At 71.6% G+C, this 108461-nt stretch carries 110 protein-coding genes, 1 tRNA gene and 1 riboswitch (2 of these 112 running past the window's edge); of the genes, 45 read left to right on the top strand and 66 right to left on the bottom strand.

Annotation, left to right across the window (positions count from 1 at the left end; all coding sequences use genetic code 11):
• Positions 1-329: the 5' portion of a TerD family protein gene (locus ACFVQ0_RS07855; RefSeq protein ID WP_123460746.1), read on the bottom strand. 247 nt of this gene lie to the left of the window's left edge; only the first 329 of its 576 coding nucleotides appear in the window; it begins with the start codon at positions 327-329; its stop codon lies off the left edge, out of view.
• A gap of 197 nt (positions 330-526) precedes the next feature.
• On the opposite strand from ACFVQ0_RS07855, the gene arfB reads away from it, so the two are divergent.
• Entirely contained in the window at positions 527-961 is a 435-nt protein-coding gene (gene arfB, locus ACFVQ0_RS07850) for an alternative ribosome rescue aminoacyl-tRNA hydrolase ArfB (protein WP_328865984.1), read from the top strand.
• A gap of 35 nt (positions 962-996) precedes the next feature.
• On the opposite strand, the gene ACFVQ0_RS07845 is transcribed toward arfB, so the two are convergent.
• On the bottom strand, positions 997-1503 hold the full coding sequence (locus ACFVQ0_RS07845; RefSeq protein WP_327338274.1) for a flavin reductase family protein: 507 nt from the start codon (positions 1501-1503) through the stop codon (positions 997-999).
• Between the two features lie 376 nt (positions 1504-1879).
• Between ACFVQ0_RS07845 and cdgB the strand changes: the two genes are divergently transcribed.
• Both cdgB and ACFVQ0_RS07835 read left to right on the top strand, forming a co-directional pair.
• Entirely contained in the window at positions 1880-3529 is a 1650-nt protein-coding gene (gene cdgB / locus ACFVQ0_RS07840) for a diguanylate cyclase CdgB (RefSeq protein ID WP_390085688.1), read from the top strand.
• A gap of 153 nt (positions 3530-3682) precedes the next feature.
• Positions 3683-4699, top strand: coding sequence for a carbohydrate-binding protein (locus ACFVQ0_RS07835; RefSeq protein WP_390085686.1), 1017 nt, complete (start codon positions 3683-3685; stop codon positions 4697-4699).
• A gap of 66 nt (positions 4700-4765) precedes the next feature.
• Here the strand turns inward: ACFVQ0_RS07835 and ACFVQ0_RS07830 are convergent, their stop codons facing one another.
• The 5 genes from ACFVQ0_RS07830 to ACFVQ0_RS07810 all read right to left on the bottom strand — a co-directional run bounded on the left by ACFVQ0_RS07830 (position 4766) and on the right by ACFVQ0_RS07810 (position 9909).
• Positions 4766-5617 carry a ketose-bisphosphate aldolase gene (locus ACFVQ0_RS07830; protein WP_390085684.1) on the bottom strand — a complete coding sequence of 284 codons (852 nt, stop codon included), beginning with the start codon at positions 5615-5617 and terminating at the stop codon, positions 4766-4768.
• Between the two features lie 55 nt (positions 5618-5672).
• Entirely contained in the window at positions 5673-6617 is a 945-nt protein-coding gene (locus ACFVQ0_RS07825; protein WP_390085682.1) for a 1-phosphofructokinase family hexose kinase, read from the bottom strand.
• Positions 6618-6780: 163 nt separating this feature from the next.
• Complete coding sequence (nagA, locus tag ACFVQ0_RS07820) at positions 6781-7944, bottom strand: N-acetylglucosamine-6-phosphate deacetylase (protein WP_390085680.1); 1164 nt, start codon at positions 7942-7944, stop codon at positions 6781-6783.
• A complete protein-coding gene (locus ACFVQ0_RS07815; RefSeq protein WP_390085678.1) occupies positions 7944-8876 on the bottom strand; it encodes an ROK family protein in 933 nt (310 codons plus the stop codon). Before ACFVQ0_RS07815 ends, nagA begins: the two co-directional genes overlap by 1 nt.
• Before the next feature lie 124 nt (positions 8877-9000).
• Entirely contained in the window at positions 9001-9909 is a 909-nt protein-coding gene (locus ACFVQ0_RS07810; RefSeq protein WP_390085676.1) for an SIS domain-containing protein, read from the bottom strand.
• A gap of 330 nt (positions 9910-10239) precedes the next feature.
• On the opposite strand from ACFVQ0_RS07810, the gene ACFVQ0_RS07805 reads away from it, so the two are divergent.
• The 3 genes from ACFVQ0_RS07805 to otsB all read left to right on the top strand — a co-directional run bounded on the left by ACFVQ0_RS07805 (position 10240) and on the right by otsB (position 12735).
• Positions 10240-11457, top strand: coding sequence for an extracellular solute-binding protein (locus tag ACFVQ0_RS07805; protein WP_390085674.1), 1218 nt, complete (start codon positions 10240-10242; stop codon positions 11455-11457).
• A gap of 45 nt (positions 11458-11502) precedes the next feature.
• Complete coding sequence (locus ACFVQ0_RS07800) at positions 11503-11775, top strand: DUF3263 domain-containing protein (protein WP_390085672.1); 273 nt, start codon at positions 11503-11505, stop codon at positions 11773-11775.
• Positions 11776-11877: 102 nt separating this feature from the next.
• Positions 11878-12735 (top strand): trehalose-phosphatase, encoded by an 858-nt coding sequence (gene otsB / locus ACFVQ0_RS07795; protein ID WP_390085670.1) that lies wholly within the window; start codon positions 11878-11880, stop codon positions 12733-12735.
• On the opposite strand, the gene ACFVQ0_RS07790 is transcribed toward otsB, so the two are convergent.
• Both ACFVQ0_RS07790 and ACFVQ0_RS07785 read right to left on the bottom strand, forming a co-directional pair.
• Positions 12712-14115 carry a trehalose-6-phosphate synthase gene (locus tag ACFVQ0_RS07790; RefSeq protein WP_390085668.1) on the bottom strand — a complete coding sequence of 468 codons (1404 nt, stop codon included), beginning with the start codon at positions 14113-14115 and terminating at the stop codon, positions 12712-12714. The genes otsB and ACFVQ0_RS07790 overlap by 24 nt on opposite strands.
• 57 nt (positions 14116-14172) lie before the next feature.
• Positions 14173-15123, bottom strand: a complete 951-nt coding sequence (locus ACFVQ0_RS07785) for a glucosyl-3-phosphoglycerate synthase (RefSeq protein WP_390085666.1) — start codon at positions 15121-15123, stop codon at positions 14173-14175.
• A 152-nt stretch (positions 15124-15275) separates the two neighbouring features.
• Positions 15276-15402: riboswitch (SAM riboswitch) on the top strand.
• Between the two features lie 17 nt (positions 15403-15419).
• On the opposite strand from ACFVQ0_RS07785, the gene thrC reads away from it, so the two are divergent.
• From thrC to groL, 4 genes are all read left to right on the top strand, one after another.
• Positions 15420-16712: a threonine synthase gene (thrC, locus tag ACFVQ0_RS07780; protein ID WP_390085664.1), complete on the top strand. Its 1293-nt coding sequence runs from the start codon at positions 15420-15422 to the stop codon at positions 16710-16712.
• Positions 16713-16743: 31 nt separating this feature from the next.
• Positions 16744-17022 (top strand): MoaD/ThiS family protein, encoded by a 279-nt coding sequence (locus ACFVQ0_RS07775; RefSeq protein ID WP_327338284.1) that lies wholly within the window; start codon positions 16744-16746, stop codon positions 17020-17022.
• Positions 17023-17454: 432 nt separating this feature from the next.
• Entirely contained in the window at positions 17455-17661 is a 207-nt protein-coding gene (locus ACFVQ0_RS07770; RefSeq protein WP_003967346.1) for a cold-shock protein, read from the top strand.
• Positions 17662-17979: 318 nt separating this feature from the next.
• Positions 17980-19605, top strand: a complete 1626-nt coding sequence (groL, locus tag ACFVQ0_RS07765) for a chaperonin GroEL (protein ID WP_311304046.1) — start codon at positions 17980-17982, stop codon at positions 19603-19605.
• 101 nt (positions 19606-19706) lie between these two features.
• On the opposite strand, the gene ACFVQ0_RS07760 is transcribed toward groL, so the two are convergent.
• The 5 genes from ACFVQ0_RS07760 to ACFVQ0_RS07740 form a co-directional block, all read right to left on the bottom strand.
• Positions 19707-21008: an alpha/beta hydrolase family protein gene (locus ACFVQ0_RS07760; protein WP_390085662.1), complete on the bottom strand. Its 1302-nt coding sequence runs from the start codon at positions 21006-21008 to the stop codon at positions 19707-19709.
• Positions 21009-21204: 196 nt separating this feature from the next.
• Positions 21205-21984 carry a sulfite exporter TauE/SafE family protein gene (locus tag ACFVQ0_RS07755; RefSeq protein ID WP_390085660.1) on the bottom strand — a complete coding sequence of 260 codons (780 nt, stop codon included), beginning with the start codon at positions 21982-21984 and terminating at the stop codon, positions 21205-21207.
• Positions 21985-22052: 68 nt separating this feature from the next.
• On the bottom strand, positions 22053-22835 hold the full coding sequence (locus ACFVQ0_RS07750; RefSeq protein WP_390085658.1) for a GntR family transcriptional regulator: 783 nt from the start codon (positions 22833-22835) through the stop codon (positions 22053-22055).
• A gap of 150 nt (positions 22836-22985) precedes the next feature.
• The gene (locus ACFVQ0_RS07745) at positions 22986-23597 is read right to left on the bottom strand and encodes a TetR family transcriptional regulator (RefSeq protein WP_390085656.1); all 612 of its coding nucleotides are present in this window, start codon (positions 23595-23597) and stop codon (positions 22986-22988) included.
• A 10-nt stretch (positions 23598-23607) separates the two neighbouring features.
• A complete protein-coding gene (locus ACFVQ0_RS07740) occupies positions 23608-24432 on the bottom strand; it encodes a carboxymuconolactone decarboxylase family protein (protein WP_390085654.1) in 825 nt (274 codons plus the stop codon).
• A 258-nt stretch (positions 24433-24690) separates the two neighbouring features.
• Between ACFVQ0_RS07740 and ACFVQ0_RS07735 the strand changes: the two genes are divergently transcribed.
• The 3 genes from ACFVQ0_RS07735 (at position 24691) to ACFVQ0_RS07725 (ending at position 28078) form a co-directional block, all read left to right on the top strand.
• Complete coding sequence (locus ACFVQ0_RS07735) at positions 24691-25329, top strand: glyoxalase (RefSeq protein ID WP_390085652.1); 639 nt, start codon at positions 24691-24693, stop codon at positions 25327-25329.
• A gap of 276 nt (positions 25330-25605) precedes the next feature.
• Positions 25606-27594, top strand: a complete 1989-nt coding sequence (locus tag ACFVQ0_RS07730; RefSeq protein ID WP_390085650.1) for a glycosyl hydrolase family 28-related protein — start codon at positions 25606-25608, stop codon at positions 27592-27594.
• A 223-nt stretch (positions 27595-27817) separates the two neighbouring features.
• Entirely contained in the window at positions 27818-28078 is a 261-nt protein-coding gene (locus tag ACFVQ0_RS07725; protein ID WP_390085648.1) for a hypothetical protein, read from the top strand.
• 156 nt (positions 28079-28234) lie between these two features.
• Here ACFVQ0_RS07725 and ACFVQ0_RS07720 read toward each other — a convergent pair whose 3' ends face one another.
• Together ACFVQ0_RS07720 and ACFVQ0_RS07715 are read right to left on the bottom strand one after the other, a co-directional pair.
• Positions 28235-28804 (bottom strand): DinB family protein, encoded by a 570-nt coding sequence (locus ACFVQ0_RS07720; protein WP_390085646.1) that lies wholly within the window; start codon positions 28802-28804, stop codon positions 28235-28237.
• Positions 28805-28852: 48 nt separating this feature from the next.
• The gene (locus ACFVQ0_RS07715) at positions 28853-29923 is read right to left on the bottom strand and encodes an NAD(P)-dependent alcohol dehydrogenase (protein ID WP_390085644.1); all 1071 of its coding nucleotides are present in this window, start codon (positions 29921-29923) and stop codon (positions 28853-28855) included.
• Between the two features lie 94 nt (positions 29924-30017).
• Here ACFVQ0_RS07715 and ACFVQ0_RS07710 point away from each other — a divergent pair, with 94 nt between their 5' ends.
• Entirely contained in the window at positions 30018-30614 is a 597-nt protein-coding gene (locus tag ACFVQ0_RS07710; protein ID WP_390085643.1) for a TetR family transcriptional regulator, read from the top strand.
• Between the two features lie 102 nt (positions 30615-30716).
• Complete coding sequence (locus tag ACFVQ0_RS07705; protein ID WP_311304074.1) at positions 30717-31214, top strand: hypothetical protein; 498 nt, start codon at positions 30717-30719, stop codon at positions 31212-31214.
• 27 nt (positions 31215-31241) lie between these two features.
• Here the strand turns inward: ACFVQ0_RS07705 and ACFVQ0_RS07700 are convergent, their stop codons facing one another.
• Positions 31242-31949: a pentapeptide repeat-containing protein gene (locus ACFVQ0_RS07700; protein ID WP_390085641.1), complete on the bottom strand. Its 708-nt coding sequence runs from the start codon at positions 31947-31949 to the stop codon at positions 31242-31244.
• Positions 31950-32069: 120 nt separating this feature from the next.
• Between ACFVQ0_RS07700 and ACFVQ0_RS07695 the strand changes: the two genes are divergently transcribed.
• The gene (locus tag ACFVQ0_RS07695; protein WP_390085639.1) at positions 32070-33299 is read left to right on the top strand and encodes an NAD(P)-binding protein; all 1230 of its coding nucleotides are present in this window, start codon (positions 32070-32072) and stop codon (positions 33297-33299) included.
• Between the two features lie 59 nt (positions 33300-33358).
• Positions 33359-34360, top strand: coding sequence for a zinc-binding dehydrogenase (locus tag ACFVQ0_RS07690; protein WP_390085637.1), 1002 nt, complete (start codon positions 33359-33361; stop codon positions 34358-34360).
• A gap of 18 nt (positions 34361-34378) precedes the next feature.
• Here ACFVQ0_RS07690 and ACFVQ0_RS07685 read toward each other — a convergent pair whose 3' ends face one another.
• Both ACFVQ0_RS07685 and ACFVQ0_RS07680 read right to left on the bottom strand, forming a co-directional pair.
• Positions 34379-34852, bottom strand: a complete 474-nt coding sequence (locus ACFVQ0_RS07685) for a GNAT family N-acetyltransferase (RefSeq protein WP_390085635.1) — start codon at positions 34850-34852, stop codon at positions 34379-34381.
• Between the two features lie 34 nt (positions 34853-34886).
• Complete coding sequence (locus ACFVQ0_RS07680; RefSeq protein ID WP_390085633.1) at positions 34887-35867, bottom strand: aminoglycoside phosphotransferase family protein; 981 nt, start codon at positions 35865-35867, stop codon at positions 34887-34889.
• A gap of 33 nt (positions 35868-35900) precedes the next feature.
• Between ACFVQ0_RS07680 and ACFVQ0_RS07675 the strand changes: the two genes are divergently transcribed.
• From ACFVQ0_RS07675 to ACFVQ0_RS07665, 3 genes are all read left to right on the top strand, one after another.
• The gene (locus ACFVQ0_RS07675; RefSeq protein WP_390087700.1) at positions 35901-36575 is read left to right on the top strand and encodes a rhomboid-like protein; all 675 of its coding nucleotides are present in this window, start codon (positions 35901-35903) and stop codon (positions 36573-36575) included.
• 93 nt (positions 36576-36668) lie between these two features.
• Complete coding sequence (locus tag ACFVQ0_RS07670; RefSeq protein WP_390085631.1) at positions 36669-38069, top strand: NAD(P)/FAD-dependent oxidoreductase; 1401 nt, start codon at positions 36669-36671, stop codon at positions 38067-38069.
• Positions 38070-38240: 171 nt separating this feature from the next.
• Complete coding sequence (locus ACFVQ0_RS07665) at positions 38241-40019, top strand: PE-PGRS family protein (protein ID WP_390085629.1); 1779 nt, start codon at positions 38241-38243, stop codon at positions 40017-40019.
• Between the two features lie 155 nt (positions 40020-40174).
• On the opposite strand, the gene ACFVQ0_RS07660 is transcribed toward ACFVQ0_RS07665, so the two are convergent.
• The 3 genes from ACFVQ0_RS07660 to ACFVQ0_RS07650 form a co-directional block, all read right to left on the bottom strand.
• On the bottom strand, positions 40175-41239 hold the full coding sequence (locus ACFVQ0_RS07660) for a hypothetical protein (protein WP_390085628.1): 1065 nt from the start codon (positions 41237-41239) through the stop codon (positions 40175-40177).
• A gap of 107 nt (positions 41240-41346) precedes the next feature.
• Positions 41347-42315 carry an SDR family oxidoreductase gene (locus ACFVQ0_RS07655; protein WP_390085626.1) on the bottom strand — a complete coding sequence of 323 codons (969 nt, stop codon included), beginning with the start codon at positions 42313-42315 and terminating at the stop codon, positions 41347-41349.
• A gap of 105 nt (positions 42316-42420) precedes the next feature.
• Positions 42421-42933 (bottom strand): MarR family winged helix-turn-helix transcriptional regulator, encoded by a 513-nt coding sequence (locus ACFVQ0_RS07650; RefSeq protein ID WP_390085624.1) that lies wholly within the window; start codon positions 42931-42933, stop codon positions 42421-42423.
• Positions 42934-43007: 74 nt separating this feature from the next.
• Here ACFVQ0_RS07650 and ACFVQ0_RS07645 point away from each other — a divergent pair, with 74 nt between their 5' ends.
• The gene (locus tag ACFVQ0_RS07645; RefSeq protein ID WP_390085622.1) at positions 43008-45194 is read left to right on the top strand and encodes an MMPL family transporter; all 2187 of its coding nucleotides are present in this window, start codon (positions 43008-43010) and stop codon (positions 45192-45194) included.
• A 95-nt stretch (positions 45195-45289) separates the two neighbouring features.
• On the opposite strand, the gene ACFVQ0_RS07640 is transcribed toward ACFVQ0_RS07645, so the two are convergent.
• Positions 45290-45363: transfer RNA gene (locus ACFVQ0_RS07640), tRNA-Thr, on the bottom strand.
• Between the two features lie 179 nt (positions 45364-45542).
• Between ACFVQ0_RS07640 and ACFVQ0_RS07635 the strand changes: the two genes are divergently transcribed.
• From ACFVQ0_RS07635 to ACFVQ0_RS07625, 3 genes are all read left to right on the top strand, one after another.
• Positions 45543-46679: an ABC transporter ATP-binding protein gene (locus ACFVQ0_RS07635; RefSeq protein WP_390085620.1), complete on the top strand. Its 1137-nt coding sequence runs from the start codon at positions 45543-45545 to the stop codon at positions 46677-46679.
• A gap of 214 nt (positions 46680-46893) precedes the next feature.
• Entirely contained in the window at positions 46894-47307 is a 414-nt protein-coding gene (locus ACFVQ0_RS07630) for a hypothetical protein (RefSeq protein WP_311304088.1), read from the top strand.
• Between the two features lie 35 nt (positions 47308-47342).
• On the top strand, positions 47343-48056 hold the full coding sequence (locus ACFVQ0_RS07625) for an NDP-sugar synthase (protein WP_390085618.1): 714 nt from the start codon (positions 47343-47345) through the stop codon (positions 48054-48056).
• An 80-nt stretch (positions 48057-48136) separates the two neighbouring features.
• Here the strand turns inward: ACFVQ0_RS07625 and ACFVQ0_RS07620 are convergent, their stop codons facing one another.
• From ACFVQ0_RS07620 to ACFVQ0_RS07575, 10 genes are all read right to left on the bottom strand, one after another.
• A complete protein-coding gene (locus ACFVQ0_RS07620) occupies positions 48137-49852 on the bottom strand; it encodes a DoxX family membrane protein (protein ID WP_390085616.1) in 1716 nt (571 codons plus the stop codon).
• A gap of 224 nt (positions 49853-50076) precedes the next feature.
• Positions 50077-51033 (bottom strand): 23S rRNA (guanosine(2251)-2'-O)-methyltransferase RlmB, encoded by a 957-nt coding sequence (rlmB, locus tag ACFVQ0_RS07615; protein WP_390085614.1) that lies wholly within the window; start codon positions 51031-51033, stop codon positions 50077-50079.
• Between the two features lie 83 nt (positions 51034-51116).
• The gene (cysS, locus tag ACFVQ0_RS07610; RefSeq protein ID WP_390085612.1) at positions 51117-52520 is read right to left on the bottom strand and encodes a cysteine--tRNA ligase; all 1404 of its coding nucleotides are present in this window, start codon (positions 52518-52520) and stop codon (positions 51117-51119) included.
• A 65-nt stretch (positions 52521-52585) separates the two neighbouring features.
• Complete coding sequence (locus tag ACFVQ0_RS07605; RefSeq protein ID WP_390085611.1) at positions 52586-53890, bottom strand: MFS transporter; 1305 nt, start codon at positions 53888-53890, stop codon at positions 52586-52588.
• Positions 53887-55608, bottom strand: a complete 1722-nt coding sequence (locus ACFVQ0_RS07600; protein ID WP_390085609.1) for an ABC transporter permease subunit — start codon at positions 55606-55608, stop codon at positions 53887-53889. Before ACFVQ0_RS07600 ends, ACFVQ0_RS07605 begins: the two co-directional genes overlap by 4 nt.
• Before the next feature lie 4 nt (positions 55609-55612).
• Complete coding sequence (locus ACFVQ0_RS07595; protein WP_390085607.1) at positions 55613-57133, bottom strand: ABC transporter substrate-binding protein; 1521 nt, start codon at positions 57131-57133, stop codon at positions 55613-55615.
• Between the two features lie 63 nt (positions 57134-57196).
• Positions 57197-57769 carry a GNAT family N-acetyltransferase gene (locus ACFVQ0_RS07590; protein ID WP_390085605.1) on the bottom strand — a complete coding sequence of 191 codons (573 nt, stop codon included), beginning with the start codon at positions 57767-57769 and terminating at the stop codon, positions 57197-57199.
• 121 nt (positions 57770-57890) lie between these two features.
• On the bottom strand, positions 57891-58403 hold the full coding sequence (ispF, locus tag ACFVQ0_RS07585; RefSeq protein WP_390085603.1) for a 2-C-methyl-D-erythritol 2,4-cyclodiphosphate synthase: 513 nt from the start codon (positions 58401-58403) through the stop codon (positions 57891-57893).
• Entirely contained in the window at positions 58393-59139 is a 747-nt protein-coding gene (gene ispD / locus ACFVQ0_RS07580) for a 2-C-methyl-D-erythritol 4-phosphate cytidylyltransferase (protein WP_390085601.1), read from the bottom strand. The genes ispF and ispD overlap by 11 nt, the downstream gene beginning before the upstream one ends.
• Positions 59140-59664: 525 nt before the next feature.
• The gene (locus ACFVQ0_RS07575; protein WP_006380568.1) at positions 59665-60147 is read right to left on the bottom strand and encodes a CarD family transcriptional regulator; all 483 of its coding nucleotides are present in this window, start codon (positions 60145-60147) and stop codon (positions 59665-59667) included.
• A gap of 703 nt (positions 60148-60850) precedes the next feature.
• On the opposite strand from ACFVQ0_RS07575, the gene ACFVQ0_RS07570 reads away from it, so the two are divergent.
• A complete protein-coding gene (locus ACFVQ0_RS07570) occupies positions 60851-61543 on the top strand; it encodes a DUF461 domain-containing protein (protein ID WP_390085599.1) in 693 nt (230 codons plus the stop codon).
• Between the two features lie 101 nt (positions 61544-61644).
• Here ACFVQ0_RS07570 and ACFVQ0_RS07565 read toward each other — a convergent pair whose 3' ends face one another.
• Both ACFVQ0_RS07565 and ACFVQ0_RS07560 read right to left on the bottom strand, forming a co-directional pair.
• Positions 61645-62325 carry a response regulator transcription factor gene (locus tag ACFVQ0_RS07565; protein WP_073733027.1) on the bottom strand — a complete coding sequence of 227 codons (681 nt, stop codon included), beginning with the start codon at positions 62323-62325 and terminating at the stop codon, positions 61645-61647.
• Positions 62322-63596, bottom strand: a complete 1275-nt coding sequence (locus ACFVQ0_RS07560; protein WP_390085597.1) for a sensor histidine kinase — start codon at positions 63594-63596, stop codon at positions 62322-62324. The genes ACFVQ0_RS07565 and ACFVQ0_RS07560 overlap by 4 nt, the downstream gene beginning before the upstream one ends.
• 198 nt (positions 63597-63794) lie before the next feature.
• On the opposite strand from ACFVQ0_RS07560, the gene phoU reads away from it, so the two are divergent.
• Positions 63795-64472, top strand: coding sequence for a phosphate signaling complex protein PhoU (phoU, locus tag ACFVQ0_RS07555; protein ID WP_311304103.1), 678 nt, complete (start codon positions 63795-63797; stop codon positions 64470-64472).
• A gap of 479 nt (positions 64473-64951) precedes the next feature.
• On the opposite strand, the gene ACFVQ0_RS07550 is transcribed toward phoU, so the two are convergent.
• On the bottom strand, positions 64952-66256 hold the full coding sequence (locus ACFVQ0_RS07550) for an MDR family MFS transporter (protein WP_390085595.1): 1305 nt from the start codon (positions 66254-66256) through the stop codon (positions 64952-64954).
• A 220-nt stretch (positions 66257-66476) separates the two neighbouring features.
• Between ACFVQ0_RS07550 and ACFVQ0_RS07545 the strand changes: the two genes are divergently transcribed.
• The 3 genes from ACFVQ0_RS07545 to ACFVQ0_RS07535 all read left to right on the top strand — a co-directional run bounded on the left by ACFVQ0_RS07545 (position 66477) and on the right by ACFVQ0_RS07535 (position 67941).
• Positions 66477-67238, top strand: coding sequence for a phosphoglyceromutase (locus ACFVQ0_RS07545; RefSeq protein WP_390085593.1), 762 nt, complete (start codon positions 66477-66479; stop codon positions 67236-67238).
• 215 nt (positions 67239-67453) lie between these two features.
• On the top strand, positions 67454-67702 hold the full coding sequence (locus ACFVQ0_RS07540; protein ID WP_073733032.1) for a hypothetical protein: 249 nt from the start codon (positions 67454-67456) through the stop codon (positions 67700-67702).
• Complete coding sequence (locus ACFVQ0_RS07535; RefSeq protein ID WP_311304106.1) at positions 67699-67941, top strand: hypothetical protein; 243 nt, start codon at positions 67699-67701, stop codon at positions 67939-67941. The genes ACFVQ0_RS07540 and ACFVQ0_RS07535 overlap by 4 nt, the downstream gene beginning before the upstream one ends.
• Positions 67942-67948: 7 nt before the next feature.
• Here ACFVQ0_RS07535 and ACFVQ0_RS07530 read toward each other — a convergent pair whose 3' ends face one another.
• The 4 genes from ACFVQ0_RS07530 to mshA all read right to left on the bottom strand — a co-directional run bounded on the left by ACFVQ0_RS07530 (position 67949) and on the right by mshA (position 72849).
• Positions 67949-68731 (bottom strand): hypothetical protein, encoded by a 783-nt coding sequence (locus tag ACFVQ0_RS07530; RefSeq protein WP_390085591.1) that lies wholly within the window; start codon positions 68729-68731, stop codon positions 67949-67951.
• Between the two features lie 243 nt (positions 68732-68974).
• Complete coding sequence (locus ACFVQ0_RS07525; protein ID WP_390085589.1) at positions 68975-70723, bottom strand: glycosyl hydrolase family 28-related protein; 1749 nt, start codon at positions 70721-70723, stop codon at positions 68975-68977.
• A 134-nt stretch (positions 70724-70857) separates the two neighbouring features.
• On the bottom strand, positions 70858-71388 hold the full coding sequence (locus tag ACFVQ0_RS07520) for a YbjN domain-containing protein (RefSeq protein ID WP_390085588.1): 531 nt from the start codon (positions 71386-71388) through the stop codon (positions 70858-70860).
• Between the two features lie 96 nt (positions 71389-71484).
• On the bottom strand, positions 71485-72849 hold the full coding sequence (gene mshA / locus ACFVQ0_RS07515) for a D-inositol-3-phosphate glycosyltransferase (protein WP_390085586.1): 1365 nt from the start codon (positions 72847-72849) through the stop codon (positions 71485-71487).
• A gap of 204 nt (positions 72850-73053) precedes the next feature.
• Between mshA and ACFVQ0_RS07510 the strand changes: the two genes are divergently transcribed.
• The 3 genes from ACFVQ0_RS07510 to ACFVQ0_RS07500 all read left to right on the top strand — a co-directional run bounded on the left by ACFVQ0_RS07510 (position 73054) and on the right by ACFVQ0_RS07500 (position 76939).
• Entirely contained in the window at positions 73054-73830 is a 777-nt protein-coding gene (locus ACFVQ0_RS07510; protein WP_390085585.1) for a class I SAM-dependent methyltransferase, read from the top strand.
• Between the two features lie 252 nt (positions 73831-74082).
• Positions 74083-75198: an NlpC/P60 family protein gene (locus ACFVQ0_RS07505; protein WP_390085583.1), complete on the top strand. Its 1116-nt coding sequence runs from the start codon at positions 74083-74085 to the stop codon at positions 75196-75198.
• 397 nt (positions 75199-75595) lie between these two features.
• Complete coding sequence (locus ACFVQ0_RS07500) at positions 75596-76939, top strand: PP2C family protein-serine/threonine phosphatase (RefSeq protein WP_390085581.1); 1344 nt, start codon at positions 75596-75598, stop codon at positions 76937-76939.
• Here the strand turns inward: ACFVQ0_RS07500 and ACFVQ0_RS07495 are convergent.
• The 5 genes from ACFVQ0_RS07495 to ACFVQ0_RS07475 form a co-directional block, all read right to left on the bottom strand.
• Complete coding sequence (locus ACFVQ0_RS07495) at positions 76921-77256, bottom strand: DUF2516 family protein (RefSeq protein WP_389208034.1); 336 nt, start codon at positions 77254-77256, stop codon at positions 76921-76923. The genes ACFVQ0_RS07500 and ACFVQ0_RS07495 overlap by 19 nt on opposite strands.
• Positions 77257-77380: 124 nt before the next feature.
• The gene (locus tag ACFVQ0_RS07490) at positions 77381-78025 is read right to left on the bottom strand and encodes a hypothetical protein (protein WP_390085579.1); all 645 of its coding nucleotides are present in this window, start codon (positions 78023-78025) and stop codon (positions 77381-77383) included.
• 27 nt (positions 78026-78052) lie between these two features.
• Positions 78053-78508, bottom strand: a complete 456-nt coding sequence (locus ACFVQ0_RS07485) for a helix-turn-helix domain-containing protein (protein ID WP_390085577.1) — start codon at positions 78506-78508, stop codon at positions 78053-78055.
• A 119-nt stretch (positions 78509-78627) separates the two neighbouring features.
• Positions 78628-79587 carry a phosphotransferase family protein gene (locus tag ACFVQ0_RS07480; RefSeq protein ID WP_390085575.1) on the bottom strand — a complete coding sequence of 320 codons (960 nt, stop codon included), beginning with the start codon at positions 79585-79587 and terminating at the stop codon, positions 78628-78630.
• 131 nt (positions 79588-79718) lie between these two features.
• Entirely contained in the window at positions 79719-80300 is a 582-nt protein-coding gene (locus tag ACFVQ0_RS07475) for a TetR family transcriptional regulator (protein ID WP_390085574.1), read from the bottom strand.
• 158 nt (positions 80301-80458) lie between these two features.
• Here ACFVQ0_RS07475 and ACFVQ0_RS07470 point away from each other — a divergent pair, with 158 nt between their 5' ends.
• Both ACFVQ0_RS07470 and ACFVQ0_RS07465 read left to right on the top strand, forming a co-directional pair.
• Positions 80459-80809: an antibiotic biosynthesis monooxygenase family protein gene (locus tag ACFVQ0_RS07470; RefSeq protein WP_390085572.1), complete on the top strand. Its 351-nt coding sequence runs from the start codon at positions 80459-80461 to the stop codon at positions 80807-80809.
• Between the two features lie 191 nt (positions 80810-81000).
• A complete protein-coding gene (locus ACFVQ0_RS07465; protein WP_390085570.1) occupies positions 81001-81417 on the top strand; it encodes a DUF4267 domain-containing protein in 417 nt (138 codons plus the stop codon).
• A 66-nt stretch (positions 81418-81483) separates the two neighbouring features.
• Here the strand turns inward: ACFVQ0_RS07465 and ACFVQ0_RS07460 are convergent, their stop codons facing one another.
• A complete protein-coding gene (locus tag ACFVQ0_RS07460) occupies positions 81484-81900 on the bottom strand; it encodes a winged helix-turn-helix transcriptional regulator (RefSeq protein ID WP_390085568.1) in 417 nt (138 codons plus the stop codon).
• Positions 81901-82011: 111 nt separating this feature from the next.
• On the opposite strand from ACFVQ0_RS07460, the gene ACFVQ0_RS07455 reads away from it, so the two are divergent.
• Both ACFVQ0_RS07455 and ACFVQ0_RS07450 read left to right on the top strand, forming a co-directional pair.
• Positions 82012-82956: an NADP-dependent oxidoreductase gene (locus ACFVQ0_RS07455; protein ID WP_390085566.1), complete on the top strand. Its 945-nt coding sequence runs from the start codon at positions 82012-82014 to the stop codon at positions 82954-82956.
• 100 nt (positions 82957-83056) lie between these two features.
• On the top strand, positions 83057-83569 hold the full coding sequence (locus ACFVQ0_RS07450) for a tetratricopeptide repeat protein (protein ID WP_390085564.1): 513 nt from the start codon (positions 83057-83059) through the stop codon (positions 83567-83569).
• Positions 83570-83575: 6 nt separating this feature from the next.
• Here the strand turns inward: ACFVQ0_RS07450 and ACFVQ0_RS07445 are convergent, their stop codons facing one another.
• Together ACFVQ0_RS07445 and ACFVQ0_RS07440 are read right to left on the bottom strand one after the other, a co-directional pair.
• Positions 83576-84223 carry a DUF6000 family protein gene (locus tag ACFVQ0_RS07445; protein ID WP_390085563.1) on the bottom strand — a complete coding sequence of 216 codons (648 nt, stop codon included), beginning with the start codon at positions 84221-84223 and terminating at the stop codon, positions 83576-83578.
• 54 nt (positions 84224-84277) lie between these two features.
• On the bottom strand, positions 84278-85474 hold the full coding sequence (locus ACFVQ0_RS07440; protein ID WP_390085561.1) for an MFS transporter: 1197 nt from the start codon (positions 85472-85474) through the stop codon (positions 84278-84280).
• Between the two features lie 111 nt (positions 85475-85585).
• Between ACFVQ0_RS07440 and ACFVQ0_RS07435 the strand changes: the two genes are divergently transcribed.
• The gene (locus ACFVQ0_RS07435; RefSeq protein ID WP_390085559.1) at positions 85586-86101 is read left to right on the top strand and encodes a winged helix-turn-helix transcriptional regulator; all 516 of its coding nucleotides are present in this window, start codon (positions 85586-85588) and stop codon (positions 86099-86101) included.
• A gap of 21 nt (positions 86102-86122) precedes the next feature.
• Here the strand turns inward: ACFVQ0_RS07435 and ACFVQ0_RS07430 are convergent, their stop codons facing one another.
• Both ACFVQ0_RS07430 and ACFVQ0_RS07425 read right to left on the bottom strand, forming a co-directional pair.
• Positions 86123-87100, bottom strand: coding sequence for an NAD(P)H-dependent flavin oxidoreductase (locus tag ACFVQ0_RS07430; protein WP_390085557.1), 978 nt, complete (start codon positions 87098-87100; stop codon positions 86123-86125).
• Positions 87101-87250: 150 nt separating this feature from the next.
• Entirely contained in the window at positions 87251-87601 is a 351-nt protein-coding gene (locus ACFVQ0_RS07425) for a winged helix-turn-helix transcriptional regulator (protein ID WP_390085555.1), read from the bottom strand.
• Between the two features lie 54 nt (positions 87602-87655).
• On the opposite strand from ACFVQ0_RS07425, the gene ACFVQ0_RS07420 reads away from it, so the two are divergent.
• A complete protein-coding gene (locus ACFVQ0_RS07420; RefSeq protein WP_390085553.1) occupies positions 87656-88588 on the top strand; it encodes an NAD(P)-dependent oxidoreductase in 933 nt (310 codons plus the stop codon).
• 829 nt (positions 88589-89417) lie between these two features.
• On the opposite strand, the gene ACFVQ0_RS07415 is transcribed toward ACFVQ0_RS07420, so the two are convergent.
• Entirely contained in the window at positions 89418-90842 is a 1425-nt protein-coding gene (locus tag ACFVQ0_RS07415) for an MFS transporter (RefSeq protein WP_390085551.1), read from the bottom strand.
• 271 nt (positions 90843-91113) lie between these two features.
• Here ACFVQ0_RS07415 and ACFVQ0_RS07410 point away from each other — a divergent pair, with 271 nt between their 5' ends.
• The 3 genes from ACFVQ0_RS07410 (at position 91114) to ACFVQ0_RS07400 (ending at position 93838) form a co-directional block, all read left to right on the top strand.
• Positions 91114-91602, top strand: a complete 489-nt coding sequence (locus ACFVQ0_RS07410) for a MarR family winged helix-turn-helix transcriptional regulator (protein WP_390085550.1) — start codon at positions 91114-91116, stop codon at positions 91600-91602.
• Positions 91603-91755: 153 nt separating this feature from the next.
• Positions 91756-93255, top strand: coding sequence for an MFS transporter (locus ACFVQ0_RS07405; RefSeq protein ID WP_390085548.1), 1500 nt, complete (start codon positions 91756-91758; stop codon positions 93253-93255).
• A gap of 64 nt (positions 93256-93319) precedes the next feature.
• Complete coding sequence (locus ACFVQ0_RS07400; RefSeq protein ID WP_371777030.1) at positions 93320-93838, top strand: DUF2199 domain-containing protein; 519 nt, start codon at positions 93320-93322, stop codon at positions 93836-93838.
• On the opposite strand, the gene ACFVQ0_RS07395 is transcribed toward ACFVQ0_RS07400, so the two are convergent.
• On the bottom strand, positions 93835-94518 hold the full coding sequence (locus tag ACFVQ0_RS07395) for a TetR/AcrR family transcriptional regulator (protein ID WP_390087698.1): 684 nt from the start codon (positions 94516-94518) through the stop codon (positions 93835-93837). The two genes, ACFVQ0_RS07400 and ACFVQ0_RS07395, sit on opposite strands and share 4 nt — an antisense overlap.
• A gap of 19 nt (positions 94519-94537) precedes the next feature.
• Positions 94538-95347 carry a TetR/AcrR family transcriptional regulator gene (locus ACFVQ0_RS07390; RefSeq protein ID WP_390085546.1) on the bottom strand — a complete coding sequence of 270 codons (810 nt, stop codon included), beginning with the start codon at positions 95345-95347 and terminating at the stop codon, positions 94538-94540.
• A 97-nt stretch (positions 95348-95444) separates the two neighbouring features.
• Here ACFVQ0_RS07390 and ACFVQ0_RS07385 point away from each other — a divergent pair, with 97 nt between their 5' ends.
• Entirely contained in the window at positions 95445-96476 is a 1032-nt protein-coding gene (locus ACFVQ0_RS07385; RefSeq protein WP_390085544.1) for an ATP-binding cassette domain-containing protein, read from the top strand.
• Entirely contained in the window at positions 96469-97269 is an 801-nt protein-coding gene (locus tag ACFVQ0_RS07380) for an ABC transporter permease (RefSeq protein WP_390085542.1), read from the top strand. The genes ACFVQ0_RS07385 and ACFVQ0_RS07380 overlap by 8 nt, the downstream gene beginning before the upstream one ends.
• 21 nt (positions 97270-97290) lie before the next feature.
• Here ACFVQ0_RS07380 and ACFVQ0_RS07375 read toward each other — a convergent pair whose 3' ends face one another.
• The 3 genes from ACFVQ0_RS07375 to ACFVQ0_RS07365 all read right to left on the bottom strand — a co-directional run bounded on the left by ACFVQ0_RS07375 (position 97291) and on the right by ACFVQ0_RS07365 (position 100298).
• Positions 97291-98544 (bottom strand): GNAT family N-acetyltransferase, encoded by a 1254-nt coding sequence (locus tag ACFVQ0_RS07375; RefSeq protein ID WP_390085540.1) that lies wholly within the window; start codon positions 98542-98544, stop codon positions 97291-97293.
• Positions 98545-98632: 88 nt separating this feature from the next.
• Entirely contained in the window at positions 98633-99628 is a 996-nt protein-coding gene (locus ACFVQ0_RS07370) for an asparaginase (RefSeq protein WP_390085538.1), read from the bottom strand.
• Between the two features lie 46 nt (positions 99629-99674).
• Complete coding sequence (locus ACFVQ0_RS07365) at positions 99675-100298, bottom strand: ABC transporter substrate-binding protein (RefSeq protein ID WP_390085536.1); 624 nt, start codon at positions 100296-100298, stop codon at positions 99675-99677.
• A 114-nt stretch (positions 100299-100412) separates the two neighbouring features.
• On the opposite strand from ACFVQ0_RS07365, the gene dtd reads away from it, so the two are divergent.
• On the top strand, positions 100413-100862 hold the full coding sequence (gene dtd, locus ACFVQ0_RS07360; RefSeq protein ID WP_390085534.1) for a D-aminoacyl-tRNA deacylase: 450 nt from the start codon (positions 100413-100415) through the stop codon (positions 100860-100862).
• Positions 100863-100875: 13 nt separating this feature from the next.
• Here the strand turns inward: dtd and ACFVQ0_RS07355 are convergent, their stop codons facing one another.
• From ACFVQ0_RS07355 to ACFVQ0_RS07345, 3 genes are all read right to left on the bottom strand, one after another.
• Positions 100876-101844: a YgfZ/GcvT domain-containing protein gene (locus ACFVQ0_RS07355; protein WP_390085532.1), complete on the bottom strand. Its 969-nt coding sequence runs from the start codon at positions 101842-101844 to the stop codon at positions 100876-100878.
• Positions 101845-101868: 24 nt separating this feature from the next.
• The gene (locus ACFVQ0_RS07350) at positions 101869-102333 is read right to left on the bottom strand and encodes a Fur family transcriptional regulator (RefSeq protein ID WP_390085530.1); all 465 of its coding nucleotides are present in this window, start codon (positions 102331-102333) and stop codon (positions 101869-101871) included.
• A 79-nt stretch (positions 102334-102412) separates the two neighbouring features.
• Positions 102413-102985 (bottom strand): FABP family protein, encoded by a 573-nt coding sequence (locus tag ACFVQ0_RS07345; protein ID WP_311304141.1) that lies wholly within the window; start codon positions 102983-102985, stop codon positions 102413-102415.
• A 446-nt stretch (positions 102986-103431) separates the two neighbouring features.
• On the opposite strand from ACFVQ0_RS07345, the gene ACFVQ0_RS07340 reads away from it, so the two are divergent.
• A complete protein-coding gene (locus tag ACFVQ0_RS07340) occupies positions 103432-103794 on the top strand; it encodes a DsrE family protein (RefSeq protein WP_073733068.1) in 363 nt (120 codons plus the stop codon).
• Between the two features lie 9 nt (positions 103795-103803).
• On the opposite strand, the gene ACFVQ0_RS07335 is transcribed toward ACFVQ0_RS07340, so the two are convergent.
• The 7 genes from ACFVQ0_RS07335 to ACFVQ0_RS07305 form a co-directional block, all read right to left on the bottom strand.
• Positions 103804-104193 carry a DUF3099 domain-containing protein gene (locus tag ACFVQ0_RS07335; RefSeq protein WP_390085528.1) on the bottom strand — a complete coding sequence of 130 codons (390 nt, stop codon included), beginning with the start codon at positions 104191-104193 and terminating at the stop codon, positions 103804-103806.
• 146 nt (positions 104194-104339) lie between these two features.
• Entirely contained in the window at positions 104340-104627 is a 288-nt protein-coding gene (locus ACFVQ0_RS07330; RefSeq protein WP_018490348.1) for a DUF1416 domain-containing protein, read from the bottom strand.
• 50 nt (positions 104628-104677) lie between these two features.
• Positions 104678-105523, bottom strand: coding sequence for a sulfurtransferase (locus ACFVQ0_RS07325; protein ID WP_390085526.1), 846 nt, complete (start codon positions 105521-105523; stop codon positions 104678-104680).
• Positions 105524-105689: 166 nt separating this feature from the next.
• Entirely contained in the window at positions 105690-105797 is a 108-nt protein-coding gene (locus ACFVQ0_RS07320; RefSeq protein WP_353962123.1) for a putative leader peptide, read from the bottom strand.
• A gap of 209 nt (positions 105798-106006) precedes the next feature.
• A complete protein-coding gene (locus tag ACFVQ0_RS07315) occupies positions 106007-106702 on the bottom strand; it encodes a DUF2993 domain-containing protein (protein WP_390085524.1) in 696 nt (231 codons plus the stop codon).
• A 183-nt stretch (positions 106703-106885) separates the two neighbouring features.
• A complete protein-coding gene (locus ACFVQ0_RS07310; protein WP_390085522.1) occupies positions 106886-108265 on the bottom strand; it encodes a hypothetical protein in 1380 nt (459 codons plus the stop codon).
• A 10-nt stretch (positions 108266-108275) separates the two neighbouring features.
• Positions 108276-108461, bottom strand: partial view of a MoaD/ThiS family protein gene (locus ACFVQ0_RS07305; protein ID WP_390085520.1) — the 3' portion only. Its footprint extends 69 nt past the window's final position; the window shows 186 of its 255 coding nt (coding positions 70-255); its start codon lies beyond the right edge, outside the window — the gene reads right to left on this strand; its stop codon occupies positions 108276-108278.

The raw sequence follows: 108461 nt of genomic DNA, 5'->3' as shown, positions 1-108461 counted from the left end.
GACACCGGGAAGACGATCTTGTCGATGTCGGCCGGCAGGCCCGCCAGGTTGACGTTGATCTGCTCGTCGTCGCCCTCGCCCTCACCCGTGACGTTGTCACCGGTGTGCACGATGGTCTGGTCCGGCGTCGCCTTGTTGTTGAAGAAGACGAAGTGACCGTCGGAGAAGACCTTCCCGGCGGCGTTGACCGCGATCGCGGAGGCGTCGAGGTCGAAGTCCGTGCCGGTGGTGGTACGGACGTCCCAGCCGAGGCCGACCGTGACGGCGGTGAGGCCGGGGGCCTCCTTGGTGAGGGAGACGTTGCCGCCCTTGGACAGGCTTACTGCCATGGGAAGTCCCTTTCATCTGTCGTCTGCGGGCTTCGTGTCGTCACGAAGCTACCGTCACCCTCCATAACGCGGGCAGGGGACCGAGAGGTTCCATCCGGCTTTGCTTTCTTTACCGAACGGTCCCGGGGCGCGGCCTCGGAGCAGTCGCGAAGGGGCAGCCGTAAAGAAGGTGACGAACAGCCGGTGGGACAGGGAACATGGGTGTCATGTCCGGGCCCTATGTCATCCGCGGTGCGGTCTCCCTGCCGGAGGCCGAGCTCATGTGGCGTTTCTCGCGGTCCTCCGGGCCCGGCGGGCAACACGTCAACACCACCGACTCCCAGGTCGAGCTCCGCTTCGACCTCGCGGCGACCGAGTCGCTGCCGGAGGTGTGGAAGGAACGCGCCCTGGAGCGGCTGGAGAGCCGGCTGGTCAACGGGGTGGTCTCGGTCCGCTCCTCCGAGCACCGCTCGCAGTGGCGCAACCGCGAGACGGCCGCCGTGCGGCTCACCTCCCTGCTGGCGGAGGCCACGGCGCCGCCCCCCAAGCCGCGCCGCAAGCGCAAGATCCCGCGCGGCATCAACGAGCGCAGGCTGCGCGAGAAGAAGCAGCGCGGCGACACCAAGCGCGGCCGCTCCGGGCGTGACTGGTAGCCCCCCGGGCCGGTAGGACCGCGACCGCCGAGCGGTCAGCCCAGCTGCCGGTAGCGCCCCCGGAAGTAGGTCAGCGGGCCGCCGTCCTGGGTCGGCAGCTGCGCACTGAGCACCCGCCCGATCACCAGCGTGTGGTCACCCGCCACGACGCGCTGCTCCGTACGGCACTCCAGCGTGGCGAGCGCGCCCCCGGCCAGCGGCGCCCCCGTGATCTCCCCGCGTACATAGGGGATGTCCTCGAACAGCAGCCGGTCGCTGATCCGGCCCTTCATGGCGAACCGCCCGGCGATGTGCCGCTGGCTCTCCGACAGTACGGAGACGGCCCACAGCGGCTGCTCCGCCAGCAGGTCGTCCATCCGTGAGTCGTTGCGCAGGCTCACCATGACCAGCGGCGGGTCCAGCGAGACGGACATGAAGGCGGTCGCGGTCATGCCGACGTCCTCGCCGCGCCCCTGCTCGTCGAGCGGCGGCTCCTGGGCGGTGACCAGCACCACGCCGGCGGCCAGTCGGGCGAGGGCACCACGGAACTCGTCGTTGCTCACCCCCTCAGCATGGGGGACGGGCCGGGAACGCGGGGCGGGGGGCTTTGTCTGCAACACACCGGGCACGCTAGTCGCGTACGGACCGACGGCGCATCGGGCCAGGGGACCAGCCAGGTCCTAGGACCTGCCCACACCCGTGCCGGACCTGTTCCGGGCCCATCCCGGACCCGTTCCGGCCCCGTACTGGACCCGTTCTGGACCCGGAGGTAATCCTTTACTATCTGTTGTGACTTGTCTCACAGAGCGCGATATTCGTTGACCCTGTGTACCGGGTGCACAGCTCACTGTGATTCAGTGGCCGTGACACTGCAGTAAGTACGTCAAGTACGCCGATATGAAACCTGGAGTGCTGTCGAGGTCTCGGGGAGTGCGAGCGATGGAGGCCGAGTCGGAGCCGTACGTCCGTCTTGCGACGATGCGGCAGCTGCACCAGGCCGTGGCCGATCTCAACACGGCGCGGAGCCTGGCCGACACACTGCAGACCGTGGCCGACGGGATCGTCGCTGGTCTCGGCTACGAGCTGGCCTGCGTCAACCTCGTCCGTCCCGACGGTGACCTGGTGGTCGCCGCCTTCGCCGGGAACAGCGCCGCCGAGGCCCTGATCACCGGCCGCGTCGGCTCCCGCACCTCCTGGGAGCGTCGCCTCGCCATGGGCGAGATATGGGACGAGCTCCGCTTCATACCCCACACCGACGGCTGGGTCCTCCTCGACGACGACGTCCCGCAGTGGCACACCGAGGGCCCGGAGCCCCGCTTCGAGGACGAGTGGCACCCGCAGGACCGGCTCTACGCCCCGATGTACGCCTCCGGCGGCGGCTCCGACCTCCTCGGCGTCATATCCGTCGACCGCCCCCGCAACGGCCGCCACCCCGGCGCCTGGGGCCGCGAGGCCCTCCAGATGTACGCCTCCCAGTCGGCCATCGCCATCAGCAACGCCAGGCTCCGGGCCAACATGCAGCGCGCCCTGGTCCGCCTGGAGCGGGAACAGCAGGCGCTGCGGGCCAGCGAGGAGTCCTTCCGCCAGGCCTTCGAGTACGCCCCCAGCGGCATGGCCATCGCCGAGATGGGCGGCGACCAGCACGGCCGGCTGCTGCGCACCAACGACGCCCTGTGCCGGCTGCTCGGCCGCCCCGCCTCCGTCCTGCGCCGCTACTCCTTCGCGGACCTGGTCCACCCTGAGGACATCGGCACCCTGCTCCGTACCTCCGCCGAGGGCGGCCGGGCCGAGCTGCGGCTGGGCCGCCGGGACGGCACCTACCTCTGGGTCTCGCTGCGCAACTCCGTCGTCGCGGACACGGCGGACGGGCCGCGCTTCCTGCTCACCCATGTCGAGGACATAGAGGAGCGCAAGCGCCACGAGCTGAACCTCGCGCACCGCGCCTCGCACGACGCGCTCACCGGCCTGCCCAACAGCGCCGAGCTGCGCTCCCGGCTCAGCGCCCGGCTCTGCGAGCGCCCGCACGCGATGGCCTCCACCGACGTGCAGGTGCTGGACGCGGCGTACGGCGACGTGGACGAGGCCCGGCTGCACGGCTTCCCCGCCGACGGGTTCGACGCCGGGACGGGCGTCGGCCCGTACGACCACCATGTGCATTCCGTCGCACCCGACACCGGGCAGGACGACGGCTCGAAGGGCCTCGCGGTCCTCTTCTGCGACCTGGACGGCTTCAAGTCGATCAACGACCGCTTCGGCCACCACACGGGTGACGCGGTCCTCATCGAGGTGGCCCGCCGGCTCACCACCTGTGTCCGCGACGGCGACACCGTCGCCCGGCTCGGGGGTGACGAATTCGTCGTGCTCGCGGACGGGCTCGGCTCGGCGGACGCCGCCGACCTGGCCGTACGCCTGCGTAACGCCATCATTCCGCCCATTCGGGTCGACGGCCGGGCGGTCCGCGTCGGGGCGAGCTTCGGCATCGGCTGGGCCGCCTGCGGCATGACCGCGGAGGAAGTGCTGCGCTCCGCCGACCAGCGGATGTACGTCGAGAAGCGGTCCCGTTCGAAGGTTCACCGCAGAGCCGGCTGACGTTCGCCGAGGCGTTGTGCGCGTACCCCACCCCGGTCCCCGCCGCGCGTCCGGCAATTCTTGGGCTGGTCCGTTCGGGGTAGGCTCGGCCGGTCGGCGTGGGCTGACGGTATACGGCGAGTGGCCGACGACATGGTGAGGAGTGACCCAGGGATGGCCGGGAACAACGGCGCGAGCACACCCGAGGACGACGACCCGTTCGGCTACCTCTACGAGGACGGGCGGGCGGCCGGTGCGCAGCCGCCGGGTCAGGGAGGCCAGGGGGGCTACGGCTACCCGGGCCCCGCCGCGCAGCGCGGTGTCCCGCGTACCTCGTACAACCAGGTGCGGACCGTCGGTGAGCGCCAGTACGGCCAGCAGGTGCCGCAGCAGGGGGCGTACGGCTACCCGCCGCAGGCGCAGAACAACGCCCAGTACGGTCAGCAGCAGGGCCAGTACGGGCAGCCGAACGCGCAGTACGCGGCCCCCGAGACGTATCCCGGCGCTCCCACCTCCCAGGTCCCGCACCAGGGCGGCCGGGGCAACGGCGGCGGTCCCGGCAAGGGCGGCCCCAACACCAAGGGCCTGCTGATCGGTGCCGTCGCGGTCGTCGCGGTCGTGCTCATCGGCATCGCCGCCGCCCTGATGACGAGCGACGGCGACAAGGGCAAGAAGAACAACGACGCGGCGTCCTCCTCCTCCGGTGCGGCCGGTGAGGTCGAGGAGTCGCCGAAGCCGCAGCAGTCCAAGACCTCCGAGGCGCCCCCCGAGCTCCCGAAGCAGGACGCGGCGTCGCTCAAGCTCGGCGGTGACGCGAGCCTCGACAACACCGTCAAGGGCGCCAAGAGCAACAACGGGCAGTACATCAGCCTCAACGCGGTCGGCAGGTCCGCGACCTGGTCCGTCGAGGTGCCGGAGGCCGGTGAGTACACGCTGTTCGTGACGTACGGCGTACCGGGCAAGGACGCCAAGACGTCCCTCACGGTCAACGCCGAGGACCCGCGCTCCATCAACATGGAGAACTTCGCCCACGCCCCCGAGGGCGACCTGGAGAAGGGCTGGACGACGACGTACGCCTACGTCAACCTCACCAAGGGCGCGAACACCCTGATGATCTCCTGCAACGACGGCGACCAGTGCGATGCCAACCTGGATCAGCTGTCGCTGAAGGCCGGTCACCAGACGCGCTGACCCGCCCGCCCCGCACGCGACGACGGCCCCCTCGCCTTCTGGTGAGGGGGCCGTCGTCGTGGTGGCTCAGCCCATCAGGGCCAGGAAGCCGGCGACCGTCGCGGCCATCGCCTCGCGGCCCGGGGCGATGTACTTGCGCGGGTCGACGCCCGTGGTGTTCTCGGCCAGGTAGGACCGTACGGCCCCGGTGAACGCGGTGTTCAGGGCCGTACCCACGTTGATCTTGACCATGCCGGAGGCGGCGACGGCCTGGCGGATCTCTTCGTCCGGGACGCCGCTGGAGCCGTGCAGCACCAGCGGGACGGGGACGGCGTCGCGCAGCCGGCCGATCAGCTCGTGGTCCAGGGCGGCGGTGCGCTCGGTCATGGCGTGCGAGGAGCCCACCGCGACGGCCAGCGCGTCGACACCGGTCGCGGCGACGTACGCGGCGGCCTCCGCCGGGTCGGTGCGGACGCCGGGGGCGTGGGCGTCGAGCGGGGCCTCGCCCTCCTTGCCGCCGACCTTGCCGAGCTCGGCCTCGATCCAGATACCGCGCTCGTGGCCCCAGGCGACGGCTTCGGCGGTGGTCCGCACGTTCTCCGCGTACGTCAGCTTGGAGGCGTCGAACATGACCGAGCCGAAGCCCTCGTCGTGCGCCTGGTGCAGCAGTTCCACGGACTCGACGTGGTCGAGGTGGAGGGCGAGCGGGACGGCGGAGGCGCGGGCGACGGCGGCGGCGGCCGCCGCGATGGCGGAGAGCCGGCCGCCGTGGAACTTCACGGCGTTCTCGGAGATCTGGAGGATGGCGGGGGCCCCGGCCCGCTCCGCGCCGGTGGCGATGGCCTCCGCGTGTTCCAGGGTGATGACGTTGAAGGCGGCGATCCCGCGTCCCTGGGCCTGGGCGGCGGAGACGAGTTCACCGGTACTGACGAGCGGCATTGCTGACCTCTGTTGATTCCTCGGGCCCGGTGGGGGCCCGGTTTGGGCGCGGCGCTCAGGCCGCTCCGTCTGCGTGTTCCTCGATGGCGACGCGCGGCAGCAGCTCCTCGTAGGCCGCGCGGTCGAAGTCACCCGCGGTGGGGGCCAGCACGGTCGCCGTCGACAGAGCCACCGCCCGTCGCAGCCGGTCCGGCCAGCTCAGGCCCTCGACGAGGGAGGAGAGCAGTCCGGCCACCGCGGAGTCGCCGGCCCCGGTCGGGTTGCCCTTGACCGCGGCGGGCGGGGACGCCCGCCAGCTGCCGTCGGGGGTGACCGCCAGCATGCCGTCCGGGCCGAGCGAGGCGATCACCGTGTGCGCGCCTCTGCGGCGGGCGTCGCGGGTGGCGCGGGCGGGTTCGCGGGAGCCGGTGAGCTGGGCCAGCTCGTCGGCGTTCGGCTTGATGAGGTCGGGGCGGGCCGCGATGCCCCGGCGCAGCGGTTCGCCGCTGGTGTCCAGGAGCACCGGGACGCCGGCGGCGCGGGCCGGCCGGATCAGTTCGGCATAGGCGCCGACGTGTATGCCGGGGGGCAGGCTGCCGCACAGGGCGACCGCGTCGGCGCCGGTGAGCAGCTTCTCGTAGCTGTGGAGGAAGGCGGTCCACTCGTCGGCGCCGACGTGCGGGCCCGGTTCGTTGAACTGGGTGGTGTCGCCGGTGGTCCCGTCGACGACGGCCAGGGTGCGGCGGGTGTCGCCGGCCACCGGGACGAGCGCGTCGGTGAGGCTCGCCCGGCCGGCCGGGAGGTCCGCGAGCAGTTGCCGCAGTACGGAGCCGGTGGCGCCGCCCGCGAAGCCGGTGACGACGGTGTCGTGGCCGAGGGCCGTGAGGACCCGGGCGACGTTGATGCCCTTGCCGCCGGGCCGCTCGGAGAGGTCGGTGACCCGGTGGCTGGCGTGCGGGACGAGGGCGGGTACGCCGTACGTCAGGTCGAGTGCCGTGTTCAGCGTGACCGTGAGGATCACTCGGCCGCCCCCTCGATACGTGCTGAGCGCGGGTGCCGTTGCGGAACCCGCTGTTCCTGATGGTTCGCCGACGATCATGCCAAAGAGCCGGCGGCGGGCCCAGACCCGGGGGACAACCGCCGTCTCTTCGTTACGTTCTGTCCGAGGCTCGGGACGGTTGCCGTCAGGCCGCCACGGGTACCGGCTGGACGACCCACTCGCCCTTGCGCATGACGCCCTTGAGCGCGAAGTCGGCGTCCAGGACGACCAGGTCGGCGTCCTTGCCCGGTTCCAGCGAGCCGACCCGGTCGTATACGCCGAGCAGCCGGGCCGGGTTGGCGGAGATCGACTGGACCACGTCACCGACCGGGATGCGGTCGATGGTGACGGCCCGGTGGAAGGCGGTGTCCAGGGTGAGGGTGGAGCCGGCGATGGAGTTGCCTTCGACGAGCCGGGCGACGCCGTCCTTGACCTCGACGGCGAGCGGGCCGAGCTGGTACTGGCCGTCGCCGAACCCGGCCGCGTCCATGGCGTCGGTGATCAGGGCGACGCGGTGGGCGCCCGCGTGGTGGTAGGCCAGCTGAAGTGCGGCGGGGTGCAGGTGCGTGCCGTCGTTGATCAGCTCGACCGTGATCCGCTCGTCCTCCAGGAGGGCGGCGATCGGGCCGGGCGCGCGGTGGCCCAGGGGCGGCATCGCGTTGAAGAGGTGCGTGGCGACGGTGGCGCCCGCGTCGATCGCCTCGACGGTCTGCTCGTACGTGGCGTCGGTGTGCCCGATCGCGGCGATGACGCCGTGCTCGGCGAGCAGCCGTACGGACTCGATGCCGCCGGGCAGTTCGGTGGCGAGCGTGAACATCTTCGCGGTGCCCCGGGCGGCGTCGATCAGCTTGCGGACCTCGGCCGGGTCCGGGTCGCGCAGCAGGCCCTCGCTGTGCGCGCCCTTGCGGCACGGCGAGATGAAGGGGCCCTCGAAGTGGATACCGGCCAGCTCGCCCTGCTCGACCAGCTCGGAGAGGATGCCGGCCCGTTCGGCGAGGAAGTCCATCTCGCCGGTGACGGTGGAGGCGACCAGGGTGGTGGTGCCGTGCTCGCGGTGGGTGCGGACGCCGGTGAGGACGTCCTCCACGGTGCCGGAGGTGAAGGAGGCGCCGCCGCCGCCGTGGTTGTGGATGTCCACGAAGCCGGGGACGATCCAGTGGCCGGACAGGTCGAGGCTCGGCGCGTCGTCCGGTGCCGGGCCGGCGGCGATGCGGGTGCCCTCGATGACCACCCGGCCGTTCTCGACGGTGCCGGTGGGGAGTACCACCCGGGCACCTGCGAGAACTGTGCTGTCTGCGCGTCCGGCCATCAGGCGGATACCTCCGTGGAGAGAAGATCCCAGGCGAGCAGCCCTGCGCCCAGGCATCCGGCGGTGTCCCCGAGAGCCGCGGGGACGATGTGGGGCAGCTTCTGGAACGTGATGCGTTCCTCGACAGCCGCACGGAGTGGTGTGAACAAGGTTTCCCCCGCCTCGGCGAGACCGCCACCGATGATGAGCGTGCGGGGGTCCAGCAGGGTGAGCGCGGTGACGAGCCCGGCGGCGAGGGCGTCCACGGCGTCGTGCCAGACCGCGAGGGCCGCCGGGTCGCCCGACTCCACGGCCTTGGCGCAGTCCGCCGCGTCGGCCTTCGGGTCGCCGGACGCGGTGGCCCAGGCCCGGCTGACGGCGGCGGCCGAGGCGAGCGTCTCCAGGCAGCCGCGCTGGCCGCAGGGGCAGTCCGGGCCGTCCGGCCGGATCACGATGTGGCCGATCTCGCCGGCCGAGCCGTGGGCGCCGGCCTCGATGGAGCCGCCGATGCCGATGGCCCCGGCGATCCCGGTGCCCAGCGGGACGAAGACGAAGCGGTCGGCGCCCCGGCCCGCCCCGATCCGGCCCTCCGCGAGTCCGCCGGTCCTGACGTCGTGGCCGAGGGCGACGGGGACGCCGCCGAGCCGCTCACCGAGCAGCCGGCGCATGGGGACGTCGCTCCAGCCCAGGTTGGCGGAGTAGAGCGCGATGCCGTTCTCGGCGTCGACGATGCCGGGTACGGCGACACCCGCGGCGAGAGCGCTCTCGCCGAAGTGCTCCTCGCCGTACGCGCGCAGATCCGCCGCGAAGGCGAGGATCGACTCCACGACCGCGTCGGGGCCGCGCTCTCTGCCGGTCGCGCGCCGTGCCTCGTAGAGCAGGGCGCCATCGGCCCCGACCAGTGCGGCCTTCATTCCGGTGCCGCCCACATCGAGGGCGATGACGTGTTTCACGGGAAACAGTTTCGCCCGACGGACCCCAAAAGGTCTAGTCCACTATCGCTGTTTGTTGCGCATCCATACAAAATCGGCCCGCAACCGCACGGCAATCCGCCGTGAACGCGCCCCGCGTGCGCCCTCAGCCCGGCAGGATCACGCTGCGCGACAGATTGCGCGGGTGGTCCGGGTCGTAGCCCTTCGACTCCGCGAGCGCCACCGCGAGCCGCTGGGCCCGGATCAGATCGGCCATCGGGTCGGCGGCGGTACGGGCCACCAGCGTCCCGCCGACCCCCGCGACCTCGCCCGCCAGCCCCTCGGGCAGGGCGCCGAACACCCAGGCCACCCGGTTCGGTCCGGTGATCGCGATCGGGCCGTGGCGGTACTCCATCGCCGGGTAGGACTCCGTCCAGGCGCCCGCCGCCTCGCGCATCTTCAGCCCGGCCTCCTGTGCCAGCCCGTAGGTCCAGCCGCGCCCCAGGAACGTCCACTGCTCGGCCGAGACCACCGCCTCGTCCAGCGGCTCCGTCACCGCCAGCTCCGCGTCCACCGCGGCCTCTGCCACCGTCTTCACGCCCGCCGGGAGGGGGCCGGCCGCTTCGAGCCCGGCCCGCAGGAAGGCGAGCGCGGTGGTGGCGAACCGGGTCTGCACGACCGACTCCTCGTCGGCCCAGTCCAGGACCGCCACCGTGTCCGCGGCGTCCATCACCGGTGTCTTCGGGTCGGCGGTCAGCGCGACGGTCGGCGTCTTCCCGCGCAGCTCGGCCAGGAGCGCCAGCACCTCGCTCGTGGTGCCGGAGCGGGTGATGGCCACGACCCGGTCGTAGGACCGCCCGGCCGGGAACTCCGAGGAGGCGTACGCGTCCGTCTCGCCCTGCCCGGCCGCCTCGCGCAGCGCCGCGTAGGCGATGGCCATGAACCAGGAGGTGCCGCAGCCGGTGACGGCGACCCGCTCGCCCGGACGCGGCAGCCCCTCGGCCACCGCTCCCGCCTCTGCGGCACGCCGCCAGCAGCTGGGCTGGGTGGCAATTTCTGATGCGGTTCGGGACATGCGGTACGGCTCCTCGCGGGGTGGGCGCGCATAAAGGTCTGGACCATCAGAGGGCTGCTGGAGAGCTAAGGACCTTGTGCCGGACCCTCGTTGACCGAGACGTTGACCGAGACCTACTTAGCAGTCACCGAGCGTCCCGTGCAATGCTGCTGCGTTGCCGAAGCGATACCGGGGTGGTGTAGACCTCCTTGGAGGCGGTGGGGCAAAATCGCAGCTCATCCGGAGCGCCCCACGCCGACGTGGGTGGAGCGGATGGCGCGATCAACGAGGACGGACTGGGCTGTGCAGCGGCGTTACTTGGGACTGACGGCGGCTGTCGCCGCCTTGGGGATGACGGCTGCGCTGTCGGGCTGCGGCGGCGGGAGCGACGGAGGAGACGTCACCCTGAAGCTGGTCGCGGCCGATTACGGCACCGGCGAGGCGAACAAGTCGGACAAGTACTGGGACGGTGTCGCCCGGAGCTTCGAGGCGTCCCACCCCGGCATCAAGGTCGACGTGACCGTCCTGCCGTGGACGGACATCGACCGCAAGGTCGCGGAGATGGTGAAGGCCGACAAGGCCCCCGACATCGCGCAGATCGGCGCGTACGCGGACTACGCCAAGGCCGGGAAGCTCTACTCCGCCGACCAGATGCTCAGCGTCCGCACTCAGGCCAACTTCCTGCCGGTCCTCGCGGACGCGGGCCGGGTCAGCCAGGTCCAGTACGGGCTGCCGTTCGTGGCCAGCACCCGGCTGCTCTTCTACAACAAGAAGCTCTTCGGACAGGCGGGCCTCGACGCCCCGAAGACCTGGAGCGACATCGCGAGCGACGCCGCCGCGCTCAAGCAGCGCGGCGTGAAGTTCCCGTTCGCGCTGCCGCTGGGCCAGGAGGAGTCCCAGGCAGAGACGCTGATGTGGCTGCTCAGCGGCGGCGGTGGCTACACCGACGACGTCGGCTCGTACAACATCGACTCGGCCGAGAACATCAAGACGTTCGACTGGCTGAAGTCGAACCTCGTCGACAAGGGCCTCGTCGGCCCCGTCGCCCCCGGCAAGCTCAACCGCGCGAAGGCCTTCGAGGCGTTCACCAGCGGTGACGTCGGCATGCTCAACGGCCATCCGACGCTGATGCAGGAGGCCCAGAAGAAGGGCGTGGACGTCGGCATGGTGCCGCTGCCCGGCATCACCGGACCCAGCACCAGTTCGATGGGCGTCGCCGACTGGATCATGGGGTTCAAGCAGAACGATCACCGGGTCGAGATGGGCAAGTTCTTCGACTTCATGTTCAGCGACAAGAACGTCATCGACTTCGCGGACACCTACGACATGCTGCCGGTCACCGACAGCGCCTCGGCCGCGATGGAGACCGACCCCAAGTACAAGCCGCTGTACAAGTTCCTGGACGCGCTGCCGAGCGCGCAGCTCTACCCGTTCGGAAAGACGTCCTGGGCGCAGGCCAGCGAGTCGATCAAGAAGAACATCGGTGAGGCGGTCGAGCCGGGCGCCAAGCCCGAGAGCGTGCTGGCGCGCATAGCGCAGGAGTCCACGGCGGCGGAGAGCGCGGAGTAGCGGGCGGCGGTCCGCAGGTCACGGCCGCGCAATATATTGGCTGATATGACCGCCCTCCCCCCGGACAGCCCCGACGAGCCCGCCCCGCCCGCTCCCGGGCTCTCGGACCGGGACCGCGCGGTGCTGGCGGTCGAGCGGCAGTCGTGGGCCGGTCCCGGGGCGAAGGAGCGGGCGATCCGGGAGCGGCTCGGCATCTCCCCGACCCGCTACTACCAGCTGCTGAACGCCCTGCTGGACGACCGGCGGGCGCTGGAGGCCGACCCGGTCACGGTGAACCGGCTGCGGCGGGTGCGCGAGGCGAGGCGGGGGCGGCGCTGAGGGCCGGGGCGGGCCGGCGATTTCCAGCTCCGGAAGCGCGGGGGTGCGGGGCGGAGCCCCGGTCGGGCCCGCGCACAGGCCAGCGCCTATAGGCTCGGACGTATGGGCAGCCACCCGCACACCCCGTCCCTGCCGGCCCCGACGACCCCCGCCGGACGGGAGGGCCTCGACGCTCTCCTGGGCCGGCCCGACCGCGCCGTCATCGCGCTCGATTTCGACGGCACCCTCGCGGACATCGTCCCGGACCCCGAACAGGCCCGCGCCCACCCCGGGACCGTCGAGGCGCTCGCCGCACTCGCTCCCCGGGTCGCGTCGATCGCCGTGATCACCGGCCGCCCGGCCGGCGTCGCGGTCCGCTACGGCGGCTTCGCCGGGGTCGCCGGACTGGACCACCTCGTCGTCCTCGGCCACTACGGCGCCGAACGCTGGGACGCCGTCTCCGGCACCGTCCACGCCCCCGCCCCGCACCCCGGCGTCGCCGCCGTGCGGGCCGAACTGCCCGGCTTCCTCGACAGGTTCGACTCCTGGCGCGGTACCTGGATAGAGGAGAAGGGGCAGGCGCTCGCCGTCCACACCCGTCGCGCGGAGGACCCGCAGGCCGCCTTCGAGGCGCTGCGCGGCCCCCTCGGCGAACTGGCGGCCCGGCACGGCCTGATCGTCGAACCGGGCCGGATGGTCCTGGAGTTGCGGCCCGCCGGCATGGACAAGGGCGTCGCCCTCACCCAGTACGTGCGCGAGACGGGCGCCGAGTCCGTGCTCTACGCAGGCGACGACCTGGGCGACCTGGCCGCGTTCGCCGCCGTGGAGAAGCTCCGCAGCGAGGGCCCCGACGGCACCCCCGGCCTGCTCGTCTGCAGCGGCGAGGCGGAGGTGCCGGAACTGGCCGCGCGCGCGGACCTGTTGCTGCCGGGGCCCGGAGCGGTCGTCGGCTTCCTGTCAGCCCTGGCGCAGCGCCTCTAGCTGGTCCAGGAACCACTGCTGCGGCGGCAGCGCGGTGGCCGCCTCCGCCAGCCGCTCCGTGCGCCCGGCGCGCTCGTCGTCCGCCATCGTCAGCGCCTCGTGCAGGGCGTCGGCGGTGGCGGACACGTCGTACGGATTCACCGTGATCGCGTCGTCCGCCAGCTCCTCGTACGCCCCCGCCTCCCGCGACAGCACCAGCGCGCAGCCGTCGTCCGAGACGACCGGGACCTCCTTGGCGACCAGGTTCATGCCGTCCCTGATCGGGTTGACGAGCGCCACGTCGGCCAGCCGGTACGCCGCCAGCGAGCGGGCGAAGTCGTCCTTGACGTGGAGGACGACCGGGGTCCAGTCCGCCGTGCCGTGCTTCGTGTTGATCTCGTCGGCGACGCGCCGCACCTCGGCCGTGTACTCCCGGTACACCGCGAGGTCCTGCCGCGAGGGGTAGGCGAACGCGACGTGGACGACCCGGCCGCGCCACTCGGGCCGTTCGTCGAGCAGCGCCCGGTAGGCGAGCAGCCCCCGGACGATGTTCTTGGACAGCTCCGTGCGGTCCACCCGCACGATGGTCTTCCGGTCGGGGCCCACCTGCTCGCGCAGCGCCGCCATCCGCTCGTCCACATCCGGCTCGTGCGCGCGCCGGCGCAGGAAGTCCGCGTCGGCGCCGAGCCCGTGCACGCCGATCCGGGTACGCCCTGTGCCGCCCAGGATCTCCGTGCAGCAGCCGATGAAGCCGTCCGCCCAGCGGCGGGTCAGGAAGGCCGCCCGGTCGGCGCCGAGGATTCCGCGCAGCACCTGCTCCGCGATGTCGTCGGGCAGGATCCGGAAGTAGTCGACGGGCGCCCACGGGGTGTGCGAGAAGTGGCCGATGCGCAGGTCGGGGCGGAGCTCGCGGAGCATGCCGGGCACCAGCACCAGGTGGTAGTCCTGCACCAGGACCGCCGCGCCCTCGCCCGCCTCCTCCGCGAGCGCCTCGGCGAAGGCCCGGTTGTAGGTCTCGAAGGACGCCCACCGGCGCCGGAACTCCGCGTCGAAGACGGGTTCCACCGGGGTCTGGTAGAGCAGGTGGTGGATGAACCAGAGCACCGAGTTCGCGATGCCGTTGTACGCGTCGGCGTGCACGTCCGCGTCGATGTCGAGCATCCGTACGCCCGGCTCACCGACCCCGCGCCGCACCGCCTCGCGGTCGCCGTCACCGAGCGCGGCGCAGACCCACATCTTGTCGTCCACCGCGCTCAGGCCCGAGACGAGCCCGCCGCCGCCCCGTTTCGCGTCGAGCGAGCCGTCCTCGCTCAGTGCGTACGAGACCGGACCTCGGTTGGACGCGACAAGAACCTGGGCGGTGGGCTTGTCGGCGGGCTGGGGGACGTGCGCGGAGACCATGCGCGGAATCTAGCCCGATCCCGAACGGTCCAAACGTGCGTGCGGCGGCGGCCCGGCTCAGGCGGCGCGCCGCGAGACGTACTCCTCGATCTCGCGCATCGGCGGCCGCTCCTCGGTGTCCACCGGATAGGTGTGCGGCACGAAGCCGTTCTCGCCGCGCTCGAACTGGGTCAGCTCGGGGCGCACCAGATGGCCGCGGGAGAGCCGCAGCGACGCGGTCCGGTAGATGGCCGCCGCCATCCGGCCGAGCGCCCGGCCGTCCTGGTGGCGGTGTTTGCGGACGCCGACGTCGACCTGGGCCAGCGCGTCCAGGCCGACCGTGTGCAGGGCGTCGACGAGCAGCCCCAGCTCCACCCCGTAGCCGACCGGGAACGGCAGCTGTTCGAGCAGCGACCGGCGTACGGCGTACTCACCGCCCAGCGGCTGGACGAAGCCGGCCAGCTGCGGCCAGTGCAGATTGAGCAGCGGCCGTGCCACGAGTTCGGTGACCCGCCCGCCCTGGCCCGCGGTGTCCCCGAGCGGGCGGTCGTACATCGCCTTGACGAACTGCACGGAGGGGTCGGTCAGCAGCGGGCCGACGATGCCGGAGACGAAGTCGGCCGAGAAGTCCTTGAGGTCCGCGTCGATGAAGCAGACGATGTCACCGCCGGTCACCAGCAGTGACCGCCACAGCACCTCGCCCTTGCCGGGGACGGCCGGCAGCCGGGGCAGGATCGCGTCCCGGTGGATCACCCGGGCGCCCGCCCGGCGGGCCACCTCCGCCGTGTCGTCGGTGGAGCCGGAGTCGATCACCACGAGTTCGTCGACCAGCCCGACCTTCTCCATGAGCTCGCGCCGGATCGTCCGGACGATGTCCCCGACCGTCGCCGCCTCGTTGAGCGCGGGCAGGACGACACTCACGCTCCCCCGCCGCGGGTCGCCGCTCCGGGCGGCCAGGAGCTGCTCCAGCGGGCGGTCGGCGCACGACCAGGAACGCCTGGTCAGCCAGCGTTCGACCTCTTCCAGCACGGTCGATACTCCCTGTATGTGATCCATCTCGCGGTTCGGACGACTATCTCAACAGTCCGGTGCTTCGGTTACAGTCTGAACAACGCAGATGGCCGTGGCATCCCGGGGTCCATCCGCCGATAAACGCCTGGATCGATGGTCCAGTGCCATAGCGCTCATCCAGAGGGACAGAGGGAACGGCCCGTTGAAGTCCCGGCAACCATCCCGCCGACCGCGAGGTCAGGTGGGGACGGTGCCAATTCCGTCTTGTGGCGAAATGCGCCACAAGGAAGATGAGGAGAAAGGGCCTCGCCATCATGGCTGTTCAGACTGTTGCAGCATCCACCGAATCTTCCGTGGACCTCGGTCCCGCCGCGGCACTTTCCTGCCGCGAGTGCGGAGAACGATTCGCACTCGGTCCGCTTTTCGCCTGTGCGACCTGTTTCGGGCCGCTCGAAGTGGCGTACGACCTGCCGACCGGTTCTCCGGACGAGCTGAAGAAGCGCATCGAGGCCGGCCCGGACAACATCTGGCGCTACGCGCCGCTGCTGCCGGTCCCCTCCGACGTCGCGGACAAGCCCAACATCAACCCCGGCTTCACCAAGCTGGTCAAGGCCGACAACCTCGCCCGTGAGCTGGGCGTCACCGGCGGCCTGTACGTCAAGGACGACTCCGGCAACCCGACGCACTCCTTCAAGGACCGCGTCGTCGCGATCGCCGTCGAGGCCGCCCGCGCCTTCGGTTTCACCACACTCTCCTGCTCCTCCACCGGCAACCTGGCCGGTGCGGTGGGCGCCGCCGCCGCCCGCGCCGGGCTGCGCTCCTGCGTGTTCATCCCGCACGACCTGGAGCAGGGCAAGGTCGTCATGGCCGCGGTGTACGGCGGTGAGCTGGTCGGCATCGAGGGCAATTACGACGACGTCAACCGGTTCTGCTCGGAGCTCATCGGAGACCCGCTCGGAGAGGGCTGGGGCTTCGTCAACGTCAACCTCCGCCCGTACTACGGCGAGGGCTCCAAGACGCTCGCGTACGAGATCTGCGAGCAGCTCGGCTGGCGGCTGCCCGACCAGATCGTCATCCCGATCGCTTCCGGCTCGCAGCTCACGAAGATCGACAAGGGTCTCCAGGAGCTGATCAAGCTCGGCCTGGTCGAGGACAAGCCGTACAAGATCTTCGGCGCCCAGGCCGAGGGCTGCTCGCCGGTCTCCGCCGCCTTCAAGGCCGGTCACGACGTGGTCCGCCCGCAGAAGCCGAACACGATCGCCAAGTCCCTCGCCATCGGCAACCCGGCCGACGGCCCCTACGTCCTGGACATCGCCCGCCGTACGGGTGGCGCGGTGGACGACGTGAACGACGAGCAGGTCGTCGACGCGATCAAGCTGCTGGCGCGCACCGAGGGCATCTTCGCCGAGACCGCGGGCGGTGTGACGGTCGGCGTGACGAAGAAGCTGATCGAGGCCGGTCTGCTCGACCCGACGCTCACCACCGTCGTCCTGAACACCGGTGACGGCCTCAAGACGCTGGACGCGGTGGCCGCCACCTCGCAGGCGACGGCGACGATCCGTCCGAGCCTGGACGCCTTCCGCGCCGCCGGCCTCGGCACCAACTGAACCGACCGGGACTCCAGGAAGGACACCCACCATGAGCGTCAAGGTCCGTATCCCCACCATCCTCCGCACCTACACGGGCGGCCAGGCCGAGGTCCCGGCAGAGGGCGCGACCCTCTCCCAGGTCATCGAGTCCCTGGAGAAGGACCACCCGGGCATCGCCGCCCGCGTCCTGGACGACCAGGGCAAGCTGCGCCGCTTCGTCAACGTGTACGTCAACGACGACGACGTGCGCTTCGAAGGCGGCCTGGAAGCGGTCACCCCGGACGGCGCGGGAGTCTCGATCATCCCGGCCGTCGCCGGCGGCTGCTGAGCCCCGGGACCGGTCGGTCCCACTGCGCCGAGTCACCTGAATTGCCCTCTCCGCGACAGAAGCGGAGGGGGCAATTCTGCATGGTTGAACGCGGTAGAGTGTGGGAAGTCCCCTTCGCTGCCCGTGCCCGCCGCATATGAGAATGCGCCTCGCCACGACAAGATGCAGCCAAAGTACCTGAGCCTCTTGCGCCATAAGTCGCCTTTGCCTGGCCCGACTTGCCCAGGAATCTCATGAATTCCTCATATTCGGGTGATCGGTGCGCTTGAGAATTCTCGTCCGATTGACCTGTTGCAGAGGGCAGTTGGACAGATACATTCGGCCGCGGTCGACGCGTTCCGGCGCACGCACCCTCTCCTGTCGGAGGGTGAGTTCTGACCCGGGCCCGCGAAGTGCGGTCCTGTGCAAGGGCCAGTAATAGGGGAGTTAGGCATGGCTCAGGGCACCGTCAAGTGGTTCAACGCGGAGAAGGGGTACGGCTTCATCGCGGTCGACGGTGGTGCGGATGTTTTCGTCCACTACAGCGCGATCCAGATGGACGGATACCGCACCCTCGAAGAGGGTCAGCGAGTTGAATTCGAAATCTCGCAGGGCCAGAAGGGGCCGCAGGCGGACATGGTCAAGCTCGCTGTCGGCTGAGCTCGGCGCGGTCGGCCAACGACACTACTCACGCACGGAGGGCCCGTACCCCTGGGGTACGGGCCCTCCGTGCGTCCTGGGTCCGGTCGCACCCGCCGCCGTCCGGTTGTCCACACTCCGGAGGGGGGCGCTTGCACTCTCGGGGGTCGAGTGCTAATCATTGGGCTTAGCACTCTCCGGGTGAGAGTGACAGAAACTTGGACCGGGCCGGTGAGGCCCGCAGGTCTGCCGGGGCAAGGAACCGGCAGACGGCAGGCCGTCCGTCGCGGGCGCCACTCGGTCCGGAGAATCCACCCCTGTCCGGGAGGACCACTTCATATGGCCAAGATCATCGCGTTCGACGAGGAGGCCCGGCGCGGTCTTGAGCGCGGCATGAACCAGCTCGCCGACGCCGTCAAGGTCACCCTCGGCCCCAAGGGCCGCAACGTCGTCCTTGAGAAGAAGTGGGGCGCCCCCACGATCACCAACGATGGTGTTTCCATCGCCAAGGAGATCGAGCTGGAGGACCCGTACGAGAAGATCGGTGCGGAGCTGGTCAAGGAGGTCGCCAAGAAGACGGACGACGTCGCCGGCGACGGTACGACCACCGCCACCGTTCTCGCCCAGGCGCTCGTCCGCGAGGGTCTGCGCAACGTGGCCGCGGGTGCCAACCCGATGGCTCTCAAGCGGGGCATCGAGAAGGCCGTCGAGGCCGTCTCCGCCGCCCTCCTGGAGCAGGCCAAGGACGTGGAGACCAAGGAGCAGATCGCTTCGACCGCCTCCATCTCCGCCGCCGACACCCAGATCGGCGAGCTCATCGCCGAGGCCATGGACAAGGTCGGCAAGGAAGGCGTCATCACCGTCGAGGAGTCGCAGACCTTCGGTCTTGAGCTTGAGCTCACCGAGGGCATGCGCTTCGACAAGGGCTACATCTCGGCGTACTTCGCCACGGACATGGAGCGCATGGAGTCGTCCCTGGACGACCCGTACATCCTGATCGTGAACTCGAAGATCAGCAACGTGAAGGACCTCCTTCCGCTGCTGGAGAAGGTCATGCAGTCCGGCAAGCCGCTGCTGATCATCGCCGAGGACGTCGAGGGCGAGGCCCTGTCGACCCTGGTCGTCAACAAGATCCGTGGCACCTTCAAGTCCGTCGCCGTCAAGGCTCCGGGCTTCGGTGACCGCCGCAAGGCCATGCTCGGCGACATCGCCATCCTCACCGGTGGCACCGTCATCTCCGAGGAGGTCGGCCTCAAGCTGGAGAACGCCGGTCTCGACCTGCTCGGCCGCGCCCGCAAGGTCGTCATCACCAAGGACGAGACGACGATCGTCGACGGCGCCGGTGACAGCGACCAGGTCCAGGGCCGCGTCAACCAGATCCGTGCCGAGATCGAGAACTCCGACTCGGACTACGACCGCGAGAAGCTCCAGGAGCGCCTCGCGAAGCTGGCCGGCGGCGTGGCCGTCATCAAGGCCGGTGCCGCCACCGAGGTCGAGCTCAAGGAGCGCAAGCACCGCATCGAGGACGCGGTGCGCAACGCCAAGGCCGCCGTCGAGGAGGGCATCGTCGCCGGTGGTGGCGTGGCTCTGCTCCAGGCCTCGGCCGTCTTCGAGAAGCTGGAGCTCTCGGGTGACGAGGCGACCGGCGCCAACGCCGTCAAGCTGGCGCTGGAGGCCCCGCTCAAGCAGATCGCCGTCAACGGTGGTCTTGAGGGCGGCGTCGTCGTCGAGAAGGTGCGCAACCTGCCGATCGGTCACGGCCTCAACGCCGCGTCCGGCGAGTACGTCGACATGATCGCCGAGGGCATCATCGACCCGGCGAAGGTCACGCGCTCCGCCCTGCAGAACGCCGCGTCCATCGCCGCGCTCTTCCTCACCACCGAGGCCGTCATCGCCGACAAGCCGGAGAAGGCCGCTGCCGCGGGCGCTCCGGGCGGCATGCCGGGCGGTGACATGGACTTCTGATCCTCACGGATCGGTAGCTCCCGCACAGCAGTAACGACACCGGCCCCCGGGGATTCCTCCCCGGGGGCCGGTGTCGTTCACAGGCCTTACGGCCATGGGCCCTACGGCGTGAACACCATCTCCGGGAAGCGCGCCGACGGTCCGTCCAGCAGGCGGTCGTCGTGCCCGCGCAGCCAGCGCCCGAAGAACGACGCCGCGTACGCCCGGCTCGCGGCCGCCGCCCGTTCCGGCCGTACCGTCCCGACCGCCTCGGCCAGTCCGCCGTCCGGCTCCGCGCCCTGCCGGGCCAGCTGCGGCAGCAGCAACTCGGCGTCGGTGTAGGAGGCGTGGCGCGAGCCGGTCAGTGTGACGTCCGCCCGCCAGCCCCGGGTGTTCTTCCAGAACGCCGCCCACGACGGCTGCTGCCGGTAGTCGCCCGAGCCCTCACCGGCCGTCCCCATCAGGAGCAGCGGCCGGTCGAGACCGTCCGTGGCCACCGTGCTCAGCCGGCTGCCGTCCGGCACCTCGCCGCCCACGTAGTCCAGCTGCCCGTCCATGTTGATGCCCGCCCGGATCCGCCGGTCGTCGTGCATCGTCTGGGCCGCGGTGAAGCCGCCCGCCGAGTGGCCGAACATGCCGGTCCGGCGCAGATCGAGTACGTCCCCGAAGCGCGTCCGGTTCAGCTCCGCGAGCCGGTCGAGCACGAACCGGGTGTCGGCGACCCGGACCGCCACGACCTTGCGCAGCAGAGCGCTGATCGCGTCCGGATCGCTGGGCGGCGCCCCGTCGAAGATCCGCATGGTGGCGAGGCGCCCGTCGGGGAACTCCACCTCGGTCGCCTCGTAGGTGTGGTCGATCGTGACGACGGCGTACCCGTGGCTCGCCAGATCGTCCACCAGGGCGGTGTTCCAGGTGCGCGGGTCGCCCAGTCCGCCGGAGTACAGCACGACGGGCAGCCGCCCGGCCCGCGCCGCGACCGGGGCGTCGCGACGGGCGTGGCTGAGCGTGGCCCCCCAGTCGACGGACCCGGGCGCCATCCCCAGGTTCAGGGCGGCGGCCCCCTCCGCTCCCCCGAAGTGCGCGGCGGCCGCGGCCGTCATCTGCGGCTCCCGCCGCCCGGAGCCGCCGGGCGCGGCCGGGTAGCGGACGCTGATCATCAGCTCGCGGCGCGCGGTGGTCCCGGGCAGCCAGGGCTCGGCGCGTGAGGGGTCGACGAGGTGCAGCACGGTGGAGCCGACCTCGAACGGTCCGGTGGGCCGGGGCAGCCGTGCGGACGGCAGGGTGGTCGGCGGCGCGGTGCGGGTCCGCCGGCCGCCGGCCGCGTAGGACGGGACGGCCCCGGTGGCCAGCAGGGCGGACGCGGCGAGGGCGGTGGTGAGGACCTGCCGGCGGTTGTGGGTACGAGTACGCGGGACTGCGGACACCTGGGACTCCCCGTTCGGGCGGCACTGCGCGGCACGGTCTCATGCCGTGTGCCGCGTGTTGCGCGGTACGTGTGCGAACGCCTCCACGATGCCCTGCGGGGGCCGCCGCGCGCGTGATACCCAGGTGCTCATTCGGCGGCGTGGCGGCTGGCACCGGGGTAGGGGATGCGCGGGGGCGTTCCGGTGTGAGGCCGCGTCAGGAGTGGAACGCGAGGTACGGGGCCAGGGCCAGGAGCATGGCGGCCATGGCGTACTTGAGGCGGCGGGCCGGGACGGAGCGGGCGATGCGCCAGCCCACGAGCACCCCCACCAGTTCCGGTACGCCGACCACGGCGGCCAGGGTCCAGTCGATGGAGCCGTGCTGCACGTAGCCGATGGTGCCCACGCTCGCGATCACCACGGACTGCGTCTGCGCGGCGGCCAGCGCGGAGAGCACCGGGAGCCCGCAGACGACCAGGAGCGGCACGCTCAGCATCGGTCCGCCCAGGCCGAAGAGCCCCGCCGCGACGGCCACCGTGACCCCCACCGCGACGGTGAGCGCGAACGGTACGCGTACCGGGGCGCCGGGCGTCGGCGTGGTCGCCGCGCGGCGCTCGCGGAGCCACACCAGCAGACCGGTCACCGCGACGGCGCACGCCAGCAGGATGCCGAACAGCCGCCCGGAGACGTGGGTGTTGAGCAGGACGCCCACCGGGGTGCCGACGAGTGCGCTCGCGGCGAGGACCCAGGCGGTGCGCCGCGTGACCGGGTCCCTCAGCTGTCCGGACCTGGTGTACGCGGCGGTGCCGAGGACGCCGGTTGCCACGTGGGTGACGATGGCGGTGCCCGCGACACCGGCCGGGGTGAGCCCGGTCAGCAGGAACATGCCGATGGTGGGCAGCACCCCGCCCGGCCCGATCGCGGTGATACCGATGCCTCCCGCGAGGCCGAACAGGGCGAGCAGAACCAGGGTCAGGGTGTCGGGGGTCCAGGGCATGGCGGTGCCTCCGCGGGCGGTTCAGGGGTGGGTGAGCGGCCTCGGTCGGGGGGCTGGCGGCGCCCCGGTCAGGCGGCGGGCGTGGCGGGCGGTGGTGCGGCGCCCCGGTGGAGCAGCGCGTGCAGCGCGAACCGGTCGGCCCGCACCCGCAGTGACTCGGTGTCCACGGGGCGGCCGTCGGCCAGCCGGGTGAGCCGGTCGATCACGAACAGGGCGGCTCCGGCGGGGATGCCGAGCAGCCGCGCGGTATCGGGTTCCGCGGTGACGGCGTGCACGGTGATCTCCGCGCTGCCGAGCCGGGACCCGGTGGTCTCCTCGATGAGCGTGAAGACGTCCCGGCCGGCGAGGTCGCGGTCGAGGAGGGGGCGTCCGATGTCGGGGGCGAGCCAGGTCGAGTCGACGGAGAGCGGCCGCCCGTCCAGGCTGCGCAGCCGCTCCAGGTACACCGCCTCGGAGCCGTCCGGGAGTTGGAGCCGCTCGGTGACGGCCTTCGGCGCGTGCGGTACGAGCCGGGCGGCGCGCACGGTGTTCGCGACGGTGCCGTAGTCGACGAGAGTCTCCGCGAGGCCGGTGAGGCGGTCGAGGCCGTGTCCGTACTTCGCCGTCACGATCTGGGTGCCGATGCCCCGTCTGCGGGTGATCAGCCCTTCGTCGCGCAGCAGTCCGAGGGCCTCCCGGATGGTGTTGCGGGAGGTGCCGAGCAGCTGGCCCAGGGCGCGTTCGTCGGGCAGCATGCCGTCTTCGTAGCGGCCGGAGGTGATCCGCTGGCGCAGGGTGTCCGCGATCTGCCGCGCACGTTCGGCGCGGGGCGGCGCCGGCCTCTCGCGGTGCGGGGGCGGTCCGTCTCGCATGGGTGTCCCGTCACCTCCTCTCGGGCCCCACGCTACCGGCCGGGCACCCCGCGCGAGGTTACGCCGAAGTTACGCCACCCATTCTGACCTGCATAAACGCCTGAGCTGCGGGTTTACCCCGGATGCCAGGCGCTCCGCCGGTCCCGGCGGTCACCGCGAGGGCGCACCGGGCTCCGTGAGGGCCCGGACCATCCGGACGAGCGCCTCGCGGGTGGCCTCGGGTGAGCCGTCCGCGCCGCTCAGGGCCATACGGGCGAGCTGCGGCATGGTGAGCCACCAGGTCGCGAGGGCGAACGCGGCGCCGAACAGCCGGCCGGGCTCGAAGTCCGCGGTGACGGTGGAGTCGAGCTGGAGGGCGGCGATCCGCGCGGCCTTGTCGGCGTAGTGGGCGGCGCGTTCCGTCTCCGCGACGACCGGTGCGCGTCCGTCGCGCAACCCTTCCCAGGAAAGCAGCCGGAGCAGGTGCGGGTGGGCGCGGTGGTAGTCGTACAGCCGCCCGGCGAAGTCACCCATATCACCGGATGCCGGGTCGCCCCCCGGGGCGGGAAGCGGCACGGCCTCGGCCGCCTTGGCCAGTTCGGACTCCAATACGGCGGTGAACAGCTGCTCCTTGCCGCCGAAGTACTGGTAGATGCGTTCCTTGTTGACCTTCGCCGCGGAGGCGACGCGGTCGACGCGTGCGCCGACGGGGCCGTGTTCGGCGAACTCCTCCACGGCGGCCTCAAGGAGGAGGCGTTTGGTGCGTGCTGTGTCCCAGGCCATGTCCGTATCCTTACGCGGCGTCTCGTGCGGCGTCCCGCGCGGCGAAGACCTCGCGTGCGGCGGTGATGCCGTTGAGCGCGGCCGGGAAGCCGGCGTAGGCGGCCAGATGGGTGATCACTTCGGTCGTCTCCTCCCGCGTGCCGCCGGTGTTGAGGAAGCCGTGGATGTGCACGCGCAGCTGGGGCCCCGCCGTTCCCAGGGCGGTGCACATGGCGATGGTGGCCATCTCGCGGGTCTTCAGGTCGATCCCGGAGCGCTGGTAGACGTCACCGAAGACGAACTCGACGATGTATCGGCCCAGGTCAGGGGCGATGTCGCTGAGGGAGTCCATCACCTGCTGCCCCGCGTGCCCGTCGACCTCCTCCAGGGCCCGCAGCCCACGGGCGAGCCGCTCGGAGTCCCCTTCCCCGGCCGGTTCGGCGGGGGTGTCAGCGGTACCCGGGTGCTCGGTGAACACCGCGCGTGCGGCGGCGATGCCGTTGAGGGCGGCGGGGAATCCGGCGTAGACGAGTGTGTGCATGAGAACCTCGACGACCTCGCGCCGGGTGCAGCCGACGTTGAGCGCGCCCGCGATGTGGAAGCGCAGCTGCGGCTCGGCGTTCCCGAGGGCGGCCAGCGCCGCGACGGTCACCAACTGCCGCTGGGGCAGCGTCAGTCCGGGCCGGGTGTACAGGTCCCCGTACGCGAACTCGACGGCGTAGCGGGCGAGATCCGGAGCGATGTCGGACAGCGCCTCCAGCGGGGTGGGCGCGGAGCCGCCGATCACCTTCAGTACGCCCAGGCCCTCGGACAGCCGGGACGGCCGGGACGCTTCGGTGGGATGCGTGTGAGACACGTTGAACTCCTTGCCCGGGGCGGAGGCCGCCGACCATTTCCAACTGGCAGGTTGGAAGCTAGCACGCGAGGTCGCGAAACTCCAACCACCAAGTTGGGAATCCTGGTGGGAGCGATCGTCATCGGCCCGCGACGAGGTGAGGCGGACGCGGCGCGGCGCCATCGGGTGTTCCCCGAGTCCACGCGCGGCGAAGCCAGTGGCAAGACCGGTCAGGAATCGAGAAGCCCCGCCCCCCGGGCGGCCCCTAGCGTGACGGTCATGGCAATCACCGATTCCACCGCATCCGACACGTTCATCGCGTCCGTCACCATCGAGGTGGCCGACCTCGACGCCGCCCGCCGCTTCTACGCCGCCTTCGGGGTGGACGCGTACATCCGCCTACGGGCGTCCGAGGCGGCCTCCGCCGGATTCCGCGGCTTCACCCTGGGGCTCACGGTGCCCCAGCCGGCCACCGTCGACAGCTTCTTCGGCGCTGCCGTGGACGCCGGTGCCACGGTGCTGAAGCCCGCCGCGAAGTCGCTGTGGGGCTACGGCGGCGTCGCCCGGGCGCCGGACGGCACGATCTGGAAGATCGCGACCTCGGCGAAGAAGGACACCGGCCCGGCCACCCGTGAGATCGGCGAGATCATCCTCCTGCTCGGCGTCGAGGACGTGAAGGCCAGCAAGCAGTTCTACGTCGGCCGCGGCCTGACCGTGGGCAAGAGCTTCGGCGGCAAGTACGCCGAGTTCACCAGTGGCGAGTCCAGCCCCGTCAAGCTGGCGCTGTACAAGCGCCGCGGCCTGGCCAAGGACCTCTGCGTCCCCGACGACGGCACCGGCTCGCACCGCATCGTCATCGGCGGTGCCGGTGGCCCCTTCGCCGATCCGGACGGATTCGCCTGGGAGGCTGCGGGCTGACGCCGTAACAGCGGATTGCGCAATGGGGCGCTCTTCTGACGCAAAAAACAAACGATGATCTGTACGTGAACAGCAAGACAAAGGAAACATCTCGCAGGAGTCTTGTGGGCCGCGATGGGCGGGTCCTACTGTCACCTCACCTCCCCGGCGGCCGCTCCGGCCGCGCCTCAGAGAAACGGGCCTGCGATGTCACGGAAGATCACCGGCACTGGACCGAGCCCGCGAAGACCACGAGGACCGCGGCGAACAACCCTGTACGCGACGGCGGTTGCCTCGATGACCGCCGCCGCCGTCGGCCTCGGCGTACTGACGGGCGCGCCCGCACCCGCCGCCCAGCGCACCCCCGCCACGGCAACTCCCGCCACCGCTTCCCCCGTCACCCGCGCCGCCCTCGATCCGGCGCTCGTGGCGGGCCGGGGCGCGGACGTGCCGTTCGTCGAGCAGGAGGCGGAGAGCGCCGCGACCAACGGCACGGTCATCGGCCCGGACCGCGCCGCGTACACGCTCCCCGCGGAGGCGTCCGGCCGCAAGGCGGTCAGCCTGGAGCCGGGTCAGCACGTCGAGTTCAGGCTGCCCCGCGCCGCCAACGCGATCACCGTGCGCTACAGCATCCCGGACGCCCCGAACGGCGGCGGGATCACCGCACCGCTGGACGTCGCGGTGAACGGCACGAAGCGCTCCACCATGACGCTCACCTCGCAGTACTCCTGGCTGTACAACCAGTACCCGTTCTCCAACGACCCGGGCGCCGGGCTGCTCCACCCGGACTGGTGGATCACCGAGTGCTCCTGCGTACCCAGCGAGACGACCCCGGCCCCGGTCATCGCGAAGCCGTACCGGCCCAGCCACTTCTACGACGAGCAGCGCCTGCTGCTCGGCCGCACCTACCGCGCGGGCGACACCGTACGGCTGACCGTCCCGGCGGGCAGCCGGGCCGCGTCCACGACGATCGACCTGCTGGACTCGGAGCTGGTCGGCCGCCCGCACATCGAGCTGCTCGCCGCCAACGTCCTCGCCTTCGGGGCCGATCCCACCGGCCGGCGCGATTCCGCGGCCGCGATCGACAAGGCCATCGCCTTCGCGAAGCGCACCCGTCTCAAGGTGTACATCCCGCCGGGCACGTACCAGGTGAACCGGCACATCGTCGTGGACAACGTCACGATCGTCGGCGCGGGCAACTGGTACACGAAGATCAAGGGCCATGAGGTCGCCCTCGACACCCCGGCCGCCGACGGCTCGGTCCACACCGGGGTCGGCTTCTACGGCAAGGACGCGGCGGACGGCGGCAGCCGCGACGTCCACCTGTCCGGCTTCGCCATCGAGGGCGACGTACGCGAGCGCATCGACACCGACCAGGTCAACGCCATCGGCGGCGCGTTCAGCGACTCGACCATCGAGGGCCTGCACATCAGCCACACCAAGGTCGGCATGTGGTTCGACGGTCCGATGAAGAACCTGCGGATCACCGGCAACATCATCGTCGACCAGATCGCGGACGCCATCAACTTCCATACGGGCGTGACCGATTCACGCGTCGCCCACACCTTCGTACGCAACTCCGGTGACGACGGCCTCGCCATGTGGTCCGAGAAGACGGCCGACGCCCGCAACACCTTCGACCACAACACAGTCCAGACCCCGGTCCTGGCCAACGGCATCGCGATCTACGGCGGCACCGACAACACCGTCTCGAACAACCTGGTGGCCGACCCGATCAGGGAGGGCAGCGCACTGCACGTCGGCTCCCGCTTCGGCGCCGAGCCCTTCGCCGGAAAGCTGAACCTGACGGCCAACACGACGGTCCGCGCCGGTACGTACGAGCTGAACTGGAACATCGGCCTCGGCGCCCTCTGGATCTTCGCCCTCGACAAGAGCATCGACGCCGACATCCGGGTCACCGGCAACAACTTCCTCGACAGCACCTACAACGCGATCATGCTGGTCTCCGACTGGGCGGTGAAGGACCAGTACGTCATCAAGGGCGTCCACTTCAAGGACATCAAGGTGGACGGCACCGGCACCTCGGTACTGAGCGCCCGCGCGGCGGGCGGCGCCACGTTCGAGAACGTGGACGCGCGCAACGTCGGCGCGGTCGGCGTCAACAACTGCGGCTCGTTCAACTTCCCCGCCACCGGCTCGGAGTTCGCCCTGACGGATCTGGGCGGCAACGACGGCGGCTGGCTGGCCCCCTGGCTGCTCCCCAACACGATCACCTGCGACGACCGGCCGGCCGTCGTCCCGCCCCCGGCACCAGGGGCGTGGTGACGGCCGTCCGACAAGGCAGGAGGACCGCCCGAGTACCGGCTGGGCCGCCCACTCCCCGGGGCGGCCCAGCCGCAACTGCCCCCGAAATAATGGCGGGTGTACGGACGCGTCTTCCGGGCAGTGGATCTTCCATGAGGATCTGACGCCGCCTCGGACACGTCGCACAAGTGCTCCGGAGCGGCCTCGGACAGAACGGCTCGTCACTACCGCACCGAGGAGAACCATGAAGTCGACACGGTCTCGCGCCCTCTCCGTCCTCGCGGCCGCCACCGCAGCGGTCGTCATACCCCTGACCTGCGCCGGCACCGCGTCCGCCGACACCACCCGTACCCATGCCTGGGTGACACTGGGCGGCATGAAGTACGACAGCGGAGCGGCCTGCCTCAAGGACAACGCGTCCTGGGCGTTCTCGCTCGGCTACAGCAAGGTCCGGTGCATCGGCCCGTCGAGCAGCGGCACGTACACCATTCAGGGCTGGAAGTGACCTCGCGGCTCCGCCTTCGCTGAGCGGGGGCGGTCGCGAGGAAGCCGTGCATCGGTCGCGGAAGGGGCGGTCTCCTCCCCTGGGGAGACCGCCCCTTCGCTGTGCTGTCGGCAGCCCTCGCGAGCCCGCCGGAACCGCGCCGGGCGGCTCAGCCGGTCACTGCCCCACCCGCCCGTCGACGCACTCACGCAGCAGGTCGGCGTGGCCGCAGTGCCGGGCGTACTCCTCGATCCGGTGGACCAGCAACTCCCGCACGGCGATGCCGTCCTTGCCCAGCCGGGTGCCCAGGTCCGGGTGTCCGTACAGGGCGGCGTCGGTCGCGGCCTGTTCGCGGGCCAGGTCGGCCCAGGCCCCTTCCACCACGGCCGGGTCCGCGACGGCTCCGTCGAAGTCCGCGTCCCGCCTGCCGTAGAGCTTCGGCCTCGGTTCGCCGTCACTGATCCAGTTGAGCCAGTCCCGTTCGACCTCGGCGAGGTGCCGTACGAGGCCGAGGAGCGACATGTTCGACGGCGGAACGGCCCTGCGGGCCAGCTGCTCGGCGTCCAGCCCCTCGCACTTCATCCGCAGGGTGAGGCGGTAGTCCTTCAAGTAGTCCTGGAGGGTGGGGAGTTCCCCGTCCGGGCTGGCTCCCTCGCTGTTGCGGGGGTCGTCGTCGGGATCGGCCCACATGTCGGGGTAGACGGTGGCCCGGCTCCATCGTTCGGGTTGGTCGCTCATGCGTGCCATGGTCGTCCGCGAGGCCCGCCGACCGCCAGTGGTTTGAGCGGCGGGCGGTCAGGCGTCCGCCGCGTGCTCCGATTCCCCTCGGTCCAGGTCGGACATGTCGAGCACGAAGCGGTAGCGGACGTCGTTTCGCCGGAGGCGGTCGAGGGCCGTGTCCACCTGTGCCGACGGGAGTACCTCGACGTCGGCGGCGATGCCGTTGTCGGCGCAGAACCGGAGCATCTCGGCCGTCGCCGGACGGCCCCCGCTGCCCGCAGAGCTGAGCCTCTTGCGGCCGATGAGCAGGTCCATGGCCTCGACGGTGACGGTGCCCAGGTGTCCGAGGAGGCTGAGGGTGCCGTCCAGCGCCACCAGCTTCAGATACGGGGCGAGGTCGTGCGGGGCGGAGATGGTGTCGATGACGACGTCGAAGGTGTCGCGCGCCTGGGCCATCCGCTCGGGGTCCGTGGACGCGATGAGGTCGTGCGCGCCGAGCTCGCGGGCGTCGTCGCGCTTGTCGTGGGTGCGGCTGATGACGGTCGTGGTGGCACCGAGCGCCACCGCCATCTTGACCGCGAGGTGGCCCAGGCCGCCCAGCCCGGCCACGGCGACGCGGCTGCCGGGGCCGACGCCCAGGGAGCGCAGGGGCTCCCAGACGGTGATGCCCGCGCAGAGCAGCGGGGCGGCCGCGGCGGCGTCGAGGCCGGCGGGGAGCGGGTAGGCGAAGGCGTCGCGCACGACGTACTCGCGGGAGTAGCCGCCCAGGGTGGTCGTCCCGTCCTGCCGGTCGGCGCCGGCGTAGGTCAGGGTCGGGAAGGAGTGGCAGAAGTTCTCCTGTCCGGCCTCGCACATGGCGCACTCGCCGCAGGAGTCGACGATGTTACCCACCGCGACCCGGTCGCCGACCGAGAAGGCGGTCACCTCGGGGCCGGTCCCGGTCACCACGCCGGTGAACTCGTGACCGGGCACCAGGGGTGTCGCCGCGTTCTGGTCGTGGGCGTCCAGGGCGTGCAGGTCGCTGTGGCACACGCCGCAGAAGTCGACCCGCACCGCGATGTCGTCCGGGCGCAGTTCGCGGCGGGCGAGCGGCACGCGCCGCAGCGTCGTCGGACCGGCCGCCTGCCATCCGGTGGTCATTCGCATACCCGACTCCTTAAACAGACTGTTCTGTCTGTCGAAGCGTAAGCGCGTCCACACCCCAAAGCAAACAAACTGTTCTGTTTGGTAGAGTGCGGTCATGCCGGAACTGCCCCAGACCTCGCGAGGCGCCGCGACCTACCAGCGCATACTGGACGCCGCCACCGAAGAGTTCGCCGAGCACGGCATCGCCGGGGCGCGCATCGAACGCATCGTGGCGGCGGCGCGCACCAACAAAGCGCAGCTCTACGCCTACTTCGGTGACAAGGAACGGCTCTTCGACGCGATCTTCCTCAGCTCGCTGGAGCGCATCACCGACGTCGTACCCATCGACGCCGACGATCTCGCGGACTGGGCCGTCCGGCTCTACGACGAATACCTGCGCCGCCCCGACCTCATCCGGCTGGCGACCTGGACACGTCTGGAGCGCCGGCCCGACGGGCACCTCGTGGAGACCCGCGCGGACTACCACGACCACAAGCTCACGGCCATCGCCGAGGCGCAGGCCGCCGGGCGGGTCCGCGCGGGCGAGCCGTTCGACATCATGGCCATGGTCATCGCCATGTCCATGGCCTGGTCACCGGTCAGCAACGTGTACGCGGCCACCAGCCAGGAACCCGATGACGTACACGACCGGCGCCGCGCCCTGCTCCGCGACTGCGTCCGGCGCGCCACCGCCGCCGACGCGGCCTCCTAGAGCCTGTCCGCAAAGTCTCGCCTGCCGCGCTGGGTCAGGCCCCAGGGGTCGCCGCCGCCTCCACCGGCAGGAGCGACACGCCGGGCATGACACCATCGAACCGTGCTCGATATCGGCTACTCCCTCTCCCGGCGTTTCCCGGACCCCCCGCAGACCGACTACCGCCGGGCGGACGTCCACGCCCTGCGCCACGATCTGTTCTCCGGCGACGTCTACCTCGCGGACACCAAGGAGGACCGCGAAGTATCCACAGGCTGGGGATGGGTGCCGGTGCTCGACTTCGCCTGGGCCCTGTGCGACATCGTCGAGCAGATCGACCAGGACCCCCGGGGCAACCGCTCGCACCGCCGCCAGTTCGCGGAGCTCGACTTCACCGAATCGTCCGACCGGATGCTCTTCGAGCGCCGCTTCGGCTGGGTCGACGTCGAGGCCGACTGGATGCCCGCCGAGGAAGCACCGCTCACCTTCAACCACGCCCTGCTGCGCCGCGAGGCCCGCGACTTCCTGCACGACCTGATCGCGGACCTCTCCGACATGCACGAGGGCCTCGCGGACAACCCGGTGGTCTGGGACCTCCAGGCCCGCTTCCCCCGCCTCTGATCCGGGGCCGGGGCCGGGGCCCGGTCCTCACGCCTCCACCCGCACCCCGATCTGCGCCGCGAACGCCGGAGCCAGCTCCATCAGCTGCGACGGGCTGATCACCGCACCCGCCAGCCGCTCCACCCCGCGCGCGATGTCCAGCTCAGCGACCGTCCGCAGATCCACCGACGCCATCCGCACCGCGCTGAAATCGGCCCGCTTCAGCACACAGTCCCGGAACTCCACCCGGTCCAGCTGCGCGCCCCCGAAATCCGGTTCGGAGAGCACGCAGCCCTCGAAGACCACGTCCTTCAGCCGGGCCTTCCGCAGATTCAGGTAGTCGATCTTCCCGCCCCGCACCAGCACCCGCTCCAGCACCGAGCCATGCATCTGCACCCCGCCCAGGCGCGCGTCCACGATCTCCACGTCACGCAGCGACGCCCCGGCGAGATCCGTGCCCACCCCCCGTACGCCCGTCAGCACCGAATCGAGGAAACGGGCCCTGACCAGCTCCGTACGGTCCAGCGCGCAGCCCTCCAGCGCGCAGTCCATGAACCGGGCGCCCGGACCCGACTCGTCCGCCAGATCCACGGAGTCGAAGCGCACCCCGTCGTAATCCCCGTCCGGCTCAAGCCCCCCGCCGCCGTACGGTTCGAGCGGGGGCAGCCGCACCTCCGGGCGTCGCGCCGCCGCGATCCCGTCCTTGCCGCCCCGGCCCCTGCCGCTCCCCTGACCACTACCGCTGCTGCGCACCATCCCCCCATCGTGACGCACCCCACTGACAACGCCCCGCCCGCCGATGTCACACCCGGACCCCCGCCACCCGTCATGTACGTGAAAGCACCTCCAGCGAAGGCGAAGGAGACGGGGACGACCATGCAGCGCATCCACATCATCGGCGGGGGTCTCGCCGGATTCACCGCAGCCATCACCGCGGCCGAGTCCGGCGCCCTGGTGACCGTCCACGAGGCCCACCACACCCTCGGCGGACGCGCCAGGACCGCGGAGGAGGGCCCGTACCGCACCAATGAGGGACCGCACGCCCTCTACCGTCGCGGCCCCCACTGGACCTGGCTCGACCGGCGCAACCTCCTCGGCCCCACCACCGCCGTCCCGCCCCTCGAAGCCGCCCGGCTCCGCTTCCGCCACCACTCCACCCTGCGCCGCACCCCGCCCCTCGCCCTCCTCCGGCTCAGCCGCCGCAGCGCCCAACGGGTCCCGGCCGACCTCGACTTCCGTACCTGGGCCACCGCGCAGGCCGGCGAGGAGGGCGCCCGCGTCGCCGCCCACTACGCCGCCGTCGCGCTCTTCCACCACGACCCCGGCAGCCTCTCCGCCGCGTTCGTCCAGGAACGGCTGCACCGGGCGGGCACCCTGCCGCCGGAAGCCCGCTATCCGATCGGCGGCTGGGCGCAGATCGTCGACCGGATGGCGTCCCGCGCCTGGAACCTCAGCGTCCGCATCGAGACGGCGACCCGTATCGACACCGCCGCCCTGGACGCCCTCGCCCGCACCGGCCCGGTCGTCGTCGCCACCTCCCTCGACGCCGCCCGCACCCTCCTCCGCGACCCCACCCTCACCTGGGCCTCCGGCCGCACCGCCCTTGTGGACCTCGCCCTGCGCACCCGGCGCGGCGACGCCTTCGCCGTGTCCGACCTCGACGCCCCCGGCTGGATCGAACGGTTCACCGCGCAGGACGACACCCTCGCCCCGGCCGGCGAACAGCTCCTCCAGGGGCAGTTCCCCATCGCCCCCGACGAGTCCCGGTCCGCCGGGGCCGCCCGCGCCGAAGAACTCCTCGACCTGGGGTACCCGGGCTGGCGCGAGCGCACCGTGTGGCGGCGCGACGCCCTCGCCACCGGCCGCACCGGAGCCGTCGACCACCCCGGCACGACCTGGCGCGACCGCCCGGCCATCGACCGGGGCAACGGCATCTACCTCGCGGGCGACCAGGTCGCCGCGCCCGGCCTGCTCAGCGAGGTCTCCTTCAACAGCGGCATCGAGGCGGCCCTCCTCGCCCTCCGGGCCACCGAGCACCGCACCACCACCGCTACCTCCACCCCCGCCGTCACCTCCCGGACACCGCTTGACCTCAAGCGCGCTTGAGGTCAAAGAGTGGGCCCACCGGCAACTACAGCTACACCGACACACCTGGGGAGCCCACCATGTACGCCGTCCGCCTCCACGCCTTCGGCCCCGCGGAGAACCTCGTCCACGAGCGCGTCGAGGACCCCGTCCCCGCGCCCGGCCAGGTCCGGATCGCCGTCCGCGCCGCCGGCGTACACCTGCTCGACACCGCGCTGCGCCAGGGCATGACCGGCCCCTACCCCGCCCCCACCCCGCTGCCCACCGTCCCCGGCCGCGAAATCGCCGGCACCGTCGAATCGCTCGGCGAGGGCACAGACCCGGACTGGCTCGGCCAACACGTCGTCGCCCACATCGGCAACGTCCCCGGCGGTTACGCCGAACTCACCGTCACCGAGGCCGACAAGCTCCACCCCGTGCCCGACGGCCTCGACGACGCCGAGGCCGTCGCCATGATCGGCACCGGCCGCACCACCCTCGGCATCCTCGGATTCACCCCGCTGGGCCCGGAGTCGATCGCCCTGGTCACCGCCGCGGCCGGTGGCATCGGCACCCTGCTCGTCCAGTACGCCAAGAACGCCGGGGCCACCGTCATCGGCCTCGCCGGAGGACCCGCCAAGACCGGCCTCGTCCGCGCCAACGGCGCCGACCTCGCCGTCGACTACACCCTCCCCGACTGGCCCCGCCAGGTCCGTACCCACCTCGACGCCCTCGGCCGCCGCGCCACCGTCGTCTACGACTCCGTCGGCGGTACCACCGCGCGCGCCGCCGTCGACCTCCTCGGCAAGGGCGGACAGCACATCGTCTACGGCTGGTCCGGCCAGGGACTCCACGACGGCCGGCCGCTCACCTTCACCGAGGACGAGCTCGCCGCCCGCGCCATCACCTCGCAGAACGTCCTCGGCCCCGCCATGATCCAGCGCGGCGGCGGCCTGCGCGCCCTGGAGACGCGCGCCCTGGCCGAGGCCGCGGCCGGCCGCCTGCGCCCCGCCGTCCAGCGCTACCCGCTCGCCGAGGCGGCCGCCGCCCACCGTGCCCTGGAAACGCGCGGGACCACCGGCAAGGTCGTCCTCGTCCCCTGATCCCCCGACCCCCGGAGGTCAGCCCCCGAGCTGGGCGAGCGCCCCGTCCGTCAGCCGGTACACCGTCCACTCGTCCTGCGGCCGTGCGCCCAGCGACTCGTAGAACGCGATGGACGGAGCGTTCCAGTTCAGCACCGACCACTCCAGCCGCTCGTAGCCGCGCTCCACGCAGATCCGCGCCAGCTCAGCCAGCAACGCCTTGCCGTGTCCGCCGCCCCGCCGCTCCGGGCGCACGTACAGGTCCTCCAGGTAGATCCCGTGCACCCCGCGCCAGGTGGAGAAGTTCAGGAACCACAGGGCGAAGCCGACCACCTCACCGTCCTCGCCGTCCTCCGCGATGTGCGCGAACGCCGCGGGCCGCTCGCCGAACAGCGCCTCGCGCAACTGCTCCTCCGTGGCGTTCGCCTCGTGCAGCGCCTTCTCGTAGTCGGCCAGCTCACGGACCATCGCGTGCAGGGCGGATACATCGGCGGGGGTAGCGGTACGAATCATGGGGGCAGCGTAAGCAGTACCGCGCCGCCCGCCGCTACCGGCCCAGCAGCCGCCGCGCGATCTCGGCCTGCTCCGGTGCCAGCCGCCGCGCGCCGTCCTCCGCGCCCCAGCACGCGTTCTGGAGCACCCGCCCCAGCGTCCACGCACGGGCCCGCCCGCGGTCGAGGCCCAGCGTCGACGTCAGCAGATCGAACCGCCACCGCACCGTGTCCGCGTCGAACCGGTCGGCCAGCGCCGGCAGCAGCTCGAACCCCGGATCACCGGCCAACGGCTTCGGATCGATCGCCACCCACCGCGCCGCCTGCCCCGCCGGTCCGCCCCGCGCGGCCAGCACGTTGCCGAAGTGCAGGTCCCAGTGCAGCAACCGGTCCCCCTGCTCCCCCACCACCTCCCGGACAGCCGCCGCGCAGTCCGCCAGCAGCCGCCGCTCCTCCTCGTCCGCCAGCAGCCCCACCGCCCCCGGCGCCGCCGCCAGCGCCCGCGCCGCCACCTCACCCAGTCCCCGCAGACCGCTCCCCGGCGAATCCACCGGAGCCCGTACCGGAGCCACCGGCTCCACCGTCCCCACCGGAGCCCGCACCGCCGTCAGCACCGCCAGCAGATCGGCGACGACCCGCACCGCGTCGCGCACATCAGGGACGCCGGACAGCGGGCGGAGCCCGTCCAGCCGCTCCAGCAGCATCGTCCCCGTCGCCGGGTCGTGGTCCAGCAGCTCCACCGCAGCCCCCGACGCCGCACCCGCCGACGCCGCACCCCACACCCGCAGCGCGAGCGGCTCCCCCACCGTCTCCGCGTCCACCGCCTGCAACTTCAGCGCGGCCGGACGCCCGTCCGCCACCCGCACCACCGGCAGCACCAGCGCGCACACCCCGTACAACGCCTCGCCGTCCCGGCGCAGCCCCCACCGCTCCAGGAACTCCGCCGCCATCCCCGGCAGCGCGGCGAGGAACGCCCGCCCGGCCGCACCGTTGTACTTGGACTGAGTGGCGATCAGCGCATCCGGAATGTCAATCACGCCCACGATCGTAGGAGCGTGCGTCAATCGGCTATGACCCCGAGCCACCCGGCCCCGCCCACGCGGCCCCGCCCCGCACCCGTCACGTGGCTCCGCGGCGCCGGCTCATGGATCCGCAGCGCCCCCGGCACCTACGTCTGGCTGCTGGCCCTCTTCGTCACCACCGTCATCGTCCACCAGATGTCACCGGACTTCGAGGAGGACTTCCTCCGCCAGCGGTCCACCAACATCCATGAGCTCTCCCAGAACCCCGTGCGCGTCCTGATCAGCAGCGCGTTCTGGATCGACGGCGGCGCATGGCTCCCCTACGCCGTGCTCTACACCGTCTTCCACGCCCCCGCCGAGCGCCGCCTGGGCACGCTGCGCTGGCTCACCGTCGTCGCCGCCGCCCACATCCTCGCCACCCTCGTCAGCGAAGGCGTCCTGGCCTGGGCCATCCGGCACGGCCACGCGCCCGAGGCCGCCGAGAACACCCTGGACGTCGGGGTCAGTTACGCGCTCGCGGGCGTCGTCACCGTCCTCACCTACTACGTCCCGCGCCCCTGGCGGTACGTGTACCTCTTCGCCGTACTCGTCATCTACGGCGTCCCGCTCATCACCGGCGCCACCTTCACCGACGTCGGCCACTTCACCGCGGCGCTCATCGGCCTCGCCTGCTATCCGCTGACCCGCCGCCACCACGAGACGAAACGGTCCCCCGCCCAGTAACGTCCAGCCACGCAGAACACCGCACCGCACTCCACTCCACACTCCACAGCCGGCCACACCACCGGCGCCAGTCACACGGACAGCAGGGGCAACATGAGCACCGTCAGTACAGCCAACGGCGGCATATCCTTCTGGTACGCGGACCAGGGCACCCCCCTCCCCCGCGAACCCCTGCCCGGCGACGCCACCGCCGACATCTGCATCATCGGCGGCGGATACACCGGCCTCTGGACGGCGTACTACCTCAAGAAGGCCGTCCCCTTCCTCAACATCACCGTCCTGGAAGCCAAGTTCTGCGGCTACGGCGCCTCCGGCCGCAACGGCGGCTGGCTCTACAACGGCGTCGCAGGCCGCGACCGCTACGCGAAGCTGCACGGCCACGAAGCGGCCGTCCGGCTCCAGAAGTCGATGAACGACACCGTCGCCGAGGTCATCCGCGTCGCCGACGAGGAGAAGATCGACGCGGACATCCACCGGGGCGGCGTCCTCGAAGTGGCCTGCACCCCGGCCCAGCTCGCCCGCATGAAGGACTTCCACTCCGTGGAGATCGCCTTCGGCGAGACCGACCGCACCCTGCACGGCGCCCGCGAGACCGCGGAGCGCGTCCGGGTCACCGGAGCGATCGGCTCCACCTGGACCCCGCACGGCGCCCGCCTGCACCCCGCCAAACTCGTCAAGGGCCTCGCGGACACCGTGGAGGCCCTCGGCGTCACGATCCACGAGGCGACCCCCGTCACCGAGATCAAGCCCAAACACGCCGTCACCCCCTACGGCACGGTCCGCGCCCCGTACATCCTGCGCTGCACCGAGGGCTTCACGGCGGGCATCAAGGGTGAGAAGCGCACCTGGCTCCCGATGAACTCCTCCATGATCGTCACCGAGCCGCTGCCCGAATCCCTCTGGGAGACCATCGGCTGGAACGGCCGCGAAACCCTCGGCGACATGGCCCACGCCTACATGTACGCCCAGCGCACCGCCGACGACCGCATCGCGCTCGGCGGCCGGGGCATCCCGTACCGCTACGGCTCGGCCACCGACAACGACGGCCGTACCCAGCCCGCCACCGTCGAGGCCCTGCGCGACCTGCTCGTCCGCCTCTTCCCCACCACCGCGGGCACCCGCATCGCGCACGCCTGGTCCGGGGTACTCGGCGTCCCGCGCGACTGGTGCGCCACCGTCACCCTGGACCGCTCCACAGGGCTGGGCTGGGCGGGCGGTTACGTCGGTTCCGGCGTCGCCACCACCAACCTCGCCGCCCGCACCCTGCGCGACCTGATCCAGCAGGACTCGGGCCAGGGCGGCCCCACCGAACTGACCGCCCTGCCCTGGGCCAACCACAAGGTCCGCCGCTGGGAACCGGAGCCGCTGCGCTGGCTCGGCGTCCAGAGCATGTACGCCGCCTACCGCGCCGCCGACCGCCGCGAACTCACCTCGCCCCGAGCCGGGACCGACCGGATCGCGAAGATCGCGGACCGGCTGTCGGGACGGGGCTGAACGCACCGGGACCGGTTCGGCCCCCGAACGCCCGACGGCCCGGAGGGGCAGCCGAACTGCCTCTCCGGGCAGACCATGACGTGGGCCCTCCGGCCGGAGCAGGCGACGCCCTAGCGTGGTACTGCACTGGTCCCGGTTCAGGGGCAACCGGTCTCGGCTGAGGGGCGTCCCATGAAATCCCATGACAGGAAGCGTCCCGTCGCGTCGGCCGACCAGGAGAAGACCGTACGCACGACCGCGCCCACCGGGTTGATGGGAGTGCAGGCCAGCAGCGGCAACCAGGTGGTGCTGGAGATGATGCGCCGCGGGCACGAGGGCGAGGGGCACCGGCACGGGGAGGCCGTGCGGCGCTCCGCCGACGCGGCCACCACGGTCCAGCGCGCGGGACCCACCGAGCAGGAGGGCGCCGAGGCCGCCGCACCGGCGCAGGAGGCGGACCCGGAGGGCAAGGAGATCATCGCCCGGCTCAGCCAGTCGATCGAGCAGCACACGACCCAGGAGACCTCCAAGGCGAACATCTTCGCGCCCGGCACCTGGTGGCCCGAGCAGTGGATGGTCGAGGGGCCCGCCCGGCTGCGGAAGACCCTGGAACGGCGGGTGATGCGGGGTCAGGCGTTCACCGAAGAGGAGCTGGATGACATCAGAGAGCTGTCCGCGAAAAATAGGAAGTGGCTGAAGGACGTAGGCATCGGCCCCTACGAGGAGGCCGAGGACTACGCGAAGGGGCCGTTCGACAACTGGTTGAAAATGGCCCCCGGCAAGCGCGTACTCACCGCGACGCTGGCCATCGGGAAGCGTCCCGACATCATGTCGGGTCCGTCCGTCCGCGCACCGACGGACCCGGCCTACACGCTCGGCCGGTTCATGCTCACCCAGACGCTCCGCACCGATTCGGAGGAGCAGGAGAAGCAGGGTAAGCAGGAGAACCCGGACAATCGGAAGACGCGGGAGAGCCTGGAAACGGAGCGCAACCAGCAGATCCGCGACACCGCCGTCGACACGCTCCACCCGGAGGGCATAGCCCGCGAGCGCATGTACGACGGCCCCGTCCCGGCGGAGGGCACCCCGGTGGGCAAGGACGGGAAGAAGGCGCCCGACTACGTCGAGAAGGACGCCCAGGGCCGCGAAATGCTCACCAAGATCCTGCTCATTCTGCGCCACGGGCTTCAGCTCTACACCCCGGAGAAGAACCGGCACGTGGCGGACCACGAACAGGACGTCATCCGTGCGCTGTCCCACGGCGGCCGCGTCAACGTACGGATCCCCGCGCTGAGCGCGAAGGACGATCCCGCCTACTGGCTGCCGCACTTCCTGGGCGCGACCCAGGACGCCACCGAAGGGGAGACCGCGGAGCACGTCTCCGAGCGGGGCTTCGCCACCCACCGCACCGACATCGGCCCCAACAAGGGTGAGAAGCAGGGAAAGTTCAAGGAGAAGGGCGGCGTCATGGCGTCCCTCACCAACAAACTCGCCGTCGGTGCCGCCCGGCCGAAGCTGTGGGGCCAGGACATCTCCGGCGGCGGGATCGGCTCCAAGGACTGGAACGGCGCGATGGTCCTGCCGAACGGCTCGTACGGCCACGTCCTGCTCGTCTACCACCGCCCGACCATGGAGAAGGACGGGTCCCTCCAGATCGGCGTCGAGACCATCGCGCCGCACGCCGCGAGCCCCGTCGGCTACGAACACGACTTCCGCTCCACCGAGGCCACCTCGAACCCCGAGTCCATCCTGCACGGCCACAAGCAGGACAAGATCGGCTCCGGCGGCCTCGGCAAGAACGAACGCTACGTGGACCTGCGGAAGATGAGTAAGGGTTCGAGCGGCGGCTGGCAGGGCTACCTGGAAGACATCAAGCAGCAGTGGGACCGGGACCTCGCCGCGACGGACGGCAACCCGGAGGAGCGCCGCGCGCTCTACCAGGAGCTGGTAGGCAAGCGCCCCTCGGCATAAGAGTGCTGGGCGGCCCCGTCCCCCGACGGGACTGCGCACCCCGCGACACAGCACACTGATTCAGAAGGGACTGAAGGGACTGCCGCGCACTGATCCACAAGCGCCTACGGGATCCTTGAGTCCCCCCTCACTCCCTCCCCCTCAGTCACGACCCCTCAGTCGCCCCCGCCACCGTCACCGCCACCGCTGTCACCACCGCCACCGTCGCCGCCTCCGTCCCCGCCGTCGCCGCCGTCCGCGCCCCAGCCGTCCCCGCCGCCGGGCTCGTTGTCGTCGCCGCCGTTGCCGAGGTTGCTGAACCAGGGGCGGTCCCAGGACCCGTCGGTGGCGACCGGCTCGCCCCCGCGCCCCGCCTGCCGCTCCGACCGGAACCGCGCGGTCCCGGTCGTGTCGCCTATCCCGAACGCGGCGGCGAAGAGATGCGCCATCACCGCGTCGAGCGGGTCCGCGCTCTCGTGGCGCACGGGGGCCAGCGGCCGCAGGACCGTGTCCGCCGTGCGGGCGGGCCGGCGCGGGGGACGCGCCAGCAGGGCGACACGCTGATCACCGCGCAGCAGCCACGAGCTCGTCGCGTTCTCGCGGCGCAGCACCCAGTGCGCCCCCGGAATCCGCACCTCGACCACGCTCTTGGACTTGCGCAGCTTCTTCTTGAGTACGAGCTCCGCCACGGCGTCGCCGACCGTCAGGCTCAGGCCCTTGGACGGATCGGGGGCCTCGCCCTGGAAGCCGCGGGGCGCACGGATGCGGGCGGCGGGAGCGTGCGGCCCCCACACGTCGACGCGCACCAGCCGCCGGTCCACGGCGACGGCGATCGGCCCGGCGGGCCCGTCCGCGAACCTCCGCGCTATCCACAGCGGTACGCCCTCGGCCCCGGCCCGCGCGGACAGCGCGGCGACCTGCTCGGGCCCGCCGCACAGCCGTACCGCCAACTCGCCCAGCGCACGGGCGAACTCGGCCGCCCGACGCACCTTCACCGGGACCGTGGTGCCGGTGACGCGGGTCAGCGGGACGACGCCGGGGCCCTCCGGGATCCGGTCGAGCGCGCGCTCGACCCCACCGCCGCCCAGCCAGCACCCACGCCCGTACGCCTCCGCCATGGCACCGAGGTTCAGCTCACCCATCGGCGTGGTCCGGCCACCTCTGCGCAGCCCCTCCCCGGTCAACTCCACGGTCTGCGCGAGCGGATTCCAGTTCCGCTCGCCATAGAGCACCTGGCTCACGACACCCCCCATGTACGTACGTGTCTCGTCTGCGTAGGCCATCTCGGCCCACGACACACTCACACACCCGGTCGAGCCCCCCGGGGGCGGGGCGTGGGGCGCGCCGGTCAGGGCCGCTCGGAACCTGGCTCTTCGGGCTGTCGGCCGGATGGGTGAGCGGTGCCGGAGGTCCGGTAGGTGTCCCAGTCGGCTCGCCCTCCGGCGCCCAGGACCTGGGCGGGGGACGACAGGTCTCCGTCGAGGTGGGTCCTCAGCTCGCGGCGGGTGGCCCGTGCGACCAGCGCGGGGAACAGCGGGCGCAGGGGCTGGCACCAGCGCAGCCAGGGCGGTGCGTAGATGTGCGCGGCGCGCTGGGTGATGCCTCGGGTGAGCCACTGGGCGACCTGCTCGGGGGTGTGGACGCGGCGGGCCGGGCGAGGCTGATTGCGGCGCAGCGCTTCGAGGACCGGGTGGTCGTCGATGCCGGTGAGCATGTCGGTGCCGGTCCAGTGGAGGTAGGCGATGCCGACCTGGACGCCATCGGGTCCGAGTTCGCCGCGCAGTGCGAGGGCGAAGGACTCCGCCCCGGCTTTGGACGCGCAGTAGGCGCTCATCATGGGCGCGGCGCCGAACGCGGCGGTGGACGCGATCTGGAGGAAGTATCCGCGGGTGGCGGTGAGCTGAGGCAGAAAGGCACGGGCGGTGTTGGCGGAGCCGGTGAGGTTGACGTCGACGACCCGTTGCCACAACTCGGCGGCGGTGCTGTTGAACGGGCCGCTCACCGCGATGCCCGCGTTCGCCACGACCACGGAGGAAGGCCCGAAGACCGCTTCCACCCGGCGCGCTGCCTCGGCGAGCGCTGCGCGGTCGGTGATGTCGCACTCGACGCAGATACTCGGGCCCGGGAGGGACCCGGCGACCTCCTCCAGGGTCGCCCGTTCCCGGCCCAGCAGCGCGACCCGCATCCCGGCCTCGGAGAGGGTTCGGACGAGCGCCTCACCGACGCCGCGAGCAGCGCCGGTGACCACCGCGACCCGTCCGTACAGCGGACCTGTCGGGGCCGGCTGATCCGAGCGGGCGCCTGGGCTGTCATGCATCGTCTCTCCCCGCAGGCTGATCGCGTCGCTGTCGCCACGGTGATCCCCGTACCACCGTCAGGCCACGAACAGGTCACCGCAACCGGGCCGAGAGCGCACCTACCGTCAGGAGACGGCGGCCGGATCGCGGCGCAGCCGGGACAGCTCCTTGTTCATCTCGGACAGGAACCGGACGACCACGCTCAACTCGTCCTGACCGAACCGGCCGCAGACCGTGGCGGTGCCCGTCGCCAGAGGTTCGAAGTACTCCCGGGCGATGCCCCGGCCGACCTCGGTGTAGTGAAGGTGGACGACCCGGCGGTCATCGACCGCCCGGGTGCGCTGGATGTGCCCCATCCTCTCCAGGCGGTCCAGGCAGGCGGTCACCGCACCCGAAGTGAGATTGAGCTCTCGGCGGAGCCGGCTCGGCGTCATCGGTTCATCCGCCGAGTCGGCCCCCGCGTCCAGGACCGCGATCAGGGCCTGCACGTCCGTCAGGTGCAGACCCTGCGTGTGCGCGAACTCCTGCGCGATGCGATTGAACTCGCCGTTCAGCCCCCGGAGCAGGACTGCGAAGGACCGCAACCCCGTGGGGTCATCTTCAGGAAGCGGCAGGGAAGGTGCATCCGAAACGGGCATGCCTCCAGTATAGGTTTACTCAATGATTGAGATACTTTACGGTTGATTTACTTCGTCTATCGCTGGGACCATTCATGAAATCCGCGCCTCGCTGGGCCCGATGGCTCGTTCCCGTCGCACTGCTGCTGGTGTGGCTGGGGGTGGGCGGAACCCTGGGGCCGTACGCCGGGAAGCTCGGCGAGGTCGCGACCAACGATCAGGCCGCCTTCCTCCCACAGAGTGCCGAGTCCACGAAGGCGCTCAAGGAGCAGAAGGCGTTCGACCGGTCGGAAACACTGCCCGCGATCGTCGTCTGGACGGCTGATGAGGGCCGCGCGACCCCGGAGCAGCGGCAGGCCGCCACCGAAGCGATCGGCTCCCTGGCCGGAAACCCGGGTGTCGTAGGCCGGCCTTCTCCCGCCCTCACCTCCGAGGACGGCGAGGCGATGCAGGCCGTGGTCCAGCTGGCACCGGACCTGGGTGACGAACTGCCCGACGTTCTCGGCCGGGTGAGGGACGCGGCGGACAAGGTGCCTGGCACATCGGCCCAGCTCGCCGGCCCGGCGGCGAGCCAGGCCGATCTGTCGGACGCCTTCGCCGGAATCGACGGACTGCTGCTGGGAGTGGCGCTGGGCGCGGTCCTGCTGATCCTGCTCCTGGTCTACCGGAGCGTCCTGCTGCCCCTCGTCATCATCGTCGGAGCGGTCTTCGCGCTCGGGCTGGCGTGCGCTGTCGTCTACGCGCTGGCGGACCACGATGTGGTCCGGGTGGACGGCCAGGTACAGGGGATCCTGTCCATCCTCGTGATCGGCGCGGCCACCGACTACGCCCTGCTGCTGGCCGCGCGATTCCGCGAGGAACTGGCCGTGAGCGGAGACCGGGCCGTCGCCGCGGCAGCCGCGGTGCGCCGTTCATTCGCGGCGATCACGGCGAGTGCCGCAACGGTGGCCATGGGACTGCTCGCCCTGCTCGCCAGCGACCTGACCAACAACCGGGCCCTGGGCCCGGTCGGCGCGATCGGGATCGTGTGCGCCGTCCTCACCACACTGACCTTCCTGCCGGCCGTACTCGCCCTGCTGGGCCGAGCCGCGTACTGGCCCTCGCGTCCCAAGGCCTCGGACGCCACTGTGGAGGGACACGGCGTATGGCGCCGTATCGCGGCGATGGTCGACAGGCGCCCGCGGAGGACCTGGGTGGTGACCGCGCTCGTCCTGGCCGCCTGCGCCGCGTTCGCTCCCTCCCTGTCCAGCAAGGGAGTGCCCCTCGACGAGATCTTCGTGAACGATGCGCCGTCCGTGACAGCCCAGGAGACCCTGGCACAGCACTTCCCCGGCGGGTCCGGCAACCCCACCGTGATCATCGCGAACGAGGGCCGGACCGCTCAGGTGACCGCCGCCGTCAAGGCGACCGAAGGGGTCGATTCGGCCGCCGCCGCCGGTCCTTCCGGCCGCCCCGGAGCCGGCGAGCCGCAGGTGGTCGGCGGACGGGTCCGTATCGACGCCACCCTGAGTGCTCCGGCGGACAGCGACGCCGCCAAGGACACGATCGAAAGGCTTCGCGAGAACGTCCACGCCGAACCGGGCGCGGACGCGGTCGTGGGCGGTTACACCGCGCAGCAGTACGACACCCAGCAGACCGCTGCCCGGGACCGGACCGTGATCGTCCCCATCGTGCTCGCCATCATTCTGCTGATCCTCGTCCTGCTGTTGCGCGCGCTGCTCGTCCCCGTACTGCTGGTCGCCACCGTCGGCCTCAACTTCGCCGCGACGCTGGGGGTCTCCTCGCTCGTCTTCGAGCACCTGCTGGGGTTCAGCGGAACGGACGCGTCGGTACCGCTCTACGGCTTCGTCTTCCTGGTCGCCCTCGGCGTCGACTACAACATCTTCCTCATGTCGCGGGTGCGGGAAGAGGCGCTGCGCCACGGCTCACGGCAGGGCGTACTCCGAGGGCTGACCACGACCGGCGGGGTCATCACCTCCGCGGGCGTGGTCCTTGCCGCGACGTTCGCCGCGCTCATGGTCATTCCGCTCGCGTTCCTGGTGCAGATCGCGTTCATCGTGGCCTTCGGCGTACTGCTGGACACCCTGGTGGTCCGCTCGCTGCTGGTGCCCGCCCTTGTCATCGACATCGGCCCCCGGGCGTGGTGGCCCGGTGCCCTGGCACGCGAGGGAGGCGACGGGAACACCGGCGGTACCGAGCGGGAACACCCGGCCCCCAGCGAACCGGCGGCGCCGACGAACGGCGAATCCGCATCGCGCGGTACATGCTCCGGAACGTCCTAGCCGCAGGCCGGCAAGGACGCCACCGAGATCCCCGCGTGACGTCCGGGACAGCAGAAACCCCAGGTCACGGGTTACGTGACCTGGGGTTTTCACCGAGCCCCCTATCGGATTCGAACCGATGACCTACGCATTACAAGTGCGTTGCTCTGGCCAGCTGAGCTAAGGAGGCGTGCCGGAGCAGTGTAACCAACCCCGCACCGCGTCCGCGCCGGAATTTCGTCCCCTTCGAACTACTGACAGATTCGAAATGGCCAGGTAGCGTCGCTGAAGGTTCACTCAAGTGGACCAGACCACTCCCTTACAACGGATCGTCCGGCACGTTCCTGCCGGTGGAGGAGAAGATTCAGCATGGCCAGTGTCACGTTCGACAAGGCGTCCCGCGTATACCCCGGCTCCACGAAGCCCGCGGTTGACCAGCTTGAGATCGACATCGCGGACGGCGAGTTCCTCGTCCTCGTCGGTCCCTCCGGTTGTGGCAAGTCGACCTCCCTGCGCATGCTCGCGGGTCTTGAGGACGTCAACGGCGGCGCGATCCGCATCGGTGACCGCGACGTGACGCACCTGCCGCCGAAGGACCGGGACATCGCGATGGTGTTCCAGAACTACGCGCTCTACCCGCACATGTCCGTCGCGGACAACATGGGCTTCGCGCTGAAGATCGCCGGTATCAACAAGACCGAGATCCGGGCGAAGGTCGAAGAGGCCGCCAAGATGCTGGACCTCACCGACTACCTGGACCGCAAGCCGAAGGCGCTCTCCGGTGGTCAGCGTCAGCGTGTCGCGATGGGCCGTGCCATCGTCCGTGAGCCGCAGGTCTTCCTCATGGACGAGCCGCTGTCGAACCTCGACGCCAAGCTCCGTGTCTCCACCCGTACGCAGATCGCCTCGCTCCAGCGCCGTCTGGGCATCACGACCGTGTACGTCACCCACGACCAGGTCGAGGCCCTCACCATGGGTGACCGTGTCGCGGTCCTCAAGGACGGTCTGCTCCAGCAGGTCGACTCGCCGCGCAACATGTACGACAAGCCGGCGAACCTCTTCGTGGCCGGCTTCATCGGCTCGCCCGCGATGAACCTGGTCGAGGTCCCGATCACCGACGGTGGCGTGAAGTTCGGCAACAGCGTCGTCCCGGTCTCCCGCGAGGCGCTCACCGCCGCCGCGGACCGCGGTGACACCACCGTGACGGTCGGTATCCGCCCCGAGCACTTCGACATCGTCGAGCACGGCGGCGCCGCCGCGAAGTCCCTCACCAAGGACTCCGCCGACGCCCCGGCCGGCCTGGCCGTCTCGGTCAACGTCGTCGAGGAGCTCGGCGCCGACGGGTTCGTCTACGGTGCCGCCGAGGTCGGCGGCGAGCACAAGGACCTGGTTGTCCGTGTCGGCGGCCGCGCCGTCCCGGAGAAGGGCACCAAGCTGCACGTCGTGCCGCGCCCGGACGAGCTGCACGTCTTCGCGACCTCGACCGGTGAGCGCCTCATCGGCTGATTCCGCACCGCCCGCCGTACGACGTCGGCCCCGCACGGACTCCGTGCGGGGCCGACGCGCGTTTCGGGAGTTTGGGCCGGCCGCCTCAAATTCCCCGGCACAACGGTCATTTCGCTCGGGTTCGTCAACACGGGATTCGAAAAGCACTCTCGAACCATCCCTCGCGAGAGTGACGTAATGTCGCCAATTCATCACTGCCCGCTACGCTCACTGCGTGACCCACACCGCGCGCCGCATCGGCCGAACTCTCGCTCTCGTACTGCCTGTCGTCATGGTCCTGTCCGGGACCCTCGCGGTCACCGCCGTGCCGTGGGCATCTCACAACTCCGACTCCCAGATGCTCACCGCCTCGGCGCAGACCGTCTCCAAGCGCGCCAAGCCGCGCAGCACCCAGGACATCCTGCGCGACAAGCTCCTCCTGGAACTCCAGGAGAAGGACCCCGCCGTCGCGCTGACAGATCTCCAGCGTGCCGTCGAGGGGCGCCCGTCGCTCGCGAAGCACTGCATGTCGATCGCGAAGGCGCTGGGCAGGGCAGCGGTCGAGCAGTACGGCCCGACGCGGGCGCACCGCTTCTCGCGTCCCGTCTGCGACACGTCCTTCGCCTCGGGTGTCGCGCAGTTCAGCTGACCGGTCCCGTCCGGGCACCGCATATCGTGCCTGGCATGCATACGTTTCCGACGCAGGCCGTGATCCTGGCGGGTGGCCAGGGGTCACGGCTGCGCCCGTATACCGATGACCGCCCCAAGCCGATGGTCGAGATCCCTGGTACCGGGACTCCGATCATCGGCCATCAGCTTTCCTGGCTGGCCGCGGAGGGCGTGACCGATGCCGTGGTGTCCTGCGGACACCTGGCAGAGGTGCTGCAGGAGTGGCTGGACGCGGCGGTGCTGCCGCTGCGCGTCACGACGGTCGTGGAGCACGAACCGCTGGGGCGCGGCGGCGGGCTGAAGTACGCGGCGGCCCGGCTGCCCGATCCGGAGCAGCCCTGGTACGCGACCAACGGCGACATCTGGACGCGCTTCTCGCTGCGCGAGATGGCCGCGTTCCACGCGGAGCGCGATGCGACCGCGACGCTGGCGCTGGCCCGCCCCCGGATTCCGTGGGGTGCGGTGGAGACGGACGCGTTCGGGCACATCACCGACTTCATCGAGTCGCCGCCCTCGCCGTATCTGATCAACGCGGGGGTGTACGTGTTCTCCCCCGCGTTCACAGGGATGCTCCCGGACCGTGGTGATCATGAGCGGACGACGTTTCCCCGGCTCGCCCGGGAGCGCCGGCTGGCCGGCTATCCGCTGCCGCACGGGGCGTACTGGCGGGCCATCGACACCGCCAAGGACCTCACGGAGGCCGCCAAGGAGCTGGACGGGCAGTCGTAGCACCGCGCTCGACCGGGACATAAGGAAAAGCGAGGGGCGGGCGCCGGAATCGATCCGGTGCCCGCCCCTCGCTTTTCCGCTCAGCCGAGGAGGCCGCCGAGGGGGTTCTTGCCTCCCTCGCCTCCGCCCGCGGAGGCGTCCGGGGCGCCGTCCGTGCCGGGGGCCTGGTCCGGGCCGCCCGCGCTGGTGCCGCCGGCGCCGCCGGTCGGGCCGGCCGAGCTGGGGCCGGCGCTGGTGCTCGGGGGCTGCTGGGGGGTGGTCTGCTGCGGGGGCTGCTGGCCGGTGCCCTGGGTCTGGCTGGGCCGGCCCGTGCCCGCCGTTGCCTGGCCCGACTCCCTGACCGTGCCCGTGGCGGGCGCGGAGGTCTTCGCGGACGGCGTCCGGGGGGCGGTGCTCCGGGTCGGGGTGGGCTGGCTGCCCGTCGGGGTGTGCGAGGCCTTGGCGCCGCTGCGGGACTCCTCGGGGAGCGGGGAGCCGGGGAGCTGGTTGGTCGGGACGCCGTTGGGCCCGGGAACGGTGACGACCCCGGACGAGCGGACCGCCCCGCCCAGGATGGAGCCGATGAGCAGCGTGAGGCCGACGACCACCGTGGCGACGGCCGCGCCCCGGCGCAGTACGCGGCGGCGGAGGTCCCAGATCTCGGAGCGGGGGCCGAGCCTGCGCCAGGCTTCCCCGGCCAGGCGTCCGTCGACGGAGTAAACGGGGGCACCCGCGATGATCAGCGGGCTCCAGGCGGCGAGGTAGATGATGTCCGGCGCGTCGTAGACGGGGACGGTGCGCCAGCTGACGGTGACCAGGAGGGCGGCGGAGAGCAGGGCGCCGACCGAGGCGGCGACGCGCTGCCAGAGGCCGAGGACGGTGAGGACTCCGACGACGACCTGGAGGAAGGCGATGCTGAGTCCGGCACCGACCGGGTGGGAGAGCGCGAATTCGCGCAGCGGCTCCGCGAGGGCCCAGGGGTGCAGCGAGGTCAGCCACTTGACCATGGAGCCGCGGTCGCCGCCGTCGAAGTAGACGGGATCGCAGAGTTTGCCCATGCCGGCGTAGATCGAGATGAAGCCGAGGAAGACCCGCATGGGCAGCAGGACCACGCCGAGGTTCATCCGGCGGCCGGGGTAGTACGCGTGCCGGACGGAGTCGCCGCTCCGCTCGCGGTCACGGTCGCCGGTGACGTCGTCGAGCTCTTCGGCGTCGTCGAAGCCCTCGCCGTGCCGGCCCCGGGCGGGTCCGTCCGGGCCGTACACGTCGGTCCGGTAGTCGTCGGTGCGGTAGTCGTCCGCGGCGTACTGCCCCGAGCCGGTCTCGACCGGGTCGTACGCGCCGACGGCCTGCCGCATCGGCGGCAGCAGCGGCCCGCCGGTCCGGGGGCCGCCGATCAGCGGGGTCGGCTGGGTCTCTTCGAGGCGCGGGATGACCTGGGTACCGGCTGGTTCGTACGAGGCGTACGGCTCGTAGGGGTCGTAAGCGGTGTCGGGGCGGCCCGTGACGCCCGGCCGGGCCGCGGTGGAGTTGCGTACGGCCTGGAGCAGTCCGGTGGCGCCGGGGTCGCCGGGGGCGGACCTGCCGCTCCACACGACGGGGGCGCGCCGGCCGCGCCCCGCTCCGGAGCCGCTCATGGCGGGGATCCTGGGCGCGGCGGCGGGGGTCACACCGCGCAGCCGTGCGCGCTGGCCGGGCGCGAGCTGTACCCGGAAGCTGGCGTGGTTGACGATGACCTGCGCAGGGTCGCAGTCCACCTTGGTCATGCTCAGGGCGGGTTGCTCGTCGAACCGAGGCGTTCTGGTGTCCACACTCATCTAACCGAGTGATGTGTGTTTAGGACACTGCCTTGACAGGGGCGAAGTGTCCGAGGCCCGTCAACCCGGTGGTGGCGGGGTGCGACGGGGCGTACGCGCGCTCCGATGCGCCCCCGCGCACGGCCGCGCGAATACGGCGGACGGCGGCGCGTGTCCCCTTCGGCCGCCGCCCGTGCGAGTGGTCCCGCGTGCCCCGCCCACCAGGGGCCGGGGCCCGGCGCGGATCAGGCGCGGCGGCGCGCGACCTCGTACATCACGATGCCGGCCGCGACACCGGCGTTCAGGGACTCGGCGCCACCGGGCATCGAGATGCGGACCCGGTAGTCGCAGGTCTCGCCGACGAGCCGGCCGAGGCCCTTGCCCTCGCTGCCGATGACGACGACCACGGGGCCGCCGAGCGCCTCCAGGTCCTCGACGGTGTGCTCGCCGTCGGCGGCCAGGCCGACGATCGCGATGCCTTCCTTCTTGTACGCCTCCAGCGCCCGGGTCAGGTTGGTGACGCGGGAGACCGGGGTGCGGGCGGCGGTACCGGCGGAGGACTTCCAGGCCCCGGCGGTCATACCGGCGGCGCGGCGCTCGGGCACGACCACACCGTGGCCGCCGAACGCGGAGACGGAGCGGACGATCGCGCCGAGGTTGCGCGGGTCGGTGACGCCGTCGAGGGCGACGATCAGCGGGTCCTCGCCGTTGTCGTACGCGGCGGCGGTGAGGTCCTGCGGGTCTGCGTACTCGTACGGCGGGACCTGGAGGACGAGGCCCTGGTGGTTCAGGCCGTTCGTCATCCGGTCGAGCTCGGGGCGCGGGGCCTCCATCAGGTTGATGTTGCCGCGCTCGCCGGCGAGCTGGAGTGCCTCGCGGACCCGCTCGTCGTTGTCGATGTACTGCTGGACGTACAGGGTGGTGGCGGGCACGCCGTCGCGCAGCGCCTCGAAGACCGGGTTGCGGCCGACGACCATCTCGGAGGTGCCCTTGACGCCGCCGCGCCGGGGGGCGGGGCGGCGGTTGGCGGCCTGCTTGGCCTTGGCGGTCGCGATGCGGTTCTTCTTGTGCTTCTTGCGGGCCTCGGCGGGCGGCGTCGGCCCCCGGCCTTCGAGAGCACGGCGTCGGTTACCACCGCTGCCGACCTGCATGCCCTTCTTGTTGGACGTGCGGCGGTTCCTGCGCTGGCTGTTCCCGGCCATGACCTACCTGTTTCGTTGCTTCAGACGTGCGTGCGTATAAGTGAGAGTGTGCCGCCCGGCGGGCCGGGCGGCACTCGGGAGGACTACTGGCGCGGGCCGAGTGTCCACCGTGGTCCGGCCGGGCTGTCCTCGATGACGAGCCCGGACTGGTTGAGCTGGTCGCGGATGGCGTCGGCCGACGCCCAGTCCTTGCGCTCGCGCGCCGACTGCCGCTGGTCGAGGACGAGCCGTACGAGGGTGTCGACGACGCCGTGCAGATCGTCGCCCCGGTCGCCCTCGGAGGCCCAGTGGTCGTCGAGCGGGTCGAGACCGAGTACTCCGAGCATCGCACGGACCTCGGCGAGACGGGAGACGGCGGCCTCCTTGTCGTCGGCGGCGAGCGCGCTGTTGCCCTGACGGACCGTGGTGTGGACGATCGCGAGGGCCTGCGGGACGCCCAGGTCGTCGTCCATCGCCTCCGCGAAGGCGGGCGGCACCTCCGCGGCCGGCTCGACGGTCTCGCCGGCCTTCTCCGTGACCCGCTGGACGAAGCCCTCGATGCGGGCGAACGCGGACTCCGCCTCGCGCAGGGCGTCCTCGCTGTACTCGATCATCGACCGGTAGTGCGGGGTGCCGAGGTAGTAGCGCAGCACGATGGGGCGCCAGTTCTTGACCATCTCGCTGACGAGTACGGAGTTGCCGAGCGACTTCGACATCTTCTCGCCGGACATGGTGACCCAGCCGTTGTGCACCCAGTACTTCGCGAACGCGTCACCGAACCCCTTGGCCTGGGCGATCTCGTTCTCGTGGTGCGGGAAGATCAGGTCGATGCCGCCGCCGTGGATGTCGAAGGCGGTGCCGAGGTACTTGTGCGCCATCGCGGAGCACTCCAGGTGCCAGCCGGGACGGCCGCGGCCCCAGGGGGTCTCCCAGCTGGGCTCGCCGGGCTTGGACGCCTTCCACATGGCGAAGTCGCGCTGGTCGCGCTTGCCGGTCTCGCCCTCGCCCGAGGGCTGGCGCAGATCGTCCAGGTCCTGGTTGGAGAGTGACAGGTAGCCGGGGAACGAGCGCACGTCGAAGTAGACGTTGCCGTCGGCGGCGTAGGCGTGACCGCGCTCGATGAGGCCGCGCATCATCTCGATCATCTCGGGGATGTGGCCGGTGGCGCGCGGCTCGTAGGTGGGCGGCAGGCAGCCGAGCGCGTCGTAACCGGTGTTGAACGCGCGCTCGTTCTCGTAACCGATGGCCCACCACGGGCGGCCCTGTTCGGCCGACTTGGTGATGATCTTGTCGTCGATGTCGGTGACGTTCCGGACGAACGTCACGTCGTAGCCGCGGTGCTCGAACCAGCGGCGCATGATGTCGAAGTTCAGCCCGGACCTGATGTGCCCGATGTGCGGGGCGGCCTGGACAGTGGCGCCACAGAGGTAGATCGAGACACAGCCCGCTGTGAGCGGGACGAAGTCACGGATCTGCCGGGCGCTGGTGTCATACAGGCGAATAGTCACGCCTCAAGGGTAGTCGGCGCGCACCAGTGCCCCGCGACCCCTTTGGAGGATTGCGACGACAGTTGTTACGGCCGGGGTTGGACCGGCCGCCCGGCCGCCCTCCCCTCCCCCTCCGCGCCCGCCGGAAGGGTCAGCGCGAGGGCGGCGCCCGCCAGCGGGACGGCGGCGAGCACCGCCCACCGGACGGGCGCGGGCGCCCCGAGCAGTGCCCCGGTGGCGGCGCTGCCCGCGAGCACGGCGCCACCGGAGACGGAGGACAGCGCTCCGGTGGCGAGTCCGAGGTGCCGGTCGTCGACGAGATCCGGTACGAGGCCACGGGCGGCCGGCACCAGGAGCATCTGCCCGAGGGTGAGCAGGACGACGAACGCGGCTGCGGGCAGCAGTCCGGCGGGCCCGCCCGGGGCGGACGGCACGGCGGCGAATCCGGCGGCGACGACGACGAGCCCGGCGACGAGAGCCGTACGGGGTGCGAGCCGGCGGGCGGCCCAGCGGGTCACCGGCAGCTGGGCGCAGACGACGAGCAGCGAGGAGAGCGCGAACAGCGCGCCGAGGGCCGCCTGCGATCCGGTGGCGCGCCGCACCTCCGCGGGGAGCGAGAGGTAGAGCTGGTTGTACGCGACGAGGTAGCTGCTGTACGCGAGGCAGAGCAGCAGGAACGGCCGGTTGCCGAACACCTCGCGGACGGAGCCCCGGTTCCGGTCCGTACGGGCCACGGGCGCGCGGCGCGGCATCAGCCGGGCGTGCCCGGCGAGGACCACGACGAAGACGGCGACCCCGGCGAGGGCGGCTTCCCGGAACCCGCCGCCCAGGAGCAGGAGGGCAGAGCCGAGCAGCGGCCCGAGGAAGGCCCCGGCCTGTCCGGCGGCGGAGAACCGGGCGAGCACCTGGGCGCGCGGGGTGCCGGTCGCCCGCTCGTGACGGACGGCCTCGCGGGCGGTCTCGGACTCGACGGCGGGCGAGAACAGCGCGGCGGCCAGCCCGGTCAGCAGGACGGCGCCGATGACGGTCACGGTGGATCCGGCGAAGGCCAGCCAGCCGAATCCGGCGATGCGCAGGGCGCATCCGGCGAGGACGACGGGGCGGGGCCCGTAGCGGTCGGTGAGGGCGCCGCCGATGACGAAGAGGCCCTGCTGGCTGAAGGTACGGAGGCCGAGGACCAGTCCGACGAGCCAGCCGGCCATGCCGAGGCCGGTGCCGAGGTGGGTGGCGAGGTAGGGCAGGACGGCGTAGAAGCCGATGTTGAACGCGAACTGGGTGATGGTGAGGAGACGGAGGTAGCGGTCCGGGGCGTTAGTGGCGTTGTCCGTGGCGTTGTTGGCGGTGTCCGGGGCCGGGTCCGTGGTCCGGGGTGGGCGTGCGCCGGGGCTCATGCGGCGCGCTTGCGGTGTCGCGCGTCCCGGACGGCGGCGGCCGCGAGGACGGCGGTCGCGCCGAGGGCGGCGAGGGCGGCGGCGGGGGCGAGTACGGCCCAGGGGGCGCGCTCGGCGTAGGGGAGGTTCTCGGAGAGCATCCGGCCCCATTCGGGCGACGGGGGTGCGGTGCCGAGGCCGAGGAAGCCGAGCGAGGCGAGGGCCAGCGCGATGGCGGGGACGCGCAGGACGGCGTGCCGGACGACGGGCGGCAGGACGCCGGGCAGGACGTGGCGGCGCAGCAGGTGGGCGCGTCCGGCGCCGAGTGCGCGGGCGGCCGCGATGTGCGGAGCGGCGCGTTCCTGGGCGTACAGGGCGCTGGTGTGTGCGGCCAGCGGTGCCCAGGCGACGGCGGTGACTGCTGCGGCGGCGCTCCAGGGGCCGGGCCCTGCGACGCCCGCGACGACGAGCCCGGTGAGGATCGCGGGCAGCGCGTTGGCGGTCTCGGTGAGCGCTCCGGCGCGTACGGCTCCGAGGACGAGGCCGAGGAGCAGGGTGGCCGCGGACACCGCGACGGCGGTGAGGACGGTGCGGGCGGCGCCGTGTCCGAGCCGGGCGAGGATGTCGCGGCCGAGGGAGTCGGTGCCGAAGGGGTGGGCGGCGGACGGTCCGGCGAGGCGGGCGGCGGCGTCGATGTGGAGCGGGTCGCGCAGCAGCCCGGCGACGGTGACGGCGGCGAAGAGCGCGGTGAGGAGAAGGGCGCCGGTGATCAGTGACCGGCGTGCGCGGGCGGCCGGCGGGACGAGCGCGGGCAGCGCGCCGTCGTGCAGGGCGGGGCCGAGCAGGGTGCGGGAGGCGAGCCGGGCGGCGAGTCCGGCCGCGACGCCGAGGAGCAGCAGCATCAGGACGCAGGCCTGGAGGACCGGGAGGTCCTGGGCGAGTGCGGCGGCCAGGGCGCTGCCGCCGAGGCCGGGGATCGCGTAGAGGGTCTCGACGGCGACGGCCCCGCCGGTGAGCCCGACGACGATCAGGCCGAGCTGGGGCAGCAGTCCGGGCAGGGTGCGGCGCAGCGCGTGCCGGGCGATGCGGCGCGCGGGCAGTCCGGCGGCGGTGGCGGCACGCGCCCAGGGTTCGGCGAACGCGGCGGGCAGCGCGTCGTCCAGCAGCCGGCCGAGCAGCGCGCCCGCCGGGATGCCCATGGCGAGGGCGGGCAGCACCGCCTGCTCGGGGCTGCCCCAGCCGAGCGCGGGGAGCCAGCCGAGCCGGACCGCGACGACGGCGGCGAGCACGGCGGCGATCAGGAACTCGGGGAAGGCGGCGAGGACGGCCGCGCCGACGCCCGCGCGGGTGCCGGTGCGGCGGGACGCCCCGCGCCGCAGCGTTCCGGCGGCGAGCGCCGCGGCGAGGACCAGGGCGACGGCGAGGGCGCCGCCCATCAGGGTGAGCGAGACGCCCAGGGCGGACATCGTGTCGGGGGCGACGGGCTGCCCGGAGACCCAGGAGGTGCCGAGGTCGCCGTGGAGGAGTCCGCCGAGCCAGCCGCCGAGGAGGTGGAGGGGGCCGCCGTCGAGGCCGGTCTCCGCCCGGATGGCGTCGAGGGTCTCGGGGGTCGGCGCCCGGTCGGCGTACCGGGCGCGCAGGATCGTCAGTGCCGGGTCCGTGCGGGTCAGCCGGGGCAGCAGGCCGATGACGGCGAGGACCGCGAGGAGTGCGGTGAGCCGTCCGGCGAGGTACTTCATCCGGTCATCCGACGCGGGTGTCCGCGGTGATGAGGGTGCGCTCCATCGGGTCGAGCGCGACCCCGTGGACGCGGCTGTCGTCGTACCCCTGCACGAAGCGTTCGTGGAGCAGCGGGACGAGTGCGTCGGTGGAGAGGATGTCGGCCTCCGCGGTCATCGCGGCGCGGTGGCGGGCGTCGGTTCCGGCGAGTGCGGCGGCCTTGTCCACGTCGGTGTCGACGCGCTTGTCGCAGAGCTGCGAGATGTTGAAGCTGCCGTCGCAGGTGAAGTCGGAGGCGAGGTAGGAGACGGGGTCGGCGGTGTCCAGGAGGGTGTTGCGGGCCTGGATGAAGGCGTCGTACTTGCCGGCGAGGGCGTCGGCCTCCAGCTGGGCGTAGTCGCGGACGACCTGCTTGACGGTGAAGCCGCGCTTCTGGAGCTGCTGCTGGACGACGGTGGCGACCTCGGGGAGCTCGGGCCGGTTGGTGTAGGTGGCGAGGACGATCTGCCGCGCCTTCGCGACCTGCGCCTTCCCGGCGGCCTTCGCCCGGCCCGCCGGGTCCTGGCGGGCGGCGGCGGCCCACGGGACGCCGGGGCCGAGGAGGCCCTGCGCGCTGTCGGCGCGGCCTTCGTAGACGGCCTTGACGAGCGCCTGGGAGTCGATCGCCTCGCGGGCCGCGGCGCGCATCGCGGGATCGCTGAAGACGCCGTGTTCGGTGTTGAGGGAGAGGCCGTTGGTGCGGGCGGAGGGGAACTCGTGGACGAGCCCTTCGCCGAGGAGGGAGGCCTGCGAGATCGGTACGTACTCGGCGACGTCGACGGCCTTGGTGCGCAGGGCGTTGGCGCGGGCGGTGCCGTCGGCCACGAAGGTGACATCGGCACCGGGGGCCTTGGCCTCGGCGCCCCAGTAGTGCTCGTTGCGCTCCAGGGTGGCGCTGACGGCGCCCTTGACCGAGGCGAGGGTGAAGGGCCCGGTGGCGTGTCCGGCGGGGTTCACCTTGCCGTCGCGGTAGGCGGCGGCGGACAGGACGGTGAGGGAGGGGTTGGCGAGGCGCTGGGGCAGCAGCGGGTCGGGCGCTGTGGTGACGACCCGTACGGTGCGGGCGCCCTCGGCCGTCGCGGTGATGCCGGTGTCCGACAGGACGCGGGGCTTGGGCGAGGCCTTCTGAGCGGCGTTCAGGGAGTGGGCGACGGCGGCCGCGTCGACCTTCGCGCCGTCCTGGAAGGTCGCCTCGCGCAGCTCGAACGTCCACGCCTTCGGGCTCTCACGCTTCCAGGAGGCGGCGAGCGCGGGCTTCGCGGCGCCTTCCCGGTCGAGGGCGGTGAGGCCTTCGACGACCGCGAGGCGGCTGAGGGTGACGGCGTCGTCGCCGTAGGGGGACATCGCCTGGGCGGGCGGGAAGGCCATGACGACCCGGAGGCGTTGCCCGCCGCCCGACGCGCTCCCGGTGTCGGCCGCGCCGCCGGAACAGGCGGTGGCGAGCGGGACGAGAAGGGCGGCCGCGGTCAGCGGCAGCGCGGCACGACGGAGTCGGGACGGGGACATGGCAACGACCTTATATGAAAACGATTGTCATCTGAAATGGGTGCGGTGAGGGACGACGACACCTCAGCCCGCGGCGGGCATCGGCAGCTCGAAGTGGACGACGCTCTGCCCCCGGCCGGGCAGCGTGCGCTCGTCGCACACCTCCCGCGCCAGCGACCGCCAGAACGGCTCCGCGCCCGGCACGGACGGGTCGGTGTGCAGGTAGACGGCCTCGTACCCGCCGGCCCGCGCGACGAATTCGCGGAGCTCGCGCACCAGCCGCCGCGCCAGCCCGCGCCTGCGGTGCTCCGGTGTCACGTAGATCCGGCACAGCTGGGCGGTGGTGCCGGACGGGAAGCGGTCCGCGACCCACTGCGGATTGGGCGGCGCCTGCGGCCCTCGGTCGCGCACGGCGCCCGTCGCGACGATCTCGCCGTCGCGCTCGACCACCAGCAGGGTGCAGCGCTCGGGCCGCAGATAGCTGGACTCGGGGTCGATGATGTCGGCGTGCCAGCGGGGTACGTAGCCGGACCTCAGGTCGCGGTAGACGGTGTCGAGCATCACGGCCCGCGCACCGTCGACATCCTGGGGGGTCGCGGTGCGCAGGACGTATCCGTCGGCATCGGCCCGTACCGCGGCCACTGTCGTCGTACTCATCCCGGAGCCTCTCCCGTCCCTCGCGTCACCTCATTGCCGTACCAGAGTACGTGCGACTGATGTGCAACAAGGCCACGGGCCCGGCGCTCCGCCGGGCCCGCTCGATCGGCTCCCGGCCAGGTCAGGCCGGTCGGTAGACCAGCGCGGTGGCGATTCCGGCGATGCCCTCCGCGCGGCCGGTGAAGCCGAGCCCGTCGGAGGTGGCGGCGGAGAGCGAGACGGGTGCGCCCACGGCGGCGGAGAGCACGCGCTGCGCCTCGTCGCGCCGCTTGCCGATCTTCGGCCGTACGCCGACGACCTGGACGGCCACGTTGCCGATCTCGAACCCCTCCGACCGCACGATCCGGGCCGCCTCCGTCAGGAGCGTGACCCCCGCGGCGCCGGACCACTCGGGGCGCCCCGTGCCGAAGTGCTGCCCGAGGTCGCCGAGGCCGGCGGCCGAGAACAGCGCGTTGCACGCGGCGTGCGCGACGACGTCCGCGTCGGAGTGCCCGGCGAGCCCGGGACCCTCGCCCTCCCACAGGAGACCCGCGCACCACAGCTCGCGGCCCTCCTCGAAGGCGTGGATGTCGGTCCCGATCCCGACGAGCGGGATCACGGGTGCGCCGCGCCCGTCGGAAACCTCAGAAGCCATCGTTCGCCCTCCTGCGTGCGAGAACCGCTTCGGCCAGAACCAGATCCAGCGGCCTGGTCACCTTGAACGCCTCCTCGTGGCCGGGTACGACCACGACGGGCGCCCCGAGCTGCTCGACCATGCCCGCGTCGTCGGTCGCGCCCTCGCCGCTGACGGCGACCTCCTCATGGGCCCGCACCAGCGTGTCGCGGTCGAAGCCCTGCGGCGTCTGCACCGCCCGCAGCCGGGCCCGTACCGGAGTGGAGAGCACCGGTTCCGGCTCCCCCGGCGCGCCCGGCTCGACCTCCTTGACGGTGTCCGCCAGCGGCAGCGCCGGGACGACGGCGGGCGCTCCGGCCCGTACCGCCTCGACCACCGCGTCCACCGTGTCGACGGGCACCAGCGGCCGGGCCGCGTCGTGCACGAGGACGGCGGAGACATCGGCGGGCAGCGCGTCCAGGCCGAGCTTCACCGACTCCTGCCGGGTCTCGCCACCGGGCACGACGACGAATTCGGTGCGCTCGGGCAGCGCGTGCTCGTCGAGCAGGTTCCGGACCTCGGGGGCGCCGTCCGGCGGTGCGACGACCACGACCAGGGAGACCTGGCGGGAGGCCGCCATGGCCCGTACCGCGTGGACGAGCATGGGCGTTCCGCCCAGCGCGCGGAGCGCCTTGGGGGCGCCGGGGCCGAGCCGTACACCGCGGCCGGCCGCCGGAATCACGGCGGCGGTGCGGCGGGGAAGTGATTGATCAGACATCGGTTGCACTCCGAAGCATCGGCATGTTTGTCTCCACGGCCGACGTGGGTATGGCCTCAATCGAGCCGGGCGCTACGCCATGACTCGACCGGGACCCTTTCCGTGACCCCGGGCGAGACGAGGACCGCACCGGCCGCTCGGGATCGGCCTGACACGTCGACTTCACAAGATCGCGAGCAAAGTACCGGGGGATCGTCGACGAGGCCAACGCGTCGGCGCATCGAGAACGACATCCGGGACACCTGGGCCTCGCCCCTTGACGTCCCAGTGCCCGGAATCCGGAGTGTGGCCGGAAAGCATGGCCGAAATCCGCGCGCCCGAATCCGCAGTCGGGTGTGCCCGGAAACGGCCTGCCCGAAAGCCACGCCCGGCAACCGGCCCGGATGTGCCTGCCCGGACATGCCGCAGTGCCCGACGACAGGCCGTTCGAACGGCTGGTCAGCGGGCACCGCGGCACATTATTTACGTCTCGGACATCCCGGACCGGTGCGATCCGGTCCGGACATCAGACACGAGCACAGCACTTCAGGACGCGAGGACCTCGTCGAGCAGAGCCTCGGCCTTGTCCTCGTTGGTGTTCTCCGCGAGAGCGAGCTCACTCACCAGGATCTGGCGAGCCTTGGCGAGCATGCGCTTCTCACCTGCGGAGAGTCCGCGCTCACGCTCACGACGCCACAGGTCACGGACCACTTCCGCGACCTTGATGACATCGCCGGAGGCGAGCTTTTCGAGATTTGCCTTGTAGCGTCGGGACCAGTTCGTCGGCTCTTCGGCATACGGCGCGCGCAGCACCTCGAAGACCCGGTCCAGCCCTTCCTGACCGACTACGTCACGCACACCCACGAACTCCGCATTGTCCGCCGGTACACGCACCGTCAAGTCGCCCTGAGCGACCTTGAGCACCAAGTAGGTCTTGTCCACGCCTTTGATCTGGCGAGTTTCGATAGCCTCGATCAGCGCGGCCCCGTGATGGGGATAGACCACGGTGTCGCCAACCTTGAACGTCATGTGACAGGTACCCCTTCCGTGGCTATCAAGAGTAACACGAGAACTGCTTCTCCTGAATGGCGTTTTCGCAGGTCAGGGCATATCTCGGGGCTTGACAACTGCAACACGTACGTGCTGCGGAAGACACATCGGGGAGGGTATTCGCAGGTCGGAGGCGCTGTACGGGGGAGGAGAAACGCGGACGTTACACCCGGCGGAACTTGCTCGGAAGGGACCTAACGTCCCGGTTTGCCGGGTTCAGGATGGTGAACTTTCCGTACTCCGTTCGAGGATCGATCACCCGTACGGCGTAAGTGCCGATGCCCAATGAAATTGATCAACGTTCGGCCGTCGCGTGGATGTCACGCGGAATATCCGCAATGAATGCGCCGGGGCAGGTCAAGGCCGGTGGAACTCTCTCGGGAAGCGCCGTCGGGCCTTCCGCCGGAAGAACCGACGGAAGAACCGACGAAGGTCCGGCGGAAGGTCCGGCGGAAGGTTCGGCGGAAGGTTCGGCGGAATTGATCAAGCGCGTTATGTGAACGGCTTGCGAATCGTCGCCCCGGGCCGGCCCACGATCTCCGGTGCGTCCGGGGGGCGGGTCGGGTGCGGGGCGGGGACGGCGGCTCGGTAACCTGACCGCTGTCACACCGCTTGGGGCGACTTCGACACGACTCGCCCGACCCCGTCCGTAAGTCCGCTCGTTCAAGGAGTTGCCCCCGCCGTGAGCCGCAGCCTTCGACACGGCGCTCTCGCCGCCACCGCCATCGCGTTCTCGATCGCCGCGCTCTCCGCATGTGGTGCGGGCAAGAACGCGCAGACGCTGCAAGTCAGGCCTGACAACGCCGCCACCTCGGTCGGCACCATCAAGATCCAGAACGCCAATGTCGTCACCCAGCCGAAGCTCGGCGCCAAGGGCCCGGCCGTCGTGACCGCCACGCTGTTCAACAACGGCACCAAGCCGGAGACGCTCAACGCCATCGCGCTGACCGGCACCAGCGCCTCCGTGCAGCTGCACGCCGCCAAGGGCAACGGCCCGGTCGTCGTCCCGGCCGGCGGCCGAGTGGTGATCGGCGGCAAGGACAACGCGGCCGCCGTGATCGAGAACGGCAGCGAGGCCACGCAGAACGGCAACGTGCAGAACCTGGTCTTCAAGTTCAGCGAGTCCGGCGACATCCCGCTGGGCGCCACCGTCGTCCCGGCCACCAGCTACTTCGAGGGCTTCGGCCCGAGCGCGCTGCCGGAGCAGCCGAACGCGAACTCCTCCGCGTCCCCCTCGGGCGACGCGACGCCGTCCGGCTCCGCCACGGCGGACACCCCGGGCTCCACGTCCGGTACCCCCTCCGGGGAGGCCTCCTCGGAGGACACGACCACCCCGACCGACGCGGCGTCCGACTCGGCCCAGCCGAACACCTGACACGCACGGGCGCGTACAGCACGCGCGACGGTACACACGGCTGAGGCGCCTCCCGCTCCGGGAGGCGCCTCAGCCGTGTGTACCGCGCGCAGCGAGCCGGTTTACGGCTCGAACTTGTACCCGAGGCCCCGCACCGTCACCAGGAACCTCGGCGCGCCCGGGTCGGGCTCGATCTTGGCGCGCAGCCGCTTGACGTGGACGTCGAGCGTCTTGGTGTCGCCCACGTAGTCGGCGCCCCAGACCCGGTCGATCAGCTGCATCCGGGTCAGCACCCGCCCGGCGTTGCGCAGCAGCATCTCCAGCAGGTCGAACTCCTTGAGCGGGAGGTCGACCTTGCCGCCGGAGACGGTGACGACGTGGCGGTCCACGTCCATCCGGACCGGTCCGGCCTCCAGCGCGGCCGGAGTGACCTCCTCCGGCTCGCCGCGGCGGCGCAGCACCGCGCGGATACGGGCGACGAGCTCACGCGAGGAGAAGGGCTTGGTCACATAGTCGTCGGCTCCTATTTCCAGGCCGACGACCTTGTCGATCTCGCTGTCCTTGGCCGTGACCATGATCACGGGGACGTTGGACTTGCTGCGCAGCTGCCGGCAGACCTCGGTGCCGGGCAGTCCGGGCAGCATCAGGTCGAGCAGCACGAGGTCGGCGCCGTTGCGCTCGAACTCGTCCAGGCCGTCGGGACCCGTGGCCGCTATGGCGACCTCGAAGCCTTCCTTGCGGAGCATGTAGGACAGGACGTCGCTGAAGGATTCCTCATCCTCGACGACAAGCACTCGGGTCACGGAAGAGCCTCCGGGGCAGGAAATGATTCAAGAGTGTCGGGGGCGGCGGCCTGGTGAGGCCCCTCGTCGCCGTTGACGATGAGCGGTCCGCCTGATGTGCGGTCCCGTTCCCTGCCGGCGCCCGCTTCGGGCAGCCGCAGGGTGAAGGTGGAGCCCTGTCCCTCCGAGCTCCAGACGGTGACCTCCCCGCCGTGCGAGGCGGCCACGTGCTTGACGATGGCGAGGCCGAGGCCGGTGCCACCGGTAGCCCGTGAGCGGGCCGGGTCGACGCGGTAGAAGCGTTCGAAGACCCGCTCGCGGTCCTTCTCCGAGATGCCGAAGCCCTGGTCGGTCACGGCTATCTCGATCTCGTCCCCGCCGGACATGGCGACCCGGCGGACGGCGATGCCGACGCGGGTGCGGGCGGGGCTGTAGTTGACGGCGTTCTCGACGAGGTTGCCGAGAGCGGCGGCGAGCTGGCCCCGGTTGCCCCAGATGCGGAGCTCGGCGGTGCCGCCGGCGGCCATGGTGATCTGCTTGGAGCCGGCCTGCTGCCGGCAGCGGTCGATGGCCTCCGCCACCAGTTCGTCCACCCGGACGGGTTCGGCGTCCTCCAGCGGGTCGTCGTTCTGCACCCGGGAGAGGTCGATGAGCTCCTGTACGAGGTTGGTGAGCCGGGTCGCCTCGATCTGCATCCGGCCCGCGAACCGTTCCACCGCCTCCGGGTCGTCGGAGGCGTCCATGACGGCCTCGGAGAGCAGCGAGAGCGCTCCGGTGGGGGTCTTGAGCTCGTGGCTGACGTTGGCGACGAAGTCACGCCGGACCGCCTCGATGCGGCGGGCCTCCGTGAGGTCCTCGACCAGCAGCAGCACCAGCCGGGAGCCGAGCGGGGCGACCCGGGCGGAGACCGCGAGGGCCTCGCCCCGGCCGGTGCCGCGGCGCGGAAGGTCCAGTTCGACCTGGCGTATCTCGCCGTCGCGGCGGGTGTCCCTGGCCATGTTCAGCATCGGTTCGACGGCGAGCCGGCCGCCCCTGACCAGCCCCAGCGCGTACGCGGCGGAGCTGGCCTTGACCACGCTGTCGCTCTCGTCGAGCACGACGGCGGAGGAGCTCAGCACGGACAGGACCGTGTCGACCCCCGGAGGCAGGGGGGCATTGCTGTCGGGCCGCATGGAGGTACGCGTCGGCTTCTTCTGGTCGCGCTCGCTCCAGCGGAACGCCAGCATCGCGATCACACCGGTACACAGCCCGGCGATCGCTGCAGCTGCGGCGACCGCCGCGTTCACGTCCATGGCTCCAGGTTATGCGGCCCGGCAGACACTCTCCCAGCCATCCGAGTGCCTACTCGAACACTCGTCGCCCAGAGTTCACCGAGGAGCAAGCACCGGTTCACTTGTCCGGTCGGATCCCGACGCGTACGGCCGTCACGGTGGCAACGTGGGGTTCAGAGCTGGCCCCGGCCTCGGTTCAGAACTGGAGAGGGACTTCCCATGCGTGACGCGTACCACGAGGAACTCGACTCGATCGGCGAGGGGCTGGTCGAGATGGCCAGGCTCGTCGGGTCGGCGATCGGCCGGGCGACGACGTCCATGCTCGACGCCGATCTCAAGCTCGCGGAGACGGTGATCGCCGCGGACCAGAAGGTCGACGACCTCCAGCACGACCTGGAGGCCAGGGCCATCGCGCTGCTGGCCCGCCAGCAGCCGGTGGCCACGGACCTGCGGATCGTGGTGACCTCGCTCCGGATGAGCGCCGACCTGGAGCGCTCGGGCGACCTCGCCCAGCACGTCGCCAAGCTGGCCCGGCTGCGCTTCCCGCAGTCGGCGGTCCCGCACGACCTGCACGCCACCATCCTGGAGATGGGGCAGCTGGCGCAGCGCCTGATGGCCAAGGCCGCCGAGGTGATCATCACCAAGGACGTCGACCTGGCGCTCCAGCTGGAGCAGGACGACGACGAGATGGACCTGCTGCACCGCACGCTGTTCCAGCACCTGATGGACGACCGCTGGAAGCACGGCATCGAGACGGCCGTCGACGTGACGCTGCTGGGCCGCTACTACGAGCGGTTCGCCGACCACGCGGTCTCGGTCGCCAAGCGCGTGGTCTACCTGGTGACGGGCGAGCACGCGGACGAGATCCAGCAGGCGGCGCCGGTGGAGGGCGCGTAGCGAGAGGCGGGGCGGGAAGCGGGGCGGCAAGCGCGCGGGAAGCGCGCGGCAAGCGGGGCGGGAAGCGACGGGCGTACGACGGCGCACTCTCTCGCACATGCGTTCCTGCGCGTGTGCGCCGTTGATGCGCCTGCCCGGGTGGGCATGCAATGGGGTGGGGCGGCACGACTTGTCCGTACGCCCCGGTCGTGGGCCCCGTGCGGGCGTACGGCCCTGTCGTACGCCTTGAGGAGGAACCATGGCCGATTCCCCCATGACCGAACCCCAGCAGGAGACATCCGCCGACGTCGCTCAGGGAGCCGTCCTCGGTGCCTGCGGATGCGGCTCGGGCTGCGGGTGCGGATGCCAGTCCGGAGCGCCGTGCCAGTGCGGCGGCTGCTCGGGCTGACGGACGCGGAACAGCGGTGGGCGCCCCCGAGCGAGGCGCCCACCGCGTTCGGCCGTCCGGGTGGGACGGTCCGGCCCATCGGCCGTCCGGGTCAGACGGTCCGCTCGGCGGCGGGCTCGGGAGCGGGCTCGGGAGCGGTGCCGCCCTGCCCGCTCTCCACCGTCACGACCGTCCCGCCCGGCTGCGGCAGGTTCCGCATCAGCAGCCGGTAACCGAGGGCCGCGACCGTGCCCAGTACCGCGCACATCCCCCAGAGCCACCCGGCCCCGAATTGGTCGATGACCAGCCCGGACAGCAGCGGGGCGACCAGTGCGGCAGCGGCCCAGGAGAGCGTGTACATGCCCTGGTAGCGGCCCCTCCCCTGGGCCGGGGAGAGCTGGACGACCAGGCCGTTCTGCACGGGCGCGTTGACGATCTCGGCGACGGTCCACACGCAGATCGTCAACGCGTACACGGCGACCGACCCGGCGAACGCGGTCAGCCCGAATCCGTACCCCGCCAGCAGCGAGGAGACGATGAGCAGCCGGCGCGGGTCCCGGTTCTGGATGAACCGGGTGACCGGGATCTGGAGCACCACGATGAGCACGCCGTTGACGGCGATGGCGGTACCGAAGTCGGAGCTGCTGAACCCGTCCGTCCCCATGGCCACCGGCAGCCCCACGTACCCCTGCTGGAAGATCAGGGCGATGACGAAGGACAGTCCGACGACCCCCATGAACCGCCCGTCGCGCAGCACGGTGCCGAGCCGTACGTCGTCGTTGTCCGGTGCGGCGCCGCCCCCGGCGCGCGGTGCGGCCTTCTCCGGGCGGGACTCCGGCACCTTCATGAAGACGACGACGGCGCAGAACAGCGTCATCAGGGCCTCCCCGACGAAGCCGGCGAGATAGCTGTACTCCGCGATGAACCCGGCGCCGGCCGAGGAGACCGCGAAGCCCAGGTTGATCGCCCAGTAGTTGAGCGAGAAGGCCCGGACCCTGTCCTTCGCCGGGACGATGTCGGCGATCATCGCCTGCACGGCGGGCCGCGAGGCGTTGCTCGACATACCGACGAAGAAGGCGACACCGGCGATGGCCACCGGATGGACCATGAAACCGAGCACGGCCACCGAGACGGCCGTCGAGACCTGCGCGACCAGCATCGTGGGCCGCCGCCCGAACCGGTCGGCCATCACCCCGGACCCGAGCGAGGAGACGACCCCGCCGAGCCCGTGCAGAGCGGCGACCAGCCCGGCGTACGAGGCCGAGTAGCCCCGGTCCAGGGTCAGGTACAGGGCCATGAACGTGGCGACGAACCCCCCGAGCCGGTTGACCAGGGTGCTGGTCCACAGCCACCAGAACTCCCTGGGGAGCCCTGAGACGGTGTCGCGGGTGGCCCGCCCGAGCGCGGCGACAGACATGCGGGTTCCCCCCCAGGGACGTAAGGATTCGGCTCGGCGACAGGAGACCCGCCGGTCCCGGGCCCGCCACCGAGCCGAACACTACGAACCCCGGAATCCGCCCTGCCACTCAATTGACGCCTGCCGTCAATCGTCGCCGCCCCGGCTCCCCCGTCCGTCCGGCTGTCCGCTCCGTGGCCGGGCGCGCGCGGCCCGCGCGGGTTCGATTACGCTCGGACGCATGGCCGACGCACCGTACAAGCTGATCCTCCTCCGCCACGGCGAGAGCGAATGGAACGCGACAAATCAGTTCACCGGTTGGGTGGACGTCAACCTGACCCCGAAGGGCGAGAAGGAGGCGGTCCGCGGCGGTGAGCTGCTGACGGAGGCCGGCCTGCTTCCCGACGTCGTGCACACCTCGCTCCAGAAGCGCGCGATCCGCACCGCCCAGCTCTCGCTGGAGGCCGCGGACCGCCACTGGATCCCCGTGCACCGCTCCTGGCGGCTGAACGAGCGCCACTACGGCGCCCTCCAGGGCAAGGACAAGGCCCAGACCCTCGCCGAGTTCGGCGAGGAGCAGTTCATGCTCTGGCGCCGCTCCTACGACACCCCGCCCCCGGAGCTCGCGGACGGCGCCGAGTACTCCCAGAGCGGCGACCCCCGCTACGCGACGATCCCGCCGGAGCTGCGCCCGCGCACCGAGTGCCTCAAGGACGTCGTCGTCCGGATGCTCCCGTACTGGTACGACGGCATCGTCCCGGACCTCCTGGCCGGCCGCACGGTCCTGGTCGCCGCCCACGGCAACAGCCTCCGCGCCCTGGTCAAGCACCTCGACGGCGTCTCCGACGCCGACATCGCGGGCCTGAACATCCCGACCGGCATCCCGCTCGCCTACGAACTGGACGCCGAATTCCGCCCGTTGAAGCCGGGCGGCACCTACCTCGACCCGGACGCGGCGAAGGCCGCGATCGAGGCCGTGAAGAACCAGGGCAAGAAGAAGTAAGCCGCGGAGCCGAAGCGGCTCCCGTACCGAAGAAGCTTCCGTCCGCGGCTCGTCCGCGTGGCGGGAGCTTTTTCGTGCGCCGGGTCGCCGGGACTCCGCGAGGGGCACCCTGAGGGCGTCCCATCCTCAAGTCGCCCCGGTGGACCGGGCGAACGTGACGCCCCGTACCCCTCGTCGTACCCTGTGGCGCATGCGGGGAGATCGGGAGAGTGGCTATGGGTGAGCCCCTGAAGACCTTTGTCGGGGGTGCCGAGGTCGAGGTGCCGAACAGCATTCCGGCCATCCGCGCCGCTCTGCCCGAGGCGAGACGCGAGGAGTTCGACGGTGCCATCAACGGGGCCGGGGTGCATGAGATCCAGGCCGTGATGCGGCACTGGATGCTGGAGGCCGTGCCCGATCCGGAGGCCGAGCGGATTCTGGACCGGCTGGCGCGGGACGAGGCCGAGAGGCGGAACGTCGCTTGAGCTTCCGGATCTCCTACGCGCCACCTGCCGATGACACCCTGGCCAAGATGCGGGACGGCGACATCTTCCGGGACCAGATGGCGCGTTCCCTGGGGCGCGAGCCGTACGGGCACGGGTCATCCGCCGTCAAGGAGGAGCACGATCGCCGTGAGGCCACCGTCGCCGGGGCGATCGTGCTCTATTACGTCTCCGGTTCGGTGCTGACCGTCACCGTGGTGCGGCTCGTCCCGCTTCCCTGACCGTAGGTCAGGCCAGCTTGGCGGCCTGCGCGTCGATCACGGCGGTCGGCATCTCGAAGCCGCCGCCGGAGGCGGCCGCGCCCAGGTTGAGCGCGGCGAACGAGGCGACCGTGGCGCCCTGCCGGACCTGCACGAGCTTCATCGTCGTCCTGTCGCCCTCCGACTCGATGGTCACCGTCCAGCCGGCGGCGTCCTCGCCGCCCTTGACCTGCTCCTCCGCGATCTTGACGATCTTCTGCTTGGTCCCGCCCGCCGTCAGCGTGAAGCCGGACGCGCACCCGGTCGCCGCCGTCCGCAGGCCGGCCAGGGACTCCTCCGCGCCCTTGCCCTCGTAGGAGGAGAGCGTGGTGAGCGTCGTCGTGATGTCGAAGGCCGCCTCGAACGCCTCGTCGAGGTCGGCGCTGTCCTGGTCGACGCCCTTCTTCGGCTCGCTGATCACCTTGCGCTGGGTGGACGCGGCGGGGGAGCCGGACTTGGCGCCCATCAGCGCGTCGCCGAAGACATCGCAGGCGGCCTTGTCCGAGGTGACGTCATCGGCGGAAACGGCGTCCTGCGGACCGGCCTTGGAGACCTTGTGGCCCTTGACGTCACCCTGGGCGAGCGAGACCTTCTCCAGCTCGGCGGCGGTCAGGACCTTGGCGGCGGCGGGCTTGGCCGAGGAGGCTCCGTCCGCCTTGCCCTTGTCGCCGCCGTCCTTGTCCGCCGCGTCCGAACCGCAGGCCGCGGTGAGCAGCGCCAGGGACATCACGGTGGCGGCAACAGCGGTACGGCGTATGGCAGTGGGTCGCATGGCCCATCCTTCTGTATCAAGTCGTTTCGCCCGCACGAAGGCAGCCGCCGCCGGGTTCGGCGCGGCCATGGGGTGATCGTGGGGGTGCGCCAACTCTATGAGGCCGCTGTGGTTTGGCAATCCGTCAGACCGGGCATCGCCCCTGATCGTGACTACGTCGTGATCACCCCGGGCCTGCTCTGAGCTGGGCCTTCGCCCCGGCGCCGCGGGCCTGAAGGTCGCCGCAGCGCCGGCTCACCTCCGTCAGCGGCCCAGGGCCCGTTGGGCATCGTGCAGGTTCCGGGGGCTGACGGCCTCCGGTGTGCCGTACGCCTCCAGGCGGGTGTGCAGGTCGCCGGTGAAGTCGGGGACGTCGATCTGGCCGAACTCCGTCACCTCGCTCACCCCGACCGTCGCGCTGTAGGGGGCGAGGCCGTCGATGCGCATCAGGCCGGCCCGGCCGTTGGTGACCCGGATGTTCCAGTGGGTGAAGCGGGCGCCGAACAGCGGTCCGGCGCTCGCGTCGCCGCCGTGCTGCCCGTTGTTGTTCACCGTGATGTCGGTGCGGACGTTCGCGAACGGCATCCCCCGGTGCGAGTCGAACGTGCCCATCTCCATCTCGCCGCGCGACCAGACGTTGTAGCTGGACAGCCCCTCGACGTTGATGCCGTGCAGCTGGGTCCCGGCGGGCGCGGGGACGGTGCGCTGCTCGATGGTGAAGTCCTCGATCAGGTTGTCGTGCGAGCCCTCGCGGCAGTAGTACGGGTGGTGCGAGCCGCGCCCCGCGACCCTCGTACGCCGCAGGGTGCAGGCGGAGGCGCCGATGAGGCCGAAGCCGTTGTCGACGTGCCGGACGGTGATGTCGTCGGCCCAGCAGTCGTACGCGCACTGGAACGCGACGCCGTTGTACCCCTTGTCGAGCAGGTGCTGCGACTGCGGGGTCTCGACCGCTTCGAGCGTGAGCCCCTCGACCCCGGAGCCGGTGAGCGGGGCGGCGAGGGTGGTCAGGCGCGGGTCCCACTCGGGGCGGACGTCGAGCGGGAGGGGGCGTTCCAGGGTGACCCTGCGGCCGTGTACGGCGGTGACCCGGACGGGCCATTCGTAGGGAACGTACGAGGTCAGCTTGGTCTTGTCGTCCCAGTAGTACGCCTCGGGGCCCGGACCGCCGCCCGCCATGTGCTCCAGGAGCGTGTGCGCGGAGTCGTCGGCGAGGCGGAGCAGAACGAGTGCGCCGCGCTTCAGCTTCCGGGTGTCGTCGACGGTGATCGTACGGTCGCCGAGTCGGGCGGGGGCGACAGTGGCCAGGGTGCGCCACTCGTCGCGCTTGTTGCCGGTCCAGCCCTCGAAGGGCCAGTCCTTCGCCTTGATCGCGTCGGTCAGGGATGTCCAACGCGCCTCGGGGCAGAGCCAGATGAGACCGCCCGCCCAGGACCAGCTGGACTTGTCGCCGCCGTACCGGCTGCCGTAGACGCCGATCAGCTCGGTGAGGCTGCGGGTCGCGTACAGCTTGGTACGGCCGCTGCCCGCGCCACGCACGACGACGTTGCTGTGACCGATGCGGATGATGTCGTCGATGCGGTACGTGCCCTCGGGGATGAGGACCGTGCCACCGCCGCGTTTTCCGGCGGCGTCGATGGCGCGGTTGATCGCGGGGGCGGCGTCGGCGGAGTTGTCCGGCTTCGCGCCGTAGTGCAGGACGTTGGCGGTGAAGCCGTGTCCGGCGTTCGGGCGGTGGCGCGGCAGCTCTGAGCCGCCTCGGTAGCCCGCGCGGCCGATGAACGGGATCTGCGGGTGGGTGAGGGGCGTCTCGGTGAACTCCCGCCAGAGCGGGGTGTACTGCGGCCTGCCACCGGTCGCACCGGTCGCGGTGCGTGCTGCTGTGCGTGCCGCTGTGCCGTCGCCCGGCGCCGCGAACGCCGTCCCGCCGCCGACCGCTCCGGTGGCCGCTGCCGCCGCGACTGCCACCGCGCTGCCGAGCAGTCCACGCCTGCTGATGTTCCCCAAGTTCCCCATGAGCCCGATCCGCCTTTCATGAATGTGAACGACGTTCATGTCTGCGTCGGCGGTGAGCATGCCACGAGCCCTCGGCGCGGCGAAAGGGGCGTGCGTCGGGGAATTGGGGTGTGTCTTGGCTCAGTTGGCGCGTGTCAGCCGGTGGGGCGCTGAGTCAGATGCGTGAACGCGTCCAGATTCCGGGTGGACTCTCCGCGCGACACCCGCCACTCGTACTCCTTGCGGATCGCGCTCGCGAAACCGAGTTCCAGGAGGGGGTTGAAGGCGCCGTCGGCGGCCTCCAGGACCACGCCCAGCAGCCGGTCCAGCTCCTCGGCCGTGACCACCGAGAGCGGCAGCTTGCCGACGAGGTAGACGTCCCCGAGCGAGTCGACGGCGTAACTCACGCCGAACAGGCGGAGGTTGCGCTCCAGCAGCCAGCGGTGGACCGCCGGTTCGTTCTCGTCGGGGTGCCGGATGACGAAGGCGTTGAGGGAGAGCGAGTGCTTGCCGACGAGCAGCGAGCAGGTGGTGGAGAGCTTGCGGGTGCCGGGCAGCTGGACGACGTAGCTGCCGGGCGCCGGGCTCTCCCAGTCGAGTCCGGCGTCGTCGAGCGTCGCCTCGATGACCTGCGCGACCTGCCCGGCCTGGTTCGTCGTCGCCGCATCCTCGGGTGCATCAGCCATGGTCCGAGCGTACGTCGGATCAGCCGAGCGGTTCGAACGCGTGCGCCTCACAGGTCGCACGGGCGCCTCACGCCTAGCGCAAGCGTCGCGTGCGCCTCACACGTGGCGCGTGCGCACCCGTCGGCGGTGGTCCTGCATCGCCTCCGTGTACACGTCCGCCGTCGCCGCCGCAGCCGTGTCCCAGCCGAACCGCTGGGCATGCTCCGCGGCCGCGGAGCCCATCCGGGTGACCAGCTCCGGCGCGTTCGCGAAGCGCGCCAGCGCCTCCGCGTACGCCGCCGGGTCGTGGCCGGGGATCAGGAAGCCGCTCACCCCGTCCCGCACCGCCACCGGCAGACCGCCCACGGCCGCCGCGACCACGGGGGTGCCGGCCGCCTGGGCCTCGATGGCGACCAGGCCGAAGGACTCGCTGTACGAGGGCATGACCAGCACGGACGCGGCCCGGAACCAGTCGGCGAGCTGGTCCTGCCCGACCGGCGGCTGGAACCGTACGACGTCCGCGATGCCGAGCCGGGCCGCGAGCTTCTGGAGCCCCTCGGGCTTGGCGAGCCCGCTGCCGCTGGGGCCGCCGACGACCGGTACGACGATGCGCGAGCGCAGCGAGGGGTCGCGGTCCAGCAGGACCGCGATCGCGCGCAGCAGCACGTCCGGGGCCTTCAGCGGCTGGATGCGGCCCGCGAAGAGCGGGACCAGGGCGTCCTGCGGCAGCCCCAGCCGGGCCCGCGCCGCCGCCCGCCCGTCGGCCGGGCGGAAGCGGTCCAGGTTCACGCCGGGGTGCACGACGGCGACCGCCTCCGGGGCGGCCTCGTAGAAGCGGACGAGCTGGTCCGCCTCCTCCGCGGTGTTCGCGACCAGCCGGTCGGCCGCGCTGACGATCTGCGTCTCGCCGATGACCCGGGCGGCGGGCTCCGGGGTGTCGCCCTCGGCGAGCGAGGCGTTCTTGACCTTCGCCATGGTGTGCATGGCGTGGACGAGCGGGACGCCCCAGCGCTGGGCGGCGAGCCAGCCGACGTGGCCGGAGAGCCAGTAGTGGGAGTGCACCAGGTCGTAGTAGCCGGGGCGCTGACCGGCCCACGCCTGCATCACGCCGTGCGTGAAGGCGCAGAGCTGGGCGGGCAGCTCCTCCTTGGCCAGACCCTCGTACGGCCCCGCGTCGACGTGGCGGACCAGCACACCGGGCGACAGCTCGACCGCGGGCGGCAGCGCGCCGGTGGTCGAACGGGTGAAGATCTCGACCTCGATGTTGATCGCGGCGAGGCGCTTCGCCAGCTCCACGATGTAGACGTTCATGCCGCCCGCGTCGCCCGTCCCCGGCTGGTGCAGCGGGGAGGTGTGCACGGAGAGCATCGCGATCCGGCGGGGCTTGCGGTGGCCGCCGGGGAAGGAGCCGGAGAGACCGGCGGGGAACCTGAGACGCGGTGCGACGCGGCTGCTGCCGAGCCGAGTGACGTACTGGCTCACGTCGTCCGGTCCTCCTCGTTCAGGGCACTGGTACCGACTCTTTCAAGGCATGGCACCGAAGGGGCACACGGTCCCTTCGATGGGCTGGAACAGTGGAATCCCTCCTTTCATTTCCGCTTTGCCAAATCATTACGGTACGTGTCCGGCGCGTCGCCGCGACTCCAGCACGCCATCCGCTCCACGCCGCTCGTTACGCTCTGTGTCATGCGCCCCATCGGCACCGCGACCCGCGGGACCACCAACCCGAACCGGCTGCGCCGCATGGACCGCTGGATCGCCGCCACCCACGGCCCCGTCCTGCGCCGCGCCGACACCCCCGTCGCGGTCGACCTGGGGTACGGCGCCGCGCCCTGGACCGCGGTCGAGCTGCTGGAGCGGCTGCGCGGCGCGGAACCGCGCACCGCGGTGGTCGGCATCGAGATCTCCCCGGAGCGGGTGGCCGCGGCGAAGCCGTACGAGCGCGAGGGGCTCACCTTCCGGCACGGCGGTTTCGAGATCCCGCTGCCCGAGCGGCCCGTACTGATCCGGGCGGCGAACGTGCTGCGCCAGTACGACGAGGGCGAGGTCGCCGCGGTCTGGCAGCGGCTGTGCGCCCGGCTCGCCCCGGGCGGGCTGCTGGTGGAGGGCACCTGCGACGAGATCGGGCGCCGGCACGTGTGGGTGGCGCTCGGTCCGGAGGGCCCGCGCACGGTGACGTTCGCGACCCGGCTCGGCTCCCTCGACCGGCCCTCGGACCTCGCGGAACGGCTGCCCAAGGCGCTCATCCACCGCAATGTGCCGGGCGAGCCCGTCCACGCGTTCCTGCGCGACTTCGACCGCGCCTGGGCCGCTGCCGCGCCGTACGCCTCGCTGGGCGCACGGCAGCGCTGGATCACGGCGGTACGGGCACTGTCCGGGGACTGGCCGCTGGCGGACGGGGTACGACGGTGGCGGCAGGGCGAAGTCACGGTGAACTGGGCGGCGCTGAAGCCCGAACGGTAGCCCCGGCGGTCGCGGGTTCCGCCCGGATCGGGGGAACTCCCCGCGCGCCGGGAACGTCGGCCGGGCACCGTTCGTCCCAGATATGGGGAGCGGTAGGGGGGAACGCGGCTGGGGCGCCGGCGACCGGGCCGGAATGGACAGGAGATGTGTGAGCCTCTGTTGCTTTTCGGTACGGCATGGCACGATCTCGTCGGTGCCATAAGTTACTGACGGTAAATCAGATCCGGGTGGATCTGTCCGGAGGGGGAGCTCGTGAACCGACGCCACAGTGCCGCCGCGGCGATCACACTGGTCTGCGCGCTGGCCGTACTGGCCGCACCGGCCCAGGCCTTCGCCACGCCCGCACCCCCCGCGCCGGAACAGCCGCCGAAGTCCGGGGACGCCGAAGGCTCCGGAGCGTCCGAGGCATCCGGAACATCCGGAGCGTCCGGCAAGAAGAGCCTCGAAGAGGTGCGCGCGAAGATCGACGCCCTCTACCGCAAGGCGGGGGCGGCGACGGACGCGTACAACCTCGCGGAGGAACGGTCCAAGAAGCAGTCGAGCGAGATCGTCAAGCTGGCGCAGGCCATAGTCGAGGGCCAGGCGAAGATCGCCGAGCTCAAGAGCAGGGCCGGCGCCCAGGCCCGCGAGCAGTACCGCAACGCCGGACTGCCGCCGGGCGCCCAGCTGATGCTCAGCGGCGACCCGCAGCTCTTCCTGGACGGGATCAGCCGGGCCCACCAGGGCCAGCAGGCCGCCAAGGGCGTTCTCGGTGAACTGAACAGGACCCAGGAGGACCTGGAGACGTACACCCAGGACGCGAGCACCAACTGGACCAAGCTCGAAGCCAATCGCGTCAAGCAGGCCAAGGCCAAGAAGAAGATCAACGAGCAGATCGCGGCGGCGAAGAAGCTGGAATCCCAGCTGGAGAAGAAGGAGCGGGCCCGGCTCCTCCAGCTCGAACAGCAGGCGGAGTACAAGTCCCAGACGGCCTGGCTGAGTTCCGGTGCGCTGAAGGAGATCAACCGGGGGGCGAGCGCGAGCGGCAAGAAGGCGGTGGCCTTCGCGACCTCCCAGATCGGCAAGCCGTACAAGTGGGGCGCCGAGGGCCCCGCGTCGTTCGACTGCTCGGGGCTGACGTCACAGGCGTGGGCGGCGGCCGGTCACCCGATCCCGCGCACCTCGCAGGAGCAGTGGCGGCAGCTGCCGCACATCGCCGTCAAGGACATGCGCCCCGGCGACCTGGTCATCTACTTCAGCGACGCCACGCACGTAGGGATGTACATAGGCGACGGCGCGATCGTGCACGCCCCGCGTCCGGGGCGCAACGTCACGATCACGGGAGCGGGATCGATGGAGATCCTCGGGGTCGTACGCCCGGACAAGTAACGGCCGCGGGCCGGGCGGCGAACGCGCACGTCAGGCGGGAACCTTAAGAGAGCCTCAAGGGACTCTTAAGGCCCTCAAGGAGCCCCCGGAACCCGGAAACGGAACGGATTCCGTCGCCTCCGCCGGGCCCGGATCCGCCTCCCGCCCGGCAGTCGTGACCCGCACCACCCGGCGCCCGCCGCTCCACGTGACCTTTGTCATGCGCCGGAATCCGCCGCACCCCCGCCGCATGCCGCCGGATCTGCGTCCTTCCGCGGCTTAAGGCCGATCCGGGAACGGCCGACACGCGTCGGGCGCCATTCCGTTCCCACATCCCGTACCGCTATCGTCCCCGTCTGGCGGGTCGTCGATCGTCGCTCCGCCGCGCCCTCGGGGGGAGGGAAGGAAACCCGATTCGATGCCCGTACCCGTACCGCAGCAGCGTTCCGTTCCCGCTGCGGAGACCAGCTATGGCGCCGACCTCACCCTCCTGGTGATCGAGGACGACCCGGCGGGCACCCTCACCGTCCCGGAACTGCCCGCGACGGCCGGCACCCGGGTCCGTATCCGCAGCGCCCGCAACCTGACGGAGGCGGGCCGACTCCTCACCGACGACGTGGACTGCATCCTGCTGGACCTGGCCCTGCCCGCCGGCAGCGAGGCGCGCACCGCCCGGGGCGAGGACGCGGACAACCTGGCCACCCTCAAGCACGTGCTGCGGATCGCGCCCCGGCACGCCGTCATCGCGCTCACCGCCCAGGAGGACGCCGAGCTGGCCGCGGAGGCGGTACGGGTGGGGGCGCAGGACTACCTCTTCCGCGACGAGCTGGACGGCAGGCTGCTCAGCCGCGCCATCCGCTACGCCGTCGAGCGCAAGCGCGCCGACGTCGCGCAGCACCAGCTCACCGAGTCCCGGCTGCGGGCCCAGGAGAACGCCCGCCTGGAGCGCGGCCTGCTCCCCACCCCGCTGCTCGACGGCTCCGATCTGCACTTCGCCGCCCGCTACCGCCCCGGCCGCAGCCGTGCGCTGCTCGGCGGGGACTTCTACGACACCGTCCGCACGCCCGACGGCACGGTCCACGTGATGATCGGCGACGTCTGCGGGCACGGCCCGGACGAGGCGGCGCTCGGCGTGGAGCTGCGTATCGCCTGGCGGGCGCTGACCCTGGCCGGTCTCTGCGGCGACGAGCTGCTCTCCACGCTCCAGCAGGTCCTGGAGCACGAACGGGAGAGCGAGGAGATCTTCGCGACGCTCTGCACGGTGGACATCGCCCCCGACGGCCGCCGGGCGGGCCTCTGCCTGGCGGGCCACCCCGCACCGCTGATCGCCCGCCAGGGCCGGGCGGCGCATCTGCTCCCGTACCAGGACGGCGGCCCGGCACTCGGCCTGCTGCCACGCGCCCGGTGGCCGCGCCGCCAGGTGGAACTGGGCGGCTCCTGGAGCCTGATGATGTACACGGACGGGCTGATCGAGGGCCGGATCGGCACCGGCACCCAGCGCCTCGGCCAGGACGGAATGGTCTCGATGATCAACCGTCAGCTGGCGGAGGGCCTGACCGGCGAGGCCCTGCTGGAGGCCGCCGTCACCCGCGTCCGCGAGCTGAACGGCGGCGAACTGACCGACGACGTCGCGGTTCTGCTGCTCGACCGCGACGAGGAGGCCGAGCGCCGCAGGCCGCACCACGGCGGCCGGGGCGGGAGCATTCCGCGCCCCCGCCCCGGACAGGTGTCACCCGCGGGCGCTCAGCGCCCGCCGTTGTAGGGCCCGTACGGGCCGTCGCTGCTCGAACCGCCGCGGCGGTTGCCGCCGCCCATGACGGCCTTGAGCGCCGGCCGCACGTCCACGAAGAACACGATGGTCGCGACCAGTCCGGCGAGCTGGATGAACAGCATGGGCACCCAGAGGTTCACCACCACCGTGATGCCGAGAATGATCAGCCAGAAGGGCTTGGTCTTCTTGTCGGCTGCCCGGTAGGCGTCCTCGCGGACGACCGCGGCCATGATCAGGGCCACGACGGCGAGAACGAGCATCGCCGTGTAGATCAGCCCGAGGATTGAGTTGAAGCCTTCGAGCAACATGATGTGCACCGCCTCGTACGTGGGTGAGCGCCTCGCGGCCAAGGTACCGGGACAACGGCCGGGACACCCCAAAAGGTGCCCGACCGCCCTCCCGGCACCCCGGACGGCCGCCGCGCCGGTCGCGTTACTTGGCGGTGGGCGGGGTGGTCTTCTTGGCGGCGGGCTTGCGCGCGGCCGCCTTCTTGCCGGCCGCGGGCGCGGGCTTGGCCTCCGCCTTGACGGGCCTGGCGGCGGGCGCGGGCTTGGCGACCGGCTTCGGCGCCGCCTTGGCCGGGGCGGCAGGGGCGGGCTTGGCGGCGGCCGGCTCGGACTCCTTGCGCGGCTCGACGACGACGGCGATCTCGACGATCTCCTCGGCGGTCTCACCGCGCCAGGTGCGCACGGTCTGCTCGCCGCGCTCGGCGACCTTCTCGTACGTCTCGCGCGCCCGGACCGCGTACTCGGCGGCCACACCCACGCCGCGCAGTGCCAGGTCCTGGGCGCTCTCGCCCAGCTTCTTCAGATCGGTGTCGAACGCCCCGATCACCTCGGTGACCCTGGCCTGGAAGCTGGCCTGCGCCTCCTTGGCCTGCCCGGTCACCTTCTCCTGCACGACCTTGGGGTCGGTGTTGCGCACGGCCTCGATGCGCTCCGGCGCCTCGGCCCGCAGCTGCTCGATCAGCGCCGGAACCTTGCGCGCCTGCTGCACGGCGAGGTCGGCCGTACCGGCGGCGAAGTAGAGGGGGGTCGGGTCGGTGAGGGTCTTGCGCAGGTCATCGGTGATGGCCATGACTGTGGTCCTCCCGGATCATCAGACTCAGTGTGAGGGTTTTGAAGGCTTTGAAGCTGTATCGGCAGCACTGCCGTCGGCATTGAAGGGCGCATCCGCACCGGACGCACTCCCCTCCTCACCCCCGGGCCCGTCCTCGAACCCGTTCTCCTTGCGGAAGGAGGCGTAGATCTGCAGCAGCACGCTCTTCTGCCGCTCGTTGATCGACGGATCGGCCAGAATCACCGCCCGCGTCTCCAGCTCGTCCCGCTCCCGCTCGTCCAGGATCCCGGCCCGTACGTAAAGGGTCTCGGCGGAGATCCGCAGCGCCTTGGCGACCTGCTGCAGCACCTCGGCACTGGGCTTGCGCAGCCCGCGCTCGATCTGGCTGAGATAGGGATTGGACACCCCGGCGGCTTCCGCGAGCTGCCGCAGCGACAGCTGCGCGGTGCGCCGCTGCTCACGCAGGTACTCGCCGAGGCTGCCGACGTTGAGTGATGCCATGGATCGATGGTGGACCCTCGGCGCTAACTTTTGCAAGCAGCCGCTTGCAAAAGTGTTCCGAACCACTCGTACGGGTCTGCCGCTGCGTACGCCCGGTGTCCGCCCCGGTGTCTCGCGCGTCAGCCCGGCGCGTCCATCAGGGCGGCGACATAGGCGTCCAGCCGCTCCTCCACAGCTCGCGTCGTCAGCTCCGTCCTCCCGGCCTCCCGCCACGGCTGCGACACCGACCGCACTTCCTCCGAGGCGGCCAGCGCGTCCCGCACCCGCCAGTACAGCCGCTCGCTCTCGCTCGCGGCCAGCACACCGCCGGCCTCCTCGTAAGCATCGGCGAACCGCAGCCCCCAGGCCGGTCCGTGCAGCAGCGCGAGAACGGCGGAGCAGTGCGCCACATCGAGATCGGCCGGGCCCCAGGAGGGGCCTGCCCAGTCGATGACGCCGGTGATCCGAGCGCCTTCCGGGTTCGAAGGCGGCACGTCGAACAGCACGTTGCCGGGCTGGAAGTCCCGGTGCAGGAAGCGCCCTTCGTAGGGTGGCGCGGGTCTGCGGATCACGTCGGCGGCCGCGGCCCATACGGCCGCGTCGGCGCCCTCGGGAACCACGACGGTGTCGGCGGTCGTCAACGTCGTGTATTTCCGGGGCCGCTCAGCGGGGCACACCGCGTGGATCGCGACGAGTTGACGCGCCAGCAGGCGCACACGCGTCTCCACACCCGTGTCGTCAAGGACCGTCCGGCCCGCCAGATGGGTCATCAGGAGCGACGGATACTCGCACTGCGCGGCGGTCGGATCAACCGCGACCAGTGAAGGAGTCGGCACGCCGGTGCCCGCGAGCATGGTCAGAGCTCCGGCCTCCCCGGTCAGCCCGTCCTCGGCGTTCTCCAGGTGGAACGGGTCGACGTAGCTCCGCAGCACCAGTTCACGGGTGCCTCCGCCCCGTGTGCCGATGATCAGCCTCCGCATCTCGGCGGTGATGCCGCCGTGCAGCGGCTCGGCTTTGACGATCCGTTCGCCGGCATCCAGGTGCCGACCCACCCAGGCCAGCGTCAGCGGTCGGACGGGCACGGCATCATCGTGGTTCATCACCGTGCCACCTCATCATCCGGGCGGCGGCACGGGCGAAGGCTTTTACGGGTACCGACGGCCGTGCGGCCCAGTCCTTTGCGCCTTTGCGGCTGAGCCCGTTCCTTTTGAGAGCATCCGCCTTGAGGGCCTCAGGGCGTGGGCGCGGTGAGATACCGCTGGACCGTGGGTCCGAGCCAGTCCACGATCTCCTCGCGGCCGAGCGCCATGCTCGCCGGGAACCGCAGCACGTAGCGCGTCAGCGCGAGCCCGAGCATGGTCGAGACGCACAGCGCAGCCCGCGCCTGCGCCTGCTCCGGCTCGTGGCCCAGCCGGCGGGCCAGCGGGATCATCTGGTCACGCAGCACGCTCTGCATGCGGTCGGCGGCGGCCGGGTCGGTGGCGCCGACCCGCATCAGCGCGGTGAGTTCCGCGTTCTCCTCCCACAGGGTGAGGAAGTGGCGCACCAGCGTGCGGCCGATCTCCTCGCGCGGTTCGAGGGACAGGCCCGGCAACCCGGGATCGATCGCGACGGCCGCCGCGAACAGGCCCGCCTTGTTGCCGTAGTAGCGCATCACCATCGACGGGTCGATCTTCGCGTCGCGCGCGATGGCCCGGATGGTCGCCTTCTCGTAGCCATCCGCCACGAACCGCTCACGGGCCGCGGCGAGGATCGCGGCGCGGGTGGCGTCGGAACGCCGTGCGGCCTGCTGGTTCTCCGTGGTGCCGGTCATGCCAACAACGTAGACCAACGGGTGTTGACAGTCCAGAGCTGCGGCTCTACGTTTGCCAACACCGTTGACCAACAGCGTTGGCAAACGGGCGTTGGCACAGCCGCTACCGGCCGGCCTCGATGCCGTGGGACAACCGACAGCGAAAGGAAGTACCGAAGATGGCCAAGCTCCAGAGTCTCGACCCGCACACGCCGATGTCCGCGCAGTTCAAGGAGAAGACCGGGCCCATCGTCCTGGCCAACACCTTCGTCGTCCCGAAGGAGGGGACCGAGGCGTTCCTGGCCCTCTTCCGGAGGCAGGCGGAGTTCATGGAGGCCCAGCCGGGATTCGTCTCCGTGCGGATGCACCGGGGAACGGGGGACAGTCGGCTTCTGATGAACGTCGCGGTCTGGGAGTCGACCGAGGCGCTCGCCACGGCGTTCGGCAGCCCGGAGTTCCAGCGCATGGCTGCCGAGTTCGGCGACGACATCGTCTCGTACCCGCACATCTTCGAGCAGATCGACGTCTGACACGGCAGCGGCAGTCGGGGAGGGGCAGCCGGAGAAGCCCTGCCCTCCCCCGGCAGTCACGTATCCACGCGCCGTGCCGGGTCGCCGAGGCCGGGCCCGAAACCGGCCGCGCCCCGCGCCGCGCACCTCGCCGAGCCCGCCGCCTCCGCGGCTGGACCCCGCCCAGTCCTGACCATCAAAGGAGAAGAACCATGTCGCTGAAGAACGTCAACACCGTCCTGGCCACCGCCTGCGTCCTGTTCAGCCTCTACCTCGCGGTGTCCTTCATCCTGACCCCCGGGACGGCCGCCCCGGGCTTCGGCCTGCCGACCTGGCCCGCCGGGGACGGCGGCGGCTTCCTCAACGTGAAGGGCAACCGCGAACTCGCCATGGGCCTGGGCATGGGCGTCCTGCTGGTGACAGGCCAACGCCGCGCCCTCGGCTGGGTGGTGCTGATGGTGGCCGCCGCCCCGTTCGGCGACATGATCACCGTCCTGACCCACCACGGCGCCCTGTCCGCCGCGTTCGGCATCCACGGCCTGACCTCGGCATTCATCGCGGCCACCGGCCTGCTGATCCTCCGCGAGACCGGCAGGTCCCACACGGCCCCCGCCCCGGCGCCCGCCTGACAGCTGTTTACCCCGAAGGGGTGGCCGCCGCCCGAGCCGGCGGACCCGGTGGAGCCGGACCATACGTCAGGGCAGCGGCTGGACCGGTTCCGCCATCCGCTCGTCGAAGCGGGCGCGGGCGGCGTGGATGGCATGGGCGTGGTCGACGGCCCAGTCGGCGATGGCGGTGGTCAGTTCGCCCGCCGCGCCGCCCTCGGCGGTGAGCGCGTACTCGACGCGGGGCGGGACGGTCGGGTAGACGGCGCGGGCGACCAGACCGTCGCGTTCGAGCGTGCGCAGGGTCTGGGTGAGCATCTTCTGGGTGATGCCGTCGAGAATCCGCCGCAGCTCGTTGAAGCGCAGCGGCCGCTCGGCACGGCGGAGGGCGGCGAGGACGTAGAGGGACCACTTGTTGGCGAGCACCTCGACCACCGTGCGCGACGGGCAGTCGCGGCGGTAGGTGGCGTACTCGTCGGCGAGGGCACGGCGGGCGGCGGCATCCATGAGGCCAGTATCCATCAGGTACCTGAATATCAATCAGGTGCCTTCTTCACAACGGATACCGCTGCTGGCGAAGATGAACGCATCGCGCAGACGATCTTGTGGGAGGGAATCATGCGCAGCGTTCTGATCCGCTCGTTCGGTGGTCCGGAAGTCGTCGAGCTCGCCGGGGCGATGCCGGAGCCTCGGCCTGGACCCGGACAGGTGCTGGTCCGTGTCGCGGCCGCCGGGGTGAATCCGGCGGACTGGCGGATCCGGGCCGGGGAGGTGCACCGGCTGGGAGAGCCGCCGCTGGGACTGGGGCTGGACGTCGCGGGCACGGTGGTCGCCGGGACGGCTGAGGGTGGCCGGTTCCGGGCCGGGGACCGGGTGTTCGGGGTGGTGGCGCCGCCGCAGGGGTCCTTCGCCGAGTACGTCGCCGTCCCGGAGACGGCTCTGGCGCTGACCCCGGACGGCCTGGAGGACACCGAAGCCGCCGCGCTGCCCGTCGCCGGGCTGACGGCCTGGCAGGCGCTGGCCGGCGCGGCACGGGTGCTCGCGGGTGAGCGCGTGCTCGTTCACGCGGCCGCCGGCGGCATCGGCCACCTGGCCGTGCAGATCGCCAAGGCGCACGGGGCCCATGTCGTCGGCACCGCCGGGACCGCCAACCAGGCGTTCCTGCGCGCCCTCGGAGTGGACGAGGCGGTCGACTACCGCACGACGGACGTGTTCGCGCGGCCGGACCGGTTCGATGTCGCGCTCGACCCCATCAGCGGGACGAACGCGCTGCGCTCGCTGGACCTGCTGCGCCCCGGCGGCCGGCTGGTGGACGTACGCGGCACCGGCCCCGACCGCACCGAGCTCCGTGAGCGGGCGGCGGCACGCGGCATGGAGCTGACGGAGCTGTACTTCCGCCCCGACGCGGCGGATCTCGACGCGCTGGCCGGCCTCGCGGCCAGGGGCGCGCTGCGCCCACGCCTCGGACGCGTCCTGCCGCTGGAGCGCGCCGCCGAGGCGCTGGCCGAGGTGGAGCGCGGCCACGCCCGCGGGAAGGTGGTCCTCACCGTCGCGGCGGGGTGACGCGGTGACGGGCGCGATGGCCGGGCGCGCTATCGAGGCGGGATGACCGGGCGCGATACGGTGCGTTGGTCTTCAGGGTTGTACCGAGGGGGAGGAAGCGATGACGACCGAATTGACACCAGAGCTGGCCGAGGCGATCCAGCGCGGCTACGAGCAGCGCGACCGGGCGGACATGGCACCGACGATCGCCTATTTCCAGGCGCTGCTCGCGGACCATCCCGATCACCCGGTCCTGGTGTACGAGGTGGCCGGGGCCTACGACACCGCGGGCGAGGAGGAGACCGCCCGTGGCTACTACGAGCGGGCTCTCGCCCTCGGTCTCGACGGTGACGTCCTGCGCCGCTGCCTCTGCCAGTACGCCAGCACCCTGAGGTGGCTGGGCAAGCTCGACGAGTCGCTCGCGGTGCTCGACCGCGCCGCAAAGGAGTTCCCGGACTCCGACTCCGTACGCGTCTTCCGCGCTCTGACTCTCAACGACGCCAAGCGGGCGGACGAAGCAGTCGCCGCGTTGCTGACCGTCGTCACCGGTCACGCCGAGGTCACCGACCTCGGCCGGTGGGCGGTCGGGCTGCGCGGTCTCGCACAGTGGCTCGACGACGGCCGCCCCGAATAGCAACTCCTATGGGTTCGACTCCTGGTTGAGGGACGTTCTCGTCTCGCTCGGCTCTGCGCATTCGTCGGCGAAGGCGCAGAGCCTGCGGATCAGGCTCAGGTACGTGGCGGGGTCCGTGGTGCGCGGTGCGTGGGGCGCTTCTGCGTGCCACTGATGCCACAGGCCGCCCGGAGCCAGGAACCGGGCGCAGTGGTCGTCCCCGAGGTTCAGCCCGGTGAACATGAGGGCGCCCATGACCACGACCTGGTCGTAGCCGAGGTCCGGGCGGCGAAGGTAGCGGTCGAGGTAGGTGGCCAGCAGTTCGGCGTCGCGCGGGGTGCCGAAGTGGGCGAGGGCCACGCTGTACGCCAGCCCCACGCAGCAGACCTCGCTGTCCAGCAGGAGTTCTCCGAGGCGCTCTCGGAACTCGGTCCGGCGGGAGACCGCGATGAGCCACGCGGCGGTCCTGCGCTCGCGCCATCCGCCCTCCAGGAGGGTGGCGATCTCGTCCGGGGTGACGCGTCCCGCGTCTTCGCCGAGGGCTCGCACGAAGCGGTCGTACGCGGGACCGGGCATGGTCAGCACACCGCCGCCGAGCTTCTGGTAGCGGCGCTCCGGCGTGACGTAGCGGCGGACCAGGGCGCGCAGTTCGGTGTCCTCGTGAGCGTGGCGCATCACAGGATCCTGGCGCTCCGGCGCGCGATCGGCCACCCCTTCTCCGAAGCTCCTCTACCGAAGCGGAAGGGCGGGGGACGGCTTCGTCCGGCGGCTGAGCGCCCATACCGCCAGTGCGGCGACGGCGTAGGCCGCGCCCAGCAGGCAGGAGGCCCGCCAGCCGGCGGCGGCGTACGCCCAGGTCGTGGTGGTGGCGCCGAGGGCGGAGCCGAGCGAGTAGAAGGCCATGTAGGCGCCGATGACGCTGCTGGAGCGTTCGGGGTGCGCGGTGGTGAGAAGGTGCTGGTTGCTCACGTGGACCGCCTGGACGGCGAAGTCGAGGAGTACGACGCCCGCGATGAGCGGCCACAGGCTCGGGGACGTCCACGCGGTGAGCGTCCAGGAGACCGCCAGGAGCACCAGTGACCAGCCGGTGACGGCGTGGGCGTGTCCCGCGTCGGCCCAGCTGCCCGCGCGTGCGGCGGCCACCGCGCCGATGAGGCCGGCCAGGCCGAACAGCCCGATCACCGTCGTGCCGAAGTGCCACGGCGCGGCCCCCAGCGGCAGGGCCAGCCCGCTCCACAGCGTCCCGAAGGACGCGAACAGGAAGAACGCGATCAGCCCTCGGCCGAGGAGGAGCCGGTCCGTGACGACGAGACGTCCCGCGGTGGCCAGGACGTCCCGGTAACGGGCCCGCGCGGGCCGGACGTCGGCGGCCAGGGTCAGGCGGGCGATCAGGGCGAGAGCCAGGCAGAGCACGGCGAGTACGGCGTAGACGGAGCGCCATCCGAGGCTGTCCCCCAGCACGCCCGCGAGCAGCCGGACGCCGAGGATCCCGAGCACCACGCCCGAGGTGACCGTGCCGATGTTCCGGCCGCGCTCGCCCGGGGGCGAGGTGGCCGCGACGTAGGCGACCGTGATCTGTACGACCACCGCGAACAGGCCCGCGAGCGCCAGCCCGGCGCCGGCCGCCGACCCGCCGGGAGCGAGTGACGTGATCGCCGCTCCCGTCCCGGTGAGGACCAGATGCCCGACGATCAGCGTGCGCCGGTCGAGTACGTCCCCGAGGGGCACCAGCAGGACGAGCCCGGCGAAGTAGCCGAGCTGGCCGGCCGCGACCAGCCGTCCCAGCTCCGGTCCGGCCAGCCCGAGTTCGCCGCCCGCGGACCCCAGCACCGGCTGGATGGCGTAGATCGTGGACACCGCCACCGCGCACACCGCCGCCAGGACGAACCGCTGACCGCGCGTGATCGTCGACCTTGTCGACGGCATCCCCGCCACGTCCCCACCACTCTCCGATTGGTTTCAATCTGCAACCGTTTGAGAGTAGGGCACCACCGCTTGAGGCACAATGGTTTCAATCTGAAACTCATAGGGGGCCCGATGACGGACGCGGTACCGACCGAGCGGAACCGGACAGCGCACGACCCGGCCGGGCAGCACCGGACCGAACAGGACCCGGCCGGGCAGGACTGGACCGATCCCGGGTGTCCGGTCGCGCGCACGGTCGATCTCGTGGGCGACCGCTGGAGCCTGCTCATCGTCCGGGACGCGATGGACGGCGCGGCGTCGTTCACCGACTTCCGCAACCGCCTCGGGGTCGCCCGCAACATCCTCAGCGACCGGCTCCGGAAGCTCACCGCGCACGGCATCCTGGCCACGAGCACGCCGCCCGGGGCCAAGCGCCACACCTACCGGCTGACCGAGTCCGGCCAGGAGCTGTTCACCGTCGTCGTCGCGCTCAGGCAGTGGGGCGAGCGGCACGCCTTCGCGCCCGGCGAGGACCACTCCGTCCTCGTCGACGACGGCGGGCGGGACGTGCCCCGCTTCCGCGTGCTGGACCGGAGCGGCCGGCCCGTCACCGCGGCGACATCACATGTGCGGAAGGTCGGTGAGTGACACCGCCCGGCCGCTCACCGCTCACCGCCGCTCGTGCGCGCGGTACCTCCCCGCCCGCTCCAGGGCGTCGGCCGCCCGGGCCGCCAGCTCGGCTACGAGATCGGCCGCGGGCGGCACGTCGGTGATGAGGTCGGCGCCCTCACCCGCCCATACCGGCACGGGCGGTACGGAGCCGTCGGCCACGTCGTCCCGATAGCGCTGCCGGGCGCCGGGGTCCGCCGCGAGTTCCGCCTCCCGGCCCCGCCACCGGTCGAGGTAGAGGTGACCGAGGGTGCGGGCCGTGTACTCCGCCGGCCACCGCGACTCCCTGGCGATGTCGAGAACGCGGCTGCGCTCCGTCTCCTGCCCGCTCCCCCGCACGATCGCCCCGGTGACCGAGGCGTCGGCAAGGGCCTCTGCCGTGGCCTGGAACCGGGTGCCGATGAGCGCCCCCGCGGCGCCCAGGGCAAGGGCGGCCGCCACGCCCCGGCCATCGGCGATCCCGCCGGCCGCAAGGACCGGGACCGGCCCGGCCAGGTCCACCACGACCGGCACGAACGGCAGCGTGGACCTCCCGCGCCGGGCGCCGTGCCCACCGCCCTCGGTGCCCTGCGCCACGATGACGTCGGCGCCCAGGTCCATGGCCTGCCGCGCCTCCTCCACACCGGTGACCTGGATGATCAGCGCCGCACCCGCCTCTCGGACGCGTCCCGCGAACGGGCCGGGGTCCCCGAACGACAGCATCACCGCGCGGGGCCCGTGCTCCAGCACCCCCTCGACCGCGCGGATATCAGTCGCCCAGCTCAGGAAGCCGACGCCCCACGGCTCCGCCACATCCGCCACGAGCGGCAGTTCACGGGCCAGCCAGTCCGGGTCGCCCATTCCCGCACCCAGCATCCCGAGCCCGCCGCCGCGCGAGACGGCCGCCGCCAGCGCGCCCCCGGCCGAACCGCCCATCGGCGCCAGCACGATCGGGTGCCGCACACCGAGCAACTCCGTGAACGCGGTAGCCAGTTCCATCCCGTCAGTATCGCCGTACCCACCTTTTTGTGGGTACTTGGCAGCCGACCCCGCCGGGGCGAACCTGGATACGGAAGACGGCGGAGCGGCGGCCGGAATCAGGACTCGGGACTCGGGACTCGGGACTCGGAAAGGAGAGCGTGAGCCCGGTCAGGACGCCTGGGCGGAACCGGTCAGCCGGTCCAGGCGGCGGTGTCCCCAGTCGGACAGCGGCGCCAGCGTCTCGGAGAGTTCCCGGCCGAACGGGGTCAGGGAGTACTCGGTCCTGAGCGGCAGTTCGTCGTACACCTCCCGGTGCACGAGTCCGTCGTCCGCCATCTCGCGCAGCGCCTGCGTCAGCACCTTCTCGCTGAGCCCCGGCAGCTGCCGCCGCAGCTCCCCCGGGCGGCACGGCCCCGACTCCAGCAGCCAGAGCAGGGCGGTCTTCCACTTGCCGTCGATCACCGCGATCGCGGCCGTCACTCCACAGACACTCGGGTCCTTCGCACGGCTGCGCGTCATCTCGGTCCTTCCATCACTTTCGTCAACGTACTCAATTTCCCACGGAGTTGAACCATGTCCGCATCTGCTTCCTCATCCACATCCACATCCACATCCTCCGGACAGTCTGCCGTCACCGTGCTCGGACTGGGCCCGATGGGCCGTTGCCTGGCCGGTGCGTTCCTGGACGCGGGTCTGCGGACCACGGTCTGGAACCGGACCCCGGGCCGGGACCGGGAGCTGCTCGAACGCGGCGCGGCCGGCGCCCCCTCGGCCGGGGAGGCGGTCGCCGCGAGCCCGCTGACCGTGGTGTGCGTCGTGAACTACGACGCGGCCGACGCCGTCCTGCGGAGCGATACGGTCACGGCCGCGGCCAAGGGGCGCACGGTCGTGAACCTGAGCGCCGACACCCCGGAGCGGGCCCGGTCCGCCGCGCGGTGGGCCGCCGCGCACGGCGTCCGCTACCTGGACGGCGCGATCATGACACCGACCACCACCATCGGGACACCGGCCGCCGTGTTCCTCCACAGCGGCCCGGCCGAGCTCTACCGGGAGCACCGGCCGGTACTGGAGGCGCTGGGCGGCACCCACACCCACCTGGGCGAGGAGACCGGCCTGGCGGCCGCGTACGACATCGCGCTGCTGGACATCTTCTGGACCGCGATGACCGGCTTCGCACACGCCCTCGCGGTGGCGCGGGCGGAAGGGATCACCGCCCGCGAACTGGCCCCGTTCGCCCAGGGAATCGGCGCCATCCTGCCCCCGCTCTTCGAGCAGTACGCGGGGGCCCTGGACGACGGGGACTTCTCCGGCAACGACAACCCCCTCACCTCGGCGGCGTCCTCCATGGCCCATATCACCCACGCCTCCGAGGCCCACGGCATCGACGCGGGCGTGATGCGCGCGGCCGGCGAACTGGCGCGGCGGGCCATCGACGACGGACACGGCACCGACGGCTTCGTGCGGATCGCGGAACTGCTGAGGGATGGCGGGGAAGCAACACTTTGAAACCAGCGGGTTCGCAGATTCTGAAGGTCGACTGGAAGTGAACGCGCTGGAATGGCGGGCGTTGGACGGGCTGGCACTCAGGTTTTGCGCTGTTTGAATGCTCCAGTGATCGAACTGGTGGTTGTCCTGGCAACGGCAGGACTGACGGCGTGGTTGCTCCGACGCAGAGTGAAGCAGCGGGCAGACAGTGCCGCTCAGGGAAATGTGATCAAGTTTCCCTGCCTGCTCCGCCATCCCTCGCTTGAAGGGCGGTGGCTGCGGGGACGACTGCTGGTAGGCCCCTCTGGAATGGCCTGGGAGCCACGGACCAGAGCCGGTGCGGCAGTGTCTCTCCCGGAGGGGCTGCGGCAGGTCAGATTGCGGTCACCGTCATGGCGCGAGTCGTTGACGATCAACGGTAGGTCCAGAATCGTCGAGTGCAGCTCCCTTGAAGGGGACCTTCTTGTTGCTGTGATGCCGAATGAATTGGATCACGTGCTCACTGCCTTGAAAAGCAGCTGAGCAGGGCAGGACGTATCCCTTGAGCCGACCCGCCGGGATGGGCCCGTGGCCCCTGACCGGCGCATCCCGGCGCTCGCGTCGCAAGGCCCTGAAGAGCGACCGCAGCCCAGTGGAGTACGGGTAGTTGACGGCGGCCACCCTCACCTCGTCGCGGTGACTTCGTCGAGCGACGCGAGGTGGTCCCAGTTGGGAAAGACGGCCACGACGTGCAGCGTATGGCCGCGGATCGTGCTCCAGGGCACTGCTGGTGAGGGCCGTCTGCCTTCGCCGCGGAGTGCGGAGTACTGACACCTGGCGAGAGCCCGCGCGAACTCCAGTTGATTCCGGCTCAACCGCCGCCGCCACTAACGCTGTCGGCGCGGGCCCTGACCGCGAGGGCCGCCGCCAAGGTGCTCGGTACGAGCAGCAGGCCGAAGGCGGCGGCGTACCCGGCCAGGTCGGCGGAGCCGATGCCCAGGAAGAGGTTGAAGAGGGCGGAGGACGCCCCCATGACCGCCATCTGCCCCAGGTTCTGACTGGTCTGCATGGCGCTGCTCGCGTACCCCTGACGGCCCGGCGGGCTGTGGGTGAGCGAGAGCAGGGTGAGGGACGGGGCGACCATGCCCATGCCGATGGCCGCGAGCACCATGGCCCCGGCGGCGGTGAGGGCGGGTGTCCCGGGGAGCGTCCCGGCCGCGGCGGTCACGACCGCCGCGGCCATCACCAGCGATCCGACGGTGACCATACGGTGCCGGGAGACCCGCCCCTGGAACCGTCCCTGCAGCCAGGAGGCGCCCGCCCAGGCGATGGCGGCGCCGGTGAACGCCAGCCCCGTCAGCACCGGCGGCACATGCCGGGCGGTGTCCAGCAGCAGCGGCACGAAGGCCTCAAGCGTGAAGTACGCCCCCGACGTCAGACCACGGAGCAGCACGGCGGCGGGCAGCCCCCGCGCGGCGCGCCAGGTGCCCGGCGGCAGCAGGCGGGGCGTGAAGACCACCAGCAGCGCCAGACCCGCCACCCCGAACAGCAGATGGCGCACATCCCAGCCCGAGACGGCGTACTGCCCCAGCGCCGCGCCCACGCTCACCGCCGCCGCGACCAGCAGCGCGGGGCGCGGCACCCGGTCCACCGACGCCCCTGACGCCGGGTCCGCGGGCGCCGCCCGCCAGGAGCGGCTGCGCAGCAGGAACACCACGGCCAGCGACGGGATCACGGTCAGGGCGGCGAGGCCGTAGAACACCACCCGCCAGGACCACCGGTCGGCCACCAGTCCGGCCAGCGGCGGACCGGTCAGCGACGGGATGATCCAGCAGGTACTCATCAACGCCAGGGCACGCGCCCGCAGCCGTTCCGGGTAGGCGTGGGCGATGGCGGTGTTGATGGCCACCGCGATCATCCCGGCCGCCACCCCGTCCAGGAAGCGCCCGATCGCCAGCTGCCAGATGGTGGTACTGGACGCGGACACCACCAGGGTGACCACCGCCAGCACCACACCGGCCGCCAGCGGACGCGCGGGCCCGGCACGGTCCGCCCAGTCGCCGCCCAGCACCCCGCCGAGCAGGCTCGCGGCGACGAAACAGCCCGCGACCAGGGGGTAGAGGTGGACCCCGTCCAGCTCCCTGGCGGCCGCCGGGAGGGTGGGCACCACGGCGAGCGCGGCGAACCCGGTCAGGAACATCACGGCGGCGAAACCGATGGTCGCGGCCGCGTACGTCCGGGAGAACAGGCGCTCCTCGACGGCGGTGCCCGGCTTCACCGGAGCCTGCTCGGTCATCGCCCTCCACCCGTTGCCCGAGGGGCAGTTGACCGGGTGCGGAACACACGTATCAACGCGTCGCGCGGCGCTTGGGGATCATGGGTCACGGGCGCCAAAGCTATGTGCGCGGCGCCACGGACTGCCACTCCTTTTCGTGCCGCGGAGAGAAGCCGGCGCGGGGACGGCGCCTTCACGGTCAGCGGCCGGGCGCGCGCCTGTTCCGGAGAGCTCCAGACAAAAGATCGGTAGCGGACAATCCGCCACAGTCCGAATTGTTACCCTGGCGGACATGACCGCCATGGCTCCCACCCGCAGCGAACCGGACCTCTCCTACCTCCTGGACCACACCAGCCACGTCCTGCGGACCCAGATGTCGGCGGCGCTCGCCGAGATCGGGCTCACTGCACGCATGCACTGCGTCCTGGTCCACGCCTTGGAGGAGGAGCGCACCCAGATCCAACTCGCCGAGATCGGCGACATGGACAAGACCACGATGGTGGTGACGGTGGACGCCCTGGAGAGCGCGGGCCTCGCCGAGCGCCGGCCCTCAAGCCGGGACCGCCGGGCACGGATCATCGCCGTCACCGAGAAGGGCGCCGAGGTCGCCGCGAGGAGCCAGGCCATCGTCGACCGGGTGCACGCGCACGCCCTGGCCGGACTGGACCGCGACGGCCGGGCGGCACTGCTGCGCGCCCTGGAACAGCTGACGGGCGACCGCCTCGCCACCCCGGCCGAGACCCCCGCGACGGCCCGCCGGGCCCGCCAGAGCCAGAAGTAACCCGACCCGTCCCCGACCCGTGCCCGACCCCACGAGATCCACGAGATCCACGGGCCCCATGGAGATCCACAGAAAACAGAACCGAAAGAAATAGTCTGCAACAAAACCATCTGTTAGCGTCTCTCTTGTCGATCCGACCGACAGGAGAGTCCGATGTCCGCGCCTTTGCCTGCTCACACGCCTCCCACCGCCCGTTCGCGCCGGCTCGCGCTCGGCGTGATCGCCACCGGCCTGCTGATGACCGTGCTCGACGGCTCGATCGTGACCGTGGCCATGCCCGCCATCCAGAACGACCTCGGGTTCTCGCCCGCGAGCCTCAGCTGGGTCGTGAACGCCTACCTGATCGCCTTCGGCGGACTGCTGCTGCTCGCCGGCCGGCTCGGCGACCTCATCGGCCGCAAGCGGATGTTCCTGACCGGCACCGCCGTCTTCACCGCCTCCTCGGTACTGGCGGGCGCCGCCGGCTCCCCCGCACTGCTGATCACCGCCCGGTTCCTCCAGGGCGCGGGCAGCGCCATGGCCTCCGCGGTCGGCCTGGGCATCCTCGTCACGCTGTTCACCGAGAGCCGTGAACGCACCAGGGCCATCGCCGTGTTCAGCTTCACCGGAGCGGCGGGCGCGTCGATCGGGCAGGTGCTCGGCGGGATCCTCACGGACGCCGTCGGCTGGCACTGGATCTTCCTCATCAACCTGCCGATCGGGGCCGCGGCGCTCCTCGTCGCGGTACGCGTCCTGCCCGCCGACCGGGGTCCGGGGCTGCGCGCCGGGGCCGACGCCATCGGTGCCGTCCTGGTCACCTCCGGGGTGATGCTGGGCATCTACTCGGTCGTCGAGGTCGGGACGTACGGCTGGCTCTCCGCGCACACGCTCGGTCTGGGCGCACTGGCCCTGGCCCTGCTCGCCGCGTTCGTCGTCCGCCAGGCCACCGCCCGTACGCCGTTGCTGCCGCTGCGCGTCCTGCGGTCGCGGAGCGTCTCGGGCGCCAATCTGGTCCAGATGCTCATGGTGGCCGCGCTGTTCTCGTTCCAGATCCTGGTCGCGCTGTACCTCCAGCGGGTACTGGGCCACGGCGCCGCCACCACCGGTCTCGCGATGCTGCCCGCCGCCGCCGTCATCGGAGCCGTGTCGCTCGGCGTCTCGGCCCGGCTGAGCGCGCGGTTCGGTGAGCGCAACGTCCTGCTTCTGGGACTCGCCCTGCTGATCGCCCTGCTCGGCCTGCTCACCCGGCTCCCCGCCCACGGGCACTACGCCACCGACCTGCTCCCGCTGATGTTCCTCGCCGCGGGCTTCGGCCTCGCCCTCCCGGCGCTCACCGCGCTCGGCATGTCGGGGGCGGGCGAGGAGGACGCCGGGCTCGTGTCGGGGCTGTTCAACACCACCCAGCAGCTCGGCATGGCGGCGGGTGTCGCCGTCCTCTCCACCATGGCGGCCTCCCGCACCGACACCCTGCTCTCCGAGGGCAGCAGCCGGGCCGAGGCGCTGACCGGCGGCTACCACCTGGCGTTCGCGGTCGGCGGCGGGCTCCTCACGGCCGCCTTCCTCGTCGCACTCACGGTCCTCGGACGCACACGACCCGGCACCGGCCGACCGGAGCACGGTCCGGCTCACCGGGCCGGGGCCGCCGACACCGCCGACGCGGTCCGATCCGCATAGCCGGCGGGCAGGCACCGGGCAGCGGGTAGGTCCCCGTGCCCCTTCCGGCCATAGGATCCCGCCCATGGCACCCGACCCCGGCTACACCTGCTCCCGCTGCGGCGGACACCACTCGGAACTCCCGATGGGGTACTCGACCATGGCCCCCGACGTCTGGGACGCGAGCCTGGAGAGCGATCCCGACAGCATGCTCTCGACGGACCAGTGCATCGTCAGACACGAGCACTACTTCATCAAGGGTCTGATCGAGATACCCGTGGCGGGCAGCCAGGAACCGTTCTCCTGGGGCGTCTGGGTGTCACTGAGCCGGGAGAACTTCGGCCGCGCCCTCGACGTGTGGGAGACCCCGGGCCGGGAGTCGGAGAAGCCGTACTTCGGCTGGCTGACCACCGAGCTGGGGCTCTACTCCCCCCGTACGACCAATCTCAGGACCAACGCCCACACCCGCGAGATCGGCCGGCGCCCGCTCATCGAGCTGGAGCCCACGGACCATCCGCTCGCGGTGGAGCAGCGGAACGGAATCACGTTCGACCGGGTACGGGAGATAGCCGAAGCGGTGCAGCACGCCGAGGACAACGGCTAACGCGTGCCCGGTCCCAGCCCCGACCGCAGCTGAACGAACCCCAGCTCCGCCGCCTCGACCGCGTCCGCGTACACCTCGTCCGCGCTCTGCCCCGCACTGATCCGGCGCCAGTTGTCCAGGGCCAGGATGCGCAGGACCGCGATGATCTGGCCCGCCGCCAGCCGGTCCGGCACCGTGTCCCCCAGGGCGCGGGCGAGGGCCGCCTCGGAGCGGCCCTGGTACGCGTAGAGCCTGGCCACCAGGGACGGGGTCCCGTACAGCAGCCGGTGGAACGCCAGCACCTCGGGCACGTCGCACAGGCCGGTGACCGGGTCGCGCCGCTCCAGGCCGTCCAGGAAGTGGCGCCGCAGCGCGTCGAGCGGGGATTCGCCGTCCGCGCGGGCGGCGACCACCCGGGCCGACTCGTCCTCGTGATCGGCGAACCGGTGCAGGGCCAGGTCCTCCTTGGATGGGAAGTACCGGAAGAGCGTCGGCTTGGAGATGTCCGCGGCGGCCGCGACCTCCGCCACCGAGACCTTGTCGAAGCCGCGCTCCATGAACATGGCGATCGCGGCGTCGGACACGGCCTGGTACGTCAGCTGCTTCTTCCGCTCGCGCAGGCTCATCGGCGCGTTCGGCCCACGGGGCGCGTCCTCGTCCGCCACCGCGCCGGACCTGGGCTTCTCTCCGCTCATGACCATGCAGCGTACGCCCATGACCTCAACCGGACTTGACGTCCACCGCCGCATCCCGCTTCCGCTGCCGCTCCCGCTCGCGGATCAGCGCCTCGATCCCGTCCAGCACCCGCTCGATGCCGAACCGGAACTCGTAGTCGGGCTCGTCCGGGACCCACATCACGTCGGTGGCCATCAGCCGGGAGAGCGCGGGGTGGCGTTCGGGGTCGACGAGCCGGGTCAGCGTGCGGGCGTAGCTCTCCATGACCTCCTGCGCCGGTACGCCGCGGGCCTCGACGGCGGCGTCCAGATCGCCCATCAGCAGCGCCTCGTTCCGCACGAAACCGCTGACCAGGAGGATGACGGAGACGGCGTCGCCCGGCCCCAGACCGCTGTCTCCGAGGGCCTGGAGACCCAGCTCCCACCAGGCGACGGAGTGCGGGCTCGCGGGCGGCCCGGCGATGGGGATGCGGAGCATCCAGAGGTTGCGGTGGTAGACCCCGCGCTGCGCCCAGGCCCACTGCGAGAGCGCCTCCCGCCAGCCGGCCCGCTCCTCCAGCGCGGGCAGCGGGGGCGGCGGCCCCATGGCCGCCTCCTGCATCAGCACGTAGAGCTCGTCCTTGGCGGCCACGTACCGGTAGAGGGACATCGTCGAGGCGCCCAGGTCCTTGGCGACCCGCCCCATGGACACCGCGCCGAGCCCCTCGGACGCCGCCACCGCCACCGCCGCGTCCACGATGCGCTCCAGGCTCAGTCCGGGCTTGGGCCCCTTCACCGGGCGCGCCCGCAGCCCCCAGGCGGCCTCGATGCTGGCCGGCAGGCCCGTACCGCCCGGCGAACCGTTCTCTTCCGTCACCTGAAACCGCCTTCCCTTGACGGCCATCCTAGTTATGCGTAACCCTTACACAGTAACGCGTACGCCATACGCAGAGAGTGCACGGAGAGGCGCACCCATGCCACCAACCACACGCACACCACCAGCCCCGGCCGCCATGATCGAGGCCCACGGCCTGACGAAGTCGTACGGAGCGTGCGCACCGCCCGTCCTGGACGGCATCGACCTGCGCGTCGAGCGCGCCACCGTCTTCGCGCTGCTCGGCCCGAACGGCGCGGGCAAGACCACCGCCGTACGCGTCCTGGCCACGCTCACCACCGCCGACAGCGGCACGGCCCGCGTCGCCGGGTACGACGTCGTGGCGGAGCGCGGCCGGGTCCGCCGCGCCATCAGCCTCACCGGGCAGAACGCCGCCGTCGACGAGACGCAGACCGGCGAGGAGAACCTGCGCATGATGGCCAGGCTCACCGGCCGCTCCCGGGCGGACGCGCGCCACCGGGCCGCCGAACTCCTCGAACGCTTCGGCCTCACCGCGGCGGCCCGCCGCACCGTCCGCACGTACTCCGGAGGCATGCGGCGCAGGCTCGACCTGGCAGCCGGCCTGGTCGGCAGCCCGCAGCCGGAGGTCTTCTTCCTGGACGAGCCGACGACCGGACTCGACCCGCGCAGCCGCCAGGAGCTCTGGCGGGTGGTCCGCGAACTCGCCGCCGAGGGCGCCACCGTGCTGCTCACCACCCAGTACCTGGAGGAGGCCGACCGGCTGGCCGACCGGATCGCCGTCCTCGACCGGGGCCGGAAGGTCGCGGAGGGCACGGCGGACTCCCTGAAGTCACGCGTCGGCGGACACCGCCTCGACCTGGTCATGGCCGACCGCGCGAGCTACCTCCGACTCACCCACCGCGCCGTGCACCACGCGCCCGCGACCCTCACCCTCGGGCTCCCCACGGACGGCTCGGCGGCCCAGGTGCGGGCGCTGCTCGACGAGATCGACCCGGGCCGCACGGCGGTCGAGCGGTTCACCGTGCACACCACCACGCTCGACGACGTCTTCCTGGCCCTGACCACGACGGACGCGAACACGGACCCGAGGACAGACCCGAAGACGGACCCGAATACGGGCCCGAAGGAGGTGCCGCCCGCCCATGTCTGAGACCCTCACCACCACCTCGCCGCACGCGCCCCTGACCTCGCTCGGCCGGGCCGGCACGATGGCAGCCCGTTCGCTGCGCATCAGCCGGCGCAACACCGACGCCCTGGTCACCTCGCTGATGCTGCCGGTCATGCTGATGCTGATCTTCGTCTACTTCTTCGGCGGCGCGATCGACACCGGAATCCCGCACACTGCGTACGTCACCTACGTCGTCCCCGGCGTTCTGCTGCTGTGCGCCGGGTTCGGCGCCGCCACCACCGCGGTGGCCGTCAGCGAGGACATGAAGGGCGGCATCATCGACCGCTTCCGCACCCTCGACATCGGCGGTGCGGCGATCCTGGCCGGCCACGTCGCCGCGAGCACGGCCCGCAACCTGGTCTCCACCGCCCTGGTTCTGGGCATCGCCCTCCTGATCGGCTTCCGCCCCACCGCCACCGCCACCGGCTGGCTCCTCGCCCTCGCCGTCCTGATCGCGTACCTCGTCGCGCTGTCCTGGCTGTCGGCCGCGATCGGCCTGCTCGCCAGAACCCCGGAGGCGGCGGGCGGATTCACCTTCCTGATGCTGTTCCTGCCCTACCCGAGCAGCGCCTTCGTCCCGGTCGACTCGATGCCGACCTGGCTCCACGGCTTCGCCGAACACCAGCCCGTCACCCCGGCCATCGAAGCCCTTCGCGGTCTCCTGCTGGACCAGCCGGTGGGCGATTCCCCCTGGATCGCGCTGACCTGGGCCGCCGGGATCCTGCTGACGGCCGTGGTCCTGTCGGGCGTGCTGTTCAGGGTGCGGACGCGGTGACCCACGAAACCAGGAGGGGCACTAGAACACATCCGGGCACCAGGCCCGCCGCCCCGCCCGGAACACCCCGTCCGCCAGCGCCGCCGCGCCCGGGGTCAGTTCCTCGATCCGGTCCAGGGCCGCCAGCCGCAGGGCCGACTCGTCGCCCAGGTAGAGCGTCCCCAGCTCCCGCACGTCCAGCACGAGATCCGCGGTGCGCGTGGTGGGGGTGCACGTGGCGCCGGACGGCGAGGCGTCCAGGTGGAAGCGGCCGGCGGTGAGGCCGGTGGCGTCGTGGACGTCCAGGACCAGGGAGCCGGGGACCGCGTAGGTGCGGGCCTCCAGCGCGCGTACGACGTCCAGGAGGCGCACCCACAGGAAGTCCGCGTGCGTCACCACACGGGCCGCGCGGGGGTCCGGGAGGAGCAGGGGGAGGAGGTCGTCGGGGGCGCGGTTGCCGGTGCGGATCGTGGTGACCCAGTCGACCGAGCAGAGGAAGTGCCACAGCGCCCGCTCCGCCGCCGGGGTCGTCGCGATCATGCTGCGCACCGTCGCCCGGTTGAGCGGCTGCTTGGCATCGCCCCAGTGGTCGTCGGCGCGGTAGATGAGCAGACCGTCCACGGTGCCTTCGGCGTCGCGGTGGACGGCGTAGAACGGCTCGGTCCAGGTGTCGTTCGGGTAGAGCGCCTCGCCGGTGACGAGGTCCCACCAGCGTTCGCCGCGGCTCACCGCCCCGTGCTGCCGGGCCCGCACCCGGTCGTGCAGGACCGGGCCCAGCTTGCGCACCTCCGGCGCGTCCACCAGGTCGATCCGGCCGCCGTCCGCCGCCGCCGTCCCGGACAGCCGGGGGTCGAGGCCCGCCCGGGGTATGTCGATCTCCCACTCGGTGGTCCAGGCCGCGGGGCCGAAGCCGTACCGCCCGTAGATCGGGTACTCGGCGGCGATCAGGGTCGCGGCCACCTCGCCGCGCTCCCTGGCCGCCGCCAGGTCGTTCGCCATCAGCCGGGTGAGCAGCCCGCGGCGGCGGTGGGTGGGCGTCACGGTGACGTTGGTGACCGCGTCGGTGGGCACCGTCGCGCCCCCGACGACCGTCAGCTCCTGCGCGAACGAACGGAACGTCGCCACGCACCGCCCGGCGTCGAACACCCCCTGGACGCGGTCCAGATCCATATGGGGCAGCCTCCCGGCCACCTCCTCGTCCGAGGGGGTCGGCGGGCGCAGGAATCCGGTGTTCAAGGCGCGTAGCCAGTCGGCGAACTCGGACTCGGTGACGGTGCGGGCCTCAAGGCTGTTCATGCGCTCCACGCTAGACACGGCCGTTCGGGATGTCGCCCGCTTTTCCGGCGCGCGGGACGGGGTGGAGTGGGGTGGGACGGGAACGGGCTCAGAACGCCGCCCGGATCTCGCCCACCTCCGCCGCGCCGCCCAGCAGCGGGGCCCGGCCGATCCGGGACACCACCGGGGCGTCCACCCCGAGCAGGCCGAGCGCGCGGGCCAGCACCGGACCCAGCGCCCGGGTCGAGCCGTCGTCGATCTTGAAGGCCAGCGCCCTGCCGTCCGCGAGCGCCACCGCCTGGACCGCCTCCGCGCCCATCTTGGACAGCGTGCCGGGCAGCTCGCGCATCAGCCAGGTGTCGGGGCGGCGGGTGCCCGCCACGTACTCCGGGTGCGCCCGCATCGCGTCCGCCACCCGGCGCTCCGCCGTGCCCGGCGCCGCCGTGACGAACGTACGGAACGCCCGCGCGAGGCCCACCAGCGAGATGGCCATCAGCGGCGCCCCGCAGCCGTCCGTACCGACAGAGGCGACCGGTTCGCCCGCCGCCTCCTCGATCACCTGGAGCACGAGCTGCTGGAGCGGGTGCGCCGGGTCGAGATAGGTGGCCGGGTCCCAGCCGTTGCGCAGGCACACCGCGAGCATCGCCGCGTGCTTGCCCGAGCAGTTCATGGTGATCCGCTCCCGGACGTGGCCCGCGGCGAGGTACGCCTCCGCCTCGACCGGATCCAGCGGCAGGTCCGGCGGGGTCTGGAGGTCGTCGGGCGTCAGCCCGTGCTCGGTGAGCATCGTGCGTACGAGATCGAGGTGGAAGCCCTCGCCCGAGTGGCTCGCGGCGGCCAGCGCCAGCCGCTCCCCCGACAGGTCGAGCCCGGCCCGCAGCACGGCCGCGGCCTGCATCGGCTTGTTCGAGGAGCGCGGGAAAACCGGCGCCGCCGGATCGCCGAGGGTCAGTTCGACGCTGCCGTCGGCGGCCAGGACGACCAGTGATCCGCGATGGTGGCCCTCGACGAAACCGGACCGCACGATCTCGGCCAGCACCGGTGGTGCGGGTACCGGGTCGGATATGGCGTCGGAACCGGCGGACGGGGCTGCGCTGGAGGTCATGTTGGCCTTCCGGGGACGGGCGGGACCCGCCCCCGGAGGGGTTGCCTCAGGCGAGCAGGTCGTCTACTTGTGCTTCCCCGTCACGGTACCTGCGGGCGATCTCCGCGCTGCAGTCGTCCGCGGTGCGCTGGAGCCGGTGGCGGCGCCGGGACACCTGCTGCTCGTAGCGGACCAGACGGCCCATCGCGGTGTGCAGCTCTTCGTCCGTACGGGCGTCGAGGTCGGACAGCTCGACCTCCGCGAGCGTCTCGGCCGCCAGCTGCCGGTACTCGTCGCTGCGCGGGGTGCTCAGCGTGACGTGCCGGGCCGAGGAGCGGTGCAGCGACGGGGCGTCCGCGAGGATCTCCGAGAGCCTGTCCACCACCGGCGACTCGGGGTCCCGCCGCCGGGCCAGCTCGGCCCGCAGGATGTCCACGCGTCCCTGGACCAGCCGCCGCACATAGCTCAGGTCGGCCTCGTCGCTCTGCGAGTCGCGGCGCAGTGTGCGCAACTCGGGCAGGCGCAGGGTGCCCAGTTCGGGCGGGGGCGCGGCCGGGCCGTCGTCGGAGCCCTGCCCGGTCCGCTGCACAGGTGGGCGCATGGTGCTCGTGCTCGTACCCGCACTGCTGTTGACGCCGGCACGCGTGACCGGCACGGTACCCGGGGATTGCCCGGTTCCATGGGTGCTCATGCTTGTCCATCCCCTCGACCGGTGCGTCGGCGCACCGCCTCCGTGCATCGTGCCACTCCAAGGGTGCCGGTGGAGGTGCTCTGTACCCGTTCAGCCCAAGATAGGTTGGTCTGTATGCGTGCAGTGGTACAGAGGGTCGACGGTGCGACCGTCACAGTGGCCGACGCCGACGGCGAGGGCAGCGGCCCCGCGGTGGTCGGGGAAATCATCGGCGAGGGCCTGTGTGTGCTGGTCGGAGTCACTCACACGGACACCCCGGAGAAGGCGGCGCAGCTCGCCCGGAAGCTCTGGTCGGTCCGCATCCTGGAGGGCGAGAAGTCCTGCTCCGATGTGAATGCGCCGCTTCTGGTGATTTCGCAGTTCACTCTCTACGGGGACGCCCGCAAGGGCCGCCGGCCCACCTGGAACGCCGCCGCGCCCGGCGCCACCGCCGAGCCGCTGGTCGACGAGGTGGTAGCGCAGCTGCGGGCGCTGGGGGCGCGGGTGGAGACGGGCCGGTTCGGGGCGGACATGCGGGTCTCGCTCACCAACCACGGCCCGTTCACCCTCGTCGTCGAGGTCTGACCGGGCAACGTGGCTACGGTTCGACGACCGTCTCCTGGGCGGCGGCCGTGTTCTCCCCCGCCAGCAGCTCCGCGTCCACCGGCACGTTCCGCTTCACCAGGGCCAGGGCGATCGGCCCGAGCTCGTGGTGGCGGGCGGAGCTGGTGATGAAGCCGAGCTGACGGCCCTCTGAGCCGTCGGAGGCGAGCCGGACCGGGGTGCCGTGCCCGGGGAGGAGCACCTCGCTGCCGTCCAGGTGCAGGAAGACCAGTCGGCGGGGCGGCTTGCCCAGGTTCTGCACCCGGGCCACGGTCTCCTGGCCCCGGTAGCAGCCCTTCTGGAGGTGGACGGCGCTGCCGATCAGGCCCAGCTCGTGCGGGATGGTGCGGTGGTCGGTCTCGAAACCGAGGCGCGGGCGGTGGCCCTCGACGCGCAGCGCCTCGTAGGCCAGCACCCCGGCGGCCGGGCCGTGCTCGGCCGCGTACGCCTCCAGAGCGGCGCGCGGCAGGAACAGGTCGCGGCCGTACGGCGTCTCGCGCACGACACCGCCCTCCGGCGCCGGGGCGATCGAACCGGCCGGCAGGTACACGACCGCGAAGTCGTCCGTACGGTCGGCGACTTCGACCCGGTAGAAGAACTTCATCGACTCCAGATAGGCGATCAGCTCGCCCTGGGTGCCCGGCTCGACGTGCATCCACACGGTCTCGCCGTCGTCGACGAGATACATGGCGTGCTCGATGTGCCCGTTCGCCGTGAGGATCAGGGAGTCGGTGGCCTGGCCGGGCGCGAGGTCGGTGACGTGCTGGGTGATCAGCAGGTGCAGCCAGGCCAGCCGGTCGAGGCCGGTGACGGTGACCACCCCGCGGTGCGAGAGGTCGACGAGACCGGAGCCGTCGGCGAGGGCGCGCTGCTCGCGGAACAGGTCACCGTAGTGCGCGGCGACACCTTCGTCGCGGCCCTCGGCGGGGACGGCACCGGGCAGGGACAGCAGGGGGCTCTTCATGCGACCAGCGTACGACTCGGCCCCTCAGACCGGGTCTCCTGGCCGCTCGGCCGCCTTCGACGCGGAGTCCGCGGAGCCCGCACAGTCCGCGCAGCGGCCGAAGATCGCGAAGTGCTTCATGTCCGTCTCGAACCCGAACGCGCCGCGCAGCTTCTCGGTGAACTCCGCGACGACGCCGACATCGGCCTCGATGACGTCCCCACAGTCCCGGCAGACGAGGTGGATGTGGTGATGGCGGTCGGCCAGGTGGTACGTCGGTGCGCCGTGGCCCAGATGGGCGTGGCTGACCAGGCCCAGCTCCTCCAGGAGCTCCAGGGTCCGGTAGACGGTCGAGATGTTCACACCGGAGGCCGTCCGGCGGACCTCGGAGAGGATCTCGTCGGGCGTCGCGTGCTCCAGCGCGTCCACGGCTTCCAGGACAAGCTGCCGCTGCGGCGTCAGCCGGTAGCCACGCTGCCGAAGATCGGTCTTCCAGTCGGTGCTCACCACAGGCCCCAGTGTAGGTCCGCACGGGTGCCGCCCCCAGCGGATCGGAGCACGTATCGGTGGGGGCGGTAAGGAGGGCCGGCTACTTGAAGAACGCGATCCCGTCGTCCGGCAGGTCACCGAGGCTCTTCGCCATCGCGGCGACGTCTTCGGGGGTGACGACCTTCTTGAGGTGCGCCGACATGTACGGCCGCAGCTCCACCTCGGGCGTGGACTTCTCACCGACCCACATCAGGTCGCTCTTCACATAGCCGTAGAGCCGCTTGCCACCGTTGTACGGGCCGGAGGCCGCGGTGCGGGCCACCGCGTCGGTGACCAGGTCGATCTGCGGCTTCTGGTGGGCCAGCTCGCCGTACCAGATCTCGATGACGCCCTGGTCGCGGACCATCACGACCTCGACCTTGCGGTCCTTGTCGATGCGCCAGTAGCCGGACTCCGACTCCAGCGGCCGGACCTTCTCGCCCTCGGCGTCGAGCACCCAGGTGTGCGAGACGTACTCCAGGAAGTCCCGGCCGTCGTGGCTGAAGGTCACTTCCTGGCCGAAGTTGCACTTCTCGGCACCGGGGAAGTCGGACACGCCCGCACCCGCCCAGTTGCCCAGGAGGAAGGCCAGCGGGACGAGGTCCGGGTGGAGGTCGGACGGAATCTCGATCATGAGCGGCTCAGACGATCTGTGAGGCGGGCGGAACAACGGGGAGGGCGCGCGTGGAGCTGAGGGGTCAGCGCTGACCCTGGTACAGCTTCTTCACGGTCAGACCGGCGAAGGCGAGGGTGCCGACACAGACCAGGACCAGCAGGGTGGTGAAGAATGCCTCAAGCACGGGAGCTCCTTGAACGAGCGGTATGGCAGCAGTACGGGCCGGGTCCCAGCCTAATGGGTGGAGGCCCGGCCCGTCGGTTCGGGGTTTCCCGCGGAGCGGCTCAGCCCAGCAGCTGGTTCTGCTTCTTGTCCGCCGTTGCTCCGGCCGGGGCTGGCTGAATCAAAATGGGATCCCCCCCCACAAGACCTGAAGCGCTGAAGCGCGGATTCCGTCATCCGCGCAACCAACTGACCCGCTGCTCACCGCCGAGGTTGTACGCCCGAGGATTACAGTTCCGCATATGCCGAAGAAGCTCGTGATCAAGGTGACCGCAGGTGCCGACTCCGCCGAGCGCTGCTCGCAGGCGTTCACAGTGGCGGCGGTCGCCGTCGCCAGCGGCGTGGAGGTCTCGCTCTGGCTGACCGGGGAATCCGCCTGGTTCGCCCTGCCGGGACGGGCCGCCGAGTTCGAACTGCCGCACGCGGCGCCGCTGCCGGATCTGATCGAGTCGATCCAGGCGGGCGGTCTCATCACGCTCTGCACCCAGTGCGCGGCCCGCCGCGACATCACCGAACAGGACGTCCTGGACGGGGTACGGATCGCCGGGGCGCAGGTCTTCGTCAGCGAGATCATGGCCGACGGCGTGCAGGCCCTCGTCTACTGACGGAACCCGTTACTGGCGGCGCTTCCTGCCGTCGAGCTCTTCCCACCACTCGTCCGACTCCGGATCCCCGGTGGGGCCGACGGGGCCGGTGCGGCCGGCGGGGTTCCCTTTGCCCGTCCGATCCATCCGGTTCATCCGGCCCGGCGGGTCCGGCCGGTCATTCCGGTCCGTCCGGTCCGTCCGCTGCCGGGGATCCGGGGGCGGGTCGTCCCACCAGCGGTCCTCCGGGCCCTTCCGGTTGGCCACGATCGCCGCGACGGGCGGGATGACCATGGCGATCACACACATGCTGATGGCGGCGGGAATCGACCAGAGTCTCACGAAGGCCCAGGACGAGACGAAGAGGACGAGACATCCGCCCATCATCAGGAAATATGCGCGACGGCGTCGGGCGTACATAAGTCCAGCGTAGGCCTGATTCGTCCGCCCAGCCGGTCCTGGGGAACGGGCACCTTCACCCGGACGGCGCGAAGGGCCGTACCCCGGTTCAGCAAGGCGTCCAGCCCTCCGGGGTACGGCCCTTCGGCCGGTCTTCGTGTCCGGTGCTAGACCGCGATGGCCACCTCGGAGAGGCCGCCCGTCTGCGCCACGACCGTGCGGTCGGCGCTGCCGCCCGGGACGAGCGCGCGCAGCGTCCAGGTGCCCTCCGCCGCGTAGAAGCGGAACTGTCCGGTCGCGGAGGTCGGGACCTCCGCGGTGAACTCGCCGGTCGAGTCCAGCAGGCGGACGTAGCCGGTGACGGGCTCGCCGTCGCGGGTCACGCTGCCCTGGATGGTGGTCTCACCGGGCTTGATCGTCGAAGCGTCGGGGCCGCCGGCCTTTGCTCCACACATGGTGTTCTGTCCTTCTCGTCGGGGGTCGTGCCGGTCCGGGTGGTGCGGAGTTACTTGTTGGCGCCGAGCTCGATCGGCACGCCCACCAGGGAGCCGTACTCGGTCCACGAACCGTCGTAGTTCTTGACGTTCTCCTGGCCGAGGAGCTGGTGCAGCACGAACCAGGTGAGCGCGGAGCGCTCACCGATGCGGCAGTACGCGATGGTGTCCTTCGACAGGTCGACCTGCTCGGCCTCGTAGAGGGCCTTGAGCTCGTCGTCCGACTTGAAGGTGCCGTCGTCGTTGGCGTTCTTCGACCACGGGATGTTGCGGGCGCTCGGCACGTGGCCGGGGCGCTGCGACTGCTCCTGCGGGAGGTGGGCCGGGGCGAGCAGCTTGCCGCTGAACTCGTCGGGCGAACGCACGTCGACCAGGTTCTGGCTGCCGATCGCCTTCACGACGTCGTCGCGGTAGGCGCGGATCGACTCGTCCTGCGGCTTGGCCTTGTACTGGGTGGCCGGGCGGGACGGGATCTGGTCGCCGTCCACCAGGTCGCGGGAGTCGAGCTCCCACTTCTTGCGGCCGCCGTCGAGCAGCCGCACGTCCTGGTGGCCGTAGAGCTTGAAGTACCAGAACGCGTAGGACGCGAACCAGTTGTTGTTGCCGCCGTACAGGACGACCGTGGTGTCGTTGCCGATGCCCTTGCCGGACAGCAGCTCCTCGAAGCCCGCCTGGTCGATGAAGTCACGGCGGACCGGGTCCTGGAGGTCCTTGGTCCAGTCGATCCGGATCGCGTTCTTGATGTGGTTCTTCTCGTACGCGGCGGTGTCCTCGTCGACCTCGACGATGGCAACCTTCGGGTCGTCGATGTGGGCCTCGACCCAGTCGGCGTCTACCAGGACGTCACTGCGGCTCATTGTGTTCTCCTCCGGGGCAGTCTGCGGCGAGATGATGCGAGGTGGTGCGGGACGCGGGTGCTGATGCGGATGTACGGAGCGCGGAATTCGGCACGTGCACAGAGGCATCGGGATGGCCCCGACAGAGGGTCGGAAGGCCGGGAATGCGGGAAATCGACGCTCCCGCTCAGACAGTGCGACAGAGCATGGCGGCGACGCGGCACAGGTCCACTGCCCGCCGCTTCGTGAGATCCGCCCGTCCCCGCTGCGGGAGACCGCTAATAGAGCACTGCATGGGACCGATCGTAGGGACGTACGGGCGGACATGTCACCGTTGTGTCGCCCACTGAGACGCGATCGTCCGCAGGGTGAGACGAGAAGGAGTTCGCGCCCGCTCCGCATCCGCTCCCGGGAGCGCGGCGCCCGTCGGGCATCTGCGGAACGGACGCAGCCGTCTCAGTATGTGGCGCAGGCCCGCTGTCGGCCCGCGGCTCGCCGCCGGAGTCAGCCGGCGAGCGTGACGTCCGTGCCGGTCACCGAGATCTCCAGGCCCTCCGCGGTCGGCTGGATCTTCTCCAGCTTCAGGCCCTTGGGCAGCCCGCCGACCTCGCGCTCGAAGTCGGTCTTCTTGCGCACCAGGCCCTCAAGTCCGGGGATGCCCTCGCCCGGCACCTTGTCGGCGTGCACCCGCACGGTGTGGCCGTCGACCAGGGTGACGCTGGACAGCACGCTGCGCGAGATCTCCTGGCCGAGACCGGGGACCTGGACCGTGCCGGTCACCTTCACCTTGCCGTTGCCGCCGTACGCGACCGCGACGTCCGCGCTGGCCGCCTTGGTGAGGTCCGCGTACGAGACCACGGCCGTGCCGCCCGCCCGTGCGGCGACCGCCCCGGAGAAACCGTCGGTCAGCCGGACCTGGTGCAGGTCGGCGTTCATCTCGCTGATCCGGAGGGTGCGGCCGTTCGCGCTGGTCTCCAGGCCGGTGATCTTCACGTCGACCTCGTCGAGCTCGGAGCCGGCGAGCTGCGTCAGGAACGGAAAGCCCTTGATCGATACGTCCGTCGAGCCGATCTCCGCGCCGGGCACCCGCACCCGCTCCGCGACCTGCGATTCGGCGAAATACACCGCCGCGCGGTCGATGGCGATGAACACGCCGGCCAGAATCACGACTATGACCAGCAGTATTCGCAGTGCACGCATGCCTTGTCCTCCCCCGCCGGCGTCCGTTCGGACCGCTCGGCGACCGTGAGCCTACTGCGGCCGCACGTCACGCTCCGGGTGATCGACGAGCGGAAGCCCCCCATCGGTTCCCCGTGGAGGGCTTCGGCATCTCTGTGACGCGTGAGGCGCGACGGTCACGAGTGACGGGTCGCGGGCGACCGGCTACCCGATCGCGCGGCCGATCAGATACACGGCGGGCGCGGCCGCGGTGAGCGGCAGCGCCACTCCCGCGGTCATGTGCACGAACCGCGACGGGTAGTCGTAGCTGGCCACCCGCAGCCCGATCAGCGCGCAGCCACCGGCGGCCAGGCCGAGCAGCGCACTTTTCGCCCCCAGGTCCGTAACGGCCCCGGCCAGCCCGCCCGCGGCCGCCGCGACGAGCAGCGCCGCCACCACGGAGACCGGCCCGGGCAGCGGAAGCGCCCGTACGAGCACCGTGAGGGCGACCGCGATCCCGCCGACCGTCACCGCGTCCGGGACCGCCGCGAGGTGCCCGGCGGCCAGGACCGCGAGCGAGGCGGAGGCGACGGTGGCCATCAGCCCCTCCATCCGCTCGTCGGCGCCCGCCCGGCTGCGCAGCTGGAGCACGACGGTGAGCAGCACCCAGACGCCGAGCGTGCCGAGGATCGCGGCCGGACCGTTCTCCCGGCCCGCGGCCAGCAGCGCCACATCGGCGACGAGCCCGCCGGCGAACGCGAGCGCGATGCCCTGCCGGGCCGGCCACATGCCGTTCAGCCGGAACCATCCGGCCGCGGTCACCGCCTGGAGCAGCACCAACGGGACCACCAGGGCGTACGAGCCGATGGCCGCACCGAGCGCGAGCAGCAGCCCGAGCCCCGCGGTGATCGCGGCCGGCTGCATCCCCGGCGCGATGATCGGGGAGCGGCCCTCGGCGCGGGCCCGCTGGGCGTCCGTGATGCGGCTGTTGCCCAGCGTGGTGGGCGCGCTGTACCCGTCGTCGTCCTGCGCGGCGCCCACGGAGGCGGCCACCGGCTCGGGAGCCACGGGCGCCGCCGGAACCTCGGGCGGCAGCGGGTAGGCACCGGAAGCGCCCTGCACGGGCTGGGCGGGCTGGGCGGGCTGCACGGGCTGCGCCGGCTGTTGCGTCGGTCGGAGGGTGGGCTGGTACTGGGTGTCCCAGGTCTGGCCCTCCCAGGTCTGCGCGACCGCCGGCTCCCCGGCCTGCGGATCCCGATAGGGCTGCTGGGCCTGGTACGCCTGCTGGGGCTGCTGGGGCTGGTGCGCCTGCTGGGGCTGCTGGGGCTGGTGCGCCTGCTGGGGCTGGTACGTACCCTGCGGTGCGTAAGGCGCGTACGGGGCGGTTTCGCCCGCGTAGGGGGCCTGCTGCCCGTAGGACGGTTCACCGTAGGGCTGCTGCCCGTAAGCGGGGTCCGGGTAGCCCTGGCCCCCGTACGACTGGTCCACGTACGGCTGCGGCTCCTGCCCGTAAGGCTGCTGCGGCTGGTTTCCGGGCGGATTCCCGTACGGCTGGTCCCCGTACGGCTGGTCCGGGTACGGATGCTGCTGATCGCTGCTGGTCATGTTCTGCGGTTCACCCTCCTGCGAACGGCGGGAGCACCTCGACCGTGCCGCCCTCGGCAAGGCGTACGGTCTCATGGCTCCGGGTCCCGACGGGGTCACCGTCGATGAGGAACGAGCACCTCCGGAGCACCCGGGTCAGCTCACCGGGGTGCCGGCCGCGTACGGCGTCGAGCGCCTCCTTGAGCGTCGCGGCGGT

Origin of the sequence: Streptomyces sp. NPDC057900 (assembly GCF_042887885.1) — a bacterium.
GTDB lineage: Bacteria > Actinomycetota > Actinomycetes > Streptomycetales > Streptomycetaceae > Streptomyces.
The sequence above is the reverse complement of the archived record's forward strand: the minus strand, read 5'-3'. Positions and strand labels throughout refer to the sequence as shown.

What these genes read in the sequence shown, in the direction of transcription:
- arfB (WP_328865984.1), top strand. Translation starts at nt 527, where the DNA reads ATGGGTGTCATGTCCGGGCCCTATGTCATCCGCGGTGCGGTCTCCCTG.
- cdgB (WP_390085688.1), top strand. Translation starts at nt 1,880, where the DNA reads ATGGAGGCCGAGTCGGAGCCGTACGTCCGTCTTGCGACGATGCGGCAG.
- ACFVQ0_RS07835 (WP_390085686.1), top strand. Translation starts at nt 3,683, where the DNA reads ATGGCCGGGAACAACGGCGCGAGCACACCCGAGGACGACGACCCGTTC.
- ACFVQ0_RS07830 (WP_390085684.1), bottom strand. Translation starts at nt 5,617, where the DNA reads ATGCCGCTCGTCAGTACCGGTGAACTCGTCTCCGCCGCCCAGGCCCAG.
- nagA (WP_390085680.1), bottom strand. Translation starts at nt 7,944, where the DNA reads ATGGCCGGACGCGCAGACAGCACAGTTCTCGCAGGTGCCCGGGTGGTA.
- ACFVQ0_RS07810 (WP_390085676.1), bottom strand. Translation starts at nt 9,909, where the DNA reads ATGTCCCGAACCGCATCAGAAATTGCCACCCAGCCCAGCTGCTGGCGG.
- ACFVQ0_RS07805 (WP_390085674.1), top strand. Translation starts at nt 10,240, where the DNA reads ATGACGGCTGCGCTGTCGGGCTGCGGCGGCGGGAGCGACGGAGGAGAC.
- ACFVQ0_RS07800 (WP_390085672.1), top strand. Translation starts at nt 11,503, where the DNA reads ATGACCGCCCTCCCCCCGGACAGCCCCGACGAGCCCGCCCCGCCCGCT.
- otsB (WP_390085670.1), top strand. Translation starts at nt 11,878, where the DNA reads ATGGGCAGCCACCCGCACACCCCGTCCCTGCCGGCCCCGACGACCCCC.
- ACFVQ0_RS07790 (WP_390085668.1), bottom strand. Translation starts at nt 14,115, where the DNA reads ATGGTCTCCGCGCACGTCCCCCAGCCCGCCGACAAGCCCACCGCCCAG.
- thrC (WP_390085664.1), top strand. Translation starts at nt 15,420, where the DNA reads ATGGCTGTTCAGACTGTTGCAGCATCCACCGAATCTTCCGTGGACCTC.
- ACFVQ0_RS07775 (WP_327338284.1), top strand. Translation starts at nt 16,744, where the DNA reads ATGAGCGTCAAGGTCCGTATCCCCACCATCCTCCGCACCTACACGGGC.
- ACFVQ0_RS07770 (WP_003967346.1), top strand. Translation starts at nt 17,455, where the DNA reads ATGGCTCAGGGCACCGTCAAGTGGTTCAACGCGGAGAAGGGGTACGGC.
- groL (WP_311304046.1), top strand. Translation starts at nt 17,980, where the DNA reads ATGGCCAAGATCATCGCGTTCGACGAGGAGGCCCGGCGCGGTCTTGAG.
- ACFVQ0_RS07755 (WP_390085660.1), bottom strand. Translation starts at nt 21,984, where the DNA reads ATGCCCTGGACCCCCGACACCCTGACCCTGGTTCTGCTCGCCCTGTTC.
- ACFVQ0_RS07750 (WP_390085658.1), bottom strand. Translation starts at nt 22,835, where the DNA reads ATGCGAGACGGACCGCCCCCGCACCGCGAGAGGCCGGCGCCGCCCCGC.
- ACFVQ0_RS07745 (WP_390085656.1), bottom strand. Translation starts at nt 23,597, where the DNA reads ATGGCCTGGGACACAGCACGCACCAAACGCCTCCTCCTTGAGGCCGCC.
- ACFVQ0_RS07735 (WP_390085652.1), top strand. Translation starts at nt 24,691, where the DNA reads ATGGCAATCACCGATTCCACCGCATCCGACACGTTCATCGCGTCCGTC.
- ACFVQ0_RS07730 (WP_390085650.1), top strand. Translation starts at nt 25,606, where the DNA reads ATGACCGCCGCCGCCGTCGGCCTCGGCGTACTGACGGGCGCGCCCGCA.
- ACFVQ0_RS07725 (WP_390085648.1), top strand. Translation starts at nt 27,818, where the DNA reads ATGAAGTCGACACGGTCTCGCGCCCTCTCCGTCCTCGCGGCCGCCACC.
- ACFVQ0_RS07720 (WP_390085646.1), bottom strand. Translation starts at nt 28,804, where the DNA reads ATGGCACGCATGAGCGACCAACCCGAACGATGGAGCCGGGCCACCGTC.
- ACFVQ0_RS07715 (WP_390085644.1), bottom strand. Translation starts at nt 29,923, where the DNA reads ATGCGAATGACCACCGGATGGCAGGCGGCCGGTCCGACGACGCTGCGG.
- ACFVQ0_RS07710 (WP_390085643.1), top strand. Translation starts at nt 30,018, where the DNA reads ATGCCGGAACTGCCCCAGACCTCGCGAGGCGCCGCGACCTACCAGCGC.
- ACFVQ0_RS07700 (WP_390085641.1), bottom strand. Translation starts at nt 31,949, where the DNA reads ATGGTGCGCAGCAGCGGTAGTGGTCAGGGGAGCGGCAGGGGCCGGGGC.
- ACFVQ0_RS07695 (WP_390085639.1), top strand. Translation starts at nt 32,070, where the DNA reads ATGCAGCGCATCCACATCATCGGCGGGGGTCTCGCCGGATTCACCGCA.
- ACFVQ0_RS07690 (WP_390085637.1), top strand. Translation starts at nt 33,359, where the DNA reads ATGTACGCCGTCCGCCTCCACGCCTTCGGCCCCGCGGAGAACCTCGTC.
- ACFVQ0_RS07685 (WP_390085635.1), bottom strand. Translation starts at nt 34,852, where the DNA reads ATGATTCGTACCGCTACCCCCGCCGATGTATCCGCCCTGCACGCGATG.
- ACFVQ0_RS07675 (WP_390087700.1), top strand. Translation starts at nt 35,901, where the DNA reads ATGACCCCGAGCCACCCGGCCCCGCCCACGCGGCCCCGCCCCGCACCC.
- ACFVQ0_RS07670 (WP_390085631.1), top strand. Translation starts at nt 36,669, where the DNA reads ATGAGCACCGTCAGTACAGCCAACGGCGGCATATCCTTCTGGTACGCG.
- ACFVQ0_RS07665 (WP_390085629.1), top strand. Translation starts at nt 38,241, where the DNA reads ATGAAATCCCATGACAGGAAGCGTCCCGTCGCGTCGGCCGACCAGGAG.
- ACFVQ0_RS07655 (WP_390085626.1), bottom strand. Translation starts at nt 42,315, where the DNA reads ATGCATGACAGCCCAGGCGCCCGCTCGGATCAGCCGGCCCCGACAGGT.
- ACFVQ0_RS07650 (WP_390085624.1), bottom strand. Translation starts at nt 42,933, where the DNA reads ATGCCCGTTTCGGATGCACCTTCCCTGCCGCTTCCTGAAGATGACCCC.
- ACFVQ0_RS07645 (WP_390085622.1), top strand. Translation starts at nt 43,008, where the DNA reads ATGAAATCCGCGCCTCGCTGGGCCCGATGGCTCGTTCCCGTCGCACTG.
- ACFVQ0_RS07635 (WP_390085620.1), top strand. Translation starts at nt 45,543, where the DNA reads ATGGCCAGTGTCACGTTCGACAAGGCGTCCCGCGTATACCCCGGCTCC.
- ACFVQ0_RS07625 (WP_390085618.1), top strand. Translation starts at nt 47,343, where the DNA reads ATGCATACGTTTCCGACGCAGGCCGTGATCCTGGCGGGTGGCCAGGGG.
- ACFVQ0_RS07620 (WP_390085616.1), bottom strand. Translation starts at nt 49,852, where the DNA reads ATGAGTGTGGACACCAGAACGCCTCGGTTCGACGAGCAACCCGCCCTG.
- rlmB (WP_390085614.1), bottom strand. Translation starts at nt 51,033, where the DNA reads ATGGCCGGGAACAGCCAGCGCAGGAACCGCCGCACGTCCAACAAGAAG.
- ACFVQ0_RS07605 (WP_390085611.1), bottom strand. Translation starts at nt 53,890, where the DNA reads ATGAGCCCCGGCGCACGCCCACCCCGGACCACGGACCCGGCCCCGGAC.
- ACFVQ0_RS07600 (WP_390085609.1), bottom strand. Translation starts at nt 55,608, where the DNA reads ATGAAGTACCTCGCCGGACGGCTCACCGCACTCCTCGCGGTCCTCGCC.
- ACFVQ0_RS07595 (WP_390085607.1), bottom strand. Translation starts at nt 57,133, where the DNA reads ATGTCCCCGTCCCGACTCCGTCGTGCCGCGCTGCCGCTGACCGCGGCC.
- ACFVQ0_RS07590 (WP_390085605.1), bottom strand. Translation starts at nt 57,769, where the DNA reads ATGAGTACGACGACAGTGGCCGCGGTACGGGCCGATGCCGACGGATAC.
- ispF (WP_390085603.1), bottom strand. Translation starts at nt 58,403, where the DNA reads ATGGCTTCTGAGGTTTCCGACGGGCGCGGCGCACCCGTGATCCCGCTC.
- ispD (WP_390085601.1), bottom strand. Translation starts at nt 59,139, where the DNA reads ATGTCTGATCAATCACTTCCCCGCCGCACCGCCGCCGTGATTCCGGCG.
- ACFVQ0_RS07575 (WP_006380568.1), bottom strand. Translation starts at nt 60,147, where the DNA reads ATGACGTTCAAGGTTGGCGACACCGTGGTCTATCCCCATCACGGGGCC.
- ACFVQ0_RS07560 (WP_390085597.1), bottom strand. Translation starts at nt 63,596, where the DNA reads ATGGACGTGAACGCGGCGGTCGCCGCAGCTGCAGCGATCGCCGGGCTG.
- phoU (WP_311304103.1), top strand. Translation starts at nt 63,795, where the DNA reads ATGCGTGACGCGTACCACGAGGAACTCGACTCGATCGGCGAGGGGCTG.
- ACFVQ0_RS07550 (WP_390085595.1), bottom strand. Translation starts at nt 66,256, where the DNA reads ATGTCTGTCGCCGCGCTCGGGCGGGCCACCCGCGACACCGTCTCAGGG.
- ACFVQ0_RS07545 (WP_390085593.1), top strand. Translation starts at nt 66,477, where the DNA reads ATGGCCGACGCACCGTACAAGCTGATCCTCCTCCGCCACGGCGAGAGC.
- ACFVQ0_RS07540 (WP_073733032.1), top strand. Translation starts at nt 67,454, where the DNA reads ATGGGTGAGCCCCTGAAGACCTTTGTCGGGGGTGCCGAGGTCGAGGTG.
- ACFVQ0_RS07530 (WP_390085591.1), bottom strand. Translation starts at nt 68,731, where the DNA reads ATGCGACCCACTGCCATACGCCGTACCGCTGTTGCCGCCACCGTGATG.
- ACFVQ0_RS07525 (WP_390085589.1), bottom strand. Translation starts at nt 70,723, where the DNA reads ATGGGGAACTTGGGGAACATCAGCAGGCGTGGACTGCTCGGCAGCGCG.
- ACFVQ0_RS07520 (WP_390085588.1), bottom strand. Translation starts at nt 71,388, where the DNA reads ATGGCTGATGCACCCGAGGATGCGGCGACGACGAACCAGGCCGGGCAG.
- ACFVQ0_RS07510 (WP_390085585.1), top strand. Translation starts at nt 73,054, where the DNA reads ATGCGCCCCATCGGCACCGCGACCCGCGGGACCACCAACCCGAACCGG.
- ACFVQ0_RS07500 (WP_390085581.1), top strand. Translation starts at nt 75,596, where the DNA reads ATGCCCGTACCCGTACCGCAGCAGCGTTCCGTTCCCGCTGCGGAGACC.
- ACFVQ0_RS07495 (WP_389208034.1), bottom strand. Translation starts at nt 77,256, where the DNA reads ATGTTGCTCGAAGGCTTCAACTCAATCCTCGGGCTGATCTACACGGCG.
- ACFVQ0_RS07490 (WP_390085579.1), bottom strand. Translation starts at nt 78,025, where the DNA reads ATGGCCATCACCGATGACCTGCGCAAGACCCTCACCGACCCGACCCCC.
- ACFVQ0_RS07485 (WP_390085577.1), bottom strand. Translation starts at nt 78,508, where the DNA reads ATGGCATCACTCAACGTCGGCAGCCTCGGCGAGTACCTGCGTGAGCAG.
- ACFVQ0_RS07480 (WP_390085575.1), bottom strand. Translation starts at nt 79,587, where the DNA reads ATGAACCACGATGATGCCGTGCCCGTCCGACCGCTGACGCTGGCCTGG.
- ACFVQ0_RS07475 (WP_390085574.1), bottom strand. Translation starts at nt 80,300, where the DNA reads ATGACCGGCACCACGGAGAACCAGCAGGCCGCACGGCGTTCCGACGCC.
- ACFVQ0_RS07470 (WP_390085572.1), top strand. Translation starts at nt 80,459, where the DNA reads ATGGCCAAGCTCCAGAGTCTCGACCCGCACACGCCGATGTCCGCGCAG.
- ACFVQ0_RS07465 (WP_390085570.1), top strand. Translation starts at nt 81,001, where the DNA reads ATGTCGCTGAAGAACGTCAACACCGTCCTGGCCACCGCCTGCGTCCTG.
- ACFVQ0_RS07460 (WP_390085568.1), bottom strand. Translation starts at nt 81,900, where the DNA reads ATGGATGCCGCCGCCCGCCGTGCCCTCGCCGACGAGTACGCCACCTAC.
- ACFVQ0_RS07455 (WP_390085566.1), top strand. Translation starts at nt 82,012, where the DNA reads ATGCGCAGCGTTCTGATCCGCTCGTTCGGTGGTCCGGAAGTCGTCGAG.
- ACFVQ0_RS07450 (WP_390085564.1), top strand. Translation starts at nt 83,057, where the DNA reads ATGACGACCGAATTGACACCAGAGCTGGCCGAGGCGATCCAGCGCGGC.
- ACFVQ0_RS07445 (WP_390085563.1), bottom strand. Translation starts at nt 84,223, where the DNA reads ATGCGCCACGCTCACGAGGACACCGAACTGCGCGCCCTGGTCCGCCGC.
- ACFVQ0_RS07440 (WP_390085561.1), bottom strand. Translation starts at nt 85,474, where the DNA reads ATGCCGTCGACAAGGTCGACGATCACGCGCGGTCAGCGGTTCGTCCTG.
- ACFVQ0_RS07435 (WP_390085559.1), top strand. Translation starts at nt 85,586, where the DNA reads ATGACGGACGCGGTACCGACCGAGCGGAACCGGACAGCGCACGACCCG.
- ACFVQ0_RS07430 (WP_390085557.1), bottom strand. Translation starts at nt 87,100, where the DNA reads ATGGAACTGGCTACCGCGTTCACGGAGTTGCTCGGTGTGCGGCACCCG.
- ACFVQ0_RS07425 (WP_390085555.1), bottom strand. Translation starts at nt 87,601, where the DNA reads ATGACGCGCAGCCGTGCGAAGGACCCGAGTGTCTGTGGAGTGACGGCC.
- ACFVQ0_RS07420 (WP_390085553.1), top strand. Translation starts at nt 87,656, where the DNA reads ATGTCCGCATCTGCTTCCTCATCCACATCCACATCCACATCCTCCGGA.
- ACFVQ0_RS07415 (WP_390085551.1), bottom strand. Translation starts at nt 90,842, where the DNA reads ATGACCGAGCAGGCTCCGGTGAAGCCGGGCACCGCCGTCGAGGAGCGC.
- ACFVQ0_RS07410 (WP_390085550.1), top strand. Translation starts at nt 91,114, where the DNA reads ATGACCGCCATGGCTCCCACCCGCAGCGAACCGGACCTCTCCTACCTC.
- ACFVQ0_RS07405 (WP_390085548.1), top strand. Translation starts at nt 91,756, where the DNA reads ATGTCCGCGCCTTTGCCTGCTCACACGCCTCCCACCGCCCGTTCGCGC.
- ACFVQ0_RS07400 (WP_371777030.1), top strand. Translation starts at nt 93,320, where the DNA reads ATGGCACCCGACCCCGGCTACACCTGCTCCCGCTGCGGCGGACACCAC.
- ACFVQ0_RS07395 (WP_390087698.1), bottom strand. Translation starts at nt 94,518, where the DNA reads ATGGTCATGAGCGGAGAGAAGCCCAGGTCCGGCGCGGTGGCGGACGAG.
- ACFVQ0_RS07385 (WP_390085544.1), top strand. Translation starts at nt 95,445, where the DNA reads ATGCCACCAACCACACGCACACCACCAGCCCCGGCCGCCATGATCGAG.
- ACFVQ0_RS07380 (WP_390085542.1), top strand. Translation starts at nt 96,469, where the DNA reads ATGTCTGAGACCCTCACCACCACCTCGCCGCACGCGCCCCTGACCTCG.
- ACFVQ0_RS07375 (WP_390085540.1), bottom strand. Translation starts at nt 98,544, where the DNA reads ATGAACAGCCTTGAGGCCCGCACCGTCACCGAGTCCGAGTTCGCCGAC.
- ACFVQ0_RS07370 (WP_390085538.1), bottom strand. Translation starts at nt 99,628, where the DNA reads ATGACCTCCAGCGCAGCCCCGTCCGCCGGTTCCGACGCCATATCCGAC.
- ACFVQ0_RS07365 (WP_390085536.1), bottom strand. Translation starts at nt 100,298, where the DNA reads ATGAGCACCCATGGAACCGGGCAATCCCCGGGTACCGTGCCGGTCACG.
- dtd (WP_390085534.1), top strand. Translation starts at nt 100,413, where the DNA reads ATGCGTGCAGTGGTACAGAGGGTCGACGGTGCGACCGTCACAGTGGCC.
- ACFVQ0_RS07355 (WP_390085532.1), bottom strand. Translation starts at nt 101,844, where the DNA reads ATGAAGAGCCCCCTGCTGTCCCTGCCCGGTGCCGTCCCCGCCGAGGGC.
- ACFVQ0_RS07345 (WP_311304141.1), bottom strand. Translation starts at nt 102,985, where the DNA reads ATGATCGAGATTCCGTCCGACCTCCACCCGGACCTCGTCCCGCTGGCC.
- ACFVQ0_RS07340 (WP_073733068.1), top strand. Translation starts at nt 103,432, where the DNA reads ATGCCGAAGAAGCTCGTGATCAAGGTGACCGCAGGTGCCGACTCCGCC.
- ACFVQ0_RS07335 (WP_390085528.1), bottom strand. Translation starts at nt 104,193, where the DNA reads ATGTACGCCCGACGCCGTCGCGCATATTTCCTGATGATGGGCGGATGT.
- ACFVQ0_RS07330 (WP_018490348.1), bottom strand. Translation starts at nt 104,627, where the DNA reads ATGTGTGGAGCAAAGGCCGGCGGCCCCGACGCTTCGACGATCAAGCCC.
- ACFVQ0_RS07325 (WP_390085526.1), bottom strand. Translation starts at nt 105,523, where the DNA reads ATGAGCCGCAGTGACGTCCTGGTAGACGCCGACTGGGTCGAGGCCCAC.
- ACFVQ0_RS07320 (WP_353962123.1), bottom strand. Translation starts at nt 105,797, where the DNA reads ATGCAGTGCTCTATTAGCGGTCTCCCGCAGCGGGGACGGGCGGATCTC.
- ACFVQ0_RS07315 (WP_390085524.1), bottom strand. Translation starts at nt 106,702, where the DNA reads ATGCGTGCACTGCGAATACTGCTGGTCATAGTCGTGATTCTGGCCGGC.
- ACFVQ0_RS07310 (WP_390085522.1), bottom strand. Translation starts at nt 108,265, where the DNA reads ATGACCAGCAGCGATCAGCAGCATCCGTACCCGGACCAGCCGTACGGG.